The 115343-nt window shown below is 34.9% G+C and carries 109 protein-coding genes and 2 tRNA genes (1 of these 111 running past the window's edge); 41 read left to right on the top strand and 70 right to left on the bottom strand.

Going from position 1 to position 115343, the window contains the following annotated elements:
* Nucleotides 1-182 precede the first annotated feature (182 nt).
* The 6 genes from K0R77_RS03895 to K0R77_RS03920 are packed head-to-tail and all read right to left on the bottom strand — an operon-like array spanning nucleotide 183 to nucleotide 8350.
* Nucleotides 183-599 carry a hypothetical protein gene (locus K0R77_RS03895; RefSeq protein ID WP_300348396.1) on the bottom strand — a complete coding sequence of 139 codons (417 nt, stop codon included), beginning with the start codon at nucleotides 597-599 and terminating at the stop codon, nucleotides 183-185.
* 1 nt (nucleotide 600) lies between these two features.
* A complete protein-coding gene (locus K0R77_RS03900) occupies nucleotides 601-1365 on the bottom strand; it encodes a hypothetical protein (RefSeq protein WP_300348405.1) in 765 nt (254 codons plus the stop codon).
* Nucleotides 1301-1537 (bottom strand): RHS repeat-associated core domain-containing protein, encoded by a 237-nt coding sequence (locus K0R77_RS03905; RefSeq protein WP_300348441.1) that lies wholly within the window; start codon nucleotides 1535-1537, stop codon nucleotides 1301-1303. Before K0R77_RS03905 ends, K0R77_RS03900 begins: the two co-directional genes overlap by 65 nt.
* Nucleotides 1527-3956 carry a DUF6443 domain-containing protein gene (locus K0R77_RS03910; RefSeq protein ID WP_300348448.1) on the bottom strand — a complete coding sequence of 810 codons (2430 nt, stop codon included), beginning with the start codon at nucleotides 3954-3956 and terminating at the stop codon, nucleotides 1527-1529. Before K0R77_RS03910 ends, K0R77_RS03905 begins: the two co-directional genes overlap by 11 nt.
* Before the next feature lie 40 nt (nucleotides 3957-3996).
* The gene (locus K0R77_RS03915) at nucleotides 3997-6762 is read right to left on the bottom strand and encodes a hypothetical protein (protein WP_300348459.1); all 2766 of its coding nucleotides are present in this window, start codon (nucleotides 6760-6762) and stop codon (nucleotides 3997-3999) included.
* A 7-nt stretch (nucleotides 6763-6769) separates the two neighbouring features.
* Entirely contained in the window at nucleotides 6770-8350 is a 1581-nt protein-coding gene (locus K0R77_RS03920) for a T9SS type A sorting domain-containing protein (RefSeq protein ID WP_300348470.1), read from the bottom strand.
* Nucleotides 8351-8908: 558 nt separating this feature from the next.
* On the opposite strand from K0R77_RS03920, the gene K0R77_RS03925 reads away from it, so the two are divergent.
* The gene (locus K0R77_RS03925) at nucleotides 8909-9472 is read left to right on the top strand and encodes a hypothetical protein (protein ID WP_300348481.1); all 564 of its coding nucleotides are present in this window, start codon (nucleotides 8909-8911) and stop codon (nucleotides 9470-9472) included.
* 128 nt (nucleotides 9473-9600) lie between these two features.
* On the opposite strand, the gene serS is transcribed toward K0R77_RS03925, so the two are convergent.
* From serS to K0R77_RS03950, 5 genes are all read right to left on the bottom strand, one after another.
* Nucleotides 9601-10869, bottom strand: coding sequence for a serine--tRNA ligase (gene serS / locus K0R77_RS03930; RefSeq protein WP_300348485.1), 1269 nt, complete (start codon nucleotides 10867-10869; stop codon nucleotides 9601-9603).
* 97 nt (nucleotides 10870-10966) lie between these two features.
* Nucleotides 10967-11476 (bottom strand): hypothetical protein, encoded by a 510-nt coding sequence (locus K0R77_RS03935; protein ID WP_300348488.1) that lies wholly within the window; start codon nucleotides 11474-11476, stop codon nucleotides 10967-10969.
* 33 nt (nucleotides 11477-11509) lie between these two features.
* Entirely contained in the window at nucleotides 11510-13408 is a 1899-nt protein-coding gene (gene asnB, locus K0R77_RS03940; protein WP_300348498.1) for an asparagine synthase (glutamine-hydrolyzing), read from the bottom strand.
* Nucleotides 13409-13410: 2 nt separating this feature from the next.
* Nucleotides 13411-14643: an oligosaccharide flippase family protein gene (locus K0R77_RS03945; protein ID WP_300348511.1), complete on the bottom strand. Its 1233-nt coding sequence runs from the start codon at nucleotides 14641-14643 to the stop codon at nucleotides 13411-13413.
* The gene (locus K0R77_RS03950; RefSeq protein WP_300348526.1) at nucleotides 14643-15773 is read right to left on the bottom strand and encodes a glycosyltransferase; all 1131 of its coding nucleotides are present in this window, start codon (nucleotides 15771-15773) and stop codon (nucleotides 14643-14645) included. Before K0R77_RS03950 ends, K0R77_RS03945 begins: the two co-directional genes overlap by 1 nt.
* A 55-nt stretch (nucleotides 15774-15828) precedes the next feature.
* Between K0R77_RS03950 and K0R77_RS03955 the strand changes: the two genes are divergently transcribed.
* On the top strand, nucleotides 15829-16638 hold the full coding sequence (locus tag K0R77_RS03955) for a class I SAM-dependent methyltransferase (protein ID WP_300348532.1): 810 nt from the start codon (nucleotides 15829-15831) through the stop codon (nucleotides 16636-16638).
* A gap of 13 nt (nucleotides 16639-16651) precedes the next feature.
* Here K0R77_RS03955 and K0R77_RS03960 read toward each other — a convergent pair whose 3' ends face one another.
* From K0R77_RS03960 to K0R77_RS03985, 6 genes are all read right to left on the bottom strand, one after another.
* The gene (locus K0R77_RS03960) at nucleotides 16652-17470 is read right to left on the bottom strand and encodes an FkbM family methyltransferase (protein ID WP_300348542.1); all 819 of its coding nucleotides are present in this window, start codon (nucleotides 17468-17470) and stop codon (nucleotides 16652-16654) included.
* Nucleotides 17471-17482: 12 nt separating this feature from the next.
* Nucleotides 17483-17971, bottom strand: coding sequence for a hypothetical protein (locus K0R77_RS03965; protein ID WP_300348550.1), 489 nt, complete (start codon nucleotides 17969-17971; stop codon nucleotides 17483-17485).
* A 194-nt stretch (nucleotides 17972-18165) separates the two neighbouring features.
* On the bottom strand, nucleotides 18166-18951 hold the full coding sequence (locus K0R77_RS03970) for a (Fe-S)-binding protein (protein WP_300348558.1): 786 nt from the start codon (nucleotides 18949-18951) through the stop codon (nucleotides 18166-18168).
* A gap of 63 nt (nucleotides 18952-19014) precedes the next feature.
* Nucleotides 19015-20349 (bottom strand): (Fe-S)-binding protein, encoded by a 1335-nt coding sequence (locus K0R77_RS03975; RefSeq protein WP_300348567.1) that lies wholly within the window; start codon nucleotides 20347-20349, stop codon nucleotides 19015-19017.
* Nucleotides 20350-20357: 8 nt separating this feature from the next.
* Entirely contained in the window at nucleotides 20358-21308 is a 951-nt protein-coding gene (locus K0R77_RS03980) for an MlaD family protein (protein ID WP_300348585.1), read from the bottom strand.
* A gap of 128 nt (nucleotides 21309-21436) precedes the next feature.
* Nucleotides 21437-23578: a SurA N-terminal domain-containing protein gene (locus tag K0R77_RS03985; protein WP_300348594.1), complete on the bottom strand. Its 2142-nt coding sequence runs from the start codon at nucleotides 23576-23578 to the stop codon at nucleotides 21437-21439.
* A gap of 256 nt (nucleotides 23579-23834) precedes the next feature.
* Here K0R77_RS03985 and lon point away from each other — a divergent pair, with 256 nt between their 5' ends.
* Nucleotides 23835-26240, top strand: a complete 2406-nt coding sequence (gene lon / locus K0R77_RS03990; RefSeq protein WP_300348605.1) for an endopeptidase La — start codon at nucleotides 23835-23837, stop codon at nucleotides 26238-26240.
* 70 nt (nucleotides 26241-26310) lie between these two features.
* A complete protein-coding gene (locus K0R77_RS03995; RefSeq protein WP_300348616.1) occupies nucleotides 26311-27423 on the top strand; it encodes an AI-2E family transporter in 1113 nt (370 codons plus the stop codon).
* A 128-nt stretch (nucleotides 27424-27551) separates the two neighbouring features.
* Here K0R77_RS03995 and K0R77_RS04000 read toward each other — a convergent pair whose 3' ends face one another.
* Nucleotides 27552-27797 (bottom strand): hypothetical protein, encoded by a 246-nt coding sequence (locus K0R77_RS04000; protein ID WP_300348629.1) that lies wholly within the window; start codon nucleotides 27795-27797, stop codon nucleotides 27552-27554.
* A 154-nt stretch (nucleotides 27798-27951) separates the two neighbouring features.
* Between K0R77_RS04000 and K0R77_RS04005 the strand changes: the two genes are divergently transcribed.
* On the top strand, nucleotides 27952-28329 hold the full coding sequence (locus tag K0R77_RS04005; RefSeq protein WP_300348641.1) for a DoxX family protein: 378 nt from the start codon (nucleotides 27952-27954) through the stop codon (nucleotides 28327-28329).
* 92 nt (nucleotides 28330-28421) lie between these two features.
* On the opposite strand, the gene K0R77_RS04010 is transcribed toward K0R77_RS04005, so the two are convergent.
* Nucleotides 28422-29780 carry an acyl-CoA dehydrogenase family protein gene (locus tag K0R77_RS04010; RefSeq protein ID WP_300348673.1) on the bottom strand — a complete coding sequence of 453 codons (1359 nt, stop codon included), beginning with the start codon at nucleotides 29778-29780 and terminating at the stop codon, nucleotides 28422-28424.
* 202 nt (nucleotides 29781-29982) lie between these two features.
* On the opposite strand from K0R77_RS04010, the gene K0R77_RS04015 reads away from it, so the two are divergent.
* The 10 genes from K0R77_RS04015 to K0R77_RS04060 all read left to right on the top strand — a co-directional run bounded on the left by K0R77_RS04015 (nucleotide 29983) and on the right by K0R77_RS04060 (nucleotide 38477).
* The gene (locus K0R77_RS04015; protein WP_300348685.1) at nucleotides 29983-30873 is read left to right on the top strand and encodes a DUF4349 domain-containing protein; all 891 of its coding nucleotides are present in this window, start codon (nucleotides 29983-29985) and stop codon (nucleotides 30871-30873) included.
* A gap of 242 nt (nucleotides 30874-31115) precedes the next feature.
* On the top strand, nucleotides 31116-32756 hold the full coding sequence (pgi, locus tag K0R77_RS04020; protein WP_300348694.1) for a glucose-6-phosphate isomerase: 1641 nt from the start codon (nucleotides 31116-31118) through the stop codon (nucleotides 32754-32756).
* A 41-nt stretch (nucleotides 32757-32797) separates the two neighbouring features.
* The gene (locus K0R77_RS04025) at nucleotides 32798-33016 is read left to right on the top strand and encodes a hypothetical protein (RefSeq protein ID WP_300348703.1); all 219 of its coding nucleotides are present in this window, start codon (nucleotides 32798-32800) and stop codon (nucleotides 33014-33016) included.
* Nucleotides 33006-33167, top strand: a complete 162-nt coding sequence (locus tag K0R77_RS04030) for a type II toxin-antitoxin system RelE/ParE family toxin (RefSeq protein WP_300348725.1) — start codon at nucleotides 33006-33008, stop codon at nucleotides 33165-33167. Before K0R77_RS04025 ends, K0R77_RS04030 begins: the two co-directional genes overlap by 11 nt.
* Before the next feature lie 159 nt (nucleotides 33168-33326).
* Nucleotides 33327-34211: a bifunctional 5,10-methylenetetrahydrofolate dehydrogenase/5,10-methenyltetrahydrofolate cyclohydrolase gene (locus tag K0R77_RS04035; protein ID WP_300348728.1), complete on the top strand. Its 885-nt coding sequence runs from the start codon at nucleotides 33327-33329 to the stop codon at nucleotides 34209-34211.
* Nucleotides 34212-34217: 6 nt separating this feature from the next.
* Nucleotides 34218-34847 carry a 7-carboxy-7-deazaguanine synthase QueE gene (locus tag K0R77_RS04040; RefSeq protein ID WP_300348731.1) on the top strand — a complete coding sequence of 210 codons (630 nt, stop codon included), beginning with the start codon at nucleotides 34218-34220 and terminating at the stop codon, nucleotides 34845-34847.
* 40 nt (nucleotides 34848-34887) lie between these two features.
* The gene (locus tag K0R77_RS04045) at nucleotides 34888-36258 is read left to right on the top strand and encodes an exopolysaccharide biosynthesis polyprenyl glycosylphosphotransferase (RefSeq protein WP_300348742.1); all 1371 of its coding nucleotides are present in this window, start codon (nucleotides 34888-34890) and stop codon (nucleotides 36256-36258) included.
* Between the two features lie 29 nt (nucleotides 36259-36287).
* Nucleotides 36288-37040 (top strand): ABC transporter permease, encoded by a 753-nt coding sequence (locus K0R77_RS04050; protein ID WP_300348758.1) that lies wholly within the window; start codon nucleotides 36288-36290, stop codon nucleotides 37038-37040.
* The gene (locus tag K0R77_RS04055; protein ID WP_300348768.1) at nucleotides 37040-37855 is read left to right on the top strand and encodes an ABC transporter ATP-binding protein; all 816 of its coding nucleotides are present in this window, start codon (nucleotides 37040-37042) and stop codon (nucleotides 37853-37855) included. The genes K0R77_RS04050 and K0R77_RS04055 overlap by 1 nt, the downstream gene beginning before the upstream one ends.
* Complete coding sequence (locus tag K0R77_RS04060) at nucleotides 37839-38477, top strand: outer membrane beta-barrel protein (protein ID WP_300348780.1); 639 nt, start codon at nucleotides 37839-37841, stop codon at nucleotides 38475-38477. Before K0R77_RS04055 ends, K0R77_RS04060 begins: the two co-directional genes overlap by 17 nt.
* A gap of 34 nt (nucleotides 38478-38511) precedes the next feature.
* On the opposite strand, the gene K0R77_RS04065 is transcribed toward K0R77_RS04060, so the two are convergent.
* Both K0R77_RS04065 and K0R77_RS04070 read right to left on the bottom strand, forming a co-directional pair.
* Complete coding sequence (locus K0R77_RS04065; protein WP_300348789.1) at nucleotides 38512-38823, bottom strand: hypothetical protein; 312 nt, start codon at nucleotides 38821-38823, stop codon at nucleotides 38512-38514.
* A gap of 55 nt (nucleotides 38824-38878) precedes the next feature.
* Complete coding sequence (locus K0R77_RS04070) at nucleotides 38879-39682, bottom strand: M48 family metallopeptidase (protein WP_300348801.1); 804 nt, start codon at nucleotides 39680-39682, stop codon at nucleotides 38879-38881.
* A gap of 104 nt (nucleotides 39683-39786) precedes the next feature.
* On the opposite strand from K0R77_RS04070, the gene K0R77_RS04075 reads away from it, so the two are divergent.
* Nucleotides 39787-40335 (top strand): DUF4251 domain-containing protein, encoded by a 549-nt coding sequence (locus K0R77_RS04075; protein ID WP_300348804.1) that lies wholly within the window; start codon nucleotides 39787-39789, stop codon nucleotides 40333-40335.
* Nucleotides 40336-40337: 2 nt separating this feature from the next.
* Here the strand turns inward: K0R77_RS04075 and meaB are convergent, their stop codons facing one another.
* Complete coding sequence (gene meaB, locus K0R77_RS04080; RefSeq protein ID WP_300348814.1) at nucleotides 40338-41321, bottom strand: methylmalonyl Co-A mutase-associated GTPase MeaB; 984 nt, start codon at nucleotides 41319-41321, stop codon at nucleotides 40338-40340.
* A 185-nt stretch (nucleotides 41322-41506) separates the two neighbouring features.
* On the opposite strand from meaB, the gene K0R77_RS04085 reads away from it, so the two are divergent.
* Together K0R77_RS04085 and K0R77_RS04090 are read left to right on the top strand one after the other, a co-directional pair.
* Complete coding sequence (locus K0R77_RS04085) at nucleotides 41507-41800, top strand: cytochrome C (protein ID WP_300348826.1); 294 nt, start codon at nucleotides 41507-41509, stop codon at nucleotides 41798-41800.
* Nucleotides 41801-41825: 25 nt separating this feature from the next.
* On the top strand, nucleotides 41826-42113 hold the full coding sequence (locus K0R77_RS04090; protein ID WP_300348834.1) for a cytochrome C: 288 nt from the start codon (nucleotides 41826-41828) through the stop codon (nucleotides 42111-42113).
* Between the two features lie 16 nt (nucleotides 42114-42129).
* Here K0R77_RS04090 and K0R77_RS04095 read toward each other — a convergent pair whose 3' ends face one another.
* The 14 genes from K0R77_RS04095 to K0R77_RS04155 all read right to left on the bottom strand — a co-directional run bounded on the left by K0R77_RS04095 (nucleotide 42130) and on the right by K0R77_RS04155 (nucleotide 59544).
* On the bottom strand, nucleotides 42130-43128 hold the full coding sequence (locus K0R77_RS04095; RefSeq protein WP_300348843.1) for an enolase C-terminal domain-like protein: 999 nt from the start codon (nucleotides 43126-43128) through the stop codon (nucleotides 42130-42132).
* Between the two features lie 25 nt (nucleotides 43129-43153).
* Nucleotides 43154-43678, bottom strand: a complete 525-nt coding sequence (locus tag K0R77_RS04100; protein WP_300348853.1) for a hypothetical protein — start codon at nucleotides 43676-43678, stop codon at nucleotides 43154-43156.
* Nucleotides 43675-44367 (bottom strand): peptide chain release factor H, encoded by a 693-nt coding sequence (gene prfH, locus K0R77_RS04105; protein WP_300350423.1) that lies wholly within the window; start codon nucleotides 44365-44367, stop codon nucleotides 43675-43677. Before prfH ends, K0R77_RS04100 begins: the two co-directional genes overlap by 4 nt.
* Entirely contained in the window at nucleotides 44367-44912 is a 546-nt protein-coding gene (locus K0R77_RS04110) for a hypothetical protein (protein ID WP_300348863.1), read from the bottom strand. The genes prfH and K0R77_RS04110 overlap by 1 nt, the downstream gene beginning before the upstream one ends.
* Before the next feature lie 242 nt (nucleotides 44913-45154).
* Nucleotides 45155-46546, bottom strand: a complete 1392-nt coding sequence (locus tag K0R77_RS04115; RefSeq protein WP_300348865.1) for an RtcB family protein — start codon at nucleotides 46544-46546, stop codon at nucleotides 45155-45157.
* 382 nt (nucleotides 46547-46928) lie between these two features.
* Nucleotides 46929-47099 (bottom strand): hypothetical protein, encoded by a 171-nt coding sequence (locus K0R77_RS04120; RefSeq protein ID WP_300348867.1) that lies wholly within the window; start codon nucleotides 47097-47099, stop codon nucleotides 46929-46931.
* A gap of 52 nt (nucleotides 47100-47151) precedes the next feature.
* The gene (locus tag K0R77_RS04125; RefSeq protein ID WP_300348869.1) at nucleotides 47152-47652 is read right to left on the bottom strand and encodes a hypothetical protein; all 501 of its coding nucleotides are present in this window, start codon (nucleotides 47650-47652) and stop codon (nucleotides 47152-47154) included.
* A 119-nt stretch (nucleotides 47653-47771) separates the two neighbouring features.
* Nucleotides 47772-49898, bottom strand: a complete 2127-nt coding sequence (gene scpA / locus K0R77_RS04130) for a methylmalonyl-CoA mutase (RefSeq protein ID WP_300348871.1) — start codon at nucleotides 49896-49898, stop codon at nucleotides 47772-47774.
* Nucleotides 49899-50233: 335 nt separating this feature from the next.
* Nucleotides 50234-52345: a prolyl oligopeptidase family serine peptidase gene (locus tag K0R77_RS04135; protein WP_300348873.1), complete on the bottom strand. Its 2112-nt coding sequence runs from the start codon at nucleotides 52343-52345 to the stop codon at nucleotides 50234-50236.
* 93 nt (nucleotides 52346-52438) lie between these two features.
* Nucleotides 52439-52666: a membrane protein insertion efficiency factor YidD gene (yidD, locus tag K0R77_RS17175; RefSeq protein WP_367182681.1), complete on the bottom strand. Its 228-nt coding sequence runs from the start codon at nucleotides 52664-52666 to the stop codon at nucleotides 52439-52441.
* Between the two features lie 2 nt (nucleotides 52667-52668).
* Nucleotides 52669-53070 carry a PH domain-containing protein gene (locus tag K0R77_RS04140; protein WP_300348876.1) on the bottom strand — a complete coding sequence of 134 codons (402 nt, stop codon included), beginning with the start codon at nucleotides 53068-53070 and terminating at the stop codon, nucleotides 52669-52671.
* Between the two features lie 215 nt (nucleotides 53071-53285).
* Nucleotides 53286-54371, bottom strand: a complete 1086-nt coding sequence (prfA, locus tag K0R77_RS04145) for a peptide chain release factor 1 (RefSeq protein ID WP_267596702.1) — start codon at nucleotides 54369-54371, stop codon at nucleotides 53286-53288.
* Nucleotides 54372-54478: 107 nt separating this feature from the next.
* Nucleotides 54479-57316, bottom strand: a complete 2838-nt coding sequence (locus K0R77_RS04150; protein ID WP_300348879.1) for an alpha-amylase family glycosyl hydrolase — start codon at nucleotides 57314-57316, stop codon at nucleotides 54479-54481.
* Between the two features lie 167 nt (nucleotides 57317-57483).
* Nucleotides 57484-59544 (bottom strand): T9SS type A sorting domain-containing protein, encoded by a 2061-nt coding sequence (locus tag K0R77_RS04155; protein WP_300348881.1) that lies wholly within the window; start codon nucleotides 59542-59544, stop codon nucleotides 57484-57486.
* 137 nt (nucleotides 59545-59681) lie between these two features.
* On the opposite strand from K0R77_RS04155, the gene K0R77_RS04160 reads away from it, so the two are divergent.
* The gene (locus K0R77_RS04160; protein WP_300348883.1) at nucleotides 59682-60575 is read left to right on the top strand and encodes an AraC family transcriptional regulator; all 894 of its coding nucleotides are present in this window, start codon (nucleotides 59682-59684) and stop codon (nucleotides 60573-60575) included.
* Nucleotides 60576-60651: 76 nt separating this feature from the next.
* Here the strand turns inward: K0R77_RS04160 and K0R77_RS04165 are convergent, their stop codons facing one another.
* On the bottom strand, nucleotides 60652-60942 hold the full coding sequence (locus K0R77_RS04165) for a hypothetical protein (RefSeq protein WP_300348885.1): 291 nt from the start codon (nucleotides 60940-60942) through the stop codon (nucleotides 60652-60654).
* 172 nt (nucleotides 60943-61114) lie between these two features.
* Nucleotides 61115-62722 carry a fumarate hydratase gene (locus K0R77_RS04170; protein ID WP_300348887.1) on the bottom strand — a complete coding sequence of 536 codons (1608 nt, stop codon included), beginning with the start codon at nucleotides 62720-62722 and terminating at the stop codon, nucleotides 61115-61117.
* Nucleotides 62723-63003: 281 nt separating this feature from the next.
* Here K0R77_RS04170 and fumC point away from each other — a divergent pair, with 281 nt between their 5' ends.
* Nucleotides 63004-64398 carry a class II fumarate hydratase gene (fumC, locus tag K0R77_RS04175; protein WP_300348889.1) on the top strand — a complete coding sequence of 465 codons (1395 nt, stop codon included), beginning with the start codon at nucleotides 63004-63006 and terminating at the stop codon, nucleotides 64396-64398.
* A gap of 329 nt (nucleotides 64399-64727) precedes the next feature.
* Here the strand turns inward: fumC and K0R77_RS04180 are convergent, their stop codons facing one another.
* The 11 genes from K0R77_RS04180 to K0R77_RS04230 form a co-directional block, all read right to left on the bottom strand.
* Nucleotides 64728-65765: a porin family protein gene (locus K0R77_RS04180; RefSeq protein WP_300348892.1), complete on the bottom strand. Its 1038-nt coding sequence runs from the start codon at nucleotides 65763-65765 to the stop codon at nucleotides 64728-64730.
* Between the two features lie 31 nt (nucleotides 65766-65796).
* A complete protein-coding gene (locus K0R77_RS04185; RefSeq protein WP_300348895.1) occupies nucleotides 65797-66417 on the bottom strand; it encodes a hypothetical protein in 621 nt (206 codons plus the stop codon).
* Entirely contained in the window at nucleotides 66404-66964 is a 561-nt protein-coding gene (locus tag K0R77_RS04190) for an RNA polymerase sigma factor (protein ID WP_300348898.1), read from the bottom strand. Before K0R77_RS04190 ends, K0R77_RS04185 begins: the two co-directional genes overlap by 14 nt.
* Before the next feature lie 186 nt (nucleotides 66965-67150).
* The gene (locus tag K0R77_RS04195; protein ID WP_300348901.1) at nucleotides 67151-67894 is read right to left on the bottom strand and encodes an ABC transporter ATP-binding protein; all 744 of its coding nucleotides are present in this window, start codon (nucleotides 67892-67894) and stop codon (nucleotides 67151-67153) included.
* 6 nt (nucleotides 67895-67900) lie between these two features.
* Nucleotides 67901-69367, bottom strand: a complete 1467-nt coding sequence (locus tag K0R77_RS04200; protein ID WP_300348904.1) for a DUF5687 family protein — start codon at nucleotides 69365-69367, stop codon at nucleotides 67901-67903.
* A 236-nt stretch (nucleotides 69368-69603) separates the two neighbouring features.
* Complete coding sequence (locus tag K0R77_RS04205) at nucleotides 69604-71253, bottom strand: DNA repair protein RecN (RefSeq protein WP_300348907.1); 1650 nt, start codon at nucleotides 71251-71253, stop codon at nucleotides 69604-69606.
* Between the two features lie 72 nt (nucleotides 71254-71325).
* On the bottom strand, nucleotides 71326-72228 hold the full coding sequence (locus K0R77_RS04210) for a DUF4835 family protein (RefSeq protein ID WP_300348909.1): 903 nt from the start codon (nucleotides 72226-72228) through the stop codon (nucleotides 71326-71328).
* A gap of 36 nt (nucleotides 72229-72264) precedes the next feature.
* Complete coding sequence (gene coaBC, locus K0R77_RS04215) at nucleotides 72265-73467, bottom strand: bifunctional phosphopantothenoylcysteine decarboxylase/phosphopantothenate--cysteine ligase CoaBC (RefSeq protein ID WP_300348911.1); 1203 nt, start codon at nucleotides 73465-73467, stop codon at nucleotides 72265-72267.
* 124 nt (nucleotides 73468-73591) lie between these two features.
* Entirely contained in the window at nucleotides 73592-73915 is a 324-nt protein-coding gene (locus K0R77_RS04220; RefSeq protein WP_050377732.1) for a DNA-directed RNA polymerase subunit omega, read from the bottom strand.
* Nucleotides 73916-73956: 41 nt separating this feature from the next.
* Nucleotides 73957-74952: an outer membrane protein assembly factor BamD gene (locus K0R77_RS04225; RefSeq protein WP_300348917.1), complete on the bottom strand. Its 996-nt coding sequence runs from the start codon at nucleotides 74950-74952 to the stop codon at nucleotides 73957-73959.
* 97 nt (nucleotides 74953-75049) lie between these two features.
* Nucleotides 75050-75679: a TetR/AcrR family transcriptional regulator gene (locus K0R77_RS04230; RefSeq protein ID WP_300348920.1), complete on the bottom strand. Its 630-nt coding sequence runs from the start codon at nucleotides 75677-75679 to the stop codon at nucleotides 75050-75052.
* Between the two features lie 96 nt (nucleotides 75680-75775).
* On the opposite strand from K0R77_RS04230, the gene K0R77_RS04235 reads away from it, so the two are divergent.
* The 4 genes from K0R77_RS04235 to K0R77_RS04250 all read left to right on the top strand — a co-directional run bounded on the left by K0R77_RS04235 (nucleotide 75776) and on the right by K0R77_RS04250 (nucleotide 78359).
* Nucleotides 75776-76402: a TatD family hydrolase gene (locus K0R77_RS04235; RefSeq protein WP_300348923.1), complete on the top strand. Its 627-nt coding sequence runs from the start codon at nucleotides 75776-75778 to the stop codon at nucleotides 76400-76402.
* A complete protein-coding gene (locus tag K0R77_RS04240) occupies nucleotides 76395-77132 on the top strand; it encodes a tRNA threonylcarbamoyladenosine dehydratase (RefSeq protein ID WP_300348926.1) in 738 nt (245 codons plus the stop codon). Before K0R77_RS04235 ends, K0R77_RS04240 begins: the two co-directional genes overlap by 8 nt.
* The gene (rnpA, locus tag K0R77_RS04245) at nucleotides 77119-77493 is read left to right on the top strand and encodes a ribonuclease P protein component (RefSeq protein ID WP_300348928.1); all 375 of its coding nucleotides are present in this window, start codon (nucleotides 77119-77121) and stop codon (nucleotides 77491-77493) included. Before K0R77_RS04240 ends, rnpA begins: the two co-directional genes overlap by 14 nt.
* Before the next feature lie 254 nt (nucleotides 77494-77747).
* On the top strand, nucleotides 77748-78359 hold the full coding sequence (locus tag K0R77_RS04250; protein WP_300348931.1) for a DUF4126 domain-containing protein: 612 nt from the start codon (nucleotides 77748-77750) through the stop codon (nucleotides 78357-78359).
* A gap of 57 nt (nucleotides 78360-78416) precedes the next feature.
* Here the strand turns inward: K0R77_RS04250 and K0R77_RS04255 are convergent, their stop codons facing one another.
* From K0R77_RS04255 to K0R77_RS04325, 15 genes are all read right to left on the bottom strand, one after another.
* Nucleotides 78417-80534: a hypothetical protein gene (locus K0R77_RS04255; protein ID WP_300348934.1), complete on the bottom strand. Its 2118-nt coding sequence runs from the start codon at nucleotides 80532-80534 to the stop codon at nucleotides 78417-78419.
* Nucleotide 80535: 1 nt separating this feature from the next.
* The gene (gene lptE / locus K0R77_RS04260) at nucleotides 80536-81057 is read right to left on the bottom strand and encodes an LPS assembly lipoprotein LptE (protein ID WP_300348937.1); all 522 of its coding nucleotides are present in this window, start codon (nucleotides 81055-81057) and stop codon (nucleotides 80536-80538) included.
* Between the two features lie 16 nt (nucleotides 81058-81073).
* The gene (locus tag K0R77_RS04265) at nucleotides 81074-81775 is read right to left on the bottom strand and encodes a hypothetical protein (protein WP_300348940.1); all 702 of its coding nucleotides are present in this window, start codon (nucleotides 81773-81775) and stop codon (nucleotides 81074-81076) included.
* Between the two features lie 12 nt (nucleotides 81776-81787).
* The gene (locus tag K0R77_RS04270; RefSeq protein WP_300348943.1) at nucleotides 81788-83068 is read right to left on the bottom strand and encodes a sigma-54-dependent Fis family transcriptional regulator; all 1281 of its coding nucleotides are present in this window, start codon (nucleotides 83066-83068) and stop codon (nucleotides 81788-81790) included.
* Nucleotides 83069-83168: 100 nt separating this feature from the next.
* Entirely contained in the window at nucleotides 83169-83630 is a 462-nt protein-coding gene (locus K0R77_RS04275; protein ID WP_300348945.1) for a hypothetical protein, read from the bottom strand.
* 156 nt (nucleotides 83631-83786) lie between these two features.
* On the bottom strand, nucleotides 83787-85226 hold the full coding sequence (gene miaB / locus K0R77_RS04280; RefSeq protein WP_300348948.1) for a tRNA (N6-isopentenyl adenosine(37)-C2)-methylthiotransferase MiaB: 1440 nt from the start codon (nucleotides 85224-85226) through the stop codon (nucleotides 83787-83789).
* A gap of 309 nt (nucleotides 85227-85535) precedes the next feature.
* Nucleotides 85536-85667, bottom strand: a complete 132-nt coding sequence (locus tag K0R77_RS04285) for a hypothetical protein (protein WP_300348951.1) — start codon at nucleotides 85665-85667, stop codon at nucleotides 85536-85538.
* Nucleotides 85668-85816: 149 nt separating this feature from the next.
* Nucleotides 85817-86302, bottom strand: a complete 486-nt coding sequence (locus K0R77_RS04290; protein ID WP_300348954.1) for a hypothetical protein — start codon at nucleotides 86300-86302, stop codon at nucleotides 85817-85819.
* 108 nt (nucleotides 86303-86410) lie between these two features.
* A complete protein-coding gene (locus tag K0R77_RS04295) occupies nucleotides 86411-87643 on the bottom strand; it encodes an MFS transporter (RefSeq protein WP_300348957.1) in 1233 nt (410 codons plus the stop codon).
* An 11-nt stretch (nucleotides 87644-87654) separates the two neighbouring features.
* Nucleotides 87655-89388: a thiamine pyrophosphate-dependent enzyme gene (locus K0R77_RS04300; protein WP_300348960.1), complete on the bottom strand. Its 1734-nt coding sequence runs from the start codon at nucleotides 89386-89388 to the stop codon at nucleotides 87655-87657.
* A 225-nt stretch (nucleotides 89389-89613) separates the two neighbouring features.
* A complete protein-coding gene (locus K0R77_RS04305) occupies nucleotides 89614-90060 on the bottom strand; it encodes a hypothetical protein (protein ID WP_300348963.1) in 447 nt (148 codons plus the stop codon).
* 44 nt (nucleotides 90061-90104) lie between these two features.
* Entirely contained in the window at nucleotides 90105-91304 is a 1200-nt protein-coding gene (gene lysA, locus K0R77_RS04310) for a diaminopimelate decarboxylase (protein WP_300348966.1), read from the bottom strand.
* Between the two features lie 287 nt (nucleotides 91305-91591).
* Nucleotides 91592-92242, bottom strand: a complete 651-nt coding sequence (locus tag K0R77_RS04315; RefSeq protein ID WP_300348969.1) for a hypothetical protein — start codon at nucleotides 92240-92242, stop codon at nucleotides 91592-91594.
* A 72-nt stretch (nucleotides 92243-92314) separates the two neighbouring features.
* Nucleotides 92315-93538, bottom strand: coding sequence for a PolC-type DNA polymerase III (locus K0R77_RS04320; RefSeq protein ID WP_300348971.1), 1224 nt, complete (start codon nucleotides 93536-93538; stop codon nucleotides 92315-92317).
* Between the two features lie 116 nt (nucleotides 93539-93654).
* Nucleotides 93655-95181, bottom strand: a complete 1527-nt coding sequence (locus K0R77_RS04325; protein ID WP_300348974.1) for a helicase HerA-like domain-containing protein — start codon at nucleotides 95179-95181, stop codon at nucleotides 93655-93657.
* A gap of 158 nt (nucleotides 95182-95339) precedes the next feature.
* On the opposite strand from K0R77_RS04325, the gene K0R77_RS04330 reads away from it, so the two are divergent.
* The 3 genes from K0R77_RS04330 (at nucleotide 95340) to K0R77_RS04340 (ending at nucleotide 98270) form a co-directional block, all read left to right on the top strand.
* Nucleotides 95340-96395 carry a hypothetical protein gene (locus K0R77_RS04330; protein ID WP_300348977.1) on the top strand — a complete coding sequence of 352 codons (1056 nt, stop codon included), beginning with the start codon at nucleotides 95340-95342 and terminating at the stop codon, nucleotides 96393-96395.
* 111 nt (nucleotides 96396-96506) lie between these two features.
* Nucleotides 96507-97916 (top strand): MBL fold metallo-hydrolase, encoded by a 1410-nt coding sequence (locus K0R77_RS04335; RefSeq protein WP_300348979.1) that lies wholly within the window; start codon nucleotides 96507-96509, stop codon nucleotides 97914-97916.
* Nucleotides 97917-97970: 54 nt separating this feature from the next.
* Entirely contained in the window at nucleotides 97971-98270 is a 300-nt protein-coding gene (locus K0R77_RS04340; RefSeq protein WP_300348981.1) for a co-chaperone YbbN, read from the top strand.
* A gap of 137 nt (nucleotides 98271-98407) precedes the next feature.
* On the opposite strand, the gene K0R77_RS04345 is transcribed toward K0R77_RS04340, so the two are convergent.
* A complete protein-coding gene (locus K0R77_RS04345) occupies nucleotides 98408-99160 on the bottom strand; it encodes a nitrilase-related carbon-nitrogen hydrolase (RefSeq protein WP_300348984.1) in 753 nt (250 codons plus the stop codon).
* A gap of 99 nt (nucleotides 99161-99259) precedes the next feature.
* Here K0R77_RS04345 and K0R77_RS04350 point away from each other — a divergent pair, with 99 nt between their 5' ends.
* From K0R77_RS04350 to K0R77_RS04360, 3 genes are all read left to right on the top strand, one after another.
* On the top strand, nucleotides 99260-99700 hold the full coding sequence (locus tag K0R77_RS04350; protein WP_300348987.1) for a DUF6646 family protein: 441 nt from the start codon (nucleotides 99260-99262) through the stop codon (nucleotides 99698-99700).
* A gap of 105 nt (nucleotides 99701-99805) precedes the next feature.
* A complete protein-coding gene (rseP, locus tag K0R77_RS04355; RefSeq protein ID WP_300348990.1) occupies nucleotides 99806-101152 on the top strand; it encodes an RIP metalloprotease RseP in 1347 nt (448 codons plus the stop codon).
* An 81-nt stretch (nucleotides 101153-101233) separates the two neighbouring features.
* Nucleotides 101234-101307, top strand: a tRNA-Asn gene (locus K0R77_RS04360).
* On the opposite strand, the gene K0R77_RS04365 is transcribed toward K0R77_RS04360, so the two are convergent.
* Nucleotides 101273-101455: a hypothetical protein gene (locus K0R77_RS04365; RefSeq protein WP_300348993.1), complete on the bottom strand. Its 183-nt coding sequence runs from the start codon at nucleotides 101453-101455 to the stop codon at nucleotides 101273-101275. The two genes, K0R77_RS04360 and K0R77_RS04365, sit on opposite strands and share 35 nt — an antisense overlap.
* 32 nt (nucleotides 101456-101487) lie before the next feature.
* Between K0R77_RS04365 and K0R77_RS04370 the strand changes: the two genes are divergently transcribed.
* Together K0R77_RS04370 and K0R77_RS04375 are read left to right on the top strand one after the other, a co-directional pair.
* Nucleotides 101488-101561: transfer RNA gene (locus tag K0R77_RS04370), tRNA-Asn, on the top strand.
* Between the two features lie 208 nt (nucleotides 101562-101769).
* Complete coding sequence (locus K0R77_RS04375; RefSeq protein ID WP_300348996.1) at nucleotides 101770-104295, top strand: DUF5686 family protein; 2526 nt, start codon at nucleotides 101770-101772, stop codon at nucleotides 104293-104295.
* A gap of 467 nt (nucleotides 104296-104762) precedes the next feature.
* Here the strand turns inward: K0R77_RS04375 and rpmA are convergent, their stop codons facing one another.
* A complete protein-coding gene (gene rpmA, locus K0R77_RS04380; RefSeq protein WP_300348999.1) occupies nucleotides 104763-105020 on the bottom strand; it encodes a 50S ribosomal protein L27 in 258 nt (85 codons plus the stop codon).
* Nucleotides 105021-105048: 28 nt separating this feature from the next.
* Entirely contained in the window at nucleotides 105049-105426 is a 378-nt protein-coding gene (gene rplU, locus K0R77_RS04385) for a 50S ribosomal protein L21 (protein ID WP_076561496.1), read from the bottom strand.
* A 162-nt stretch (nucleotides 105427-105588) separates the two neighbouring features.
* Between rplU and K0R77_RS04390 the strand changes: the two genes are divergently transcribed.
* Nucleotides 105589-106131: a hypothetical protein gene (locus K0R77_RS04390; protein ID WP_300349006.1), complete on the top strand. Its 543-nt coding sequence runs from the start codon at nucleotides 105589-105591 to the stop codon at nucleotides 106129-106131.
* A 1-nt stretch (nucleotide 106132) separates the two neighbouring features.
* The gene (locus K0R77_RS04395; protein WP_300349008.1) at nucleotides 106133-107221 is read left to right on the top strand and encodes an acyltransferase family protein; all 1089 of its coding nucleotides are present in this window, start codon (nucleotides 106133-106135) and stop codon (nucleotides 107219-107221) included.
* Between the two features lie 33 nt (nucleotides 107222-107254).
* Here the strand turns inward: K0R77_RS04395 and K0R77_RS04400 are convergent, their stop codons facing one another.
* On the bottom strand, nucleotides 107255-107488 hold the full coding sequence (locus K0R77_RS04400) for a hypothetical protein (RefSeq protein WP_300349011.1): 234 nt from the start codon (nucleotides 107486-107488) through the stop codon (nucleotides 107255-107257).
* Nucleotides 107489-107626: 138 nt separating this feature from the next.
* Here K0R77_RS04400 and K0R77_RS04405 point away from each other — a divergent pair, with 138 nt between their 5' ends.
* From K0R77_RS04405 to K0R77_RS04425, 5 genes are all read left to right on the top strand, one after another.
* Entirely contained in the window at nucleotides 107627-108208 is a 582-nt protein-coding gene (locus K0R77_RS04405) for a tRNA-(ms[2]io[6]A)-hydroxylase (RefSeq protein WP_300349013.1), read from the top strand.
* 8 nt (nucleotides 108209-108216) lie between these two features.
* Nucleotides 108217-108834 carry a DUF502 domain-containing protein gene (locus tag K0R77_RS04410; RefSeq protein ID WP_300349015.1) on the top strand — a complete coding sequence of 206 codons (618 nt, stop codon included), beginning with the start codon at nucleotides 108217-108219 and terminating at the stop codon, nucleotides 108832-108834.
* Between the two features lie 146 nt (nucleotides 108835-108980).
* Nucleotides 108981-109910, top strand: coding sequence for a DsbA family protein (locus K0R77_RS04415; RefSeq protein WP_300349017.1), 930 nt, complete (start codon nucleotides 108981-108983; stop codon nucleotides 109908-109910).
* A gap of 1 nt (nucleotide 109911) precedes the next feature.
* Nucleotides 109912-110997, top strand: coding sequence for an NAD(P)/FAD-dependent oxidoreductase (locus tag K0R77_RS04420; protein ID WP_300349019.1), 1086 nt, complete (start codon nucleotides 109912-109914; stop codon nucleotides 110995-110997).
* A 1-nt stretch (nucleotide 110998) separates the two neighbouring features.
* The gene (locus K0R77_RS04425; RefSeq protein ID WP_300349022.1) at nucleotides 110999-112156 is read left to right on the top strand and encodes a pyridoxal phosphate-dependent aminotransferase; all 1158 of its coding nucleotides are present in this window, start codon (nucleotides 110999-111001) and stop codon (nucleotides 112154-112156) included.
* Nucleotides 112157-112270: 114 nt separating this feature from the next.
* Here the strand turns inward: K0R77_RS04425 and K0R77_RS04430 are convergent, their stop codons facing one another.
* The gene (locus K0R77_RS04430) at nucleotides 112271-113470 is read right to left on the bottom strand and encodes a PQQ-dependent sugar dehydrogenase (RefSeq protein ID WP_300349024.1); all 1200 of its coding nucleotides are present in this window, start codon (nucleotides 113468-113470) and stop codon (nucleotides 112271-112273) included.
* A gap of 108 nt (nucleotides 113471-113578) precedes the next feature.
* Between K0R77_RS04430 and K0R77_RS04435 the strand changes: the two genes are divergently transcribed.
* A complete protein-coding gene (locus K0R77_RS04435; RefSeq protein WP_300349027.1) occupies nucleotides 113579-113950 on the top strand; it encodes a BlaI/MecI/CopY family transcriptional regulator in 372 nt (123 codons plus the stop codon).
* Between the two features lie 2 nt (nucleotides 113951-113952).
* Nucleotides 113953-115343, top strand: the 5' portion of a protein-coding gene (locus K0R77_RS04440; RefSeq protein WP_300349030.1) for a M56 family metallopeptidase. The gene runs 400 nt beyond the window's last position; the window shows 1391 of its 1791 coding nt (coding positions 1-1391); the start codon lies at nucleotides 113953-113955; the stop codon falls past the right edge of the window.

Genomic DNA, 115343 nt, shown 5'->3' on the forward strand with positions numbered 1-115343 from the left:
TAGAACTTCTGCGCTGTTTTTATGATGAAATTAGGATATTGAGATTTCAATACCCTAATCTTTAAATATTACCTCAATTTAGGAGTATAAGAAGTATATCCTTTCTGTCCTAAAAAAGATAGTAACTCCAATCTTGCGGAAGCGGGGGAACCAACATTTCTGATGCATTGCCACATTACCCATTATCTAGTTTCTCGAAAGATGACGTCAGCAATATTCCATTTATTATTATCTTTTGTAACAATAAAACAAATGGCATTATTATCATTCCGCCAAAAAACAATATAAGCCAATTCTTTATTAACCTTATAATATTTTACAAATAAATCATTATCCTGAATATTATTATCAGTGTTAATTTTTATTTTTAAATCTCTATTAGAAAAATTTAGAGAATGGCTAGAGATAACATTTTTAGAATCAGATATAAGAATTTCATTTCTATTTTGAAATTGATTTTTCATAACACTGTAAAATCTTTTATCCATAAAAAAAAATTCGTTGAAAGTGTTTTCGGTTTTTTTTGATGTGTTTTTGTTTATTGCACAAGAATTTGTAATTAAAACAAAGACAATCAAAATTATTAATTTTGTATTCATATTAACGATTTTGAAAAATATTTGATAAGGTTTGGAAATTCTGTTGTACATAATTTTTTAGATATTTTGATGGATTGTTTGGGTGTCCATTATGCAATATTCCAGGAGCTACTTTTGCGTTAGGATACAAGTTGTTATATAATTTAAATTCAAATGCATTACCTTCTTCTTGAAGAAAAATTGACATAAATTGTTTATTTGGGTTTCCATTTACACCGCTTCCCCAATGTGATCCTTCGTGACCTACTAAGGCTGCCATTGAAAAAAGATTTGTTAATCCTTTCAAGGTATTAGGATTCTTATCGGCTTTCTCAAACCAATTTAAGGCATCAGGAATATCAATTGATATACTATTTATATCTTCTTTCATTCCTGTAACGGAATAATCATACTGCCCTTCACCAAAAGAAAGATATGCATCATGAAGTGTTGGTCCTTCACCATAAGTAAATGCTTTGGTCACTTCTTCTTGGCTCATTCCTGTAATATCCATAAAGGCTTGTAAGAAATTTTTATCTTGAACTATATTAGGTAACTGATTTTTTACAAAATTATAAAAAGCAGGATAATTTTTTTGGTAATACTCTTCCTGTCCTTTTGGAAACTGAAAAGAAGGACTAAACGCCTTAAAGTTAGTATTTGCATTATCTCCAAAAGAGAGACTTGGTGCACTTGCTTTATTATTTCCTCCCAATCTTTCATCATAAGCTAACCCATTGCTGAAACCACTTCCTGTATTGTAATGCGTACCACTTCCTGAACTCATCTCTTCTTAAGGCTTCCGCCAAAGGATCAATAACTCCCCATCTTCCGATTTCCGGCATATACATTCTTGCTCCATAGTCGTTCCATCCTGTTTCTTTTTGGAGTTCTTTAGCATTATATTGATAAGAATATGCAGGATTTCCTGCTAATGCATTATACCCTTCATGCTTCAACCCAAAAGGATAATAGTTGTTTTCTTCTAGTATAGTTGTAAATATACTTATTATTTTCAAAATTGAAATATCCTTCCGAAGTAGGTACAAACTTTAAAGAAAATACATCATCCGTCAACGCTTCATACTGGAAGCCATCCAGATAATCTGTGGTTTTCTTTACATAAACAGAATTTTCACTGTATTTGTGTACTTTTCTCAGCTTTACACCGTCTGCACGGTAATAATTGTAAACGTTTTCATTCTGCCATGTTTTTCTGGTGAGATACATTCTGTCAAAAATCATAAAACTTGGCAAATTCAAATAATTGTACTGAATACTAAGAATCCCCTTATCCTTATGGGTTTTCATATTTCCGTTGGCATCATAGGTAATGGTATTTCCTGATACGTCGGGATAGCCACGATAGTTGGTAGAGGTATCAACAACGGTGTTGAGCCTGTTGCTGAGATTGTTGTTGTCATACCCATAAGCCAACTGGTCGATCTGCTCTGCCATACCCGATGCTCCTTTGCTGTTTCTTTGCAGCGAGGTAATATTTCCGTTGAGGTCATACGCAATGGTTTCGTTAAAGAAATTATTAGCAGGGACAGAAGAGTTGGGCTCAGAATAGACAGCGTTTTTTAATCTGTTGAAAGCATCATACTGATAAGCATATCTTCTCAGCACTCCGTCGTTGGCAGTCTTCCAGTCTATCTGTGAGATGTTTCCGTTGTATTTTCCGGATATTCCGTTCTGATATTTTACTTCATACCCGAAGAGCTTGTTGCTAAGATTCGCAGGATCGTTGATCCTGGTCATCCATCCACGGATGTTGTAGGCATAATCAACACTTTGCAGATTGTTTCCCACTTTTTTATTGCTCAGTTGTGAGAGCTCGTTGTAGGTGTTTTCGGTCAACAGTTGCTGTGGCTGACCATTGATTTGATGATAATGTTTTGTAAGCCTGTTTTGGGTGTCGTATTCAAAGTTTTCGGTAATGATTCTTTCCGTTGCATCGGCAGAAATCCTCTTATGGTAGGTTTTGGTCTGCTGCGGCACTCCGGCAAAGTCAAGTGAAATTTCTGTTTTGGTATAGCCTCCCAGATGGTTGATGCTGTGTGATCCGATGGCTCTTCCTTTGGTATCATAATAAGAGTAGCTCTTCGTCCAGCTATCATCTTCTATGTTTTTCAGATAAGAAGCCAAAGGAAGGCTTTTCGTATTTTTCAATGCTCCGTTTTCACCTGCCTGTTTCATTACTTCCTGTCCCAGTACCTGCAAAGGAGGAGCCGGGCTTCCTGCAGGATAAGTATCATAGTAATTCACAGAAAAATAATCGATGGTGGTTGCAGGATATCCGGTAAGAGTATAATATACATCTGTAGTACCCGTAGTAAATCCTACAGCGGTGGTTCTGGTGACGGTATTGCTTCCTGCGTTGTCTGCATTGGTTTGTTCAGTACTTCTTGTTCCTCCTGTAGCAATTCCGGTGTAGGCAACCCTCCCGAATTTGTCGTATTTGGTATAGAGCCACTGTCCTGCGGCTTCCATGTTGGTATCGCGGGTCATGACAAGGCGGTTTTGCTGATCGTAGACCATATATTCCCATCCTTTTCCCGGGATTTTCTTCTCCACAAGATTGTACTTCCCATCGTACCGGTACTGGTAGCAGAGCGCATCTAAGTTTGCGGATGAGAGAGTGGGAGCGCCGGAAGCTAACGGGGGAATTACAAAAGCCAGTCTGTCATATTCGTTATACACATAATACGTATCTGCTTTTTCTGTAACATTGAGCATTTTTCTCAGTAAAACGGTCTGTCCCCATCCGTTTTTAAATTCTATGCTGATATTGCCGTCTTCATCAGTGACCGTGTTTTTCTGAAGCTGTCCGTTCCCGAATATTCCGGTTTCTGTAAGCGTACTCATGGTGGCTCCGTTTTGCCAGGTTGTAGCAGTACTGAATAGCTTTACGGCATCCGTCGTGGTATTGGCATCGTAGGCAAAGGTGACAGGTTTGTTTGCCCAGTCATTCCCTACGTGGATCTGCTGCTGTACTCTTTCCAGAGGAGAGTTTTCCAATACTTTCTGGGCAAAAATCTTTTCGCTTCCGTAATGTGCAGCAGCATTGGAGAGGGGCGACGTGTAGATTTCTCCGTTTTGCGTTGCGCTCTGCGGTATTGGCAGATAGTCTTTTACCTGTCTTCCGAGTTGGTCATATTCTATATGCGTTACTACATCTTTTCCGGTCGGTGAGGCTTTTATACCAATAATCTGCTTGGGTCTTCCCAGATAATCAAAATATTGTACGGTCTCTGTTTTTCTGATACAGTCTGCATCCAGACAAGAGGTACTCTGTATATAGTTTTCTGTATTGCTTTGTGCATAAGATAGTCCTGCTACAAACAATAATAGTATAAATAGTGTATATTTTTTCATGTGTTTTCAGATTAATTTAAAATTCAAAATCTAAAATTGATTATGGTTTGTAGTTGTATTTGTATTTTTTGATGGTTTTACCGTTTTCATCAATGATCTTATCCAGTCTTCCTGCCGTATCATACTGGTAGATCTCTCTGATGCCGGAAGGTGGCGTCATGCTTTTCATTCCGGTAAGCACATCATAAACGTAGGTGGTAATTTGGGTATCGGCTAACGCAGAGAGATTTCTAAAGGTATCCAGTGAGTTGACGAAGATCTGCTCAGAAGATGCATCTGTGTCTGTATCAGATTTCGCAACGATGTCAGAGATATACGGTGAAACCTGATCATAAGTAAAGCCTTCGATCTTAGCAATAGGCTGAGTCTTTTGATATCCCCATACTACCGCTACCGGAATACCTTCTTTGGTGGTGTACTGCAAAAGATTTCCTTTGCTGTCATATTGATTATAGGTAATCTCTGTAGACAAAATGTTTGTTCTGGCATCAAGAGCGACAACCGAGGTAGAGAAAAAATGATTGGGATCGTCATATTTAGTTTCCGTTCTGGAAATCAGCTTTCCTGTATCTGAAGCATTTTTTTTCTTGATAACCGTTGCTTCCAGCGGCATACCCGTCATATTGGCATTGATGAGTTTTGTATTGTTTTTATCCGATGCATATTGATAGGTGGTTTCCTGTATAGATCCGTCAGAAGATGTACTTCTCTCAAGATTGGTTTTAGAATTGTGGATGTTTCTTATCACCTCACTGATGCTTTCTGTGTTGGCAGAATTGTAGAACATCTTTGAGCGTATTTTCTCGTTCTTTACCCATGTTGTCTTTACCTCAAAATTACCGGGAAAAGGGGCTACCATATACGTGGGGCCATCATACTCCTGAAAGGTATATTCAAATACATCTTCCGATACTTTCTGATGAGAAGCGTTATACACTTCTTTTTTATCCAGCAGACCGTCTCTTGTAATATTATAATTCTTCCATATTCCTTGCTCACGCGGATAATCATCCGGAGCTTTGAAATAATATTTTGTATACCCGTTGCCTCCGGAAATTTTTACATTTTTGTAGATAACAATGGGGTTTGCCATATTAAGTCCGTTTGTAGTGCCTCCTTCTGTAAAGTATCCACTGGATAGAGATGGATTATTGAACTGGCTGTAATCGTACTCTTCTGTTTTTACCGGAACAGAGAAGTTGTTGACCTGATTAAAATCCAGATCAAAATACTTGATGTTCTTTATTCTTAGAAACCCATTCTCCGGAATTTGTACCGTAACATCGGTAGGCAATCCGTCATAGTAAAATGCCCTGAAATTTACAGAACTGCTAAGAGCAGCAGAAGGGTCGGCACTATCAAGTGATACGTAATATTCGCCGGCTGTAAAGTTTCTTGTCTGCAAAGTAGCATAGTCGGGATCCGGATCAAATGCAGGTCCTACCGCATAGTTGGTAGACTGATAGTTGTTTCCCACCTTTTTATAAAAAGTTAATGTCCACGGATACGCTGAAAGCTGCGAGGCAAAAATTTCTATATTGATTTCTTTATCCTGAGAGATGGTAAAGTAATATTTTTTTGTCGTAGTATTGATCTGGTCAAAAGATACATTGGCAACATCAATTTCCGGAGGCATTACCGTCTTTACGGTATCTCGGTAAAAATAGGGCAGAAGATCAAAATTGTATTCTACAGCACCTCCCGTTGAAAGACTGGATCTTCTTAATGCTTGTACAGAAAGTTGTCCACCATCTGTAGCTGCGCTTAACACTTCCTGATAATTGAATCTGGACGTTTGCACAAGATTATTATTGCTGTCAAAATGAGTAAATGAATTTAGTGTACGGTGAGGCATATAAGAATAATCGAACGTATATTTTTTTACAACACTATTCTGAGGGGTCTTTACAACAATATTCTTTATACTGAATATATCGTTTTTCTTATGATGGCTTTCATCTTTGTCGTAGTTGATCTCTACAATAGCCCTGTCTTTTATTTCTACACGGGTCAGCTTATTGGTTTCAGATTCAGAAAACAGTGTTCCCATACCTAACGGATATTTAATATCTCTCAGATAAGTATATTTTACCAATTCCTGATTATTCTGATCTGATATTGTGGTAAGATAAAAAACACTTCGGTATTTTTTATTGCCATAGATAGCTCCGTGATTCGGCATCGTTCCCAAAAACACATTCATAGTAGAGAGGTTATAATCCTGAAATTTAAATCTAATCCCTTCATCATTGGTAATGGTAAAAGAATCGAATATTAAGGTAGCAGTATTACTGGTTCTTGTGTATTCTAATTTGGCATTATAAGGAGATAGCTTTACAATTTGAAAAGTATTATTCGCTATATCCCGAATAACTTTAAATTTTCCCGACTCACCCGGAATATTAAAATTATAAATATCATCAAATTGGTTTTTAACGTAATGAGAATTTGATGCATCATCAAAGGATTCATCAAAATCAAGCATGATTTCTCTGGAAATACTTCCTGAACCCAATAGCGACCAACCTAAGCCTGTATCACTTGCCCAACTGTCTTGGGTGATATTTCCCGTATGGTAATTTAATCCTAAATTGAAATTTACATATTTACTGTTTGTCGGCAGACTTATCAACGGATAAGATATATTAGGAACTCCTGTCTGTATAGAAACAGGAACATTGGCATAAGTAGCTATCGATGATACAGAAGGCACCGGTTGGCTGACTCCGGTATTGAAACTTTGTGATTGGTTGTAATAGAGATGGCAGATCAGTGTCAGTAGTATGATGAAATACTTTCTTTTCATAATGTGTTTATTTTTTTATCAGTTTAGCATTAGCACTTTTGTTGGTATCAGTTTTCACGGTCACCAGATAAGCTCCCTGAATCAGATTCTGTGTATTAATTTTGGTCACCTTATTCTTCGTCTTTAGTGTTTGCAATTGTCTTCCGCCCATGTCGTAAATGGTAATCTCCGCCTCAAACCCTTGATCGGTTCCTGAGCCTGTCGAAGGAAAGCCGATCTCTACATAACAGTAATCAGACACAGGATTCGGATAGATCTTAATATCCTGTTTTTCAATCAGCTGATCCAATTGTTTGTCACCCAGCTTTACGATTTTCCAGTTCTCTTTGCCCAACTCTTCCGCACTCGTACCCGCCAGAATAATAGAACCGTCTCGGTTGAGTTTAATATCAGACAATCTTTCTTCTTTTTTTCTCGATTCTCCTTTCACGTGCTTTCTCCACTGCTCATTGCCATTTTGGTCAAGATATAGCATCCAAAAGGTCTCATCGTCTGCTTCAATTCTGCCTTCCGCCTGAGTATAACCTCCAAGTAAAATCCCCTGAGTTAAGTCTTTATTCTTTTCTCTTTCATCTTTTCTCTGAATCACATTTATCCCCATCAGAATATCTCTGTTCTTAAAATTGTAAGATTTTTGCCAAAGCTCTTCACCTCGATCATTTAATGATATCAACCAAACATCCGTTCCTTCTTCAATTCCTACAGTTTTATTTCCTGATCTTTCTGATCTTGATTCTCCACCAACGATGAATCCTGTAGAAGTCATTGCCAGAGTTCTTAAATGATCATCACCTTTCCCTCCGAAATTCTTTTCCCACTCTACTTTTCCTTCTTTACTCAATTTCACGATCCAGAAATCTCCTTCACCGAAGTTTTCAGTTTTCTTTGAACCACCTGCGTTACTTCTCGAATACATTCCTAACAATGCTCCTCCGTCGAATGTGGGAATCATTTTCTCCACTTCATCAAGACCTTTTCCACCCAAAATGATTTGTGATAATTCTTTTCCATTTTTATCGAGTTTTGAAACGATAAAATCTTTAGATCCGTAACCTTTCGGAGCATTCTGTACATTTCCGGCTACAAAAAATCCGAAATCTGTGGTCTGAATCACTGCTTTGGCTTCTTCATCCTGAGCAGTTCCCAGAGTTTTTTGCCATAGTTCATCACCGAATTCGTTGATTCTGATCAGCCAAAGGTCTGAACCGCCTTTGGAATCGTCTTTTTTATCTAAACCTTTCGATGAAAAGGAGGTGCCAACTGCTAAAAATCCACCTTCCTGTGTTGCTACTGTTGTGGACAGAAAGTCATGATTCTGCCCTGAGAAATACTTTTCCCAGACTTCCTCACCCTGCTGGTTGAGTTTTACCAAATGAAAATCGTAACCGTTGTTCTGCTTGTTGTCGGAAGTGATCTTTTTCGATTGAATCGAGCTTCCTGTAATCAAATATTGCTGATCAATTGTCGTAGTGACTTGAGAAAGAAAATCCTGAGTAGAAGATTTGATGTCTTTCTGCCACACCACTTCCTGAGCTGAAACGCCCATAACTGTGCATAGGAATAATGCACTCATGTAGAGTTTTTTCATCGTTGAGTTTTTTAATTGTTGTTAATTTTTTGCAAATATAAAAATTTATTCATTTCTTTTGTGAGTAAAGCAAATATCAATACCAGATGCGACAGAACCTGTCGTTATCTTAATTTAGTTTTTTTATTGATTATAGAAAATAAGAAAAGGCGCAGAGCAGTAATCAATCCGTATTAGAGGTACCGCGAAGAACCCAAAGACCAGAAAGACTACGCCCGCGCCAGTAGTAGACACAGGCGTAAGTCTATCAAAATTTGGTCTTTTGGAGAAAATTCGCGGTTTTCTAATACCAATATGATAGCTTACGCTTTTATTTTTTCGTTAAAATCTGCTGCGAAGATAAAAATATTTTGATATAAATCAAAAATATAAGAAATGAATTACTCTGAAATACTAATTATAATCAATACGATTACTCATCTAGGTTGATTTATTTCCAATTTCAACCCATTCAATTTAACATAATTAATTAAAAACTAAAAAAATACGTTAAATAATTATGTATATTCCAAAAAATAAATACATTTGTTATATTATTAACTTTAAAAAGCACAGATAATGGCAGAAAGTAAAAACAACATCGTAACTCACGGTTTGAGTGGAAAGGTCGGAGATCTACTCGTATTCAGCCAAAGAAATGGTAAAACAGTAGTATCAAAAGCACCGAAGGAAAGAACAGGCGAAATGTCTGAAAAGCAAAAGCAGCATACCCTTCGATTTCAGAAAGCTGTCCTATATGCAAAAGCAGTTCTCAATGATCCCGTAAAAAAACAGCTGTATGAAGCAAAGGCGGATCATTCAATTGGAATGAGCACCTATAACGTAGCCGTTGCCGATCTTCTGAATGCTCCCGATATTGAAGAAATCAATCTTTCCGGCTATACAGGCAATTCGGGAGACCTTATAAAAATTGTAGCAACTGATGATTTTGGAGTAGTATCAGTACACGTAAAAATAGAAAATGCCGACGGAACTTTAGTAGAAGAAGGCGCAGCCGTTAATAACGGAGCCGAATGGATCTATACGGCAACCGCATCAAACCTCGATCTTGCAGGTGATAAGATCACCGTAACCGCCTCTGACGCTCCTGCCAATATGACAGAAGAGACAAAAACACTATAAAAATAAAAGTTGGGCAAGGGTATAGGAAGGGTATAGCGACTGTATAACGACAGCTCATTAAAAACCACTGTCAAAATGACAAAAGCCATCCGATTCGGATGGCTTTTATTTGTATTATTATTGTAAAATTAATTAATCAATTCAAATCTCGCATACTCAGCAATCTTCTTCGGAAGCTTAATTCCTTCCTCAGTTTGATTATTCTCCAGCAATGCAGCCATAATTCTCGGCAACGCCATTGCAGAACCATTTAAAGTGTGTACCAACTGAGTTTTTCCGTCAGCTTTGTAACGGCATTTCAACCGGTTTGCCTGGAAGGTTTCAAAATTTGAAACCGAACTTACTTCCAGCCATTTTTCCTGAGCAGCACTCCAAACTTCAAAATCATAAGTCATTGCAGAGGCGAAACCTGTATCGCCACCACACAATCTTAAAACTCTGTATGGCAATTCAAGGTCAGTCAGGATTTCTTTGATATGCTCTACCATTTCTTCCAAAACAGCATAAGAATTTTCAGGCTTCTCCAATCTTACAATTTCCACCTTTTCAAATTGGTGAAGACGGTTCAGACCTCTTACATGAGCTCCGTAACTTCCCGCTTCTCTTCTGTAACATTGAGAAAATGCTGTATTTTTAATCGGAAGGTCTTTTTCATCCAATAAAACATCACGATACAAATTCGTTACCGGAACTTCAGCTGTTGGAATTAAATATAATTCATCTGCATTGATGTAATACATTTGTCCTTCTTTGTCCGGCAACTGACCGGTTCCATATCCTGAAGCTTCATTGACAACGTGAGGCGGATTCACTTCCAGATAGCCAGCATCAACATTTTTATCTAAAAAATACTGAACCAAAGCTCTCTGTAATCTCGCTCCTTTCCCGAAATAAACAGGAAAACCCGCTCCGGCGATTTTTACACCTAATTCAAAATCGATCAGGTTATATTTTTTTGCCAATTCCCAATGCGGGATTGCACCTTCACCTAAACCTTCTACATCATGTGACTGATAGATAATTTCATTGTCATCCGCTGAAACTCCCGCTTTTACCAATTCGTAAGGCACGTTTGGAATCTGATAAAGAATGTCTAATAATTTCTTTTCGATCACTTCTAACTGTGACTTCAATTCTGCGCTCGACTCTTTGTATTGTGCTGTTTTAGATTTGGATGCTTCAGCTTCTTCTTTTTTTCCTTCTTTCATTAAAATCCCGATCTCTTTGGAGATTTTATTGATTTCTGAAAGTTGAGAATCCAATTCAAACTGAATTTTCTTTCTTTCTTCGTCAGTAACGATCGCCTCGTCTACCAACTCAGGATTTTTGAATTGTCTTTTTTGAAGACCTTCTAAAACGCGTTCTTTGTTTTCGCGCAAAAAATTGACTTGTAACATTTTTGTTGTTGTTGGGTGTTAGATGTTTGTTGTTGAGTGTTGCAGGACTTCCATCATCCAGCTTCCGTCATCCAACAGATTTATGCAAATTTAAAGATTATTTTGTGATTTTCACGACATTACGATTCTCCGAATCTTTAGTTACCGGTAATTCAGAATTGTTATACAGAACTTTCGACACCTCAAAAACTGTTGGCGTCCAATGGTAAAAAATCTGTAAAGTATCGTTATCTATATCCGCAAATGTAGTATCTGTAAGCTTTTTTGTAAGTCCTACTCTTATTTGTGAGCGGTAAATTCTGTTGTCCGTATCTGAACCGCTTTCCAATTGTCTTGTAGCTCCGGCGATGTATTCAATGTAACTCACACTGTCAGAAACTATTTTGACAGAGCTTGAAACCGGCGCATTATCTGTCGCCGCAAGCATATCGTTCATCGCTATGGTTGTAAATGATCCGATTTTATTTGGAATCAGCAGATTTTTACCATTTGCATCTTCAACATAAAAGCCCATGATCTGATCAATTTTCTGAATAGAATCTTCGTCGCTCCTACATCCCATAAGCGCAAAACATCCGAGTAAAATTCCAAAAAGCAGATTCTTCATAGTGCAAAGGTAAAATATAAAATGAAACTGATTTTACTGATTTTCAAAATATTTCTGATACCAAAGCTCAAAAGTGACCAATTGCCAGATTTTGACATAATCATACTCGTCTTTTTGGTTTTCCCACCAATCATCAACGATTTCTGAATTAAAGAAATTCCTTTTTTTAAGGCTTTCTAAATTTTCAATGATAAATTCCCAAATCTTCTTCTCATTTTTAATGAAATACGCCAACGGAAAAGAAAATCCACGTTTTGGCATATTCAAAACTTCGAAAGGAAGATATTTTTGGGCAACTTTTCTTAATAAAGGTTTATTTTGAATTCCATTAAATCTAAAATTTTCCGGCAAAGATGAAACGTAATCGATCAAATTATTACTCAAGTATGGATAACGAAATTCTACCCCATATTTCATCGCACTCAGATCGTCTCTGAAAACGTGGTGAGACGACAGAGAATATTTCATGTCATATTCAAATAATCCTTTGTAATCTTTGGTTTCAGAAAGATGAAATTGTTTTAAATTTGGATTAATCTGAGTGTAAATGTCTTTTTTAAACACATTTTTCGCCTGCAAAGGTTTCATACCGACCTGACTTTGTCTGAAAAAATCAAATAGAGAGTCCTGAGAAAAGTAATTCTTAACCTTTTGTGAAAAATGATCTTTTGTGAAAATGAAATTACTTATAAAATTAAAATTCTTCATTAAAAGCCATTTATTGAGCTTTAAAGAATGAGAATATCCTGCAAACAATTCATCTGCTCCATTTCCGCTGAGAACGACTTTAAATCCTAAATTTTTAGCATATTCTGCGGCATTCATCAAAACTTCAAGACTGCTGTAAGGTTCTTCAAAATGCTGAATATTTTCTTTTAATTGATCTAAGATTTCATCATCTGAAACTTTTTTAATGTGATGTGGAATCTTGATTTTTTCGGCAACTAGAGAAGCATTCTTTATCTCATCTTCAGAAAACGGATATTCAATTGTAAATGCATTAATGTCATTTTTGTATGGTTTTGACTGTGCCGTAATCAAAGTAGAATCTATTCCGCCGCTCATCATACTTGCAACCGGAACGTCTGCATAAAGTTGTTCCTGCACACTTTCAGAAAGCAATTTGTCAATTTTCGATACGGCCTCTTCCTCAGAAATATCATTTCGTTGATGAGGAAAATTCCAATAATTTTTTTTTGCAGTTTTAAAATCATTCAAATCAATCGTTACAAATGAAGCTGGTTCTAAAGAAAAAACATCTTTAAAACAGGTTTCAGGAGCCAAAGTAGTCTGGAAAAGAAAATTGGTATAAACTCCCTGCCAATTGATTTCAGGATTTAAATATTCATTTTTGAGAAGAGACTTTATTTCGGAAGCCCACAAAACGATCTCCTGATTTTTGTAATAAAAAAGTGGTTTCAAACCTACTCTATCTCTTGCTAAAATTATTTTCTTTTTATTTAAATCGATCAGTGCAATGGCAAACATTCCGTCAAATCTGGCAAACATTGAAGTTCCCCAAGCTTGATATGATTTTAAAATAACTTCTGTATCTGAATGACTTTTAAATTGATAACCTAAATATTCAAGCTCTTTTCTCAGCTTTTTAAAATTATAAATTTCACCGTTGAAAGTAATTGTGATTTTCTCGTCATCTGACAACATCGGTTGATGACCTTTTTCGGATAAATCTAAAATGGAAAGTCTACGAAAACCTAAAGCCAGCTGAGAATTTTCTCCTTTCAGAACAGGAAATATTTCTTTGATTTTTTGAGTAGAATCTTCTCCTGAAAAAGATCTTCCGATCTCTCCGTCAGAGAGCCAAAAACCTTCATCATCCGGACCGCGATGTTGGATGGCTTTATTCATTTCTAAAATATTTTTAGAAGAAATTTCTTTCTTAAATGAATAATAACCGCAGATTCCGCACATGATCAGATTTTTTTGGATTCGTAAAAATAAGCAAAAGCGGGCAAAATTCCCGACAAAGCCAAACATCCGAAAGTCACATAAGAAACACCTGTCAAACCATATTCGGGAATGACAAGGTACAGGCTGAGCGAAGTTGCGAAAAGCATAAAGGCAGAAATGACCAAATTCCACATCGTTTTGCCTATCGAAGCCAACATATAGACGAATAAAACTCTGAAAATCAGAGAAATTACCGCAGCAAACAAAAGTATTCTGTAAATTTCAGTGTTCTGGTATTGATTTCCGAAAATGGAAAGTATTTGTTGATCAAAAAAGACTCCGACAACCAAAACTATAATTCCAACAGCTGTAAAAAGCTTCCAATAATTAAAAATGAATTGAAATTGATATTTTTTGTCACGATGATGCTGACACAATTTTGGGTACTCGGTCTGCATAAAAATAAATCCCAATACCAAAATATTCATCGGAATCATCGAGCTGACTTTATAATACGCAACATCCTGCTCTTTCATTAATAATCCGATGAAAAATATATCAAGAATAAAAACGAGTTCTCCAATTTGGGTGGTAAACGCAGTCGTCCAGGAAAAATGCCAGAATTCTTTACTCCTGAAATCGTTAAAAGTTATTTTTTTTAATGAAAAACTAAACTGTCGATCATAAAAAAACAGGAAAAAAGGAGAAAGGCAAAGGCTTAATATAAATCCGTTTAGCTGCCAAAAATAGGTACAAACAACTCCAAAAATCAGTGAAGTAACGGAAAGGAAAATATCAAATTTAGCAAAGGTTTGATTATCTAAATCTGCGCGGTATTCTGCTTTTTTTTGCTCAACCAAATACATTCCCAAAAACCGTATGCTGAATAAAAGGATGAGTTTAATTTTAGTAAATTCTTCCCAATATAAAATCCCTGAAATCAAAATCATGATCAATGTGAGGATGAAATTATAAATCAGTCCGTAAGAAAAAGCATATCGAAAAAGCTGCTTTCTTTGAAGATTACTTTCAATTCCTGAACCATATTTTACAACACCTTGTGCTGCTCCAAATCCTGAAAAGGCTAAGAAAATCGTAAGAAAATTCAGCCCAAATGTTGCTGCTCCAAAATCTTCCTTCGACAAGATCCGTGCAACGAAAACACTTAATAAAAATGCAGAAAGTCTAGCTATGAGTAAAGATAGACCTACCCAAATTCCTTTTTTAGCGATGAAATCTCTGATAAAACTGATCATTATTTAAGGACAAATTCATAAACTTCAGAAAAAGCTTCTGCTATTTTTTCCGGACTGTATTTTTCTTTGATTTGCTGATGTAAAATCTCAGGATTATCAAAACTCACTTTTTGCAAAAGGAATTTTTCCATAGCCGAATACAAATCTTCTACGTTATTTTTCTCGACTAAAACACCTGTCTTTTCGTTCACAAATTCCGGCACTCCGCCAACTTTGGAAGATATTACAGGAATTCCACAAGCATTCGCTTCTACCAAAACACAGCCTTGAGTTTCGTTTTCACTAAAAAGAATTAGCGCATGAGATTGCTGCATCTTTTCCGCAACTCCGGATAAAGGCAGAAGTCCAAATGTCGAAATATAATCGGATGCTGAAAGATCAGTAATCTGTTTTTCAAGATGTTTGAAATCACTTCCACCAATTTTTAGATGAAATTTGTAACCTGCATCAAACAACTTTTTGGCAGCAACGATGATTTTATCCGGATTTTTTCTTTCAACTAAAGATGAAACGTGTAAAAATGTAAAAACTTCGTCTTTTTTCACTTCATTATTCAGCTTAAAAACATCTGTGTTTACTACGTTTGATATTACATTTATAGGTTTTTTTACCCCTAAAGCGATCAAACCTTTTTTCAGATTTTCACTTACCGGTAAAACTGCGGAAGATTGGTTTGCAATATATTTAGCAAAAAAACGCCACAAATTCCCATGAGCGTCAGAAGCATTTTTCTGATAAGCAGTCCAATGTTCTGAGATAACGAAAGGAATATTCAATTTCTTTTTAAGATAAACTGCAAAAAACATCGAATTATGCAAAACATTCGCATGCACCAAATCTGGTTTCTGCATTCTTGAAAATCCTATTTTGTAGGCTTTCATTCTGCGGTAAAAATTCTGAAAAGGATTTTTTGAATTTCTATAATAAACGATGACAGTTTTAATTCCATTAATAATCTGATCGTCAATTAAATATTTTTCTTTTTGATGAAAATCCCCGATAGAATGCAAAATTTCAACATGATGTTTTAAAGATACAGCTTCAGCATGTCTTTGAACAAAATTACCATTTGACGGCTCAACTTTGTTTGGAAACCAGGAAGAGATGAAGAGGATATTTTTTCTTTCCAAAATTTTATTTAAATGTATCTTTGTTTATCATTTATGTCAAACGAATCTAAGCAAAATGAATGCTAAAATTAATAAAATTCTTTCTTTTATTCGAATAATTCTTAAAAAGCCGAGTTTAATCAATATCATTTTAGACAGTCCGCTTGTAGCTGAAGAAAGATTTAAAAAGTTTTATCCTAATTTAGCTTCATTACCTCAAATTGATATCGAACAACTCAATGAAGAAATCCCTAAAAACATTGACACTTTTATTCTTGACGGTGGATCTTTGATCACTGATTTGCAACTCCTTTCTACGATTGCAGCAAGAAAAGATGTAAATTCTTACCTTGAAATCGGAACCTGGCGTGGCGAAAGTGTTCATAATGTCGCCAAATATATTGATGACTGTACCACGATTAATCTTTCCAATGAGGAAATGAAAGAAATGGGATTGAGTCCTGAATATGCAGAACAACACGGAATTCTTTCAAATAAAAATCCAAAAATTCTACATCTCGGAGCCAATACTAAAACTTTTGATTTTGCTTCGTTAAACAAAAAATACGATTTAGTTTTTATCGACGGAGAACACAGTTATGAAATGGTTTTAAATGATACTCAAAAAGTGTTTAAACATCTTCTGCATGAAAATTCTATTGTTGTGTGGCATGATTACGCTTACAGTCCGCAAAATATACGGTATGATGTTTTTCAGGCAATATTAGACGGTGTCGGAATCAAGAATCATTCTTGTCTTTATCATCCAAAGAATACGATTTGCGCCGTTTTTACAAAGGCTACATTGAAATCATCAACTTTTGACAAGATGAAATTTCCTGAAAATATATTTACGATTGGAATAGAAAAGAAAACTTTTTCTTAAAATATAGTTTAATTTAATTCTGGAACCCGAAAACCGCATTATAAGACTGTTCATCACTGCTAAGTTTTTTGAGTATTTGATAATTAAATTTACTGAATAGATTAATGATTTCCGTTTCACTATGTCCGGAATCTTTTAAAGTTTTGTGGTTGATTTCTATTAAAATCTGAGGTTTGATTTCGGTTAAAATCCTGGTCATTCCTAAAAGTGCATCGTATTCTCCACCTTCAATATCAATTTTAATTAAATCAATTCTGTTAATATGATGATCAACCGAATATTGATCTAATGTTGTGCTTTCAACGACTTCTTTTGAAGTAAAATCTTTCAGGAAAGCAGAAGCCATTCCGATATTGTTATCTTTCTCGTTATATAAAATTTCGATTGTAGAATTCTGACTGGAAATCGCTTTATTTTCAGCAATAATATTTTCAAATTTGTTGAGGGAAATATTTTCTTTAAACTGATTATAGTTCGGAGGAAATGCTTCGAAAGCATATATTTTCCCTTTCTCTCCGACAATTTCGGAAGCGTTGAGAGAGAAAAGTCCTATGTTTGCACCAATGTCAATAAATACATTTCCAGGTTTCAGAAAGTCTGAGAGATAATCAATTTCAGGCTTTTCGTAATCCCCAAGGAAGTACAATTGTTGCTGAATCCAATCAGATAAATTGACCTGGAGTTTTAAATTTCCTCTGTAGATTATCTGTTTTTTTACATCGGAAAAAAGCTGATATGGATTGAAAACATGCTTATGAAATCCAAAATATCTTCTCCTGAAAAAAGGAATTTTAAATAAATTTCTGAATAACTCAGCTATGAATCTCCCCACTTTCAAAAAAAATTATTTAATTCCGGCTGCCCAACTTCTGTTGAAAGGAAGTAAGAAATTTCCTAAAAATTCAAGATAAGTGTTTTTAGAAAAATCAAAAACCTCAATTTCTTTTGATAATTCTCCGCTTCTTACTTTATTTTTAAAATCTATAAGTTTTAATGTTTTCACCTCACCATTTTCCAAGAAACTCGCTTTCATACGGTCAAATAATCCCAACTGATACTCTTCATCAATCTCTCTCATGATCTTGCCTAAAGCATCAATGCTACATCCGGAAGCCATTTCTTTTTCTTCGTCTACACAGATCACAATGAACTGATTTTTTTCAATTTTAAAAGAGGATGAAAGCGGTTTTCCGTGAGCTGCCCAACCTGCAAGAAAGTCATATAATTTTTCTGTAATGACTTTTGCTTCTTTGGTTGTAAAAGCTCTTGAAGCAGGATAAATAATCACTCTGTAATCTTCAGCTTCTACTATATTTGATTCTTCGATTTTCATATGCAGATATTTATTGTCATTTAATGGTCATATGCTATCACCTATCTTCATTGGTTATTAATCAAAACCAGTTATGGCGATTTCATTTTAAATAAATTCTTAAAGAACAAAATTACGCAATTTTATTGATTCAATATTTTAAATAAAAAAAACTCAGAAGCAATCCTGAGTTTAATATAATTTTAAAAGTAAACTTATAAATCTTCAGCTTCAGCCAAAAGTTCTACAATATCTTTTACTTCAACTTCTGTATTTTTATTGAAATGTTTTACACCATCAGTCAACATCGTATTGCAAAACGGACAACCTGTAGCAATGATTTTTGGTTCGAAAGACAAAGCTTCTTCAGTTCTTTCGATGTTGATGTCCTTATCACCTTTTTCAGGTTCTTTAAACATTTGAGCTCCTCCTGCTCCACAACACAAACCGTTTGTCTTGCAACGTTTCATTTCAACCAACTCGGCATCCAGTTTTTCTAAAAGCATTCTTGGTGCTTCGTATTCACCATTTGCTCTTCCCAGATAACAAGGATCATGAAATGTGATTTTTTTCCCTTTAAAAGCTCCGCCTTCAATTTTTAATCGTCCTTCATTCATCAATTGTTTTAAGAACTGAGTGTGATGAATCACTTCATAATTTCCTCCCAAACTTGGATATTCATTTTTCAGGGTATTGAAACAATGCGGACAAGCCGTTACAATTTTTTTAACATCATAGCCATTCAGAACTTCGATATTCGTCATTGCCATCATCTGGAAAACAAATTCGTTTCCTGCTCTTTTTGCGGGATCTCCTGTACAGCTTTCTTCCTGTCCGAGAACAGCAAATTCAACCCCGATTTTATTCAGAATTTTACAGAATGCTTTGGTAATTTTTTTCGCTCTGTCGTCAAAACTTCCGGCACAGCCTACCCAAAACAAAACTTCAGGCGATTTTCCTTCGGCAGCATAATCTGCCATTGTTTTTATAGTGAAATCCATTTTGTTATAAAATGTATTTTGTATTAATTTGAATTAAATTTAAGAAAATGATATTATACAATATTAATCATTTGCCCAATTCAGACGATCAGCCTGATTGTATTGCCACGGCGCAGCATTGTTTTCTACGTTGGTCATCATCAGATTTAATTCCTGAGGAGCTGCAGATTGTTCCATTACTAAAAATCTTCTCATTTCAAAAATGATAGATAAAGGATCAAGCAATACCGGACAAGCCTGAGTACAGGCATTACAAGTGGTACAAGCCCAGAGTTCTTCTTTTGTGATATAATCGTTCAGAAGTTTTTTTCCATCATCTTCAAACTTTCCGTTTTTATCAATATTTCTTCCTACCTCTTCTAAACGGTCTCTGGTTTTCATTAAAATTAATCTTGGAGATAATTTTTTACCGGTAATATTCGCAGGACAAACCGAAGTACAACGGCCACATTCTGTACAAGAATAAGCATTTAAAAGCTGAACCTGGTTTAAATCAAAAACATCTTCCGCACCAAATTTTGACGGAGCTTCTGCAACAGCACCTTCTGCCGGAGCGGCATAAGGATCAGCATTTGGATCCATCATTAATTTAATTTCAGCCGTAACTGAATCTAAATTATTAAACTTTCCGTACAAATCTAAGTTGGCATACCAAGTACTTGGGAATGCTAAAATAATATGCAAATGTTTTGAATAATAAAGATAATTCATGAAAAACAGAATTCCCACAAAGTGCAACCACCAAGCCGATCTTTCAACAAAAATTAAAAACCCGTTATCGAAACTGAAAATCTCAAAAAATGGAACTAATGTAATTTGACTAATAGGAAAACTTCCATGTTCAGCCAAAATCCCTCTTTGTTGCAAAATGAGATCTGAAGAATTCATAGTAAAGAAAAAAACCATCAAAGCAAATTCGATGATCAAAATCCAGTTGGCATCATTTTTTGGCCATCCGAAGAGTTCTTTCATCGTCAATCGCTTAACTCCGTAAAAATTTCTTCGAATAAAAAACAATACAACCCCAATGATTACAAGTATTGCTAAAACTTCTAAAGTTGCTGTAAAAATATTATAGAAAGTATGTCCGAAAATTGTTGCCAGAAAACGATGTGTTCCGAAGATTCCGTCAACAATAATTTCGATCAATTCGATATTAATAATTACAAAACCCACATACACAAAAAGGTGAAGAATACCTGCGACAGGTCTTTTTACCATCCTGCTTTGTCCCATTGCTACACGAGCCATAGTTTCCCAACGTTCAGGCTTTCTGTCGCTACGGTTGATTTCTCTTCCTAATCTGATGTTTCTATAAATTTTAAAAAGGCTTTTTCCGAATAATCCAAAACCCGCAACTAATAGAATCAGAAAAATAATATTGTCAAGATATTGCATAAGGATGATTAGTCTTTACTGTTCTTACCAAATACTGAGAAATTCACGTATTTCTTAGGATTGGCTTTCAAATCTTCAATCAAAGAATTTAAATTGTTGGATGCTGCATTCAGATTATTATACAACTGATCATCTTTCATGATCTTACCCAAACTTCCTTCTCCCCTGTCAATTCCTGAAACAACTTTGTTTAACTGACCTACAGTATTATCTAAATTAGCAATTGTAGCATTTAATTTTTGTGTATCAATACTTTCAGCCAAATTACCATATTTATCCAGAGTAACTTTACCACTCTTCATCGTAAGACTTGCTTCGTCAAGAACTTTTTGAAGTTTAGGATCGTTATTTCCAACTAATCTGTTTACGCTTCCTGCAGTAGTTTCTAAAGCACCTACCGTTTTATTAAGATTGTGAAGTAAAATCTTGATTTCTTCTCTGTTCTGCTCGTTCATCACCTGATTGGCATTTACCATCAAAGAATCAACTCTGTGTAAAACAGTTTGCAACTGATCTTTTACCGGACCAACCTGAGAAGAAAGACTGTTCATCATTCCTAATTTGAAAGCGCCTTTTAAAGTATCACCATCTTTTGCGATAGGACCACCGTAAAACAAATTCACTCTCATTTCTTTACCTCCCATTAAGCTTGGTTCAAAAATTTCAAGGCTTGAATTTCTTGAAAATTCAAAATTATCATCAACAGTAATTTTTACGATGAAATGGATTTTCCCGTCTTTTGATGTCTGCGGAGTAATTTTATCAACCTGACCAACCTTTAATCCATTAATAGACACCGGTGAAGACTGTGTAAGACCTTCAACGTTATCATATTTTGCATAAAATATATTATCGGTGGTAAAAAGGCTCCTGCCTTTCATGAATTGGAACAAAACGACAAAGCCGATAACAGCTAAGATTGCTATTAAACCAGCTTTTATTTCTTTACTGAACTTCACTTTTTATATTTTTTCTAGTAAGCAAATATAGTACATTTAAATTAATGTTTTTTCTTTATTGCTATGGGTTAAACACAAAAAAAGTGGCAAAAACTCTGCCACTTTTTATATTATTGATTTTAGATATCTTATTGTTGATTTCCAAGCTTGCTCCAGATTTCGATTCTGTAATCATCGATGTCTGCATTATCCTGTAAACTCTTCAACCAAGCCTGACCAAACATTCCTGCATTTCTCTGTGTAACAGATTCTGTGAATTGCTTGGCATCTCCAGGTTGTTTGTTGATTGTTTCGTTCTTTTTAACCAAAACATAAACTCCTGTTCCACCTTCGATAACATTTGAGATTGCTCCTTTTTTAACACCAAATGCAGCACCGGCAACTTTAGGTTCCATTGCACCAGCCACTGATGGGTTGAGCATATTGACCTGCGCAGACTGTTTCGTTGTAGCAAAAGTTTTTGCAACCTGATCTAAGCTTGAAGGTTTTCCAATTTTATCAGAAATCATCTTTGCCGCTTTTTTATTCATTACAATCGTCTCAATCTGATCTCTTACAGACTCCGGATCAGCAAGACCTTTTTCTTGTTTACCGTTTAAATAGACAACAATTTTATCACCTGTTCCGTCAACTGTGAAAATTTCAGAATCTCCTTTTTCTCTTTTCTTATCAAATGCCCAAGCGATGATTTCAGCATCTTTATCAGTTCCTAAACCTTGTAACTGACCGTCAAATCTCTTAGCAGATTTTGCGTTTGAGTATTGATAATTTGATTTTTTAGCAAGATTTACAAAATCATTGAATGATTTCCCTTGAACCTGCTGAATAAATCTTCTTGAATTTTTATCAACTACAGCTTCTGTAGCTTCAGATGGCTTGATAGCTTTTACCAGGTGAGCTACCTTATAGCCCATTGTTCCTGCTTTTTTATCTTCAACGTTGATGATATGGTAACCAAAACTCGTCTCAGTTAAACCTGTAGCACCTTTAGGATTGTTAGCAAGGAAAGCTAAATACGGAGGAGCGAACTGACTTTGAGGAGTCGTCCAACCTACACTACCATTTCTTTCAACAGCATTTGGCTCATCAGATAATTTCAGACCTTCCGCAAATTTTGCAGGATTTGCTTTAATTACAGCCATTAAGCTGTCAGCAATTTTCTTAGCCTGTTCTTTTGTTCTTGTTGCCGTAGATCTCTCTGCACCTTTATATGCAATTAAGATATGTTTAGACAGTGTAGAATCTGAAGCTTTTTTGTCGACTAATTTAGAAACGACATATAAATTCTGCTCTTTGTATGGTCCGAAAGTCTGACCAATTGTAGCTGTTTCAATTTTACCCTGTAATCCTTGAGGCATTTGATTAGCCGGGACATATTGATTGTTGAAAGGTATATCAGAATTTGCCGTTACAAACATAGAATCGTTTGTAGTATTCATGAAGTTTTCTTTCCCTCCACTCTCGTCTGTCCCTACTGAGAATACTTTTGTGATATCTTTCAATACCGCTGCATCATCTGCCGGACTTGGCTTTGAAGGGAAAAACACGATACCAAGATTTCTGCTGGGTTCGGTCTTGAACATTACAGGATGCTGGTCGATGTATTGTTTTAAATCTTCAGTTGTAACTTTGATTTTATTTTTTTGGAGATAAGAAGCGTAATCAACTTTTACAAAATCAATATCAGCAAGCTGATCTCTTTCTTTCATTAATTCTTCAGCCTCTTTTTTACCCGTCGTAATCCCTGTAGAAATATTAGCAAAAACCTGTCTTGCCATGATTCTATACTCGATCGTTTTTCTGGTTTTCAACCATTGGCTGTAACCTTCCGGGTTTGTATTTTGCAAAGTTTCAATCTCTTTCTTCAATTCCTGAAGTTTGAAATTTCCTTTTTCGTCAAAAAGCTGCTGGTTCTGAGCAAACATCTGATCATACTGAATCTGATTCCAAAACAAATCGTCTGTCATTTCAAATCCCATTTTTTCAAATTGCTGCTTTACCAATTTTGATTGCACAAGCAATTGCCAAGCCTGTTCTTCAAGTCCGTTTTTTGGCTGTTGCTGCTGTTCAGCTTGTTGTTGTAATATGAAAAGCTGGTCATTATACTCCTCACGGGTAATTTTTTCGCCGTTTACTTTTCCTAAAACATCAGGATTTTTTCCAAAAACTTTATCGAGACTTTCTGGGTTTACCAAAAACGCTAAAAGCGCCAATGCGATCATTCCCATCAAAAGCCAAGGTCTACTCCTAATCTGTCCTAAAATTGCCATTTTATAAATATAGTTTTATATCAGTGTGCGAAAATACACATTTTTAAGAAATTAGAGAAATATAAGATGGTTTTTTAATTTTTAAAATTCTAATAAAGATAAAATGGAAATTTTGACCGTATTTTTTATCAAAAAACAAATGGCATAAGTATTGTGAAAATTACGTACACATTATATGTAAAGCATTTTCTAAACATATTTTGATTTATCCTTTAACGATTTAAACTATAAATGACAATTTGTCATTCAACTTATTATGACAGAATTTGAAGATATAAATTTTGATGAAATCTTAGGCGACGGTTTTGATATTGTAGCCGAAGAAATCAATCTTTCTGATATTGACGAAAGTCAAAAAAATACTGAACAGGTAATTTTCCCGATTCTTCCGGTAAGAAATATGGTGATGTTCCCAAATGTCGTAATTCCTATTACTGCAGGGAGAAAAACGTCTATTCAATTACTTGAAGAAGCACAGCAAAACGGTGATTTAATAGGAATTGTAAGTCAGAAAAATTCTGACATCGAACAGCCTGCAGAAAAAGATTTTTACCAGATCGGAACCTTAGCGAAGATTATTAAAATCATCAAACTTCCTGAAGGAAACGTTACGGCCATCACAAAAGGTTTTCAACGATTCAAAATAAAAAAAATTACAGGCAGCCAACCTTATTTTAAAGGTGAAATTACACGATTGAAAGATTCTAAAGCCAAGAATAAAGAAGAATACGAGGCATTACTGGAAAATGTAAAAGATTTAGCTTTAAAAATTATTGAACTCGATCCTAATATTCCCAACGCAGCCAATTTTGCCATCAAAAACATCAACAATAATGATGATTTGCTAAATTTCATCTGTACGAATGCCAATTTCCCTTATTCAGAAAAGCAAAAATTGCTTGAGGAAAAAAGTTTGATGGAAAGAGCAAACAAGTGTTACGAAATGATGCATGAAGATTTCAGAAAGCTGGAACTAAGAAATCAGATTCACCAGAAAACTTCAAAAGATCTTGACAAACAGCAAAGAGAATATTTTCTGAATCAGCAGATCAGAACGATCCAAGACGAGCTTGGTGGCGGTCCCGAAAGCGATGTTGAAGATTTACTGAAAAAAGCAAAAGATAAAAAATGGAAACCTGAAGTAGAAGAACATTTCCAGAAAGAAATCGGAAGACTTCAGAGACAAAACCCAAATTCTCCTGACTATAATGTTCAGAGAAATTATCTGGATTTTTTCACAGATCTTCCCTGGGAAACCTTTACCAAAGACACTTTTGATATTGAGAAAGCTCAGAAAGTTTTAGATAAGGCCCATTTTGGCTTAGAAGACATCAAAAAAAGAATTTTGGAGCACATGGCTGTTTTGAAATTGAAAAACAATATGAAATCCCCTATTCTATTGTTGGTAGGTCCTCCCGGAGTTGGTAAAACTTCTTTAGGAAAATCTGTCGCCGATGCTTTGGGAAGAAAATACGTACGTGTTTCTTTGGGCGGACTTCATGACGAAAGCGAAATCCGCGGTCATAGAAAAACCTATATTGGTGCGATGGCGGGAAGAATCCTTCAATCCATCAAAAAATCGGGGACTTCAAATCCTGTAATTGTTTTAGACGAAATTGACAAAGTAGGAAAAGGAATGCATGGCGATCCGAGTTCTGCTTTGCTTGAAGTTCTTGATCCCGAGCAAAACAGCTCCTTCTATGATAATTTCCTTGAAATGGGTTATGATTTGTCTAAAGTGATGTTTTTGGCAACAGCAAACTCTTTATCAACGATTCAGACTCCTCTTTTGGACAGAATGGAAATCATTCAGATTGCAGGTTATACTTTGGAGGAAAAAATAGAGATCGCTAAGAGACATTTAATTAAAAAACAGCAGGACGAAAACGGTTTGACGGCGAAATCTTTCAAACTTGGAAATGCTGAACTAAAACATATCATCGAAGCCCATACTTCAGAAAGCGGAGTGCGCTCTTTAGAAAAAAGAATTGCAGGAATTGCTCGTTGGGTAGCTTTGCAAACCGCTTTAGTGAAAGAATATGATACTAAAATTTCTGTTGAAAAAGTAGATGAAATTCTGGGTGTTCCAAGACCGAAAAGCTTATCTGAACTGACAGATGTTCCGGGAGTTGTAACAGGATTAGCGTGGACGAGCGTCGGAGGAGATATTTTATTTATTGAAAGCATTACGAGCACCGGAAAAGGAAATCTTACGATGACTGGAAATCTGGGAACAGTAATGAAAGAATCTGCAACGATTGCTTTGGAATATATTAAAGCTAAACATGAAGATTTAGGAATTTCAGAAGATGATTTGGAAAAGAAAAACATTCACGTTCACGTTCCGGAAGGCGCAACGCCGAAAGACGGACCTTCTGCCGGAATCGCAATGCTGACTTCTATGGTTTCTACATTTAGAAATAAAAAAGTAAGACCTCATTTGGCAATGACAGGTGAAATTACTCTAAGAGGAAAAGTGCTTCCTGTAGGTGGAATCAAAGAAAAATTATTGGCCGCAACAAGAGCAGGAATAAAGGAAGTTATTCTTTGTGAAGCCAACAGAAAAGATGTGGAAGAAATCAAGCAGGATTATCTGAAAAACCTGAAAGTAAACTATGTGAATTGGATGACCGAAGTTCTTGAACTCGCTATTGAAAAATAATTTTTAGCAATAAAATCTAAAAACCTCATCATAACGGTGAGGTTTTTGTTATGTTTGGAAAAACTTTATCATGAATTTTTTTAAACTTCCTTTTCTGTTAAAACTTGCCCTTGCCGTAGTTTCGATTATCGGAATAGGATATCTTATCAATCTTGGGCAGAGTATTTTAGCTCCATTCTTTTTAGCGTTTCTGATGGCAATGCTTTTTTTACCAATTGCCAATTTTTTTGAGAAAAAACTAAAATTTCCGAGGTCAATATCAACGATCGTGTCTGTTATGATGATGTTGGTTATCCTGACGGGGTTAATTTATTTCTTCGGATCACAAATTTCGAGTTTCAGCAGGGATTTACCACATTTGACCAAACAATTCAATATGGTTTTCCACAACCTTCAGACTTGGGTTTCTCATACTTTTAATGTGAAAATTGATGAGCAGCTCGATTATCTTGATCAGGGTTTAGGTAAACTTTTGTCTTCTTCGGGTGTGATTTTAGGCTTCACTTTTGGAATTTTCTCTTCAAGTTTGGGATTTTTGGCTTTTTTCATTCTGTTTTTCATCTTTATTTTAAATTACAGAAGGATTTTAAATAATTTTATCGTGAATGTTTTTAATGAAAAACATAAAACGAGCGTTCAGGAAGTGGTTTCTGAAGTAAGAATCATGACCAAAAGATACATCATCGGACTTTGTCTTCAGATCATCATCGTATCAGCCCTTACTACGATTGTTCTTACAGTTCTAGGAGTAAAATATGCTATTTTGCTTGGTGTTTTGACGGGATTATTAAATGTCATTCCATATATCGGAATTTGTATTTCGCTTTTAATTTCATGCTTTATTGCATTTGCCACAGGAACCGTTTCTACCTGTGTCTATGTTGCGATTGGTTATGTGATTGTTCATATCATTGACGGAAATATTGTTCTACCTTTTGTAGTAGGATCAAAAGTAAAGATCAATGCTTTATTTTCTTTTATCGGAATTCTTGTGGGGGAGCATCTTTGGGGAATTTCGGGAATGTTTCTGTGTATTCCGGCGATTGCGATCATCAAAATTATTTTTGAAAGAGTTGAAGGATTAAAACCTTGGGGAAAACTTTTAGGTGAAGATGAAAAACCCAACAAAAAGAAAAAAAGCTACAAAATTTCGAAGAACATTACCTTGAAGGAAATGGATTAAGAAACTAAAAAAGAAAAGCCCGTTTCCCAATTAGTGAAAACGGACTTTTTTCATTCCAATTTATCTCCTTTCAGAGAATGGTTTTTCAATTAAAAATTCCTAGTTGTAAGACATTCTAATTTGGTATTTTATCCTAACGGACAAAGAGGACTCATTCCGTTGGGACAATTTTGGTCGCACGGAATATAAGACTGACTGTCAGGGCAATAACCCAAAACAGGATCTCCTCCTCCACCAGAACCGCCTAAACAAGGGTCTCCCGGTGGAATTATACACGGGCACCCGATTGGTCCTATATCACATTTCCCAGAACCACCGGCTCCATTAATTCCTTTTAAATCTTCTCGATTTAATTTTTTAAAATTTTTCAACATATTTTAATATTTTAATTTGACTTGTAAACAAATATATAAAATCTAAAAATATAAAATAAAATTATTTCTCTAAAAGGAGAAGAAAAGAAAAAGGACTTATTATAATTACAATTGGAAATAATTTTTTTTTAAATTTGATATAAAATTATATCCCATGAAAATCATAAAATTTATTCTTTGCCTTCTGTTTGGGCTCATGTTTATCAATGCCGGATTAGATAAATTCTTTCATTACAATCCGATGCCAAAATTATCTGAAGAACAAATGAAAGTTTATGCCGCTTTCGAAGAAATCGGTTGGTTGATGCCATTAGTTGGAGCTGTAGAAATAATTGGTGGATTATTATTTATTTTTCCTAAAACCCGAGCTTTAGGAGCGATTATTATCTTACCTGTAATGGTTGGTATTTTACTGCATAATGTTTACAGAGATCCATCATCAACAGGAATTGCCATTTCAGCAGTTTTAACTTTAATCAATCTTTGGATCATTATTGACAATAAAGAAAAATACAAAGCTTTAATTAGCTGAAAAATAATGAGTAGTCAATTGTGAATTCTTTTTGCTGTCAGTTTTAAATTTACCTGCAGAGCAAAATTCACAATTGACTATTGACTCCAAAATCATACAAATGCGCTGAATCCTGTAATCGATCTTCCTACAATCAGTGAATTGATTTCTTTGGTTCCTTCGTAAGAATAGATTGCTTCGGCATCGGCTACAAATCTGGCAACATCATATTCAAGCAGAATTCCGTTTCCGCCCATTACTTCTCGCGCTCTTGAGACGATATCTCTGGTTCTCATTGTGCAGAAAACTTTGGCTAAAGAAGCATGCTCATCTTTTAAAATATCTTCGTCCTGCATTTCAGAAAGTCTGAAAACCATAGTTTGCATTGCTGTAAGGTTAGATAACATTTCTACCAAATGCCCCTGAATCATCTGAAAAGCAGCAATCGGTTTTCCGAATTGTTCTCTTGTTCTGGTATAGGCTAATGCGCTTTCGTAAGCTCCTCTTGCGCATCCGGTTGCCATCCACGCAACTCCGGCTCTGGTCATTCTAAGAACTTTTGCGGTATCTTTAAACGAGTTGGCATTCTGCAATCTGTTTTCTTCTGTGACTAAACAATCTTTTAAAGTAATTAATCCATTTTGAACGATTCTCAATGCCATTTTTCCTTTTATTTTCTCAACAGAATATCCAGGATTATCTTTTTCAACAATAAAACCTTTTACTTCACCATCATCTAAATCTCTCGCCCAAATAATAATTAAATCTGCAAAAGTTGCGTTTCCGATCCATTTTTTTTGTCCATTCAAAATCCAGCCTTCGGGAGTTTTTTTGCAGGTTACAGTTAAACCTCCCGCTGCTCCGGAACCTACTTCCGGTTCTGTTAAACCAAAAGCGCCTATTTTTTCAAACTTTTGCATTTGAGGAAGCCATTTTTGCTTTTGTTCTTCTGAACCGCAAATGTAAATGGAGCCCATCGACAAGCCAGATTGCACTCCAAAAAAGGTGGCAATTGAAGCATCCACTCTTGCCATTTCCATTGCGATAACACCTTCCATCAGAAAAGGCATTCCTTTACAGCCATATCCTTCATAAGTTACTCCGCAAATATCAAGTTTTTGGAATTTTGGAATTAATTCAAAAGGAAATTCATCTCTCAACCAATAATGATTCACCAAGGGTTTCACTTCTTTTTCCATAAACGCTCTTACCTTGAGCTGAACTTCTCGTTGTTCCGGTGTCAAAGTATGATAGATATCGTAGAAATCTCCGTCAATTGGTGGAAGTTCTTTTTTCTTTTTATTCGGATCAAGCATTTTCATCATTCCGCTCAACTGTTTATCGTCTAATTTGGAAAAGTTTTCCATGAGTTTCGGAAGATTTACTTTTTGTGAAATTTCGCTTAACTGATCAAAATCTATCGATCTGAATAATTCTATGGCATTTCTGATTTTGGAAAAAGTTTTAGACATATTGATTTTGGTTTGATTTGTAAAATTTAAGCAAAAATCAATCCGAAATACCACACTTACAAACTACGTTATTTTACAAAATACTGATTTACAGCAAACTAAGTTAATTATTTTATTTACAAATCTTTTACTTTCTATTTTCAAACATTACAAACGTTTCGTTCTCAACTTTGAGGTAAGCAAAAAATTAAAAATCAATATTATGAAAACTACTTACATCAAATTATCATTAGCAATATTTATTTTAATTGGAATCTCTTCATGTAAAAAAAATGAAGCAACAGTAAGCGATTATGATACTGCAGAATACAACAAAGATATAACAGCAGATAGTGTCTCATCTGTAGCAAAAATGTCTGTAAAAGACAAACAATTTATCAAAACTGCCAACGTCAACATGGAAGTAAAAGATGTTTACGATGCGACAATTTCCATCGAAAAATCGGTTCAGGATTTGGGAGGCTTTGTCACCAATAGTAATTTGCGGAGTAATGTTTTCTCAGAAGATTCTTACAATACATCAGACAACGAAGCAATGCTTGTCAAAAAATACCAAACTGAAAATACAATGCAAGTAAGAGTTCCTACCGAAAAACTGGGCGAACTTTTGACTTTTATTAACGACAAAAAGCTTTTTCTTAATTCAAGAGTCATTAACGCTGAAGACGTGACGGCAAGTATAAAATATGCAGAGCTCGAAGGAAAAAGAATTAAAAAAACCGGTGAAAATATTTCAGAGCTTAAAACTACTAAAGACAAAGTAAATCTGAGCAATGAAAATATGTCTGAAGAAAATCCTAATATGGATGTTGCAGATCATTTAAAATATAGCACAGTAGACATTTACATCAAAGAGCCACAACTTCGTATTGCGGAAATTGCCGTGACCAATACCACAAATATTGACAATAAATATAAGTTCGCCTTCTTTTACAGTGCAAAGAATGCTTTTGTGGAAGGTTTTTATTTAATTCAGAGAATTTTTGTGGGATTGATTATGATTTGGCCGATTCTTTTAATTGCAGGTTTTGGATTTTACTTTTACCGAAAAAATCAATCTAAAAGAAAAGCAATTCAAGCTACAAAAGAATAAAACCGGCATCCTAACCTTGTGTTATCAATATAGATTTTTCAAAACCTCTGCATTTCTGGAGGTCTTTTGTTTTTGATTTCTTTAAAATATTTGAAATCAAAATACTCTAAGTCGATTTTTAACCCTCAATTAACATCGTTGGTGTAAAATTCCGTAAATTTGCAGATCATTAATCCGGCATAAGGATTTGATTGGTTTTACACCAAAATTCTGAGCCCTAAAATTTTAATTTCTAGACTTTTATGCTATCAAAAATAAATCCTATACAAACTAACAGCTGGAAGGCACTTGACGATTATTTTGCAAACAATGACTTAGAACTGAGAAGTCTTTTTCAATATAATACTAATCGTTTCAATGAATTTTCTATAAAAAGAGAAAATTTTCTTTTCGATTATTCTAAAAACTTGATTACTGCTGAAACTAAACAGCTTTTATTAAATCTAGCAGAAGAATGTCAGTTGAAAGATGCAATTTCTAAAATGTTTTCGGGAGATATAATCAACGAGACAGAAGGAAGAGCCGTTCTGCATACAGCTTTGAGAGATTTTTCCGAGAAAGAAATATTGGTTGACGGAGAAAACATCAAACCTCAAATCAAGAGAGTTCTTGATCACATGAAAACTTTTTCTGAAAGCATTATTTCAGGATCACACAAAGGTTTTAACGGAAAAGAAATCACTGATGTTGTGAACATCGGAATCGGAGGTTCAGATTTGGGACCTGTAATGGTGGTTTCTGCTTTAAAACATTTTAAAACCAGATTAAACGTTCATTTCGTTTCTAATGTGGACGGAAATCATATTGCAGAAGTTGTAAAAGATTTGAATCCTGAAACCACTCTATTCATCATTGCTTCCAAGACTTTTACAACTCAGGAAACGATGACGAATGCCAATTCAGCAAAAGACTGGTTCTTAAAAGCAGGGAAACAGGAAGATGTCGCAAAACATTTTGTCGCTTTATCAACCAATGTTCAAGCAGTTAAAGACTTCGGAATTGCAGAAGAAAACATTTTCGAATTCTGGGATTGGGTTGGTGGAAGATATTCACTTTGGAGCGCAATCGGTTTAAGCATCGTTCTTTCAGTTGGGTATGAAAACTTTGAACAATTATTGAAGGGAGCTTTTGATACAGATCAACATTTCCAAACGACAGATTTTTCTGAAAACATTCCTGTTTTGATGGGGTTATTAGGAATTTGGTATCGTAATTTCTACGCAGCAACAAGCTATGCAATTTTACCTTATTCTCAATATTTAGACAGATTTGCAGCCTATCTTCAACAGGGAGATATGGAAAGCAACGGAAAATGCGTTGACAGAAACGGAGAATTCGTAGAATATGAAACAGGACCAATCATTTGGGGAGAACCTGGGACAAATGGGCAACACGCTTTCTATCAATTGATTCATCAGGGAACAGAACTGATTCCTGCAGATTTTATCGCGTATGCAAAAAGTCCTAACAAAGTTTCTGATCATCAGGATAAATTGTTAGCTAACTTTTTTGCACAGACTGAAGCACTTGCCTTTGGAAAAACGGAAGAAGAAGTTGAAGAAGAATTAAAATCAGCAGGAAAAACTGACGAAGAGATTGATTTCTTATTAAACTACAAAGTCTTCCACGGAAACACTCCAACTAACTCAATAATTTTCAATGAATTAACTCCTTTTTCATTAGGACAGTTAATTGCAATGTATGAACATAAAATCTTCGTTCAGGGAGTAATTTGGAATATTTTCAGTTTTGACCAGTTTGGTGTTGAATTAGGAAAAGTTTTAGCAAATAAAATCTTACCTGAATTAGAAAATAATGAGACAATCAGCTCTCATGATAGCTCAACAAATGGACTGATTAATTATTATAAAGCAAATAAATAACTATTGCAGATTTTCATTAATTTTACTTAAAAATAAAAGATATGACACAAATTATCATTAACCTAAACAACAAGGAAGAAGAGACCTTTGTGGAAACTTTTTTGAAAAAAATGAAAATCAGCTTTGAAAAAAATGAAGAGGATTTTGAATTAACGGGTGAAATGAAAAAAGTGATCGATGAAGCATTAAAACAAGACAGATCACAATCTGTAGATGCATTTGAATCGCTAAAGAGAATTTCAGAAAAGTATGGCATTTAAAATTCTCGTTTCTCCTATTGCAACCAATAATATTGATGATGCCATTAAATATTATAAGAGGCAATCTCAGTCATCTGCGAGAAGTTTTAGGAAGAAATTATTTGATGCTTATAAATCTTTACAGACGAATCCTTTCTTTGCTGTTAGGTAAAAAGATGTAAGAGCAATCCCTCTAAAGAAATTGCCGTATTTAGTTTTATTTGACATAGATGAGAAAGAGAAAATCGTAAACATCCTTTCCGTTTTCTGCACTCATCAGAATCCTGAAAAATATCCTTAAAATCTAATAATAAAAAGTAATAAAAGTAAAATGGCAGAAATTCTTGACGGATTAAAAGTATCCAAAGAAATAAAAGCAGAAATCAAGGTTGAAGTTGATAAAATCATTGCAAGCAAAAGAAGAGCACCCCATTTGGTGGCAATTCTTGTTGGAAACAATGGAGCGAGTAAAGCATATGTAAATGCTAAAGTGAAAGATTGTGAAGAAGTAGGTTTTCAATCTAGCTTAGTCAAATTTCCAAGTACGGTTTCTGAATCTGAATTATTGGAAAAAATTGAGGAACTTAATAAGGATAAATCTGTAGACGGATTTATCGTTCAGTTGCCTTTACCCGATCAGGTTGATCAGGAGAAAATCATTAACGCGATCGATCCAAGAAAAGATGTTGACGGTTTTCACCCTACCAATTTCGGGAAAATGGCTTTAGAAATGGATACATTTTTACCTGCAACTCCATTTGGAATTTTAACATTATTGGAAAGATATAATATTGAAACCAAAGGTAAAGACTGTGTCATCATCGGTAGAAGTAAAATCGTAGGAAGACCAATGAGTATCTTGATGGGAAGAAAAGATTTCCCGGGAAATTCAACGGTTACTTTGACCCATTCTTACACAAAAGACATCGAAGAATATACTAAAAAAGCAGACATCGTCATTACAGCTTTAGGTGATCCTCACTTTTTAAAAGGTGAAATGATCAAAGACGGAGCCGTGATTGTAGATGTAGGAATTACAAGAGTAGATAACAATTCCCCAAAAGGATACTATTTGGCAGGTGACGTCGATTTCGACAGCTGTGCGGCAAAAGCAAGCTGGATCACGCCTGTTCCCGGGGGTGTCGGACCTATGACAAGAGCAATGTTGATGAAAAACACCATCATCGCTTACAAAACTTCGGTCTATAATGACTAATTTAAAATGAATAAAGAAGAAGATATTTTATTAAATGAAGGTAAAATGCTCCCGGTGATGGAGCATTTTTACACGATTCAGGGAGAAGGAGCACACACCGGAAAAGCAGCCTATTTCATTAGATTGGGAGGCTGCGACGTCGGTTGCCATTGGTGTGATGTAAAGGAAAGCTGGAATCCTGATCTTCATCCTCTAATGAATGCGGAAGAAATTGCAGAAACGGCAGCAAAACATTGCAAGATTGTAGTGTTAACAGGGGGAGAACCATTGATGTGGAATTTAAATATCTTGACTTCCAAATTGAAAGAATTAGAATGTACCGTTCATATAGAAACTTCGGGAGCTTATCCGATGAGCGGACAACTGGACTGGATCACACTTTCACCAAAAAAAACAGGGCTTCCAAAGGAAGAAATCTATGCACAAGCGCATGAGTTGAAAATGATCATTTTTAACAATAATGATTTTAAATTTGCAGAAGAACAAGCTGCAAAAGTTTCTGAAAACTGCAGATTGTACCTTCAGAGTGAGTGGAGCAAGCGTGACGAAATGTATCCTAAGATCACAGACTTCATTCTTGCAAATCCGCGTTGGCAAGCGTCGGTTCAGACCCATAAATATCTTAATATCCCATAAAATTTCCTTAAATTAGCCTCTGTATCCTACATTTCAATAGATGCAAAGAATCCGGTATTCCAGATATTTAAAATCAATCATTATTTTGCTTGACCTTTTGGTGATTGCAGGTATTTTTATGCTGTATTTTTTAAATAAAAATCCGGATTTGGTGCACGCAGAAGATGTATTGTCTCGAAATTCATTTTCACTTCTGCTGCTCTACTCTTTCTGGATATTATTAAGCGGAAGGACAAAAATTTACAATATTGCCAGAAATCTTACGTATATAATATTTGTAGAACGTGTCATCGTTCATTTTATGTTATTTATCATCGGATTGGTTCTCATCAGAAAAGTCAGTAACAACCAATTTTTCAGTTCTGAGTTAACTTGGTTTTCACTCTACCTATTTTCCGCAGTTATTTTAACGAAATCTATTGTTTATTTTATTATTCGATATTTTCGGTCTTTAGGGATTAACAACAGAAATGTCATGTTTTTACATGAGGATGATTCTACCGAAACACTAAAAAATATTCTGAAAGAAAGGAAGGATTATGGCTATAAAATCTTCAACTATAGTTCAACCGAGATTGATTCACATGAACTTATCAGTTTCTGGAAATCCAACGGCATTCATACCCTATTCATTCCGACAGAAAATCTTTTTTCAGATCATACGAGAGATGAGATTTTCAGATTGGCAGAAGCTCATAAAGTACACATTTCATTGATACCCAATATTTCTCAAAACGATTATTTCTTTTTCGATTTGGGTTATATTGAGACTCAACCGGTTTTAAATCAAGGAAGATATCCTTTAGATTATTATTCTAATTTTTTGCTAAAAAGAACTTTTGATATTGTATTTTCCATATTGGTCTTAGTTTTGATTTGTTCATGGTTGTTTCCGATTATTGCATTTTTGATTAAAAGAAACTCAAAAGGTCCTGTTTTTTTTGTTCAGAAGAGATACGGTTTTCATGAAGAAGTTTTTAATTGTATTAAATTCCGAACCATGGTTGTAAATGATGATTCTTCCATAAAAACCACTGAAGAAAATGACACACGAATTACAAGAATCGGAAAGTTTTTAAGAAGAACAAGCTTAGATGAAATGCCTCAATTCATCAATGTTTTGAAGGGCGAAATGTCAATTGTAGGACCAAGACCTCACATGCTTGCAGTTGATAATTATTATAAGCCGAAAATAGGAAGATATACATTAAGAAGTTTAGCCAGCCCGGGAATCACAGGTTTGGCTCAGGTAAGTGGCTATCGCGGAGATTCGGGAAACGTAGAAGTAGAAATGAATAAACGCATCCTCGCAGATGCTTTTTATATAAGAAACTGGAGCTTTGTATTGGATATGATCATCATCTTAAAAACCATTGTTTTGGTGATAGGCGGCGACAAAAATGCGAAGTAAAATAAATAAAAATAGTCTAATTTAGCAGAATGTTAAAAAAGTTTTTTACAGCCATAGGTGAATACATGATCCTGATCGGTAAATCTCTTCAAAAGCCCCAGAAAATGAGAGTTTTCTGGAAGTTATTTATGAGAGAAATCAACGACTTGGGAGTCAATTCTTTTGGATTGGTTACTTTCACATCTATCTTCGTGGGAGCGGTGGTTGCCATTCAGATGTTTAATAATTTTAATGCATCTTCATTCCCCATACCAACTTCATTTGTAGGGTATGCAACCAAAGCAGTTTTAGTTCTTGAATTTGCACCTACTATTATCAGTTTGATTCTTGCAGGAAAAGTAGGATCATATATTGCATCAACTATCGGAACCATGCGTGTTTCTGAACAGATTGACGCATTAGATATTATGGGAGTCAACTCTCCCAACTTCCTTATTTTACCTAAAATCATCGCCTGTCTCATTTTTAATCCTATTTTGATTGCTATCAGTATCGTTTTTGGTATTGGTGGTGGGTACATTGCAGGAATGCTAACCGGAAACTGGACAACTGCAGATTACATCACAGGTATCCAAATGTATATGCCAAATCTTTTCATCATTTATGCATTTACCAAAACCATTGTTTTTGCATTTGTAATTGCGACAGTTCCTTCATACTTTGGATATTTCGTGAAAGGCGGTTCATTAGAAGTTGGTAGAGCAAGTACGCAAGCCGTGGTTTGGACAATGGTTTTCATCATTATTTCCGAATTAATTTTAACACAATTAATATTAAGCTGATGATTGAGGTAAAAGATCTTAAAAAGAGTTTTGGTGATGTTGAAGTGCTAAAAGGAATTTCAACCACATTCGAAAAAGGAAAAACCAACCTTATTATCGGACAAAGCGGATCGGGAAAAACCGTTTTCCTTAAAAGTTTACTGAATGTTTATCAGCCTTCTTCCGGAGAAATTTTGTTTGATGGAAGAGATATTAATGTGATGAACAGAGAAGAAAAACAGCAGCTTCGCTCAGAAATCGGAACTCTGTTTCAGGGAAGTGCATTATTTGACTCTTTAACGGTGGAAGAGAATATTATGTTTCCGCTCGATATGTTTACAAATCTGACTTTCAGAGAAAAGAAAAGAAGAGTTTTTGAGGTAATCGGAAGAGTACATTTAGATAAAGCCAACAGAAAGTTTCCTTCAGAAATTTCCGGAGGTATGCAAAAACGTGTTGCTATTGCCAGAGCAATTGTAAACCATCCGAAATACCTTTTCTGTGATGAGCCCAATTCAGGATTAGATCCTTATACATCTAACGTTATTGATGACTTATTGCTTGAAATCACGAAAGAATATAACACTACAACAATTATCAATACCCACGATATGAACTCGGTGATGACAATTGGTGAGAAAATTGTTTACCTGAGACTAGGGATTAAAGAATGGGAAGGCAATAAAGATATCCTGATTACCGCAGGCAATAAAAATCTGATTGACTTCGTTTATTCATCGGAATTATTCAAAGAATTGAGAGAATATTTACTCGAAAATAATAAAACTGTAGAAAATACAATCACTAAAATTGACGACAATGAAAAAGATAATTAGTACTACGTTATTAAGTTTTTCAATCTTTGCTTCGGCGCAGATTTCTCTTGCAGCAAAAGCAAACGTTTTGATCCCGACAAGCTCTGCATCCTGGAAAAACCTTAAAACGGCTGCAACCAATGCTGTAGAACAAAAAGGAAAAAACATTACAGGATTCAACGCAGGTTTGTCTCTTAAAATAGACTTACCTACTGCTTTATATTTAATGCCGGAAATTTATTATACAAATTTCAGTAATGAAGTGACAGTAGCAAACGACATTAACGCAGAAGCAACTACAATTAAAGCAAAAAGCAGCAGAATTGATGTTCCTGTTTTGGTAGGTGTAAATATTTTAGGAGATCTATTGAGCGCTTATGCAGGACCTGTAGGAAGCTTTAATCTTGCTAAAGGAGATAATTTTGGGAGCTTTGTACAAAAAGTTGATGCGAAGGAATTTACTGTTGGATATCAATTAGGTTTCCAAAGTGAAATTAAAAAAGTCATTCTATCTGCGAAATATGAAGGTGCTTTTTCAAAAGACCAAAGAAAATTTATCAACAATGTTGCAGGATCTAGTCAGGAAATCGACTACGACAACAGATCAAGTCTTTTTATGCTTGGTGTAGGATATAAATTTTAATTAAAATTTTATACGATATAAAAAAATCCTCAAATTAAATTTGAGGATTTTTATTTTGAAGTTCAAGTTCAGCTTCACGCTGTGCAATAATTGCAGCTTGCTTTTCAAGTTCTTCTTTATCTTTCTGAAGCTGCTTAAATTCTTTTCTCTGCTGCTCAGCTTTGATTGCCGAGCCTTTGCTCACATAACCAATCATTCCACCAATGATGAGCCCAATTCCAATTCCCGCCATTACTCCCATTACGTGAGAAATCGTAATCTTTTCAACAGTAAAATCTGTTGTCAGATAAAATAGCAATGCCGATACTGCTAAAAGTATAAGTCCTGTTATCGAGATACCTTTCATGATATGATAATTTTAGTTTAATGAAGTATAGTATAGAAAGAAAATTTATTTTAAACTAAACCTTTCCTCCTGCTGCTCTGTAATATTCTAATGCTTTGGGAAGATTTTTCTGAATATCTCCTACTCTTGATCCTGGGCTTGGGTGAGTAGACAAAAATTCAGGTTGTCTTGCTCCTGAAGACGAAGCCTCCATCCTATTCCAGAAAGGAATTGCCTGTCTTGGATCGTACCCCGCCATTGACATCAAATATAATCCCATTTGATCAGCTTCCAATTCCTGATTTCTACCATATTTCAACAAAACTACCTGCGACCCGATTGGATATACGCTTTGAAAGATTGCCGCCGTTTTTTCATTTTTTATTGCCAAACCAGACGCTGTACCCAAACCTTGGGCAATCATTGATTGTGAAATTCTTTCATTTCCGTGACCCGCCAATGCGTGAGAAACTTCGTGTCCCATTACAACAGCCAGACCTGTATCATCTTTAGTGATTGGAAGAATTCCGGAATAAACCGCAACTTTACCTCCCGGCATACACCAAGCGTTTACCTGACTGTCCTGAAGAAGATTGAATTCCCATTTATAATTTGCAAGATCGGCACCACGTCCTATACTTGCGTAATATTTTTCTGCAGCATTTTTTATTCTATTTCCTACATTTTTCACGCTTTGAGCCTGAGAACCTGTAACTATTTTTGACTCATTTAAAGTCTGCTTATATTGTTGTAAAGCCATTGCTTCGATCTCAGAATTATTTGCAATCTGTAGCGAAGATCTTCCCGTGATCGGGTTTGTCGTGCAAGCTGCAACAGATAAAACTGTAGCTCCTATTCCTAATAGATGTGTAATTTTCATTGTAATGCGGATTATAAGTTCAACCTTACAATTTCTATTCCAAAAAATAATCCGGAAGCAGATTTGCATAGATTTTGCTATTTACATTTTCTAATTTAAAGATTATGAAAAAGTTTATCAATATAATATCAGTTTTTATTTTAATCTTATTTTTTCAAAGCTGCTCTGCTCAAAATACTTCGGATTCACAAACCGTAAATACTTTGGTAAGTTCTGAAGAGTTTACCTTCCACGCAGAAAGAGCAAACCCAATGAATTATGATGTTATCAATGCACTTAATGGAATTCCAAACAATCCCTCAACCAGAATTCTTCAATTAGACAGTGACAGTTATGTGATTGAACTTAAAAAAGGAAAAATGGAAGTGGTTCTTCCTTATTTTGGAAGAGCATTCAATCCTACTTACGGAAGATCAGACAACAGTTACAGATTTACCTCAAAAGATTATACCGTTACAAAATCTCAAAGTAAAAAAGGAAATTGGGTCTTTAAAATCAAACCTAACGATGTAAGTAATGTTTCTGATATCAATATAGAAGTTTATAAAAACGGAAAAGCATTTACTTCGGTTCGAAGTAACGACAGACAACCGATTACATATGACGGATATATTTCTAAAAATGAAGAGATTAAAGAGAAAAAGATTGAATAATATCAATTCTTATTTAAAAATTTATTAACAAATAGTTTTGCTTCGGTACTTGGGTTTGAAACCATTGCCGAAGCATTTTTTTTGTGTTGAATATAAGCTTCTTCCAAAGAATTGTTTTTTTTCATCATTGATAAAATATATTCCTGAACCCAATATTCAAATCGTTTTTCTGCCTGTTGTTTTCTTACAATATCAAAACGTTCTGTTTTCTTTTTTAGAGAAATAAATTCATCAATTTTATTATAAACTTCATCCAAACCTTCATCATAAAGTGCAGAACCGAGTAAAACAGGAACCTTCCAATCTTTCTCTTTAGGCGGAATAAAATCCAGAGCTCTTTTTAATTCAAGCCTTGTATTTTTTGCTTTCTGAAGATTCTCTTTTTCAACTTTATTAATGAAAATGACATCGACCATTTCCATGATACCGCGTTTGATTCCCTGAAGTTCGTCTCCGCCGCCGATTATTTTTAGAAATAAAAAGACATCTGTAATATCAGCAACTAAAACTTCGGACTGTCCTACTCCAACGGTTTCAATTAAAATATAGTCATAGCCCGCTGCTTCACAGATGATCATCGTTTCAAAAGTTGTATTGGCAACACCACCCAAAAATCCGGAGCTTGGGGAAGGTCGAATGAATGCATTTTCTTCTTTTGCCAATTCTTCCATTCGAGTTTTGTCACCCAAAATACTGCCTTTATTGATTGCCGAACTGGGATCAATTGCCAAAACAGCAACCTTTTTACCCTTTGAGATTGCCAATCTTCCAAAATTTTCTATAAAAGTTGATTTTCCGGCTCCGGGAACTCCTGTAATTCCTACACGGACAGATTTTCCGGTGAAAGGCATTATTTGTTTTAATAAATCTTCCGCCTGTAATCTGTGTTCAGGTTTCTTGCTTTCAACCAAAGTAATAGCTTTTGCAATCAAACGCTTATCGCCCGATCGTATTCCTTCTATTAACTCTTCTGTAGAAAATTTCATCTGATTATTTCTAATTTTTTCAAAGGCCAGATCAGACCTAACGGTTTTATTGATTCAAAAATATAAAAATAACATGCAAAATCCGAAGAAAACGGATTATTAATTTTAATGCTTCTAAATTAAACCCATTTGTATGATGCCTTTCGGGAATTGCCTATTTTTGTTATCATTCAAATAAAAACCATATGAAAAAATTGATTGCTGCGGCATCTTTCACTGCAATTTTAGTAGCTTCTTGTACACCAAAAGCCTCAACACCAGTAGCTCCGACGGGATCTGCAGTTTCTACTGCCGAACAATTGGCTCAGGGAAAAACAATTTTTGAAAATTCATGCAAAAGATGTCACGGTTTGCCAGATCCAACCGCCTACACCTCTGTGCAATGGGTAGGAATCATGAATTCTATGGCTCCAAAAGCAAAACTTACAGATGAGCAACATCAGTGGGTTTATGATTATGTAGTTTCTGTGAAAAAGTAATTAAATCATTCACCAAAATAATAATATGAAAAAGTTAGTTTTAAGTTTTGTCCTATTTTCGGCTTTTTTAGTTTCATGCGGACCGAAAAGTACTGCCGTAACCGGACCAAAATATACCTCATCTGAACAACTCGCTCAAGGGAAAACAATTTTTGAAAACTCGTGCAACAAATGTCATGGCTTACCAAACCCGACAAAACATGACGATCAGGGATGGATAAAAACCTTAAGCAGAATGGCTCCCAGAGCTAGGTTAAATGACGACCAACATCAAATGGTTTATGACTATCTTATTTCTGTAAATAAAAAATAGGCTTTCACCTGAAAGTCTATTTTTGTTTTAATTCTATTCCCAGGCCTGGTTTTTTGGAGAGAATTATTTTACCGTTTTCTACAAAATTTCCAGTGGCATAATCGTTGGAAATAAGATTGGCCCCGTCTAAATCTATGTAATCAACAAGTCCAGTCAAAACACAACCCGCAGAAATTCCGATAGTAGATTCTGTCATGCAACCGATCATGATTTTATAGTTTAATTCTCGGGCTTTTTTGATCATTTTTAAAGCGGGAGTCAATCCTCCACATTTCATTAATTTGATGTTGATGCTTTTATAATAAGGAATTAATTCGTCCAATGAATCCAAATCTTGGCAATCTTCGTCTGCCATCCAATTGGCGAAACTTTCTTTTTTAAGAATTTTATACTGATTAATTGGTCTTGGTTGCTCTAAATATGAAAAATTCTGAACCTCAATATTTTCCTGAAACCAAAGACAATCTTCATCGGTAAAACTTGCGTTGGAGTCTAAAGCGATATTTCGATTTAATTGTAACAATTTTTCAACATTGTTTTTATCTAAACCTTTACATTTTACTTTGAATTTGTTCCAACTGCTTTTTTCAATTTTTTGAATCTGTTTGTCAATTTCTTCGACTGAGATTGTGATCGAACTTTCGACTAAATTTTCAGAAGAAAGCTGATTTAATTCAATAAAACTTTTGTTTTCCAGTTTCCCGAAAAGATCCCAATAGGCACAATCCAAAGCAGAAAGTAAAAATGGATGAAGATTTAAACTGAATAAAAATTTGAAAAGTTCTTTTGGATGAATGATTTTCTGTGACTCAATTTTAGATTGAATTTCTTTTAATTTTAAAACAAAACTTTGAAGATCAATTTGATAATAATCGATCGCAACGCACTCTCCGTAACCTTTGCCATTTTGGTGAGATAGTTCTATGAGTAATGCTTCTCTTTTATCGTAGTTTCCGCAAGCGATTGAGAATGTTTCTTTTAATTGAAGTTGTATAAGTTCAAACCGTAATTCCATTATTAAATTTACAAAAAAAGGAGACTTATTTCGTCTCCTCCTTCTTTTTAATTTGTTTTTGTTTTAGCTTTTTAGGCATTTTAGATTTTACAAATTTTTTACGATCTCTCACCAAATCAAGGCTGCACGATGTAAAGCAGTATTTTTCTGCTTCATTTAAAAACTTTAAGGCATTCGGCAAACTTCCTCTTTTTTCGGAAAGCAAAGATCGATAAAGCCAAATGATTGATTTATCCATTCCTTTTATTTTCAGTGAATATTTGATCAGTTTTTCGGCTTCATGGAAATCTTCATTATCCAAAAGACATTTGATGTAATATTGTGGAACATTTAAATTCGTTACATCACACTGCATCGCCTCCTCAAAATAGAGCTTTGCTTTTTCGTAGTCAGTCAACATTTCGCTGTAGATTCTTCCCATCAGACAAAGGCTGTCTGCATCTTCCGGATCGTAAGACAAAGCATAATTCAATGCTTCCAGGCAATCCGGTAAGCTGTAAGGATAATTATCTAAAGCCTCGAAGTAATATTTACTTTTAGTTAAGGTCATTTTTGTAGTTTTTTTAATTCGTTTTTCAGGACGTTTCTTTGTTTTTTGAACGATTTTTCCTGATAATTCTTTTTAAAATCTGTGCCCGAAAATGTACGGATTGGACTTCCTCTCTGCACCTGCAAATGGTTGTTCCAGGTCTCCTGCATTCTTTTTTGAAGATGAATAATATTCCGTTCCAACACTTTTTCTTTTAATCTTCTGATAGACAGTTTTTTATTCTCCAATTGTGAACGCGTATCTTGTACGAAAACACTTTGTCCCGTTGGTAAATGAGTCGCGCGAACAGCTGTATTCACTTTATTTACATTCTGTCCGCCACTTCCCTGACTTCTTGTTGTCTGGAATTGAATATCTTTTTCATTAAAATTAATTTTCTCCAATCCTTCCAGTTCAAAAACCCCGATGAACCAATTGCTTCTTTTATGCAATTTTCGGAATGCACTTTTTCCTGTCCAACAAATGCTTCCTAACCATGTTTTCAAAAATTCATTTAAATCTTTTGCTTTTAAAATGATGGTTACGGATTTCAATGTCAGATTTTCATCACCATTTTCGCGGTGGATGATTTCGTAGTCTATATTATTATTTTTTGCTTCCTCAAGGAAGACCTTCAGCACTTTGGCAACTACCCATTGACATTCCAAAGGTCCTCTTCCTGAGGTTATTTGTATTAATTTTTCCATTATTATTTGGGCATTTCATTTAATTTTGGATGACCAACAGGATTAATTTCTTTTTCCAATAAATCTTTTGCAGCCATTACCGCCCAACATTTATCGCTGGAATGAATATTTCTGTAAAATGAAAGTAAAACATCAGGTCTCACAACAGTAAATCCATTGGCTTCTACAGTTTCAAGATCGTTTCTCTCAAAGAAATCAATTGTAATTCTGTAGAATTTCCCGTTTTCCAGTTCGATTGTTTTCTCATACCTACGGAAGTTTTCTTCACTTGGCAAATGATCGTAACGAGTCCATACTTTCTGAAACCCTTCCTGCTGAAGAATCATAACCACTTCAGCTACATTTTCCTTATTTACAAAAATATCAATATCCTTATGATCATGAGCGTGCTTGTATTCTGTATGCCCAATTTCAGACATAAAATGCCACGCCCAGCCTCCTGATAAAATGACTTTATTTTTTAATTTTTCTAAAATTTCCAATCCGTGTTGAATTCTAAATTCCGGCCAGACTTCACCGTACCTTTTTATATTATGTGGTGCTCCCATTTTTTTGTTTTAAATTGTTTTCTACTCTGAATGACAGTACTTATTCAAACCTCATAGGTTTTTGAAGCTTATGAGGTTTATTGACTTAACGTTATCACTAGCCCCGATTGCAGCAATTGTTTGAGCTCATTTTGTGGGTTTCGGCGGCGGGGTTTGCGCCGCCGAAAACCACAAAAAATCCAGTGAGGAAAGTTACATATTTCTAGTTCTTAGTTAAAAACTATCACCTGACAATCAAAAAATTACTTATCCATTCTCACAATTCTAGGTTGGAAAGTTCCGAGGATATCAACCAATTCGCTTTGAGCATTCATGACCTCGTTGATGTCTTTGTATGCCATTGGTGCTTCTTCGGTATTTCCGCCCATCAAAGTGACATTTTTGAGTTTTAATTCTTTTTTGATATCATTTTGAGTGAAAAGATTTCTGCATTCTCCTCTCGAAAAAGCTCGTCCTGCACCGTGTGAAGCTGAGTTCAGCGAATCCGGGTTTCCTTTTCCGCGAACGATGAAACCTTTTGCCGTCATCGATCCGGGAATCAATCCCAATTCATTTTCATTAGCCGGAGTGGCGCCTTTTCTGTGAACTATCACTTCTTTTCCGTTGTGAATTTCTTTCCACGCAAAATTGTGATGGTTTTCGATTCTGGCTTTTACTCTGCCTCCGACTGCTTTCACCAATCTTCTATGAATATCGTCGTGACAGGCTGAAGCATAATCTCCCGCCAAATTCATCGCCGTCCAGTATTCTAATCCGAGATGCGTGTTCAAATCCAGCCAGGCGAAGTTTTGAGCTTCTTTTGGCAACGGACATTGTTCTGTCGCAATTCTTGAATAATATTGAGCGATCTCAGCTCCCAATCCACGTGACCCGCTGTGTGAAAGGATTCCGAGGTATTTTCCTTTTGGAAGTCCGATCTGTTTGTCTTCTTCAGTGATTTCAACTTCCCCGAATTCTACAAAGTGATTTCCGCCGCCGGAACTTCCCATTTGCTTGATGGCTTTTCCTTTTAATCTTCTCAAAATCGGGATCATATCAAATGTATCTCTATCGAAAATTTCGTGATCGACGTGAGATTTATGTGTTTCATACATCCCGAATTTAGTATGCTCGGCAAGAGCTTTTTCATATTTATCTCTTGCTCCGTCGAGATATGAAATTGGGGTATCCAAAATACTGAGGCTCATTCTGCAGCCAATATCCATCCCGACTCCGTAAGGAATTACTGCATTTTCAACTGCTAAAACTCCACCAATCGGAAGTCCGTAACCGCTGTGTGCATCGGGCATTAAAGCTCCCTGTAATGAAATAGGAAGTTTCAAAGCCGTGTACAACTGGTTCTTTGCTTCATCCGAAATATTGTTTCCGAAAATGTGAAAAGAAGTACGGTTTGTATTCAACATTCTTTTTTCAGTTTTCTTTGATGAAAGCAAGGCTTCTGCGATTTGCCCGAAGGTTAAATCTTTTTCGTAATTCTCCGGATTGATCAGAATTTCTTTTAAAAGAGATTTTACGTGATGAATATTTTTTGTTGCAAAATTTCTTTTCATGACTTCCAAAGCGATATTGACGCTCTGATTGTTTGGATAGCCTATTTTTAATATATCTTTTCCTTTAAGTTTTAAATTTCCCATTGTTCTTTTATAAGATGTTAGATATTAGATGCTAGAAGTTAGACTTTGAGCATTTAATACTTTTTCAACTAAACATTTAGTTTAGCTTTAATTTATTGTCATTTTGAACGTGAAACAGATTCTTCCTTCGTCAGAATGACAATTCGGAGTGTTTTCTATCCCCAATTGCAGCGACATCCTTTTTTAGTAATGGCTTGAAAAAAGCGATGGCAAAAAAAGACATAACACTTCGACTTCGCTCAGTATAAACTACAAGCGGGAAATAACTCCTAAATTTTATTAAAATGATTTCGGGGAAACTTGTTTGAGTTTGAAATATTGCGCAATAAAAAACCCGAAATCTTTACGACTTCGGGTTTTGATATTTCATTGTACTGTTATTCTAAGAATGTACCAAACCACGAAGCCTTACCACCATAAGTGGCAAATCGAAAGGAGAATTATGATCTAATTTGAACATTGCTTCGTTGTTTTTTAATTGGTTAAACTTTATTTTCAGTTGCAAAGATAAAATAATTTTGATACCTGCAAATATTTTTTTGAGAAAATTCATAAAAAAATCTGAACAAATTTCTTTATTCAGATTTTATATTGTAAAATTTAGTTTAATCTTTTGATCCAAGATCATCCATTGTATCTTCCATTCCTCTTGACTTTGTACTGTATGTTCTTTCGGAATCTAAGAAGTAAAGATTGTGTCTGGCTTTGGCAATAATTCCGTTGTAGACATCTTCGGGAAGACCTGCTGTATCTGGTTTTTCTTGCTTAAAAGATGGTTTGTTATAAATCTTTAAAGCACCACATTCATCAAGAATTTTTTTGGCGTTTTGTGCTTCCGTAATATCGGAAGTGTATACAACTAAGTTTACTTTACCTACACTTTCTCTGCTGTAAGCATCTAACATTTCGGTATCACTCACGAAGACGTGATCCCAGAAACTTTTTGTTTTTTCGTCATCCTGATAATCGTCTACCGTCGATTCATTTTGAAATTTAGATTTTGAAACAATGATATCTGCTTCGTTGAATCCCTGATTTTTTAACTTTGATTTGATTTCCTCTGTGTCTACACTTGCAGGAAACACTGAAATTACTGTATAAGCCATAATAATTATGTTTTGGTTATGACTTACAGTACAAAAGCTGTGCAAAAAAGGGTTAAAAGTGTCTGTTAACTCAAATTTAAAACTCTTTTTCAGAAAAATTAAAATGTAATCTTAGCTTTTCATACGGTCTTACTTAAAAATTTATTCAGAATATCAACAGCACACTTCGGTAAATTTGTTCCGGGACCGAAAATAAAATCTGCTCCGTTCGCATATAAAAATTCGTAGTCCTGTTGAGGAATTACTCCACCAACAACAATTGTAATATCGTCTGCTCCGAGTTTCTTTAATTCTTCCACAACCTGTGGAACTAAAGTTTTGTGACCTGCCGCCAAAGATGAAACCCCTAAAATATGAATATCATTTTCCACCGCTTGTTTTGCCACCTCTTCCGGAGTCTGGAATAACGGCGCAACATCCACATCAAACCCCATGTCTGCAAATGCCGTTGCAACCACTTTTGCACCACGATCGTGACCATCCTGTCCCATTTTTGCCACCATGATTCTTGGACGGCGGCCTTCTTCTTCTTCAAATTTCTGAGTCAGCTGAAGAGCCTGTCCGAAATATTCATTTTTACCTGCATTCATAGCATAAACCCCCTGTATTGTTCTGATATTAGCCTTGTAACGTCCGAAACTTTCTTCCATTGCATCGCTCATTTCACCTAACGTCACTCTTCTTCGAGCCGCTTCAATGCACAATGCCAATAAATTTTTATCTCTGTCTACGGCGGCTTTTCTTATTTCCTCAAGAACTTCCTCAGCTTTCTGTGGGTTTCTTTCTGATTTTATTTTTTCGAGTCTTTCGATCTGCTTTCTGCGAACTTCAGTGTTATCAATATCTAAAATATCGATCGGTGCTTGCTTTAAACTTGATCTGAAAGAATTGACACCAATGATAAATTCTTCGCTGCTGTCGATTTTTGCCTGTTTTTTTGCAGCCGCTTCTTCAATTCTCATTTTTGGGATTCCGGCTTCGATGGCTTTCGTCATTCCGCCTTCTTTTTCAACCTCATCGATGTATTTCATGGCTTCTTCGATCATCTGTTGTGTAAGACTTTCCACCAGATTACTTCCCCCCATCGGATCTACAACATCACAGATTCCGCTTTCCTGCTGAAGAATAATTTGTGTATTTCTTGCTATTTTAGCCGAATAATCTGTAGGAAGTGCTATTGCTTCGTCTAAAGCATTGGTATGTAAAGACTGGGTTCCGCCTAAAGCCGACGACAAAGCTTCAATGGCTGTTCTAGTAATATTGTTGAAAGGTTCCTGCTCTGTTAAAGACCAACCTGAAGTCTGAGAATGCGTTCTTAAAGCTAAAGATTTTGGATTTTGAGGGTTGAACTGTTTTAAAAGTGTTGCCCAAATGTATCTTGCTGCACGCATTTTAGCAATTTCCATGAAATGATTCATCCCAATTGCCCAAAAAAATGATAGTCTCGGAGCAAAATCATCGACGTTCATTCCTGCTTTAATTCCGGTTCGTACATATTCTAAACCATCTGCAATCGTGTAAGCCATTTCCAGAACCGGAGTTGCTCCCGCTTCCTGCATATGATATCCAGAAATAGAAATGGAGTTGAACTTAGGAATATTCTGCGCTGTATATTCAAAAATATCTGCAATGATTTTCATGGAAGGTTCAGGCGGATAAATATATGTATTCCGCACCATGAATTCTTTCAAAATGTCATTCTGAATAGTTCCTGAAAGTGAATCCTGAGCAATCCCCTGTTCTTCAGCAGCAACAATATAAAATGACAAAATTGGTAAAACCGCACCATTCATCGTCATGGAAACCGAAATTTCATCTAAAGGAATTTCATTGAACAAAATTTTCATATCCTCAACAGAATCGATGGCAACTCCGGCTTTTCCTACATCTCCGACAACTCTTGGATGATCTGAATCGTAACCCCTGTGAGTAGCCAAATCAAATGCCACGGAAAGTCCTTTTTGTCCGGCAGCCAGATTTCTTCTATAAAAAGCATTAGATTCTTCAGCTGTAGAAAAACCTGCGTACTGACGAACAGTCCACGGTTTTTGAACATACATGGTAGAGTACGGACCTCTTAAAAAAGGTGCAATTCCCGGTGAACCGTCACTGATATTTTTATCTTTAATATCTTCTGCGGAATACTTTGACTTCAGCTGAAGACCATCTTTCTCGAATTGATAAACTTCAAGATGCTTTTCTGATATGCTAAATTGGGGATTTTTATTCTGAATTTCCCTTCTCATGAGTTCGGATTTAAGATTTTAAAAATAAGCATTTTTAGATTAATGTTTTGAGATTGATTTCCGATGAAAATATTAATGTTTTAATGAAAAGAGCACAAAGATTTTTTTGACTACAAACTGTTTCAAGTTCGGAAAGGTTTGGAGTGAAATTGAATTTTTAAAAATAGCGCATTCTAAAACTTGGTAATTCTTATTAAAATAAATAAGATTTTATCCTCATCCTTTATTAAATCGTTTCTTCGAAACTTTTAGCGATTTAATCCAAAAAAGCGAAATTGCATTGCTACAACTTCGCTTTTGTTTTTATTTGAACTATTAAAATTTCAAATATTTAATTATTTTCCAAGCTTCTTGATTCCCATTTCATATAAGGCAAAAGAAATAAGATCTGCATTTTCGCTGATTACCTGATCAGTTGCTCTTCCTGCTCCGTGACCTGCGTTTTTTTCAATTCTTAATAAAATCGGATTTCCACATTTCTGCTTTTCCTGTAATTCTGCTCCGAATTTAAAAGAATGTGCCGGAACTACTCTGTCATCATGGTCACTTGTAATAATCATGGTTGACGGATAGCAGGTTCCTGCTTTGACATTATGGACAGGAGAATATGATTTTAAATAATCAAACATTTCTTTGTTGTCTTCCGCAGTTCCATAATCGTATGACCAACCTGCTCCTGCTGTAAACTTATTATACCTCAACATATCTAAAACCCCAACTCCCGGAAAGGCAACTTTCGCAAGATCAGGACGCATCGTCATCGTTGCACCAACTAATAGTCCACCATTTGATCTCCCAGAAAGTGCCATATATTCTTTTGAAGTATAACCTTTGCTCTGTAAATATTCTCCTGCTGCAATGAAGTCGTCGAAGACATTCTTCTTTTGCATTTTCGTTCCTGCATCGTGCCATTTTTTACCATATTCGCCACCACCTCTAATATTTGGAACGGCATAAATTCCGCCATTTTCCATCCAGATTGCATTAACCACAGAGAACGATGGCTGTAAACTGATATTGAAACCTCCATAAGAATATAAAATCGTTGGATTCTTACCGTCTAATTTTGTTCCTTTTTTATAATTAATCATCATCGGAACTTTTGTACCGTCTTTTGATGTGTAGAAAACCTGCTCAGAAACATAATCTTCAGGATTAAATTTCACTTTCGGCTTTTGATAAACTTCAGATTTTCCGGTGTCTGCATCGAATTTGTAAGTAGTTCCCGGTGTAATGTAGTTGCTGAAAGAATAATACATTTCTTTCTCTTCTTTTTTACCTCCAAAACCTCCAACATTTCCTTTTCCGGGAAGTGTAATTTCTCTGAGCAATTTTCCGGCTTTGTCAAACTGTTTTACCTGATCGATTGCATCAACCATATATGTTGCGAAAAAATAACCACCTCCTGATGAAATTCCCAATACATTTTCTGTCTGTGGAATCACATCTTTCCAAGTTTCAGGAGAAGGGTTTTTGATGTTCGTTTTTACCAGACGCATATTCGGAGCATCTTTATCTGTAAAGATGAAAAGATCATCACCCTGTGTATCTACAATACTTACGTTGATGTCAAAACCTTTGTTGATCTGAACGAAATCACCACCGTTTTTTAAATCTTTAATATAAATCTCATTTCCATTGGTTGCATTCGCAGCAGAAATAATCAAATATCTCTGATCCTCAGAAACTCCTGCTCCCAAATATCTTCGCGGAGTCTTATCACCCCCGAAAACTAACTGATCTGCAGATTGTTTTGTCCCTAATTTGTGAAAGAAAACTTTATGCTTATCAGTCATTCCTGACAAAACCGTTCCTTCTTTCGGTTTGTCGTAGCTTGAATAATAGAAACCTTCATCGCCCAACCATGAAATTCCGCTGAATTTTACATCAACAATGGTTTCGTCTATTTGCTTTTTTGTAATTGCATCGATAATGATGATCTTATTCCAGTCGCTTCCACCTTCTGAGATTGCGTACGCTGCTAAATTTCCTTTTTTGTTGAAAGACAAACTTGAAAGTGAAGTCGTGCCTTTGTCTGAAAATTTATTCGGATCTAAAAACACTTCTGTTGCTTTCGTCTTGTTGTTGGTTCGGTATAAAACTGACTGTGCCTGAAGGCCGTTGTTTTTATAATAATAGGTATAATCTCCTTCTTTGAAAGGTGCACTGATTTTTTCGTAATTCCAGATTTCTGTCAACTGATTTTTGATCTGCTCTCTGAAAGGAATTTTTGAAAGGTAATTCTGACTGTATGCAACTTCTTCATCCACCCATTTTTTGGTGGGTTCAGAATCGTTTTCTAAATCTCTGTACGGATCTGCAACTGCAGTTCCGAAGTAGGTATCGGTCTGATTTCCTTTTACGGCTTTAGGATAATTCATTTTCTGAGAATAAATAGTAGCTGAAAACAATACTCCAGCTGTTAATAGGATTGGTTTGAAATTCATTGTAGTGGATTTTCTCAAATTTAAGGAAAGTTGTGGGAATAAAAAAAACGAAGAAATGTGCTTTTTGAAGTTGTGTTGCGAATTGATTTATAGTTAAGGATAGTCAATATATTGTCTATTTGAAAATGGATTACAATCTCTTATTCTTGATATCGTCTTTATCGAAGCCTTAAAAAAATTATATTTTTTAAATGCCATAAATCCATATTCTGAGCAAGAAGGAAAATGCAGACATCTATCATGCTTCCTTTTTTTTGTTCTTTTGTAAATTTTAATCAAAAAAATTGCGATAAGATTCAATGGATATGTCAATATTTTCATTTTTATCCATTCTGATTTAGCTCCGAGTAAACCTGACGAATTTCATATCCCTTTTCTTTTGTAGGAATTGGAATAATTAAAGTTCCTCCAGAAGTACTAATTCTCAATTGAAATCCTTTTGACTGACTACAACCTTGCGAATCCTTCGCTTCAGAAACTTCAAGAAATGAGATTTTTTCAAAAGGAAGTATTCCATCTTTTTCGATATAAGAGTTTGCTTCCATTATTTTGGTTTTGTATAGTACTCTTTTGTCAGTGAGTCCTATCCAATAATTTTGTTTTTGCTCACTTCCACCACAACCTCCAGTTTCAGTTATGTATGAAAAATAAAAAACAGTTTCATTTGACATTAATTGCATTGTTAAATCGTTTGGTAATCCATTTGTTACTGGTGTTAAAGTCATAATTATTCTTTTAAATTGTTAATTAAATATAATTTTTTATACTAGAGATTAGCTCACCAAATTTAAAAACTACTATTTAACAACCCTTACGGTTTTCCATAATATCAGAATATGAATTTTTAAGGATTTATTGAAATATTAAAATTCTTTAACCTAAGGAATAAAAAAAGCTCCCGATTTCTCGAAAGCTTTTTAATATTTAAAAAGAAAAAAAATTAGTAATTTTCCTCTTCACCTTTCATTTTTTCGGCGTTTTCAGCCATGATTACGGCATCAATCATTTCTCCGATATCGCCATTCATGTACGCATCAAGATTGTACATCGATTTGTTGATCCTGTGGTCGGTAACTCTTCCTTGTGGATAGTTGTAGGTTTTGATCTTTGCAGAACGGTCACCGGTAGAAACCATAGATTTACGTTGTGCAGCAATATCTCCGACAGATTTCTGAACTTCAATATCGTATAATTTGGTACGAAGCATTTCCATTGCCAATTCACGGTTTGCCAACTGAGAACGAGCCTGCTGACAAACAACCACCATTCCTGAAGGTTTGTGTGTCAACTGTACTTTAGTTTCAACCTTGTTTACGTTTTGTCCACCCGCTCCACCAGAACGTGAAGTCTGCATTTCGATATCTGCAGGATTTAATTCAAAATCAATTTCTTCAGCTTCAGGTAAAACGGCAACAGTAATTGCAGAAGTGTGCACTCTTCCCTGAGATTCAGTTTCAGGAACACGCTGTACACGGTGAACTCCGGATTCAAATTTCATGATTCCGTAAACTCCGTCCCCTTCAATCTTTAAGATGAGTTCTTTATAACCTTTCGCTGCTTCGCTAGAATCTGTAATTTCGTGCTTCCAACCTTTTGTCTTAAAGAACATTGCGTAAGCTCTGTACACGTCTTCCACAAAAATTGCAGCTTCATCACCACCGGTTCCGGCACGAAGTTCTACTATAACGTTTTTGTCATCGGTAGGATCTTTAGGAATCAAAAGAACTTTTAGCTCTTCTTCCAAACCGGGAAGTTTTGCCTGAGCTTCTACTTTTTCTTCTTTAGCCATGTCGACCAGATCTCTGTCTGAACCATCTGCAATGATTTCCTCAGATTCTGCAATATTGTCTAAAGCACCTTTATATTGATTGTAAACGTGTACAATTTTTCCTAAATCGCTGTATTCTTTATTCAGTGAAGAATATTTTTTCTGATCCGAAATTACGTCTGGCTGTATAATAAGATCTGCAACCTCATTATATCTTTGTTTGATAGCTTCTAATTTTGGAATTAATGACTTAGACATATTAAAAATTTAGTATGCAAAGATACGGATTTGATGATTAATAAAAAAAGCTCATTTTCATGAGCTTTTGTATAAAATATTGATATGATTTTAAAATAATTTAAATCTTACAGAACAATCATTTTCTGAATGGCAACTCCGTTATCTGTTTTCAGATGAACAAGATAAGTTCCTGCAGGATAATTTGTTCTTAATTCATAGACTCCGTCTTCATTTTTTAATTTAAATGAATCCATTTTCTTTCCGCTTGTGTCGTAGATAGCAATTTCTCCATTTTTCGCTTTGTGATAAATCAATTTAGCCAAACCATTTTTCACAGGATTATCTGCAATCTGCAATGATAATCTTTTATCTAAATTTTCTTCAACTGTAGACAAAGTAGTGAATGGGTTTCCAAAGATTCTGAATTCTCCCGGTTGAAGCAGAATAGGAGCAGTTGTAGAAGTAACGTTAAACACTGTATTATCGATCAAATTCTGCCATTGCCCTGTAAAAGGGAAATAAGGAACCACATTTTTAGCCGAAGTATCATAATTTGCCAAAACAACCACATTTTTAACTCCCGCCGTCAGTAAAGGATCATTAATATAAATTCTTGTAATCAAACCATTCGGATCGTTCGTCAGATTATTAGATTCGACTGTATATGTTTTTGATTTGAAAACAGGATGAGCATTTCTGATATTGATGATCTGCGCCCAAGTATCGTAAATTGCTTTTCTGTTGGTATTGGTATCGTAACCTAAAGTGAACGCAACAGGTTTTTCGTCTGTACGACAATTATTGTTGATGCTTCCGTCCGGACATCTGTTGATGCTGAATTCATATCCCAATTCTCCAAACTGCCAAATCATCTTCGGACCAGGAATTGTGAAGAAAGTCGCTCCAAAAGTTTTCATTCTTTCTAAAGATGTATTCAGGTTTGTAACATTATAAGATCCGTTTACAGCTCCGTACGCAAGATTTTTAAACATTAATCTTTCTTCATCGTGGCTTTCACCGTAACCAACTCCGTGCATATTGGTGAATCCGTGAAATTCATGATCCATTCTGTCATAATTGCTGTTTTCTTTATAGCCCATCGTGTTTTGATTGTAAGACCCGTTTTGGTTATTCCACATCAATACGCCTTTACCTTCTGCCACTCTGTAGTTTGCCCATTGCTGCTCCTCTGCATCGGTTCCTAAATGTTCAAAAATCATATATGAATTCGGGTCAAGAGCCCATTGTTTGTCTGCATACCCTTTCAGAATATCTACTCTGTCCTGCTGATAAGCATTGGTACAGGCTTCATCAGTTGCAGTACAGTTTTGGGTAAATCCTTTCGTTAAATCCCAACGAAAACCGTCAACTTTATATTCGGTTAACCATTGTTGTAATGTTCTTTCAACATAATATTTTGTAGCTAAACTTGTATGGTTAAAGTCATTAAAAACATTATAAGAATGTTTCGGAACTGTATTGAAATAAGGATTATTTGACGCAACATCTCCGTAACCGTCACCATCCGGATCAATGTTCCAAAGTCTTACCAAAGGAGATCTTCCTGTTGCATGGTTGAAGGCAACATCTAAAATCACCGCGATGCCGTTTTGATGACACAGATCAACAAATTCTTTGAATTTTTGCGGTGTTCCATAGGCTTTATCTAAAGCATAGTGGAATGAAGTATTATATCCCCACGAAAGATTTCCTTCAAATTCCATGATTGGCATCAATTCGATTGCATTGATTTTTAAATCTTTAAGATAATTGATCTTATTAATCAGAGACTGCCAGTTTTTTTCCTGTGTGAAATCTCTCAAAAGCAATTCATAAACAATTAAATTCTCTTTAGCTGGTCTTTGAAAGTTTATCACCTGCCAATTATAAGGTATTTCCCCTGTTTTAAACATCGAAACTTCAAAACTCTGTCCGGCAGGAAACGCAGGTAAATTCGGATAAGTAGCTGCGGTAATATACTGATCATCATAAGAAGACAAAATTTGTGGTGAGAAAGGATCTGCCACTTTTTTCAGATCATTCGTTCTGTATTGAAAAGTGTATAATTGCTGTGGAGTGATTCCACTTAATTCAATCCAGTATAAATCCGGGTTTGTGGTATCTCTTTTCATTAAATAGGTATCATTCACCGCCCAGTTATTAAAACTTCCGATCACATGAACGAAATTTTTGAAAGGTGCATACAAAGCCAAACCGACTTTTGTATTGTCAGTAGGATGATAATTAATTCCTTGCCTGATCCAGCTTGGAATCGCCTGTGACACTACATTTCTTGGAACCTGCAATATGAAAGTAGCATTTTTAACAGTTGAATTTGCTGTTGCGATCAATTCCATATCTGCATCTGCTGCAACTGTATAACTATAACTGTAAGAAGTTGATGGTGCTGAAGTTGAATTGATGACCGTTCCGTTTGCTTTTAACTGAAAAGTTGCATTAATACTGGTTGTTGCTGTGATAGTAATTGCGTTTCCTGTCGGGACTGAAGTCAAACTGTTTGCAGCAGGATTTGTTAAATTTAAATTTAACGTTCCGACATTTACAAAAACGTCAGGTGAAGTCTGATGGCTCCCTGTTTTAGTTTTCAATAAAAACCCAAATCTACCGATGCCTGTACGTCCGTAGAATGCTGTAGGAGTAAATGTTAACGAATAAGTATCTGTTCCTGAATTGTAAGCCAATTTATTTAATTCATTAGAATTCGTCCAGCTTCCGTTGGTAGGACAGTCCTGACTGTTTGCATAGTTCTGATCTAAAGACCAAGTCCAAATATAAATAGCATTATTGGCAACTCCCCAAGCAGTTTCGTCAATCTGATTTCCGGGAACAGATAAAGTGATCTGATCGGTTTCATTAAAAGGATTTGGCGTAATCGTATAGCTTATCTGCCCGAATACAATACCTGTAATCAACAAATAAATAAGGAAATACAGTTTTTTCATATCAATATATTTTTAATAAAAATATAATAAATTACTTAATTAAATTTACATATTTTGAAAATTTTGTTATTCTACAAATACAAAATCAAAAAAGCCCATGCAAAAACACATGAGCTTTGAGTGTAAAAATAAATTAAAAATTTAAGTATTGGTGATTTTGGTATTACTTAGTTTTTAATGATTTTTTTTGAAATCTTCTGACCATCTTTTAATATCAATTCTACGATATAAACTCCGTTTGGGAGTCCACTCATATTGATTTGATTGTTTTTCAATTGTACATTGATTTTCTGCCCTACAACATTCGTTACATTTACATTTTCGATATTTGAATCAGTTTTGATATTCAAAATTCCGTTTGTCGGATTCGGGTAAACTCCCAAAGTCACTTTTCTGATATCCGATGTGCTTAATCCGGTTACATCCTTGATACATCTTACTGATTGACCTTGAGCTCTCGGACCTCCGGAATTAGGATTAGACAAAGCTGTAGAGTTATATAAATATTTCCCTCCCGAATTGGCAACATCACCACTCCAATAATATCCTCTTTCACCAACATACGTAAAACCTCCTGTTAGTTGGCTTCTGAAACCTGCTGCAGGTAATTTAAGCTTGCTTGAATAGGCCGTTGCTGCACTTCCCATTCCTTCAGCGCTTACTGCCGTAACCCAATCTGCCTGTGACGGTAATTTCCAACCTGCACCGATTGCTTTACAAGGGTCAACTCCAACTTCTGATGTAATTGCAGATGTATTTGCACCGTTCCATAAATCACTTGTAGCATTTGTTGACCACCATGACGGACCAGATCCCAAGATAAACGAAGTGATTCCGTTTAATCCTGCAGGATTATTTGTAGAAGGAACTGTAGTTGTGGGAGAAGTTCTCACCTGATGACCATCATCCCATCTTCCCCATTGGAAAAGATCTCCGTAAGAATCGGTGTCTGCCATTGAAGTTGCTACCTGAGAACTTCCTAAATTCTGCTGAAGCCAGATTTTTCCGTCTGCTCCTCTTACTGTTGTATAAGTTACTGATTGACCTTTATAATTAAATGTCACACAACCTGTATCTCCGGGAGTATTTCCGGGATCTGTATTGTTACAACTAGGTGTTGTGGTAGTTGCCGGAATCGAAATACGCTTTACTTTAACCCCATCTTGTGAATAAGAAAGAACTAAATAATTGTTAATCTTATCAATCGCTATATCATTGTAAGTAGCCTGACCATCAGAAATAAAAGCACCTCCAAAAGTAATCCAAGCCTGAGTAGCCGTATCAAATTTATATGCTGTGTTTTTTAGCATATCATCATTTTCCCAACGGCTTGCAATTACGTAGGGATCACCAGAAGGTGTAACTGTAATAGCAACATGCTGCACTCTTCCGGGAGAGAAATTAGCAGCACCAATTTGTGACCAGGAAGTTCCGTTGAATTTTTTCACGTTTAATTTTTGTCCGCTTGAAGAGTTTGAAACATAAGCAACATACAAATTGTTATTTGCATCAATTGCAATATCAGAATTATACTGCTCAGAAGATGAAGCTGCATCTACGATACTCCCTCCAACTAAAGTCCAGTTATCAGTTGATGTTGCGTTGGTATTATTTTCATATACCTTTACACCATTTGCCACATTACAGGTATAAACTTTATTATTTGAACCGATTACCATCTCCGCAAACGTTGCACCATTAGAAAACCCCGTATTTCCTACCTGTTCCCAAGCTCCATTTACATAACGCTGAACCGTTCCCGAATTGTGTGTGGAATATGTAAACAAAATATTAGATGCAGAAACTGCAGATGCCTGATAATTTACCGCAGATGTTGTAGGGCTCGTCAACTGTGTCCATGAAGTACCATTGAACTGTCTCACCTCGAGACCCGTTCCCTGGTTTGTATAATAAATATTATTTCCTGATGGTGCTATTGATAAAGAATTATAAGTAGCAAAACCAGTCGTGATACCCGCACTTCCGCCAACATAAGACCAAGAAGTTCCATTAAATTTTTGCACTGATCCTTTTGTAACAGAAAGATCATAGTAAGAAACATAGTAATTTCCCTGTGCATCGATTGCCAGATTATTAAAACTGCTTCCGCCCGCAGAAATTGTTGCTGCACCTACATCTTGCCACTGCTGAGCATATAATAAACTTCCTGCAAGAGAAAATATTCCTAAGCTTATTTTTGTTATTCTACAATATAGATTTTTGAACATGATAAATATTATTTTTAATTATTCTAAATTTAATTTAATTTTGTGCAAAAATACATTCCGTAATTTGAGTTGACTTATCATTTACGAATTACTTGTTATCCTGTCTTAGTCAAATAATGAATCAGTAAAAACTTATTATGGAGCAGCCGATTAAAGAAAGAACAGTTTTTATATCTGATAATATCCAGATTATCATGCGTGAGAACTCAAGCCCTGAAAATTATATAAAATCTTATTTCTCAGAAGGAAAATCAAGTTTCAATTTATTATTTCTCTTAAGTCCAAACATTCATTTGAATGCAAACCACTGCAAAACCCAGTTTACATTTAAGAAAAATCAATACATTTTGCATTACACAACAGAAGAATGTCAGGCTGAATTGTGGACAGATGAAAAAACTTTAAAATATCTTCAGATTCAAATAAAATATCAATACATCTTTAATTTGATTGATGCCGAATCTAACAGAGAAAGTAAAGAAATCCTAAAGCGAATGATTGATAATCAGTTTGTTTTTCTTCACAAAGAAACTCCTCCCGATATGACGGTTGAAATGCATATGATTTTAAGGGAAATTATAAGTTATCGCAGAAAAGGAATCATGCAGAAACTTTTTGTAGAAGCAAAAATTATCAAATTACTGATTTTGATTTTCGAACAGTTTAACGAAAAAAATACTGCGGAAGGTTTATCTAAAACCCCTCTAATTATTAAGAAATTTGTTGATGAAAATTTTCACCGGAATTTAAAGATTGAGGAAATCAGTAAAATCTTAGGAATTAACGAAACTAAAATCCGAAAAGAATTTAAAATTCATTATCAAAAGACAATAATTGATTATATCTCAGAACTGAGAATGCTGAAAGCTAAAAAAATGATAGTCAATAAAGATTTAATGATCAAAGAAATCGCAATAGACTGCGGTTATGAATATGTACAAAATTTCACCCGTGCTTTCAAGAAAAAGTTTGGGGTTTCTCCTGAAAAGCTCAGAACAAATTCTCCTGAAGAACAGAAAAACCACCGATAAATCAGTGGTTTTATATATGTTGTTTTGCTATGATATCACTTTTTCAGAATTAAGGTGAAAAAGCGATGACATTCAATTAATGATGTCCGTGATCGTGTCCATGGCTATCGTGTAAGAAAGGGCCATGACCTTTAGGCTGGTTGAAAATTACTTCAACACCTTCCTGCTCGTGAATCAGTTTTCTTCTGATGTTCTCAGGGTCGAAAGGCTTTACCTTACCGAAATACTCCTTCAAACCTTCTGTTAACCACAATGGAATAACGAAACCGAAAAACATAAAAATACACCAGAATCCTACTAGGAACATTGTAACAAAGTAGATTGTCCAAAGGAACTGATAAAACGGCCAAAATGCTGATAACATCATCTTTCTTATAGATTTTAGGCAAAAATAGGACTTTTTTCTTTTTCTTCAAAAGATATAGAACTTAAATTTTGCAATTTGTTTTTATTTTAAACTAATTAAAATAAAAGTTAGAGATTAGATTTTAGAAATTAATAATTCTGATGTCTAAAAATTTAATACATTTTTCACAAGATTAATGCGCAAGGTTGGCAAAGAAATCATTTCCTTTATCATCTGTAATGATGAATGCAGGGAAATCTTTCACCTCAATTTTTCTTACCGCTTCCATTCCTAATTCCGGGAAATCTACCACCTCAACGGACAAAATATTATCTTTTGCTAAAATTGCAGCCGGACCACCAATCGAACCGATATAGAAACCTCCGTATTTATGACATGCATTAGTAACATCTGCTGTTCTGTTTCCTTTTGCCAGCATTACCATACTTCCGCCGTGACTTTGGAATTCATCAACATAAACATCCATTCTTCCTGCGGTTGTTGGCCCGAAACTTCCTGAAGCCATTCCTTCCGGAGTTTTTGCAGGTCCCGCGTAATAAATCGGGTGATTTTTGAAATATTCAGGCATTGGCTGCCCTGAATCTAACAATTCTTTGATTTTTGCGTGAGCGATATCTCTTGCAACGATTAAGGTTCCGTTTAATTTTAATCTTGTTTTGATTGGATATTTTGAAAGCTCAGCCAAAATTTCTGGCATCGGTTTATTCAGATCAATTTCAACCGCTTCCTCCAAATGTGGAGGTGTTGCCGGTAAAAATCTCTTTGGATCTTGCTCCAATTGCTCTAAGAAAATACCTTCTTTCGTAATTTTTCCTTTAATATTTCTGTCTGCAGAACAAGAAACTCCCATTCCGACAGGGCAAGAGGCTGCATGGCGAGGAAGTCTGATCACTCGAACGTCGTGCGTTAAATATTTTCCGCCAAACTGAGCACCGATTGCACTTTCCTGGCATATCTTCTGAACTTTTGCTTCCCACTCCAAATCTCTGAACGCCTGACCCGCTTCATTTCCTTCCGTCGGAAGATTGTCATAATATTTTGCTGATGCTTTTTTCACAGCAGCTAAATTTGCTTCCGCAGAAGTTCCACCGATTACCAAAGCCAAGTGATAAGGCGGACAAGCTGCAGTTCCCAAGTCTGAAATTCTCTCTTTTACAAATGCTTCAAGAGATTTTTCGTTTAATAAAGATTTCGTTTTTTGATATAGGAACGTTTTGTTGGCAGACCCTCCTCCTTTCGTTAAGAATAAGAATTCGTAGTAATCCCCTTTTTTAGCATAAATATCAATCTGTGCCGGAAGATTTGATCCTGAATTCTTCTCTTCAAACATCGTCAAAGGAACAACCTGAGAATATCTTAAATTCCTTTTTTGGTAGGTATTGTAGATTCCCTTGCTTAAATATTCACCGTCTTCAACGCCAGTGTAAACATTTTCACCTTTTTTTCCCATTACAATTGCTGTTCCTGTATCCTGGCAAGAAGGCAATGCGCCTTCAACCGCAACCGCAGCGTTTTGTAATAGATTATAAGCAACAAATCTGTCATTATCTGTCGCTTCAGGATCGTCAATAATTCTTTTCAGACTTTCTAAATGGGAAGAACGAAGCATAAAAGAAACATCTGCCATTGCCTCTTCAGCCAACAACTCAAGACCTTTCGGATCGATGGTTAAAATTTCTCTTTCGCCATGCTTTTCAACCTTCACATAATCTGAAGTCAATTTTTTATACATCGTATCATCTTTCAAAATTGGATACGGATCCTGATATTTAAAATCCATTTACTTTTTATTTTCGATGCAAAAATACGGCTTACGCAAAAAAACATGATCAAAATCAACAACATTACGCTATATTTATAATGATTATAAATTGCGGGATTCTGAGTTAATGATTAATTTTATAAGCCACAAAGATTCTCAAAAAATAATCGTCTTGTTTGTCATTCCGGAGGAATCTCAGCAAATAGTTTAACATACATCGTTTAGATTCCTACGGAATGACAAACAGAGTGAATAGTTTTTGTGGTTTAAATTTTAAAATAAATTTTAACACTATAAAAATGAATTACAGAATAGAAAAAGACACCATGGGCGAAGTGCAGGTTCCTGCAGATAAATTTTGGGGTGCACAGACAGAACGTTCTAGAAACAACTTTAAAATTGGTCCGGAAGGTTCTATGCCAACAGAAATTATTGAAGCTTTTGCTTACTTAAAAAAAGCAGCAGCGTTTACCAATACAGATTTAGGAGTTCTTCCTGCTGAAAAAAGAGATATGATCGCAAAAGTTTGCGATGAAATTCTTGAAGGAAAATTAAACGATCAATTTCCTCTGGTGATCTGGCAGACAGGTTCAGGAACACAGTCAAATATGAATGTGAACGAAGTGATTTCAAACAAAGCAAACGTGAATAATGGCGGAAAATTAGGTGATAAATCTGAGATTCATGCGAATGATGATGTGAATAAATCTCAGTCATCAAACGACACATATCCAACTGCAATGCACATCGCAGCATATAAAAAGGTTGTTGAAGCAACGATTCCTGCTGTTGAAAAATTAAGAGATACATTAAAAGAAAAATCAGAAGCTTTTAAAGATATCGTTAAAATCGGAAGAACTCATTTAATGGATGCTACACCATTAACGTTGGGACAGGAATTCTCAGGATATGTAGCTCAGTTGAATTACGGAATTAAAGCGTTAAAAAACACATTACCACACCTTTCTGAGCTTGCTTTGGGAGGAACGGCCGTTGGAACGGGCTTAAATACACCTCAAGGTTACGATGTAAAAGTTGCAGAATATATTGCAAAATTTACTAACCTTCCTTTTGTAACGGCAGAAAACAAATTTGAAGCTTTGGCTGCTCATGATGCCATCGTAGAGTCTCACGGAGCATTAAAACAATTGGCGGTTTCTTTATATAAAATCGCTCAGGATGTAAGATTACTGGCTTCAGGACCTCGTTCCGGAATCGGTGAAATTCACATTCCGGAAAATGAGCCGGGTTCTTCAATCATGCCTGGAAAAGTAAATCCTACACAGAACGAAGCATTAACAATGGTTTGTGCACAGGTTTTAGGAAATGACACAACGATTTCTTTTGCGGGAACTCAGGGAAATTATGAGCTGAATGTGTTCAAACCGGTGATGGCTTACAATTTCTTACAATCTGCACAGTTAATTGCGGATGCATGTATTTCATTTAACGATCATTGTGCAGTCGGAATTGAACCTAATATTGAAAGAATCAAAGAATTGGTAGATAAATCTTTGATGTTGGTAACCGCTTTGAATACACATATCGGTTATGAAAATGCAGCAAAAATTGCAAAAACCGCTCACAAAAACGGAACAACTTTGAAAGAAGAAGCCATCAATCTTGGATTTGTAACTTCTGAACAATTCGACGAATGGGTAAAGCCTGAAGATATGGTGGGAAGCTTGAAATAAGATTACAATTAGATTTTAAACGTTAGATATTGATTACAAATACTCCGGGGAAATTTTCCGGAGTATTTTTATTTAATGATTAATCATTTTTTTAAATTTAATTCACCAAAGTTTGTCATCCCGTAGGGATCTCGATATAGTTTGAAAAAATTATGAGAAGATTCGTGGTTAGATCCCTCCGGGATGACAAACTTCATGGACATTTTCCAAATCCACTGTTTTATTTTATAATTTGACAGCTTCGTTTACTACAATTGTTTTGACACAAAAAAAACAATTGACTTTAAATAAAATCAATTGTTTCCTGTTAATATGAATGTATGAAAAATCTATAATCCGATTCCGATTCCGAAAACGAGTGCTTTATCGTTTTGAAAATAAGAGTCTTTGAAAAAGTTGCTGAAATCTTTCTTTACGAAAAGACTGATGTTGTCATAAGAAACTGTGAACTGCGCGCCATAGACAAACGGATTTACTTTGTAATTTCCTCTGTCTCTAAAATCTTCTCGATCACCACTTACAATATTGTTGCTAGACATTTTTACTCCACCATACATATTCGCAGCAATTCTGAAGCCGTCTGAATAAGGTCTGTACTGAATATCCATTCCTGCATTTTTCAGTTTAGAGAAGTTGTATTGTAATCCCAGAGGAACTATGATATAACCTGTTCTCAATTTACTTTTATCAGTATTTCCCTGATAATTTGCTACATAAACATCCGCATTAGAATCTTTGGCAAAGAGCATATTGTTATCCAAACGCACGGTTCTCCATGAAAATCCTATCCCGGAAATCAAACCCCACGGACTTGTTCTGTTGAACTGATAATTGAATTTTAACCCAAATTCAAGATTATTGGCATAACCTAAGTTTTTATCTAAATCATTGTCTGCTTTATCATTCGTCAAAGTCATGATTCCGTAAGTGAAATACCCCGTAAAATCTTTTGTCGCACGAAATTTCTTGAGCAACTTTGCTTTCAATTCTTCATTTGAAGTCACATCAGAATTCAAAAGAGAATATTTCACCTGTTTCTGGATCACCATATCAAGATCAAAACCTAAAGCTTCAATTCTCTGATCAATCTTTTCAGAATAACGGTCGGCAACTTCTGCTTTCTGTTTGTCAAATTCTGTTTTGTCCAAATTTTTTGACTGAAGAATCAGAAGCTCGGCTTCCATCAGCTTTTTTTCTTCCTGAATGATTGTGTCAATCTTTTTAGCATATTCATCCACTTTTTCTTTTACGATTGGGCTTACTTCGGTGTCTTCTTTTGACTGAAGGTTTAGTTTTAATCTTTTTTGTGCATTCATTGACGTTGCAACAAGGCACAACATTCCTGCGATGATAAATTTCTTAATCATAGTAGTATTATTTTTTTAGTTTAAATTGAATTTATTTAGTATTCAGATCGATGGTTGCCACGTTACTTCCACCTTTGGTTTTTTCGATGACGTCTTTATGTTCTACAGAGAAAAGTAAAGTTGAAGGATCAACATATCTTTTCTTTTTCACCTGAACTTTTGCAGAATCTGCTTTTGCTAAAATCTTTTCTGCCGGAATTTGACTGATTTGAGCAGCAATTTCCTTAGAATTTTCTTTAATGATCGGAAGCTCTTTTTTCTCTGCAATCATTTCCGGAGTTCCCGATTCAGATTTTAATTGAGGAGGAACACTTTTCAGTTCAACATATTTTCCCTGATTTTGCTGAATGATTTCAGGAGAATTTATTTTTTCTGTTTTTACAGGATTTTTTTTGAGAACTTCAGTATTCTTGGTTTCAGCAACCTGTACATTTGGTTCAGAATCCTGATCAAAAAACAGAACAGCTCCTAAACTTAAAGTCAAAACCAAACACGCTGCAACCAAAAACCAATTGATTTTTTTTGTCTGAGAATTGTTGTTGATCTGAGTCTGAGTTTTAATTTCTGACCAGAGATCTCTTGAAGGAGCAATTTCTCTTTCGTCGATCTGTTTTTTGATCTGATATTCGATATTATTTTTAGATGTGTTCATTTTTCAGTTTCTTTTGTTGTTGAAAGTAGATCTTTCTCAGTTTTTCTTTCGCTCTGAAGAGTTGCGTTTTGCTTACTGCTGTAGAAATATTCAAAGTATCTGCAATTTCCTGATGCGAATATTCTTCAATTACATACAGGTTAAAAACCATTCTGTAAGCATCCGGAAGCTGATCTAAAAGTTCCTGCGCATTAAAATCAAAAACAATTTGCTCATCATAAATTTCTTCGAGAACAGATGCATGAACATCGTCGAGATAAAAAACTGTTTTGTGGCTTTTAATAAAATTGAGGCATTCATTCACCACAATTTTTCTCGCCCAACCTTCAAAATTTCCTTCACCGCGAAAGCTTTCGATATGTTTAAAAATCTTACAGAATGCTTTGATCACGCAATCTTCCGCCTGATAAATATCGCTGATGTAGCTTTTCGCCACACTCAGGAATTTCTTTACACTCTGATCATAAAAGATTTTCTGCGCAGCCGGATCCTGTTTTTTCAAACGGCTCAGCAAATCTTCTTTTTTATTATTAAACAAAAGCTTCATGGTTATTCTGTTTCTACTATAAAGACAAGAAAAGGTTGAAAAGGTTACACAAAAAATATTTTTTTTGAAATAAAAATCATAACTAACTGAAAATGAATGTTATTTTTTATAAAAAAGGGAAAGTTAGGAGTTAGTAAAAAAAGCCTCACAGGTTTTGAAAACCTGTGAGGCTTGAGCCTTTCCTAATTAAATTGAAGTTTCTTCAGAAATTACATCTTGTTTTCCTGAGTTGACTTGGTCTGCAAAATACTGCTCAAGATCCCTCAATGTTTCAGGATTGGTCTGGATATCTTTTACCTGAAGACCTTTATTGACTACAACAATTCGGTTGCAAACCTCGGTTGTATGTGCCAAATCATGACTTGAAATCAAAAACGTAACACCGCTTTGCTTGGATAATTCTTTAATTAAATTTTTAAGCTTGATTTGTGTAGAAGGATCAAGATTGGCAAAAGGCTCATCCAGAATTACGATTTCAGGATTTCCGATGATCGCACCTACAATTCCTACTTTTTTCTGGTTTCCTTTGGATAGATCTCTCACGTATTTTCCAGAATTGACGATTTCACCATTGAAAAGATCATGAAACTGTTTTAAAAACTCATCTACAGAAGCTTTATTCTGCCCTCTCAGCTCACCGATGAAATAAAAATATTCTTCCGGCGTCAAATATCCGATCAGAAAAGTATCATCTACGAAAGCGGCAACTTTGGATTTCCAGGCTTCAGATTCGTTGACTTTGATGCCGTCGATGCTCACAAAACCTGTTGTCGGCTGAATTAAATCAAGCATTAAACTGAAAAGTGTAGTTTTTCCGGCTCCGTTGTTTCCGACCAAACCGAACGTTTCACCTTTTGGAATTTCAAGATTTTCGATATTGAGAACGGTTGCATTTCCGTATGTTTTAGATAAATTATTTATAGTAATCATTGGGTATTAATTTTTAGATTTAAATGCTTCTAATGTGCTGTATTTTTCACTCTTATACTGTTTTACAATCGTATCAAATATTTTTTCTCTGAATAAAAATCCTATCATTCCTAAAACTGCAATACTGATAACTGCCGCTGTCATTCCAAAGAAATATTTAGATATACCAAAAACTGCCATTGGCAAAAGCATTTTTGGAATCAGTAATAAAAGACTTTTTAAATTAAAACTGTTCTTCTGTCCCATTACTTTTTCTTTGGAATTAAGATCAATCTGCGTTTTGTTGAATGCTCCCGACCACAAAGTGAATTGAGAATTAACACCAATATTATACAAACCAGCAGCGAAAAAGGTAAAATACATTTCCCAACTGATGATTGCATAAAATAAGGCAACAACAATAGAAACTGCCGTCACAATATTCATCAGCCACCATTTTGCTTTTAAATATTCTTTGTAAGGAACATTTAAAGTCATCATTAAAGGATAATACGAACTGTCGAAGGACGGAACTCTCTGCCCGAACAAAAACTGAAAACCGCCCGTCACAAACAATCCCATAAACATCATCATGTAAGGTGTTTTGTAGACATCTGACGAAAACATCAGCAATCCGTAAAATATAAACATGAAACTACCGATGATAATTCCTTTAGTGACTTTATTCCGGCGCATCATTTTGATATCATTGTTGATGAAACTTCCGATCGCTCCGTATTTATTGAGGAAAGCAATATTTTCTGTTTTCCCTATTGTTTTTTTATCTTCCAATCCCTGATCAAGATAAAATTCTTTTTTTACGTGATTGAAACAGATCCACCACAATCCGGCAAATAACCCAATAGCAAGAAGTGTGAAATAAGGCTGATCATAAAATGAGTAAAAGATTTTTTCAGAATAATCAAAAAGCGGAATGATGTCGTAATAAGCCAAACCACCAATTGCTGCAAACAAGATTCCTACAGCAATGGCAATATTTTCTTTATTATTAAAAAGAATATTGATGAAATTATTAAGATAAAACAGCAGTGAAAGCGCAATCAGCCAACTTAAACTACCCAAAATTTCAAGACCATTGAACATACAGATCACCGCAAATGTGACGAAGAAAAAAGAATTCATCCAGCTAAACGGTGAGAGAAAAGTCTTGATCAGCATATAATTGACCAGAGTTTTCTTAGGAATGTTGAGCGTAAGAAAAGGTTTGATATTCTGCGTAGACATCTGTTGCATGAGATATTTCAAAATCAAATCTGCCGCCCACAAAGCGATCATAAATCTCGAGACAATTTTCATTGCGTCTTCACCCATCTTTTTTTCTACATAGTAAAAAACCAGAAAAGCTGCTCCGATACAATATGCTATAAAAGAAAGAATTCCGATAAACCGGAAAATTTTCATTGCCAGATTGATTCCGACAGAACTGCCACGAAAAAAACTTTTGATTTCTAACTTCAGGAACTGTACAAACATAGTTTACTTTTTTACATTAGTAAATATAATGTAGAATTTGTTACAGGTTTATCCTAAAATTGGGATTTTAATTGGATTTTAATGTAGTTGTCTTTTACTAAACAAGTGTATGTAAAATCAATCGTCTAAATTAATGATCAAACAAAATAAGTGCGATGTTTGTCATTCCGGAGGAATCTAAGCAATTCATTTATCTCGTCTGTATTTCTTCGAAATGACAAAGTGTTAGAAATCCGTCACCCAATTAACTCCCTCGCTTGCGCCATCGCCGCCTCCGTAATCTTGCTTCCGGAAAGCAATTGTGCAATCTCGTTAAGTTTCTCATCTTCACTTAAAGTGATAATCGTAGACTGTGTTTTGCCGTTAATATCTTCTTTTACAACTTTATAATTATCATTTCCTTTTGCAGCAACTTGCGCTAAATGAGAAATGACAATCAACTGCATATCCTGAGACATTTCACGCATTAGATTTCCGATTTCTTCGGCAACTTTTCCAGAAACTCCGGTGTCGATTTCGTCTAAAATAAGCGTGGGAAGCATATCGCTTTCAGCAATGATTTTCTTTACAGCCAACATAACACGCGATCTTTCACCCCCGGAAATAGCAGTCTGAATAGGCTTTAAAGGAAAACCTGAATTTGCCTGAAACAAAAGTTGAATATTTTCTTTCCCGAATTGATTGAATTCAGGAACGTCAATTAATTCAATGTCTACTTTTGCTTTTTCAAGCCCCAATTTTTTCAGTAAATCCTCCGCTTTTTTAATAAAAACAGGAACACTTTTCTTTCTGTTTTTTGAAAGTTTTTCGGCTAAAGACTGAAGTGATTTTTCTTTTTTAGCAATATTGATTTCAATCTCGGCAATGTATGCTTCAATTTCTGCTGTTCCTTTTTGTTCGCCTGATAACTGATCTCTGATTTCTTTTAATTCATTAAGATCAGAAGCATTATGTTTAAGGAAAAGGGCGTTGATTTTATTATTCAGTTCAGAAAGTATCGCTAAATTTTCCGGATTGATCTCAATTTTGTCAGCTTCATCTTCTAATTCCTGAAGAATATCTTTTAGCTCAACAAAAGAACCTTCGAGCCTTTCATCTAATTCAGAAAAAGAATGAGAAACTTCAGCAATTTTTGACAATTTATTTTTTGCTTCATTAAAGAAAGAAAGAATTCCGATTTCTTCCTGGTGAAATCTTGAGAGAATCTGAGCGATATTTTCGGAAATCATTCCTGCATTTTCCTGCACAGAAAGATGATTTTGCAACTCGTCATAATCTACATCATCAAGTTTTAAATCTTCTAATTCATTCAAAAGAAACTGTTTGTAATCACTTTCTTTCGTATTTTCTGAAAGTTGTATCTGGAATTTTTTAAGCTGAGTTTTTAAACTTTGAAATTCTAAAAAATCCTGTTGATACTCTTCAATGATCTTTTTATTCTCAGAAAGTCCGTCAATGATTTTAAACTGATAATCTGCTGTAAAAAGATTAGACGTTTCAAACTGTGAATGAATATCGATCAATTGTGAAGTGAGTTCTTTCAGAACATCCAAAGTTACCGGAACATCATTGATAAATGCTCTGGATTTTCCGGACGGTAAAATTTCTCGTCTGATAATCGTTTGATGCTCGTAATCGAGATCGTTTTCGATAAAGAATTTTTTAAACTGATTATTCAGGTCAAATTCTGTTTCAACGATACTCTTTTCTTCAGTTTTTGAGATCGATTTTAAGTCTGCTCTTTCTCCTAATATCAATCGAAGGGCACCCAAAATAATAGATTTCCCCGCTCCCGTTTCACCGGTAATTACCTGTAAACCATTTTTTAAAGATACATCGAGTGCATCAATAAGGGCAAAATTTTTAATGTATATTCTCGAAAGCATGATCAGTAGCAGATTACTTAAATTACTGCAAATATAAAATTTTAGAATTCAGAATTCAAGAATAAGATGTTTTTACTTCCATTTATTCCATCTGGTATCGGTATACTTAGGTGCAAAAATAATCATCAATTGTTTTAGATCATTCAAAACAATTCCGCCGTTGTTTCCGGAATTAAAAATATTGAATATCTCGTCATATTTTGTATTGATAAATGTATTGAAGAAATAATTCTGCTGAAATGAGTTTTCATAAGTTTTCAACTGCATCAATGCATCAAAAATAATTTTCTTAGGCTGAGTCTGATCCTGATTAAACATCCCGTCTAAACCAGCTCGGTGATAAGTATACATCGTCTGACGAAGCTGATTCATGTTTGGGTTTAAAATCTCACCAATAAGAATAGAACGGCTTCTCGGATCGTTGATTTGTCCCCAACCTTCATAACCACGATTTTGAGAATTTTGTGCAATTTGCTGGGCTTTGCTGAACCACTGTGTTCCACCTGAAGACTGGAAGCTGTCGGCATCGTAACCCAAAATCAGGTATACATAGAAACTGATAACATCAATTAAATTTTTTCCTGAAAACTGTCTTTCATTAAAAATTAAATTTTCGTTTTCAACATAGTCAAAAGCAAATTTCGTATCCTGAAGATTGATAAGCGGAGATTCGTAAGATGAGCTGAAAACCGGGCGAACTGCTTGTATAACAATACTTCCCTTATATTTATTGCCATCTCGTTCGCTTAAAACAATCGCAAAATTTGACTTTATTTTTTCAAAATTCTGAAGCTTTTTACCCGTCCAGCTTGTATTGTTGACAAAATCTCTAAGACTTTTTTCCAAAGCTTTAAAAGCTTGCTGATTACTTCCTCCCAATTGTTGAGCATTCACCTGAACCGTTGTCAAAAGCTCCTGAGAGAAACTGAAATTGAAAAACAGAAGTAAAAATAAAAGTATTGTATATTTTTTCATTATGATCTAAATGTTGAGAACGGAAATTTATAAAATTTATTTTAAAATCTGAGCTTCAATGCAATCGAGAATGTCTTTTGCTACATTTTCTTTTGATTTGAGGTCAAATTCTATTTTCTCCGTTTTGGTAAATATTTTTATTTTGTTGGTGTCTTGTTTAAAACCTGCGCCTTCGTCACGAAGTGAGTTTAAAACAATCATATCAAGATTTTTTTTCTCCAGTTTTCCTTTTGCGTTTTCTTCTTCGTTTTGAGTTTCGAGAGCAAATCCAACTAAAAATTGATTTGTTTTTTTCTCTCCCATCGTTTTCAGAATATCGGGATTTTTAATCAATTCTATAGTGAAAGTATCTTCGTTTTTTTTAATTTTTTCTGAAGCGACTTCCTTTGGAGCATAATCAGCAACGGCTGCACTTGCAATTCCAATATCAATTCCGTCATAGAATTCAAATACTTTGTCGAGCATTTGTTTCGCAGAAACTACTCTGTGAAGCTGAATGTTTTCATGTTTTGAATTCAAAGAACTTGGTCCGGAAATCAAGATCACTTTTGCACCACGTTTTGCCGCCTCTTCAGCTAAAGAAAACCCCATTTTCCCTGACGAATGATTTCCTATAAATCTTACAGGATCAAGTGCTTCATAAGTTGGTCCCGCTGTAATTAAAACCGTTTTGCCTTGAAGTGATTTCTTTTCATTTAAACTAAAAAAATCTTCTATCGCTTTTGAAATGGTTTCCGGTTCAGCCATTCTTCCCTGTCCGATTAATCCGCTTGCCAATTCTCCATTTTCGGCCGGAATTATAATGTGCCCATAATCTTCTGCCAATTCTAAATTCTGTCTTGTCGACGGATGTTGATACATATCCAAATCCATTGCAGGTGCTATGAAAACAGGACATTTTGCAGACATATAGGTTGCAATCATTAAATTATCACAAATCCCATGAACCATCTTGGCTAAAGTATTTGCCGTACAAGGTGCCATAACAATTACATCTGCCCAAAGTGCCAGTTCTACATGACTGTTCCAGGTACCGTTATCACCATAAAAATCTGTATAAACCGGATTTTTAGATAAAGTAGAAAGACTCAGTTTCGTTACAAAATTTTCTGCATCAGGAGACATGATGACCTGAACTTCTGCTCCTTTTTTGACAAAATCTCTGATGAGAAAATGAATTTTGTAGGCAGCAATTCCTCCAGAAACGGCAATGAGAATTTTTTTCCCGGAAATATTCATGTAGATTATTTTTAAAGCACTAAAATACTTCTTTTTTCTAAGAATGGAAACTTGTAGCAACAGCAAAGGTCATAAAGAAAATAATTTCTTTATGACCTTCATTTATAAAAAATCACCTGAGTGATTAGTTTCTCTCTTCAGTCTTTCTAAAGTACACTTCACCGTCTAGCCATTCCTGGATAGCAATAGAAGTTGGTTTTGGAAGCTTTTCGTAATGTTTAGAGATCTCAATTTGTTCTCTGTTTTCGAAAACTTCTTCTAATGTAGAATTGTGAACTGCAAACTCGTCTAATTTATTGTGTAATTCAGTACGGATTTCTGCATTGATCTGCTCAGCTCTTTTCCCCATGATAACAATAGCTTCATAGATTGACCCTACGTTTGCTTCAATCTTGTCTTTATCGTAAGTAATAGTATTTACTTCTGCTTTGGTATCTTTTACACTCATTTTCAGAAAATTATTTATTTATAAGATGGCAAATTTACGAATTATCTTTGGATTCTGAAAGTCGCCGCCGGAGGAGGTGTCTGCAACGCTGCGCTATCTCTCTGAATCTGCATTGCCTGTTTTTCATTTGACACCTGATCTTTAATCTGCTGCTCAGTTTTTGATTGCTCAGCCAATTTATCAGCTACTTTTTTCTGTCTTGCAGTAAGAACCGCAATTCTTTCTTCAGTCTGTTTTTTTACAACTACAAAATCCTTTTTTTCTTTTTCAAGTTTTTCTCTCAGATCTACAGCTGTTTTAGAATATTCTGTATTTGGAAGTTCTTTTTCGACCTGTTTTGTGAAAGATAATGCACTTTCGATACGCTCATCTTTTAGATCATATACAGAATTCTGTGCAAGTAAATAACGAGACTTCATCATATAATCATAGATTTTTGGACGAAGTTTTGTACTTGGAAAATCTTCTAAAACATTTTCAAAAGCTGCACTTGTAGATTTATAATCAGCCATTTTGAAATACTGTTTTGCATTTTCGTAGGCTTTAAATTCTAATTTATAAGACAACTCATCAATCAAAGTATTGATGTTTTTTGATCTTTCAGAATTTGGATAATTAGTTAAAAAATCCTGAAGTTCATTGATTGCCAACTCCGTACTTGACTGATCTAGGTTATAATCCATAGATCCGTTGTAGTAACATAAAGCCGACATATAAGATGCTTCTTCTTTTCTGTTATCCTGAGGAAAACTTACTGCAAAGTTTTTGAACTGGTGACCAGCAAGTTTGTAGTTTTTATCGTAATAATTGGCATACGCAGAATTGAAAACCACGTTTGGGGCATCATCTGTACCTGCAACAAGATTCGGAAGTCTGTCGTAAAGAGCCAAAGCATTTTTCCATTTCTTTTTAGCGAAATTTTCATTGGCAGCTTTCAGGATAAAATTTTTATCCGCGCTTTTCATCGCTTTATCTTGCTGACTTGTGCATGCCGAAATGACAGCTATGGCAAAAATACCTAAAATATATTTCTTCATATAAAATTCAACAGTTTTCGGTTTTACCGACCTATTAATTTGCAAAAATATAACTTTTTTGCTAAAAGATTTTTTTTTATGATTATTTAACGCAAAATTAGTCGGCTGCGTATCCCAAAACTGCAAAAACATTCATTAAAAGATTCATTCTCACTTTTCTTTCGGCTTCTTTGGCGTAAGATTCGTCATCTTTATGGGGAACATATAATTCGTAAAAGTTTTTGTTACGGATAACGAAAAGTGTAGATCCAATAATGGTTGTTAAAATATCTTCAGGTTTTGGAGTAAAGGTAAAAACTCCTGAAGTCACCCCTTTTTTGATGACTTCATCCAATTTTTTAACAAATAACTGGTAAAAATCTAAAAGTTCATCTTTAAGATTTTCCGTATGGCGTAATTCCTGAGTGACAAATCCGTGAAAATAATTGTATTTAAATAATTGAGCAACGATATATTTAATCATTTCTTTCATCTGCATTTCAGGTTTTCCATCTTTTATGGTGTCTGCAAATTCAGAAAAATTTTCTCTCGTTTTTAATACACGATATTGATAAAGATAAGACATCATCTTTTCTTTGGACCCAAAATAATAGGAAATCATCGCAACATTGATGTTGGCTTTCGAACATATATCTCTTACCGAAGTGCCTTCATATCCCTTTTTAGCAATCAACTCTTCGGCTATATCTAAAATATGGATCTGTTTGTCTGTAAATTTTTTTCCCATATATCGTTGTTTTAGTAAAGTTAAGAAATTTTTAACGTATTCGTAAACGAACGTTTAATAATTTCAATGAACTTTTAATTTATTGTATTTTTGATCATGGATTTTTTTGATTTTCATCATCACAAGAAAAATATACGCAACGGAATTTACAATTTAGATATTGAAAAAAATCCGCCGGATTTTTATTATTCTGCGGGAATTCATCCTCAAGACATTCAACCTGAAAATATTGATAATCAATTCAAATGGTTAAAATCTGTTATTAATAAAAATTGTTTTGCCATCGGAGAATGCGGTTTGGATGGCATAGTTTCCGTAGATATAAAAATTCAGGAAGAAGTTTTTTTAAGACAGATTCAATTAGCGAACGAAGTTGAGAAACCTTTGATCATTCATTGTGTAAGAAAATTTTATGAAGTCATTTCTTTCAGAAAAAAATCTGCACAGGCGATGATCATCCATGGCTTTAATAAAAAACAAAGTGTTGCAGATGATCTTCTGAAGAATAATTTTTATCTGAGTTTTGGGAAAGCTGTTTTGTATCATCTATCTTTGCAGGATACTTTGAAAACCGTTCCTTTAGATAAGCTGTTTTTAGAAACTGATAATGATGATTTTAATATTGAAGAATTGTATCAGAAAGTTTCAGAAATCAAGGAAATCTCAATAGAACGACTTCAACAACAGATTGTAGAAAATTTAGAAACGATAAAAAATGGATAAGTTTTGGCTGGAAAGAACGGAACTTCTGATCAAAGAAGAAGGCATTGAAAAACTGAACAATGCAACTGTTCTCGTAGTAGGTTTAGGCGGTGTAGGATCTTTTGCTGCCGAGTTTCTGGCAAGAGCCGGAATTGGAAAAATGACAATTGTAGACGGTGACACCGTAGATATTACGAATATCAACCGACAGCTTCCTGCACTTCATTCAACCGTAGGAAAACACAAAGTGGAAGTGGTAGCTGAAAGACTGATGGATATTAATCCTCAGCTGGATTTAGTGAAAATTAACGAATTTCTAAATCCCGAAAGAATGGCCGAAGTTTTAGACGCAGGTAAATTTGATTATGTTTTAGACTGTATTGACAGCATCACGCCAAAAGTGAGCTTAATCATTGCCGCAAAGCGAAGAAAAATCAAAATTGTAAGCTCAATGGGAGCAGGCGGAAAATCCGACCCTTCGAAAGTCATGGTAAGAGACATCCACAAGACAGCAGAATGCCATCTTGCAAAACAGGTAAGAAAAAGGCTCAAGAAAGAAAAGATTGACAAAGGAATCCGTTGTGTTTTTTCAAGTGAAATTCAGGACGAGAGCAGCCTTAAAATGACTGACGGAAGCAATTTTAAAAGATCTTTTTATGGTACAATAAGCTTTATTCCTGCGATTTTCGGATTGTATGCTGCTGCGGAAGTCATCAATCAATTAGTGAAAAAGACGGATGCAGAACTTTAAATATCCTAAAGCGGAAAAACTCAAGAAAAAAGATGAGATTACGTTGCTTTTCGAGAAAGGCAAGTGGAAAAACAGTGGAAACCTGAGAATTATCATTTTGAAAAACCATCCGGATTTGTTGACCGATAATGTCAAACTGGGCGTTTCCGTTTCTAAAAGATATTTTAAAAAAGCGGTTCACAGAAACCGTATCAAAAGACTTTTGAGAGAATGCTATCGTCTGAATAAGGAATTATTTAAAGAATGTTTTGGAGAAAAAACTACGGCGATGTTGTTTTGGGTTTCTCCGGAATTGCCTGAGAAGTTTCAGGATGTTGAGGCACAGTTTATCAAATTGTGCCAGTCGCAGAAGAGGGCTTGAGTTTTTCGCACGGATTGAGCGGATTTTGCAGATTTCATTCAGAAAAAAAAGACTCTTTGCCATTCCGAAGGAATCTAAGCATCTAAAATAAGCGTTGTTGAGATTCCTACAGAATGACAAACATATCTTAAAAATATCTAAATTGTATTAAACTATACTTTTAAAAGCAACTTTTGCCACTTCGAAGTTTTGTAAGAAATTCTAATAATCTTTTATAATTTTTTGTAGCTTTAAGCAAACAATTGACGAATAAAATGTTAGATCAAGTTCCTTATTTACCTTATGTTCTGAGTGCTTTCATCGGCATCGGTTTAGCGGCGGCTTCAGGTTTCAGAGTGTTTTTACCGATGTTTGCGGTGAGTTTAGCATCTTATTTTCACTGGATTCCTATAAGCGAAAGTTTTGAATGGCTATCGAGTTTACCTGCATTAATCACCACCGGAATTGCCATGATTGCAGAAATTCTAGCCTACTATATTCCTTTTGTTGATCATTTGCTAGACACGATTTCGATACCGATGGCGACAGTTGCAGGATCTATATTATTTGCAAGTCAGTTTACCGAGTTGGGAACATTTCCACAATGGGCTTTGGCATTGATTGCGGGTGGCGGAACAGCAGCAACAATCAGTTCCGGGTTTGCGGGAATTCGTGCAGCTTCAACGGCGACAACAGGCGGATTAGGAAATTCTGTGGTAGGAACTACAGAAACAGCAGGAGCAGGAATCATGTCTATTCTGGCAATGGCAGCGCCTTTTATTGCAGCGGTTTTTGCAATTATAACTTTGATTCTTGTCATTGTTTTCGGCCGAAAAGCATGGAAAAAATTGAGAAAAAGAAAACAGTTGAATTCTACAAACTTATAAAAAAACAAAACGGCAGAAATTGAATTTCTGCCGTTTTGTTTTTAATGTAATCAAAGTTTAATTTTTGCTTCTGTTATCTTTGATTTCCTGAATTTTCGTTTCAAAATATTCTTTTCTGTCAGGAAATTTATTAGATAAAACTAAAAATGCATTGACTGCTTTTGAATATAGTTTTTGTTCGATATACAAATTGGCTAAAGTCTCTGTCATCAAGTGCGAAATATCATCTGTTTTTTCTTTAACAACAAAATTAACCTCATCTTTTAACTGACTGATTTTAGGATTATTTTCAATAAATGATTCGATCACTTTATTTTTAATCTCAGTTTTATCAACAGGAGTTTCTTCAGCCCGATCAATTTTCAACCAGTTTTGCCATGTATTGATAAATCCTGGAACGTTGCTGTCATCAATCTTTTGCTGAGCAATTTTCGCCTCTTCGTCTTTGGCATCTGCTTTTTCTTTTTGGTCAGATTTATAGGATAAACCTAAGCTCGCAATATCAGATCCGAAAAACGAAACATTCATCACAGGCACTTCACCATTTTGTTTTTCGGGAGTTTCTTCTGCTTTAGTTTCTTCCAGCTCATGAAAACCATCCACAGATTCTACAGTTTCAGGTGTATATTCAACTAATGGTTCAGATATTGGAGTCTCTTCAACCTTTTGAACTTCGTCTTTTGGTTGATGTACTTCAATTGGTTTGTTGAGTAAAGAATCAGGACGGCTTGCTTCAAAGCTCATTGGTTTCCATGAAGAATTTATAGGTATTTCCGGTTCTGAAATATCTTCTTTAGCATCAATATTCTCCTCAGATTTTTCTTCTTCAAGTTTCTCTTCAACAATCGACTCAGCTTCTTTTACAACAACTTCTTCTGCTGTTTTTTGTTCTTCACCTACATGAAAAGCCTGAGTTTCTGCAAAACTGATATCGTGACTGATTTCCTCTTCTTTAATTTCTACTTTTTCAGGCGCATTCTCCTTTCTTTCCTTCATCCTTTTCTCAACCTCTTCTATCAAACGGCGCATTTCATCTTCATGCTTGTTGACATTCGATTTTGGAGTTTCAGACTGTGTGTTTTCTTCGGTTTTGTTTGATTCTATTTTCACTTCAGGAAGGAAAGAATCTGTTCCGTGAAAACTTAATTCAGAATCATCATTAATTTTTTCTGCAACTTGCTCAGACTCTATTTTTTGTTCCTCAATAATGAGTTCGGGATTTAAAACTTCTTTGGTTTCTTCTATTTTAATTAAATCAGATTCTATTGAAGATTTAATTATTTCTTCCTTATTTTCAGTGTCAGCAGAGAAAGTCTCAACTTTTTGAAAGCTTATTTCAGCTTCATCATTTATTTTTTCTGAATCTATTTTATCTTCATTAATAATAACTTCAGAGTTTGGAGTTTCAGCTTCTTCAGTTTTATCTAAATCAGATTCAGTTAAAATTTCTTCTAAATTTAATTCAGCATTATCTGTAATTTCTTCAACCTGTGTTTCCGCTAAAGCCGGAGAGTTATTAATTTCTGCTTCAGAAGAAGTTCCCGTCAATTCTTCAGCAACAATCGCTTCTTCTTTATCAGTTTCAGTCAGATTATTTTGATTAGAAACTGATTTCTGAGTAACAATGACTCCCGATTCTAAAGTTGATTCTAGGTCGATAGTATCATTATTATCTTCGTTCAGGAAATTTTCTTCGCCCTCAAATAAAATCCTGTTTCTTTCGCCGTCGACAATGAGATGTTTTATTTCCGGTTTTTCAGAAATTAATCCTTCAGTAACTGCTTCATAATCATGACCAGACAAACTCCTTGGTTCACTTCTTACTTGAGTTTCTACCAGAGTTTCATTCTCTACAACATTTTCATTTTCTGAAACTGGGGTTTCAATTGATTTTTCACCAATATTTTTTTCAATTGGATCAATAATTTGAGGTTTTACCTGAATTTTACCATTAATAAGCTGATACAAAATCTTCTTATCTGTAGTATACGCAGCTGTGGAAGAAAGCACTTTCTGATAGTTTTCTTTATCATAAAGATGAACCCCATAAAGATGTAAAGCTCTGATATTCTGAATATAGGGGAAAGAATTAATTTCCTCTTTCAAAAGATGCAGATCTTCTGATTGAATATTTTTCGGATTTTTTAATAATTCTAAAACTCTAGTATTCATCATCTTACCAATTCGCTACGATGTCGTTAAAAATTTTGTTGATAATTCTGTCGGTTGCAATTTTCACCTGAGACGTTTCGATCTGACTTTGAGATAAACTGCTGTTGAAAACCGCCTCATCACTATAGGTTCTGTCAAAACTCACATCGGGATGCAGCTTGTTTTCATAATGTACTTTCACCGTGATCGTCAGTTTGTTCTGAGAATCCTGAATCACTCCCGCCGATGTATTTTGAGTTGTAGAACTGATTGTTGTCGGAGTAATTGAATAATCGGTAATTTCACCTTCGATCAGAATATCAGGATTTTGTTTAGTTCCTTTCAGAGTGGTACGCTGAACAAATCTGTTTTGAATATCTGTTGAAAACTGCTGTGATAATGTAGGATTTACCAATGCTGAATTATTCGGAAATTCGTTGATCTGCACAGTTTTTTCATCGGTTAATGATGAACCTGTAAAACTGTAGCAAGAATTTAAAAGTCCTACACAAATAATTAAAAGAAAAAGGTTTTTCAGCTGACTCATTATAAAGTATTTAATCTTAATATTTTTCCTTGATTCCAATTTCTGAAATCTCGTCATGCTCGATCTGTGTTAAAGCATCTTCGTAAGCAAAATAATTGGCTGTATAAACAAATGGCAAAGTAAGAAACAAACCGATACCGCACGCAATAATTCCTATCTGAGAAAGAATGCCCACGACTAGAGAGAACAAAAAGATTGACAGTAAATTACCCTGTGTCATGATCTTAGAAGCGTTCCATGCAGTTTTGATGTCTGTCACATTTTTGAATGAGATCAAAGCAGGAATATAAAATCCTTTTAATGCAAAATATAAAATCGCTGCATACATAAGGATTATATAAGGAACCATTATCACTGAAACCCATCCAGATGGCTCTTCGCCAGCTAAAGCTCCCGCTAAAATCATTATTATGGCTAAAGGAATGTAAATTACAATGATTCCCCCAATAATGATTAACTGAAGAATAAAATAAGGCATAAATTTCTCGAAATTAAAAATATCTCCAGGACTTGCCTGTTGACCTTTATTTAATTTTCTAAGATACTGATAAAAATTTCCGGCACCCAACATTCCACAGAATGGAATAATTGCCATAACGAAGCAGCATAAAAATGCTACAAAAATGTTTCCGAAATCTTTTTTCAAGAGCTCAAAACCTTTGCTCATGTAATCTCCAAGTTTAAAATTGATTGGTTTTGCTGTAAAATTTACATTCATAATTCTGTTGATTTAGTCTTCTAGGTTGTATTGTTTTATTTTTCTGTATAAAGTTCTTTGCGAAATTCCAAGCTCATCTGCAGCTCTGTTTCTTCGTCCGTTATGCTTTTCTAAAGCTTTTATAATCAAATCTTTCTCATTATTCTGAAGAGATAAAGATTCCGGTCTGTTTTCTTCCACTTCGATGTCTTCAAAATCCTCATAATTGTCATCAGAATTTGAAATAATTGTCGGATTCTGAACATTTTGATTATTATTTTCAAAAAACAAAAGTGAGTTCGGACTTGTATTTTGCTGCGGTTCAGGAGTATAAATTCTGTTGATCAGATTTTTCTCCTGATTGCTCAGATCTGCCGTACCTCTGTTTTTTATCAATTCCGAAGTTAAGGATTTTAAATCATTAATATCATTTCGCATATCAAAGAGAATTTTGTACATAATTTCTCTTTCGTTCCCAAAATCGGTTTGTTTTTGCGTATTCGGATTATTAACAATCATCGGCAAATGAGAATTCATCGGAATATATTCTGCCAATTTTGCCACCGTCACATTCCGTTCGGTCTCTACAACTGTCATTTGCTCAACCAAATTTCTAAGCTGTCTCACATTTCCGGGGAACGCATAATTTTCGATGTAATGAACGGCGCTTGCCTCAAGCTGTAACTCCGGCATTCTATATTTTTCTGCAAAATCAATCGCAAACTTTCTGAAAAGCAGATGAATATCACCTTTCCGCTCTCTTAAAGCTGGCATATCAATTTGTACGGTATTCAGACGGTAAAATAAATCCTCACGGAATCTATTGTCCTGAATCGCCTTCATCATATTGACATTAGTCGCTGCAACGATTCTCACATTGGTTTTCTGAACCTGAGAAGAACCCACTTTCATAAATTCACCACTTTCTAAAACTCTCAGTAAACGAACCTGGGTCTGCAAAGGTAATTCGCCGACCTCATCTAAAAATATGGTTCCGCCATCTGCGACTTCAAAATACCCTTTTCTGGTTGCCGTTGCGCCTGTAAAAGCACCTTTTTCGTGTCCGAAAAGTTCGGAATCGATGGTTCCCTCAGGAATTGCACCACAGTTCACAACAATATAAGGCTGATGTTTTCTTTTTGATTCTGAATGAATGATTTTCGGGATAAATTCTTTACCCACACCACTTTCTCCGATGACCAAAACGGAAATATCGGTAGGTGCCACTTGTATAGATTTTTCTAATGCACGATTTAAAGCCGGAAAATTTCCGATAATTCCAAAGCGTGCTTTTATAGATTGTAAGTCTGCCATTCTCTTGATTTAAAGATTAAAAAATTAATGATTTTAAAAATTTACAGTTCCTCGATCTGTGTTCTGTAAATTTTGTTGAAATGATAGGTATAAACGTTTTTCATCGTTTGCCCTCATCGTAGCTTTTTAAAGCCATCGTTTTTAAATCTAAATAATCTTTGTTTCTTATTTTTGCAACTTTACTTTTAAAATAAATGTTTTCAGCAAAATCATTCTGCTTACTTTGTTTTTCGAAGTTTTTCAGGATTTTATGATGCTTTTCTTTTGCAGAAAAATCGGCTCCTGACTTTTTATGATAAGAATTGTTTTGTTTCTCTAAAATTGAATCTACAATAAGATCAACCGTATTCCGCTTATGATTTATTGCAAAATTGCGAGTTGATTTCTCTTTTAAACAAAATTCTTGTGAAGTTTCACACTCGTAATTTAAAAACTGACTATAAATTTCGTAAAACTGCTTGCAGTCAACATTTTTTATAGATTCGTTGTTTGAATGTGCTGAAATATTACTGCAGACTATTACCAATAATACACTCAGGCAATATTTATGTAGTTTCTCCATTGTCTGAGTTTAAAATATTAATAAAATTCTACTTAATGTAAAAAGGTCTAGTAGTGTATGTTTTTTCTGATTAACAACAACTTTATTCCTTGCATTTCCCCATAATGCAGAAATATTTTTTAAAAGTTGTTTTTTCGTTAGATCTTTAGACATATTTCACTTTGTAACCGTTTCCCCTAAAAGCGTGCCTTGTGTATTATCATACACAAAAACATCCACAATGTCACCTAATTTCTGACCTTCCAGCATATCAAAAACGCAAACTGCATTTTGAGAGTTTCTGCCTTTCCACTGGTTTTTGTTTTTCTTTGAAATTCCTTCGATCAATACACTGTGAACACGCCCAACATAACCTTGCATTCTTTTTCTTGACAACTCGCCCTGTAAAGCAATAACTTCTGCCAAACGTCTTTGTTTGACATCAGCAGGAATATTGTCTTCCATTTTTTTGTGAGCCGGAGTTCCTGGTCTTTCAGAGTACGAGAACATATAACCGTAGTCATATTCTACTTCTCTCATCAAACTTAATGTATCTTGATGATCTTCTTCGGTTTCATTGCAGAAACCAATGATCATATCCTGAGAAAAAGAAATATCGGGAACGATTTCTTTCGCTTTTCTAACTAATTCTAAATATTCTTCACGGGTATGCTGTCTGTTCATGGCTTCAAGCATTCTGTTGCTTCCGCTCTGAACCGGCAAATGACAGTAATTGCAGATGTTATCATGCTTTGCCATCGTTCTGAAAACATCCAGACTCATATCCTGAGGATTGGATGTTGAGAATCTGATTCTCATTTGAGGAACTGCTTTTGCAACCGAATCCAGAAGTTTGGCGAAATCAACTGCAGTAGCTTTTTGCATTTCTGATGCTTTTGCAAAATCTTTTTTAGGACCGCCTCCGTACCAAAGGTAAGAATCAACATTTTGTCCTAAAAGAGTAATTTCTTTATATCCACTTTCCCAAAGACTTTTGCATTCTTCCAAAATAGAATGTGGATCACGGCTTCTTTCTCTACCTCTTGTAAACGGAACTACACAGAATGTACACATATTATCACAACCTCTTGTAATTGTCACAAAAGCTGTCACACCATTTCCACCTAAACGAACAGGATTAATATCTGCATAAGTTTCTTCTTTTGAAAGAATTACATTGATAGCATCTCTTCCGTCTTCAGTTTCTTTCAAAAGGTTTGGCAAATCTCTGTATGCATCCGGACCTACAACCAAATCTACGAGCTGCTCTTCCTCTAAAAATTTAGTTTTAAGCCTTTCAGCCATGCAACCCAAAACACCAACCGTCATGTTGGGTCTTTCTTTTTTAAGATTTTTAAACTGTGCAAGACGCATTCTCACGGTTTGCTCAGCTTTTTCACGGATAGAACAAGTATTTAATAATATCAGATCTGCTTCCTCAACTTTCAGCGTAGTATTATACCCCTGATCATTAAGAATAGAAGCAACAATTTCAGAATCAGAGAAGTTCATCTGGCAACCATAGCTTTCTAAAAACAGTTTTTTAGAATTCCCGGTTTTCTCTGCGATGGCAAAAGCTTCACCTTGTTTTGTCTCGTCTATATATTTTTCCTGCACGATAAGTCTGTTTTAGGTTTAAAATTTAAATTCCAATACATTTGAACTGATAATTTTTAAACTCGTTGAATTTGCAAAGATACAAAATATTGTGACAGAATGGCAGGATGTTATTCCGGATTACCAAAACGCAATTGAAGCCTAAATCTATATTTTACAGGAAGAATTTTCGCAGGTCTCATTTTTTTTGACATTTTCGATTTCGTTAATCATTCTTTATAAGTCCCGGAGGAGTTCTTTAAGATCTCAGAATACTTTGTGTATCTACCGTAAGTAAGACTAACAATTTAAAATTTTGTCTCCATATTTTTAATCATGATCAAAATGGTCTGAAGTAAAATTGATTTTAATAACTTTTTTTGAAACAACGGGATTTCCTTCTTTCATTGCTAGTTTCCATTTTTGCCCTACTCTTTTGATTACAAACTGCGATGTAGGCATGAATCATTTTCAGGTATTCTTGGGAAAAAGCAGAATCTCCACCTGGAAATTCTGCGTTGGCTGATATTCTGTTTTCGTTTTGTGTTTCCTGAGCGAATGTCATAAAAACCAACAAACAGAAAAAAAAGTAAAATATATTTTCCCATAAATTAAAAATCCGCTGATACCGAAGAAAAGTTCATTTTAAGTTTCATTTCAGTTTTTACAGGCTGGTTCTTACAGGTTGCGGGAGACCAGTTTTTCTTGATTCTTCTTACAACATACTGCATATCATCAAAGAAAACCTCGCTGTTTAAAACTTTCGGCGAACCTTCTACATCAGTTACTTTCCCGGCGGCATCAATAGTCAGTGTAAAGGTAAATTCACCCGTCAAAGTATAATAATCTGAATTTAAATAAGTAAACATATATTTTTTCAAAAGTTCTTTGTAAGAAGCGGCACCTCCTTCAAAACCCGCAGCTTTAAAATCTTTACAATCTTTTAGTGCTACTTGCAGAAACGGTTCCTGAATATCAATTTTCAAGAGGTTTTTATTATTTTCAATAATGAAAGAATCATCTCTCTGCTCAAGATCGTCCTGCGCAAAAGAAATATTAAAAGCAAAAAAGGCTAATAACAAAATTAAATTTTTCATAATTTTTATTTTTAAATTCCTGAAACAAAGATAAAAATTAGATACTGACAAAAAAGAAAAACTTCATACAAGAGTACGAGGTTTTCCTTTAATCTTATGTGATAAATTTTAACTCGTAACAATCTGATTTTTTGCCTTACTTCCAGTTTCTTTTAACATGAATGAAATTAAGACAGCCAAACCAATTCCTGCAATCCAAAACAACACCGAATGTTGGAAATGTAAATCTCCTGAAGCAGTATCTAAACTTTCACCAAACCATCTGCTGAAAACAGGACTCAGTAAAGTAGTGACCCCAAAAGTAATAAAATTGATCGCTCCTGTTGCACTTCCTTTTACATAATCGGGATTAGTTTCTTTAATCACAGAATATGGAATCATTGCCGCTCCGGAACCTACTCCAAAAATAAACATACTGATTTTCGCAGTGTACAGATCTGGCAGATAAATCATCTGAAGAAAACTTAAAATCATCAATAATGCTCCACCAACTAAAACAGGTTTTCTACGACCCAGTTTATCTGTAATAAAACCTAAAAGAGGACAGCCAAAAGCCCAACCAAAAGCTACCATCGCACTTGTAATCGTTGCTTCACGAAAAAGAAACTGCCTGTCTTTCTCGAAAAAAGCAACTGCCCAAGTCATCGCAAAAATAGTTGTGGGTGCAAAGAGAAGTCCTGAAATAATTCCACAAAGCCATGATTGAGGATTTTTAAAAACAATTTTATACGTTTCTAAGTACCCAACCGATTGATGCGGTTTTTCTTCCGGCTCATCAGATTGATCATCTATCGGGGTGAAAAAGTAGAGCAAAACTGCTATAATAATCGTTACAATTCCTGACCAAAGCCAGAAACTGTTGATGTTAATTCCTTCTTCTACCCAGGGTCCTACTAAAAATTGTCCGGCAGTTCCTCCCAACATTCCGATGCATTGTGTTGCTCCGATGGCTGTAGCCAAAGATTTTGACGAAAAACCTTTACTCGCAAGATAAACACAGCCCGGAAAAGCAAAGGCACAGCCTGCACCTTGCAATAACCTTCCGGTAATCCCTGCGGTCTGGCTTGAAATTAAAAATAATAAACATCCTATTCCTAAAATCAAACAACCCGTAAGAAGAGAGCGCTTTCCTCCGAATTTGTCTAAAGCAACTCCGGCAATCAAACTGCAGGTGGAATATGTATAATAATACATTCCTACCATACTGATCAGTTTCAGTTCGGTAGTTTTAAAATTACTTACCAATTCGGGAATCATTACTGCGGGTGCGGCTCTGATCACGTAATCTAAAAAATAAAAGACAAGACCGAATACCCATGCAATGACATAGAATTTTTTCAAAGAACTACCCATTACAATAATTCCTGGATATGTTTATAATTGCTTTTTACGGTATCTAAAGCTTCTTCCATTTTTCCTCCCAACATCAGTTGAGCCATAGATTTCGTCATTCCGATTACTTGCTCAAATTCAATTTTCGGTGGAAGTGCCAATGCATTTGGATTGGTGAAAATATTTAAAAGATAAGGTCCGTTATGATTTAAACATTCAGTGATTGCTCCTGCAACCTCTTCCGGTTTATGAACATTTTTTCCGGGATAGCCCATTGCCTGAGCGATCATTGCAAAATCCGGATTGATCATATCTGTTTCATTATCGGGCATTCCTCCGACTTCCATTTCAAGTTTTACCATACCAAGACTTCTGTTATTAAAAACAATCAGTTTGATTGGAAGTTTATATTGAAATATTGTTGCCATGTCACCCAAAAGCATCGACAAACCGCCATCACCACACATGGCAATCACCTGTCTTCCCGGATAGGCTAAAGATGCTCCAATTGCCATTGGCATCGCATTCGCCATCGATCCGTGGTTGAAAGATCCCAACATTTTTCGTTCACCTGTTCCGGTAATGAATCTCGCACCCCAAACGCAACACATTCCTGTATCAACAGTGAAAATTGCGTCTTTTTTTGCAATCTGATCTAAAGTATGTGCAACATATTCAGGCTGAATTGCATCTTCTTTTCCGAATTCTTTTACATATGTCAACTGATGCTCTTTTACTTTTCCATAAAATTCTAATTGTTGATTGAGGAAATTTGCATCTGTTTTTTCATTAAGCAATGGAAGTAAAGCTTTGATTGTTTCTTTCACATCACCCATAAGACCCAATTCTAATTTGGCTCTTCTTCCCAATCTTTCAGGACTTTCATCAATCTGAATGATTTTATTTTTAACTGGCATGAATTTCTGATAAGGAAAATCTGTCCCAAGAAGAAGAACAAGATCTGCTTCGTGCATTGCGTGATATGCAGAAGGTAAGCCCAAAAGTCCGGTCAAGCCTACTTCATTTGGATTGTTTGGTTGTATTGCCATTTTTCCACGGAATGAGTATCCTACAGGAGCTTTTAAAAATTTAGCTAATTCTACAACCTCAGCATTTGATTTTTCAGCACCAATACCACAGTAAATTGTTACTTTTTTGCTGTCATTAATTAAAGTTGCCAATTGATTTAATTCTTCATCTGACGGACGAATCACTGGATTTGTTTTAAAAATCTGAGTTGAGGTCGTTGTTTCTTCAGCATCAAGCTCAGAAACATCACCCGGAAGACCGATCACCGCAACACCTTTCTTAGAAATAGCATGTTGAATTGCAGTTTGTAATGTTCTCTGAACCTGTTCGGGTCTTGTAATCATCTGATTGTAATAACTGCAGTCATCAAAAAGTTTTATTGTATTGGTTTCCTGAAAATAATCCATGCCCATTTCGTTGCTTGGAATTGTTGATGCAATCACCAACATCGGAACATGGGATCTGTGCGCTTCATAAACCCCATTAATCAAATGAACATGACCTGGACCGCAGCTTCCTGCACAAACAGCAAAACCATCAAGTTCAGCTTCAGCGGCAGCGGCGTATGCTCCGACTTCTTCGTGTCTTACATGAATCCATTCGATGCTGCTTTTCTTTACAGCGATATTTAGATGATTAAGACTGTCGCCGGTTACGGCATATATTCTTTTGACATTAGCGTTTTCGAGCATTTCAACAATTTGCTCTGCAATATTTTTAGCCATAATTAATATTTTGTTTAAATTAATGTCTACTTTGAAAAATAGAATTGGAAAATCAATTTACCATTCATAATTCTTCGAATAATTAATGAATAATCAAATTTAGTCAATAAAAGATTCTTAAAGAAGCAATACGCCGTCTTTTATTCTCATTTGAGTGTACAGCAAAAAATACTCCGCAATTTCTTGCGGAGTATGATTTATATTTTATATTATATTTATTTAAAATTATTTTGTCGAACAATAGCTTTGATGAGTCGTTGCATTATTATCATTAGTCATAAAAGCTTGTCTATCATCAGATGATCTATAATCTCTTGAAAAATTCAATGCTACAGAAATATTCTGATTTTTATTATTTGCGAAATGTTTTTTCATTCTCATCACATCTCTTTTCACTTCTTTTTCAAAAGATTTGTCAAAAAGCTGAGGTAGAAGTTTTATATCAGAAATTTTTCCGTTTTCATCAACTATGAAGTTTAATTTAAAATCTCCTATTGCCTGAAAAGAATTTGCTGTATATTCCAGATTATTTTGCAAATCTCTATCAAATTTCTCCTGACCACCAGGATAAATTTTCTCTAACTGCATTTTATCTGACTTCACACTTACAGAAGTCTGAGAAAACGAAAATGCGAAAACCATAATAGCTAAAGCTGAAAATATTTTTTTCATATGTTATCTTTTTGTTCTATTAAAGATACACCTTTTAGTGAAATTTACAAAACTTCAATCTGATTTCTCAAAAGATCTTCAAACTCATCTCTTTTTCTGATCAAATGCGCTTTTCCGTCTAAGAAAAGAACTTCAGCAGGTTTTAGTCTAGAATTGAAATTTGTACTCATTTCAAAACCATAAGCTCCGGCTGTATGGAATGCCAAAACATCTCCTTCTCTTACTTCATTCAGTTTTCTGTCCCAGGCGAAAGTATCCGTTTCACAGATATTTCCCACTACGGTATAAATTCTTTCAGCACCTTTTGGATTTGATAAATTTTCGATCGTATGGTAAGAATCATAGAACATCGGACGGATCAGATGGTTGAATCCCGAATTTACTCCTACAAAAACCGTTGCCGTTGTTTGCTTAATAACATTCGCTTTCACCAATAAATAACCGCATTTTCCAACAAGGAATTTTCCCGGCTCAAACCAAAGTTCAAATTTCTTTCCGGTTTCTTTAGAAAAATCTGAAATTGCTTTCTCGACTTTCTTTCCTAAAGCTTTTACATCAGTTTCCATATCACTTTCCTGATAAGGAATTTTGAATCCGCTTCCCATATCCAGATATTTCAGATTCGGGAAATGTTCAGACAATTCAAGCATAATTTCAAGAGCCTGTAAAAATACTTCAGGATCTTTGATTTCGCTTCCCGTATGCATATGGAGACCTTCCACGTTCAGATTTGTACTTTTCGTTACTCTTTCGATGTGACGCATCTGGTGAATAGAAATACCAAATTTTGAATCGATATGTCCTGTAGAAATTTTGTGATTTCCACCTGCATAAATGTGCGGATTGATTCTCACAAAAATTGGATATGTACTTCCGTATTTGTTCCCGAACTGCTCAAGAATTGAGATATTATCAATGTTAATATGGACTCCGTGCTGCATTGCTTCTTCGATTTCAGCCAAATCAACACAGTTGGGAGTGAATAATATTTTTTCTTTGGGAAAACCCGCCTTTAAGCCTAATTTTACCTCACTGATTGATACGCAATCCAAAGAAGCACCCAGATTCTTTATGTATTTTAAAATATTGATGTTCGTTAAAGCCTTTGCAGCATAAAAGAACTTGGTGTGTTTTAAGAAAGAAGATGTAAGTTTTTCGTATTGAGTTTTGATTGATTCAGCGTCATAAACATACACCGGTGTGCCAAATTCCTGGGCAATCTTTAATAATTCTTTTGGATTCATAATTTTAATTTAACATAAAAAAAGGCAGATTCTTCGAAAAGAGTCTGCCACATTACTTATTTTTATGCAAGGCAGCTCTTTTACGTATTCCAAACCTTTGAAAACTTTACAGCTCCCTTTTTCCCGGTTTGATTTTGTTTAAAATTTTGCATTGCTTATTGTTATTCTTTTGCAAAAGTACTATTTATTTTTTTACTTCAGAAAAATTAATGATAACGTCTCTGAATCAACCAATAAGCGAACTTTAAAAAATCTATTATTTTATTTAGAAATTCAGGTAAATCTTATTAATCTTCTTTGGTTATTTTAAGGTCCGTGAAATGCCCTATTCCTCCCCGCAGATTACCACCTTGTTTTAAATCATTAACGATAAGTGTTGGCTGGGAAGCTCCATTTACATAAAGTTTTGCCATCTCACCCTTTACCTCTATTTTTACTTTTATCCATTCACCGGGCATCATGTCAGCATAAGCCTCATACTTTTCCGGAGTTTCTTTTCTTAATTTTTCCCACGGATATTCAGGCCAGGAAATATACTGGGTAGAATGGTTTCTGCGAACCTGATCATTGGCCCGTCCGTTGGTAGGACGCAAATAAAAGACTTCCATCTTAGAAATATCTTCTGCCACCCGGAAAGCAATACCTACAAATCCACGAGCCGTTTCACTGGCGTTAGAATTGGGCTGTCCGGAAATTGTTGCTTCGATAGTGCCGTTATGAAAATCGATATTTTTCAATAATGCCAATGTCTTTTCATTGGTTACTTCGCCTTTAATATCTAAAACCAAGGCATTTTTATTCTTATATTTTGCATCTTTAGCTGTTACCTGAGACAGAATAACATCCGTCGCTTTTAATGCTATCTTCTGTGCTTTTGATAAAAAACAGGTGAAGACACTCAATACAAGAAGAGCTCTTAGCAATTTTTTACTGATCATAGTTTTGCTTTTTTCACTATCCGAAAATCAATCCAAATATAATAAAAACAAGAACTTTCCTGATCAGAAATTTTATTTCGGTAACGGTAAGGTTTCGAAATCACCTCGCAACAATGCCAATTGCAATTCATTATTTAAATCCGCAGTCGAAAGAGGCAAATCTAACTTAAGTTTTGAGATTTTACTTAAAGTTTGAATTTGAGTAAATAAATCATAAAAACCATAGGACACAACTTTTCCGTTTTCGATAATCAGGAATAATTTTTCACCTAATTTTCTACCACCTCCCAGCCAAAGTTCATTTCTTTTTTTGAAATCTATTTTCTTTTTAAAAGCTTCAACATCAGAAAATTCTTCAATTTTCCCTATAAATTGTACTGCTTTTGAACCTTGAGTAAACGATCTGAATTTCAGGATTGGCTTTTCCTGTTTGTTGAGCGTATTTTTTTCAACGATATATTTATTATTTCTAAAATAAAGCCCGAACGGAAGCGTTTCTCTTTTCTTGATGTTTTTAGAATTCTGAATTAATTTGGCAATAATATCTGTTCCTGTCAATTCAAAATTTACTTGCTCTACATTTTTCTGAATCTCAATAAATTTCTTTGATTTTGAATTGAAAAGTTTTTTAGAAAACCTGTTAATATCCTGAACATAATCAGAGAAAATGATTTTCCCGGATTCGTTCTGAAAATAAACAAACCCTTTTTCTCCAGGCAAATCCTGAGTTAAAAGTTTGATCTTGTTGATATAGGTTTTAGCATTTGTTTCCTCGTGCTGCTCTTGAATAATTTCGTTGTCGGTATCTTTTGAAACCAAAAGTTTAAACAATTCCAGAGTCGCTCTTGCATCACCTTCTGCACGATGAGCATTCACCAAAGGAATCCCTAATGATCTCACAAGTTTTCCCAAAGAATAACTTACCTCATCAGGAATCAGTTTTTTCGCTAAAGGAATCGTATCTAAAGTATTGATTTTAAAATCATAACCAAGCCTTTGAAAAGACTGACGAAGCATTCTGTAATCAAAATCGATATTGTGGCCAACCAATGTTGTGCCTTCTGTAATTTCTATAACTCTTTTAGCCAATTCATGAAATTTCGGGGCGGTTTTCACCATATTTGGTGTAATATTGGTCAGTTTTTGAACAAAAGGGGTGATATCGCTTTCAGGATTGACAAGAGAAATAAACTGGTCGACAATTTTATGACCATCATATCGGTAGATGGCAATATCTATAATGCATTCCTTCCTGAAACCTGCACCATTACTTTCTATATCTATAATTGAATACATTTTAATCTTACTAAGCTTATATCAAAAAAATGAAACCTTTTTTGAAAAATGCTATTTATAAAAATGAAATTTTGCTAAAATAATGAAAATACATTAAATAATACAAAAGAATAACCTTATCTCTTTCTTCCTCCCAGACCAAACATTCCCAAAATCGCTTTTGCGCCTTCTCTCATTAAGGTATTTGCAAAAGTTCTTCCTGCTCTGCTTTTTAAAACCTGCTCAAACATTCCGGGTTCTTCTTTCACCGGCTTAGTTTTTTGGGTCGGGGCAGAATTTTCAACGGCATGTTCCATTCTTTTCACTAAAATTTCATACGCAGATTCGCTGTCGAGTGCTTTTTCATATTTAGAAACCATAACTGATCTGCTCGTTAAATCTGAAACTTCAGCCTCATTCAGAACATCCATTCTTGATTCTGGAGAAATTAAATAAGTGTGAACCAGTGGAGTCGGAATTCCTTTTTCATCTAAAGCAGTGATAAAAGCTTCACCAATCCCCAGATTCTGTATCAATTCAGAAGCATTATAAAACTCCGTTGTCGGATAATTTTCAACAGCTTTAGAAATCTCTTTTTTATCTTTTGCCGTAAAACCTCTCAAAGCATGCTGAATTTTTAAACCTAATTGAGAAAGCACATTCTCTGGAACGTCGCCGGGAATCTGTGTGATAAAATAAATCCCAACCCCCTTAGAGCGGATCAGTTTTACCATCGTTTCAATCTGAGAAACCAAAGCTTTAGAAGATTCATCAAAAATCAAATGAGCTTCATCAATGAAAAGAACCAGCTTAGGTTTTCCGCTGTCACCTTCTTCCGGAAATGTCATGTAAATTTCAGCAAAAAGTGAAAGCATAAACGTTGAAAACAATTGTGGCTTATTCTGAATGTCGGCAACTCTTAAAATATTGACAACTCCTTTTCCGCTTCTGGTTTCAAGCAAATCATGAACATCAAAACTCAGTTCACCAAAGAAATTTGCAGCACCTTGCTGTTCCAAAGCAACAATTGATCTTAAAATTGTCCCCAAAGAAGCAGAAGCAATTGATCCGTAATTGGCAGACAATTCGGTTTTACCTTGAGGATTATCGGTTACATATTGAAGGACTTTTTTCAAATCATTTAAATCTATTAATGGTAAACCCTTATCATCACAATATTTGAAAACAATTGACATGATACTTTGCTGTGTATCATTCAGTTCCAAAATTTTTGATAATAAAATCGGTCCGAATTCGGTAACAGTTGCTCTCAGTTTCACCCCTTTTTCTCCGGAAATTGTCATCAATTCTACAGGAAAGTCCTGGGGATTGTAAGGAAGCTGCGTTTTTGCATATCGCTCTTCAATAATCGAATTCATTTGTCCGGATGCTGCAATACCAGAAAAATCCCCTTTGATATCTAAAACCAAAGAAGGAACCCCCGCATGAGAAAGCTGTTCGGCGAAAACCTGAAGCGTTTTTGTTTTTCCTGTTCCTGTAGCTCCGGCAATCAGACCATGACGGTTGATGGTTTTTAAAGGAATTGTAACGTTGACTTCGCTGACAACATCACCGTCCAACATTCCTTTTCCTAAAATGATATGTTCACCTTTTGGAGTGTATCTTGGGGTAAGTTCGTCAATAAATTTTATTTTATCTGCCATTTGATTTTTTTTTAACATCTAAAGATAAAATTTTTTAGGAGTCTCTTTACTTTGTATCGTTAATTTTTGTGCTTCTTTCTTAAAATAAATTTAATTTAGCGCATACAATAGCTTTTTTAAGAAAAGCCTTAAGAATATATCAAGAAAAAATATTAATTATGTTTAGAAAAAATCTACTTTTTTTCTTTTGTTTTCTGTCAGCAATTTTTTTTTCACAAAAAACACAAAAGGCAGTTGATCTTAAAGTTACAGATGATTATACACATCAATGGACAAAAACTGTTTTTCCATCATTATGGTCAGGATTTACAAGAGTAACAGTGCGTTCTTACGATTCCAAAAACAAAAATATGGGAATCAGTTATGTCCAACAAAAATCAAAAAAAAATAAAACCGTACTTTCTATCTATATTTATCCGCAAAATGAGATCGACAATCATCTTCTTAGAGATGAATTTTTGTCGTACGAATATGCCTTAAATCATAATTCTTCACCAGGTGTTGATCTGAAACCGTCATTCGGAGAACTATCTAATGAAAAAACCAAGGTCAACTACGTTTATTCAATATTCAGCAATTCTTTAGAACAGCCAGATTTCTTTAAGGGTGTAAAATATGTCGACAAACAATCCTTACTTGCTATCTATGAATGTGGCGGATGGAGATTTAAAATCAGAGTTACCAGTGATGATATGACGAAAGATCAATTAGGAGAATTAAAGCAAAAAGTTGAAACCTATTTTGACGTACTTAATGTTGCCGCAATAACCCCCTTACCAATTAATGATGCCCCTGATATTGTACTTTCTCCGGTCATTCAAAGAGATTCGATGATGATAAACGCAACCATAGTTGCTGCACAATCGAAAATAGAGTGGCTGAAAAAAAATTCAGATATAAAAGAAATTTCTACCGGTTTTAATGATATGAAAATTGATTCTGAAGTATACGCTATTGAAAAAATGGTTGAATTTTATAAACTTCATAAAAATGACTGGAAAATGACATCAGAAACAGAAAAGTATTTTAATGAAATGACTACAATTGTAGATAACAACAAAACTAAAGATCATATTTACGAAAAGTTCCATTCAGTTATTGATTATCCTGAAGGTGAATCACGAAAAGAAAGTTATGTTCAGTTTAAAATTGATAAAGACATATCCGAAAATACCAACGAAAATTTTTATAAGATTTTTTATAAATTAGAATAAATAAAAACTTTATAGATTTATTCTATCATAACTGATATTTTATTTTAGCAGGTTTTAAAAAATAAAATACGATTTTTGCAAATCAAGAACAACAAATTCTCAACCCCGAAGATGAAAATCGAGCAAATATATACAGGCTGTTTAGCACAAGGTGCATATTATATCGTATCAGGAAATGATGCTGCAATTATAGATCCGCTGAGAGAAGTAAAACCTTATCTTGATCGTCTGGAAAAAGACAATGTCACTTTAAAATATATCTTTGAAACTCATTTTCATGCAGATTTTGTTTCCGGACATTTAGATCTGAGCAAAAAAACAAATGCTCCCATTGTTTACGGACCGACTGCTGAGCCGGATTTTGAAGCAACCATTGCTGAAGACAATCAGATTTTTGAAATCGGAAATATTAAAATAAAAGCACTTCACACTCCCGGTCACACAATGGAAAGCACAACTTACCTACTGATCGACGAAAACGGGATAGAAACTGCAATTTTCACTGGCGACACATTATTTTTAGGCGATGTAGGACGTCCCGATCTCGCCCAGAAAGCAACCAGCATGACCCAAGAAGACCTTGCCGGAATATTATACGAAAGTTTACACAGCAAAATCCTGCCACTGGACGACAGCATCACGGTTTATCCGGCTCACGGAGCGGGTTCTGCTTGCGGTAAAAATATGCAGAAAGAAACCGTAGATATTCTTGGAAATCAAAAGAAAACAAATTACGCACTTAATCAGCCTGATAAAGAATCTTTTATAAGAGAAGTTTTAGACGGATTGACGGCTCCGCCAAAATATTTCGGAATGAACGTAGCAATGAACAAAGGTGGCTACGAAAGTCTTGATGATGTAATGACGAAAGGCTTAAATCCTGTTTCTGTGGAGGATTTTGAAAGTTTTGCAGAAGAAACCGGAGCTTTGATTCTGGACACGAGAAGTCCTGTTGAATTCCATAAAGGATTTATTCCCAATTCAATCAACATTGGTTTGAAAGGTGATTTTGCACCTTGGGTTGGAAGTCTTATTGTAGACGTAAAACATCCTTTGCTGTTGGTTTCGGATGAAGGAACTGAAGAAGAAGTGATTACGAGATTAAGCAGAGTTGGCTTTGATAATGTTTTAGGGTTTTTGAAAGGCGGTTTTGATTCCTGGAAAAATTCAGACAAGGAAACTGATGAAGTAAAAAGAATTTCTCCACAAGAATTTGCCGAACAATTTAATGAAAATTCGAAAGTAATAGACGTCAGAAAACTGACAGAATATTCTGCAGAACATATCGACAATGCCTACAACAAACCTTTAGACACAATAAGCGAATGGGTTTCTACGATTGACGATTCCGAACATTTCTTTCTGCATTGTGCAGGAGGATACCGTAGCATGATTGCCGCAAGCATTCTTAACTCCCACGGAATCAGAAATTTTACTGAAATAGAAGGTGGCTACAACGGAATCAAAAAAACAGAAAAACTTCCTACTTCTGACTTTGTATGCCAATCAAAAACTTTGTAATAAAGCGTTTTTTTTGGAATTATTCTTGTAGCAATTTAATCTAAAACTTGTAGTATGTCACAAAAATTTCAGGAAATCATAGAATCAGAAAGACCTGTTTTAATCGACTTTTTTGCAACGTGGTGTCAACCCTGCAAAGTACAGTCATCAGTTTTAACAACAGTAAAAGAAAATGTTGGCGAAGGAGCAAGAATCATCAAAGTTGATATCGATCAATATCCTTCTATCGCTTCACAATACGGAGTGCGTGGAGTTCCAACTTTGGCAGTCTTCAAAAAAGGAGAACTTTTATATAAGGAAAGTGGTGTGCATGATGTGAACCGACTGACACAACTTTTAAAAAAATATATGTAAACTGTGATTTCTCACAGTTTTTTTATTTTAAATAGTTTGTTTGTCATACCGTAGGGATCCAGGCGTGAATCTTCCCTCTAAAAAGATTGCTTAGATTCCTACGAAATGACAAAAACAACTGTTAATTAATGATCTAATTAAAGCCGAATCTCAAAAGTGTCTCTGTCGTTCAAAAATTGAAAATGCTTTCTAAAATCTTTCAGTTCTTCTAAATTTAATTCTGCTGAAACCAAATTTCCTTTTTTCTCAGCAATTTCTTTTCCGTCAGCAAAAAAGCAGTGTGAACTTTCTTTATAAAAAAGATCATTTCCATCCGTCCCGATTCTATTTAAACCAAAAACATAGGATAAATTTTCAATCGCTCTCGCTTTTAGTAAATGTTCCCACGCTTCCACTCTCTTTTCAGGCCAGTTGGCAACATATAAAATCGCATCGTAATCATCATTATTTCTCGCAAAAACAGGAAACCTTAAATCATAACAAACCTGTAACAGAAAACGAATACCAAGATATTCTACAATCACTCTTTCATTTCCGGGACTATAAATTTTATCTTCGCCTGAAAATGAAAACAAATGTCTTTTATTGTAAAAAGTAATTTCAGAATCTGGTTTCACAAAATACATTCTGTTGTAGAACTTCCCTTCAATCTCAACTGAAGCACTTCCACAAAAGGAAGCATTTTTTTCTTTTGAAATCTTCTTTAAAAACTCCAGAGACTCTTCATTTTTATCTGAAATTTCAGCTGCATCCATACAAAAACCAGTTGAAAACATTTCTGGCAGAAGAAACAAGTCTGCATTTTGATTTTGAAGTTGATCTTTAATTAATTTAAAGTTCTCTTGTTTATTTTTCCAGACAATATCCTGATTTAATGCTGTAATTTTCATAATTCTTATTCAAAACTTCCATAAAAATACATTTTTTAATCGGTTTCGGTTTTATATTTGCTGCAAATTGTCATTAGTAATAATTTAAAAATAAAATCTATGAAGAAATTGGTTTTTATGCTGATGTTTGTTCTTACAGGAACTGCCATCAGCGCACAAGCCTGGACTGGGAAAGGAGATCAGAAAGTCAATTTGGGTCTTAACGCATGGGGTTACGGAACAGGAATTACCGCTACCTATGATTATGGTCTCAATCAGCTTTTGTCTGTAGGAGCCGGAGCCAACGCATATTTTGACGGTTACAAAGACAATAATGAAGATAACAGAGTTTTTATTTTCGGAAGAGTTAATTTTCATTTGAAAGAAGCTTTGGATCTGCCGGAACAACTGGATATTTATCCCGGAGTTGATTTAGGGGTTCTCGGAAGAGATTTCGGAATCGGCGCGCATATCGGCGCAAGATATTTCTTCACAGAAAAAGTAGGTGTTTTTGCTGAAGTAGGGAACAATGGAAGCCTTGGAGTTTCCTTTAATTTTTAAAAGCAGTCACAATATATGACAAAGCTTCTCATTTTGAGGAGCTTTTTTTATTTGGCATCCTTTTGATAATTGTTACCTTTGCAAATTAAAATCTAAAAACAATTAATGGAATTAGCAATTAAGATCTTTCAATTCATATTAAGCATATCAATCTTAGTAATTCTTCACGAGCTTGGGCATTTCTTACCCGCAAAATGGTTCAAAACCAAAGTAGAAAAATTTTATCTGTTCTTCGACCCGTGGTTTTCTGTTGTAAAAAAGAAAATTGGTGAAACTGAGTACGGAATCGGATGGCTTCCTTTCGGAGGCTATGTGAAAATCGCCGGAATGGTAGACGAAAGTATGGATACCGAGCAATTGAAGCAACCTGCTCAACCTTGGGAATTCAGAGCAAAACCAGCTTGGCAGAGATTGATTATCATGATGGGTGGAGTTACGGTAAACTTTTTCCTGGCTTGGATTATTTACGGATGTCTTTCATTTTTCAATGGCGAAACTACTTTTGATACTGCGAAAGTTGACGCTCCGATGAACTATACAAGCGTTGCCAAAGGAATGGGCTTTCAGGATGGAGATAAGATCTTAAAAGTTGACGGAAAAACTCAGAATAACCTTGACAAACTCGCTTTAGACGTTTTATTAAGCGATGAAATCACAGTTTTGAGAAACGGAAAAGAATTTACATTCTCTACAAATGACGAAGGAAAAGCCATGGCTTTCAGAGATGAAAATCCCAAAGCATTTCTTACTCCAAGATTTCCTGCAATAATTGATTCTATTTACAATCCTAAAACAGCGCAAGCTGGTTTGAAACTTGGCGATCAAATAGTTTCTGTAGACGGAAAGAAAATTTCTTATTATGACGAATTCCAAACTACAGTAAGAAACAGTGCAGGAAAAGATATTAAAGTCGACGTAATGAGAGGTGGAGCAATTCAACCGCTTGTTTTATCAGTATCAAAAGAAGGAACATTAGGTTTAGCTTCTTATAAGCAGCTACAAAAATTCTACGAAACTAAACACTTTACTTTCGGACAATCGATTGGAAGAGGATTTACAAGAAGTATTGAAAGTTTAACGTATCAGGTAAAACAATTTAAATTAATTTTCAACAAAAAAGTTCAGGGATATAAAAAAGTTGGAGGACCGTTGGCAATCATCAAAAACATGCCCGTTGACAAAGCGAAAGACGGAAGTGTTTCAATTGACTGGACTGCTTTCTGGAGTTTTACGGCAATGTTTTCAGTTTGGCTGGCATTCCTGAACCTGATTCCGATTCCGGGATTGGATGGTGGACATGTTATTTTCACATTATATGAAATGATTGTTGGAAAACCGGTGCCGCAAAAGGTTTTAGAAAATGCACAAATGGTAGGAGTTATCTTCCTGTTAGGCTTAATGTTACTGATTTTCGGAGCAGACATCTTCAAAATCATCACCAATAAGTTTTAATTTTTATTAAAAAAAGTAATTAAAAAACTTGCGTGGTATAAATATCAGTCCTATATTTGCACCACTTAAAAATAAGGACATTCCTCCTTAGCTCAGTTGGTTAGAGCATCTGACTGTTAATCAGAGGGTCGCTGGTTCGAGCCCAGCAGGAGGAGCAAAAAGACTTACAGAAATGTAGGTCTTTTTCGTTTTTAATCCTCCCAGTTTTTTAATTATTTTAAAATTTAAATTCCTGAAAAATAATCTGATAGCCTGCTTCCCGTAATTTTGAGCAGAAAATATTTGTTTGATATTGTTTTTCATATTATATTTGCACCACCTTAAAAGAGGGACATTCCTCCTTAGCTCAGTTGGTTAGAGCATCTGACTGTTAATCAGAGGGTCGCTGGTTCGAGCCCAGCAGGAGGAGCAAAAGACTTACAGAAATGTAAGTCTTTTTATTTCAATATAAATTTTTATCAGTTATTGCCTTAAAGCTTCGTTTAAGCGCAATATTCATAGGTTATTTTCGTTACATTTGCATTTAACAGATAAATACAAAAGTCTTTTAAAAACTTTTAAATTTTAATAATAAACAGCACAGTTTTTGTTTAGCTAAATGCTTGAAGATACGAATGATGTCAACCAATCAATTTAAATATAGCTTCCTTTATATTTCTCTTTTAATAACCAGTCTTTTTCATGCTCAAAATACAGCAAACGGAAAAATTGTAGATGCCAAAACAAATAAAGAAATCAATGCTGTTGAAATCTTTATCAATGACAGCAATACACCCGTTATTACTACATCTTCTGGAAATTTCAATGTACAATCGGATAGCATTATTTATAAATTAAAATTTCAGAAAAAAAACTATGCCTTAGAAAGTATTGAAATAACTCCCGGCAAAGCCAGTAATCTTGTCATAAAACTTTCTTCCGAAAAAGTAAGCAGCATTGAAGAGGTTGTCATCCACAACGAAAAAACAAAATACAAAAACAAAAAAGAAAATCCGGCATACAGAATCATGCAGGAAGTCTGGAAACGTAAGAGAAACAACGGTCTTGATAAATTTGACACCTATACTTACAAAGAATACGAAAAAATTCAGTTTGATGCCAATAACTTAGACAGCGCATTCATGAACAGAAAAATCTTTAATAAATTAGATTTTATCTTTGATTACGCCGATTCTACCGCAAGAGGGAAAATGGCACTTCCTATTTTCTTAAATGAATCTATTTATACCAATTTCGGGGAAAATAAACCCGGTAAGAAAACAAAAAAACTTCTTATTGCTCAAAAAACATCCGGTTTTCAGGATAATCAGGTGATTTCGATTACGGCAAAAAATCTTTACCGCGATATCAATATTTACGATAACACTTTAAACTATTTCGACATTGGGTTTCCGAGTCCTGTTGGAACAGACGGTTTCAGTACATATGATTATAATTTAGTTGATACCATTTCAGTGCGTGGAGAAGACGCATATAAAATACGCTATCAACCGAGAAGAACTGAGGTTTTGGCTTTTCAGGGATATCTTTATATCGACACAGATTCTTACGCAGTTTTAGGAGCCACTTTAAAATCAACAAACAAAATCAATGTCAATTTCATCAATTCCATTTCCACTGAACTGGAATATGATAATCCTGATGATGCAACATTTTTACCCAAAAAATTCATTACAGAAATTGAAATGACTCCTTTTTCAAAAAAGAAGACAGCAAAAGGTATTGTTGCCAAACGAACCGTCGATTATTCTGAATACGATTTTAACAAACCACTTGATAATTCTGTTTTCACAAGAAAAGAGGAAGAATATGATGCCAAATTTGTCGATAAAGATGATGCTTATTGGGTAAAAGCAAGACCCGATTCTCTTTCAAAAACAGAACAGGGTGTTTATGAAATGCTTGATAAGCTTCAGCAGACACCAAAATTCAATCGTATTGTAAAATTATACGAAACGCTTGCTTCACAATATTACAACATCACAAAAGGCATTGATATAGGTCCTATTTTTTCAATCTACGGAAAGAATGACGTAGAAGGCGACAGAATAAGATTGGGAGCCAGAACGTATTTTGGACAAAATGATCCGTGGAGAATTCAGTTTTATAATGCATATGGTTTTAAAGACCAGCAGTTTAAATACGGTGTTGAGGGACGATATATGTTCAACAGAGTCAATCGTTTCATGATTGGTGCCGGAACAAAAAGAGATATCACCCAACTCGGAGTACAATTAACTACAGAAGACGGCATTATGTCTCGTTCATTTGCCTCCTCAACAGTTTTTGCGAGAGGTGAAAACGCTTCTTTAAGCTCGGTCAACCAGACAAGTATTTTCACTTCTATTGAACCCTGGAAAAACTTTCAGGTAAGAGTAGATGGAACGATGCAAAGTATTAAATCTGCCAATCCATCAGGTTTTAGCCTAATGTATTACCGAAATGGCGAATTGAGAAAAACGACGAATGATTCTCACGTTACCATCAGTTTGATTGCAAGACCGGGAGCGAAATTTTCCCAAACCGGAGTTGACCGATACGAACACGGAACTTTAGCTCCTACAATTGTTTTGAAATACACGAGAGGTATTGAAGGTTTATTTAATGCTGATTTTAATTATAACAAGCTGCAGTTTATGTTTTACAAACCCATTCTTTTGGGAAGCTGGGGAAAAACATTGCTGAATTTTGAAGCTGGGAAAAACTTTGATACAGTTCCTTTGGCATTACAGAATGTTATTCCCGGGAATCAATCGTATGGATTAGTTCCGAATACTTTTGCACAGTTGAACTATTATGAATTTGTTGCCGACACTTATTCAACTCTTCATATTGAGCATCATTTTAACGGTAAAATACTTTCATTTATTCCTTTAATTAAAAAACTGAAGCTAAGAGAGGTCGCATTTATCAGAGGTGCTTACGGATCTTTAAGTGATGCTTCAAAAAATATCAATGTTGAAAATTTAAAATATTCTGCGCCTAATGAGCAGGTTTATTACGAATATGGTTTTGGCATTGAAAATATCGGTTTTGGAAATATCAGAATTTTCCGTGTAGACTTTAACTGGAGAGGAAACTATCTTGACCGACCAGATGTTTCTAAGTTTGGAATTAAAGCCGGTTTTCAGTTTGGGTTTTAAAATTGTTTGAAATGTACTTCTTTAATGAACCTACCGAACCTTTTACCTACTTTACATATTATGACATTTTATTTTTATCAATAATAGTCTTCGTAAATTATCTTCTATATATTAAAAAGATTATAATAAAACGAAACACAATTTTCAAGGTTGTAGTATTTTTATTATTCTTCTTTTTCATACCCTATATCTCTACTTTAATAGAAACAAGAAATGTTTATAGAAAATTCGAAGTTGTTGATAGCTTTAATCTTTGGTATTTGATACTAAAATATCCTGTTTGGTGGATAATTGGCACTATGCAAATCCTACTTTTATCTAAAACGCTACACACAAAATCTATATCATAGTTTTATTATTTCGGCGGCGGGCTTTGCCCGCCGCCGAAATAATAAAACTCACAATTAAACACAAAAAATCCTCAGCATAAATGCTGAGGATTTTTTATTTTATAACGCTAAATTAAATTATGCGTTTGGTTCAATAGATACGTAAGATCTGTTGTTTGCTTTCTTTCTGAAAACTACTTTACCGTCAACAAGTGCGTGTAAAGTGTGATCTTTACCCATACCAACATTTTCACCTGGGTGATGTTGAGTACCTCTTTGTCTGATAATGATATTACCAGCAATAGCTTCTTGTCCACCGAAAATCTTCACACCTAATCTTTTAGAATGAGATTCTCTACCGTTTTTGGAACTACCAACTCCTTTCTTGTGTGCCATTTTATTTTAAGGTTTTTTGGTTTAACAATTATTCTGCGCTTTCAGCGTCAGCTTTTTTAGTTGTTTTTTTAGCAGGTTTCTCTGCTTTTTTTCCTTCAAATCCTGTAATACCAGTGATTTTGATTTGAGTTAAAGATTGTCTGTGACCGTTTTTAACCTCATAACCTTTTCTTCTTTTCTTTTTGAAGATGATTACTTTATCAGCTTTTACGTGATCAAGGATCTCTGCCTCTACAGTGATACCGCTTACAGCTGGGGCGCCTACAGTGATTGCTCCGTTTACAGTAAGAAGAATTTTATCGAAAGATACTTTCCCTCCTTTGTCTCCTTTCAAACGGTTCACAAACAACTTCTGGTCTTGCTCAACTTTATATTGAAGCCCTGCTATTTCTACAATTGCAAACATTGTCTATAAATTTTTAGTTAATTCGAGGTGCAAATGTACTGATTATATTTTAATTAAGAAATACTATTTCTAAATTTTACAACATTTTCCAAAAAACAAAGTTCAACCCGTTATTATAGAAAATATTATTATTAATAAATTGTACTTTTGAAAAAAATACTCATGAGATATTTATTACTTTTTATCAGCTTTATTTCAATAGCTTCATGCACCGTATATGGAGTAACCAATGATTATAAAAAACTCTCTGATGCAGAAAAAACTCAGATCGTACCTCTGAAAGATTTTGCCAGTATTGATAATACCCAGATTTATAAAATTAACGGACAGCAGCTGAAAACGGAACTTGCAAAGCATCCAAAATCTTTAGTTTACATTTTCACGAATGGCTGCACTTCACAATATTGTCTTCCGATGTCAAATTACGAAAGATTCGCAAAAGAAAATAACTACAAGCTTTTCCTTGTAATGGAAGGTTATTCGCATCTTCATAAGACCACTGAGCAACGTTCAGAGGTTTTCAGAGAACCGCTATATTCAATTGATAACGATTCTTACAACTCCTGGTATTCTGTAAGATATCACAGACTTTTTGCAAATGAATTGCGGGGAATTGAGAAAAAAGCAAAACCAAAATGGGAAGGAAATTTATATTTCTTCAACTATGACAAATTAGAAAAAGTTACAAGCGAATTGCCTCAATAGTATGAAAAGAGATCTCTACATCGATTTTGCGAAAGGTTTAGCCACGCTTTCCATTATATTTATTCATACTGCATTTTGGTCGGGGCAGTTTTATATTATTCCTGAAATCCGTGTGTTTTCATTGGTTTTTGATGTTGCACTTTTTTATGCGTTAAGTGGAATCACTTCCGGATCAAACATCGAAAAAACCCTGTACAGATTACTTAAATTACAGATCACTTACATGATTTTTGTGACGCTTCTGTTTTTTTTAGATTATTTCTTTAAAATTTTCGGGCTTACGTTTTTCTCACTCGAATGGTTGCAAAGCTTCTATTCTACTTTCGGGTCAAAATATGCTGCGACAAGTATTTCAACAGCACCACAATGGCAAAATTTGGGTAATTGGTATCTTCACGAATATTCAAATGCCGACACTTTTCCGGTTGTGATGGGGAGTTTCTGGTATCTGAAAGTTTATTTTATCTTAACTGTTTTCGGCGTTTTAATTTTAAGATTTTTCCCGAAACACGTCAATTGGTTTATAGGAATTTGCATTGCTTTAACTTTAATATTTAATATTTTCCCTGAAATTTATCCAAGCGGACAGGTCGGATATGTCGCTTTTTACATGACGGTTTTCCTTATCGGAAATAGAATGCGTGGCAAAACAATCCCGACAAAGATAATTCCTGTTCTATACGGACTGGTTGCGGCTGCATTATTTTGGATGTTTTTGTATTACGGGAATGAAATTTTCTTTAAAATCAATAAACAGAAATTTCCTCCTCAAACACCTTACATCATCTGGACATTATTTTCTCTGACAACATTATTCGTTTTTTACAACCGATTAAAAATCACAAAAGAAAGTTTCGTCACCCACATCGGGAAAAATGCCATTTTCTTTTATTTCGGGCAGGGAATCAGCTCTTCATTGGTTTATTTTCTCGTTGTTCCGATGAAAGAATTGATGCCTTGGTGGGTTTTGATGGTAATTATCTACGTTATTAATGTCATTTTAGCATTTATCATTGCTTCCGGATTAAAGAAATTTGATGCTTTTGGCTGGAGAGTTTTAGAATTTCTGCGTAAAAAAACCGCTCAGTAATTTACTGAGCGGCAATATTTTAAATTTCAAAGCCTAATCTCTTGTACCTCTTCCTCCGCCTCGTACGAGTAGTGCAATTACAATGATAAGAACAACTCCTCCAATAATTAGATAAGTAGGATCCATGTACCACTCTTCAGTTGTTGTGGTTTTGGTAGAAGTCGTCACAGGTACAGTATCCTGAGCCGATGCCATGATACCGAAAAATAAAGTAAGAATTGTAAATGCAAATTTTTGCAATTTTTTTGTAAGTAATGTAATATTCATGATTTAAGATTTTAATGTTGCTTTACTTTAATCCAACTCTGTGCCATAGATGATTACACTTGTAGAAATTTTTGCAAATAAAAATTAGAATTATTGAATGTTAATTTTATTAATTAAATTTACCGAAATTTTTAAATCATGTTTAAGTTGAAACTTCCTACCGATCCGAGGTGGGCAAATATTGCGGAGGACAACATTCAGGAAATTTTAACCGATCATGCATGGTGCGAACAGAAAGCTGCAACCAATGCGATCGGGCTTATTACAATGCTTCCGGAACGCCCGGACATCGTAACAGAACTTTTGGCAATTGCTCAGGAAGAGCTTGAACATTTTGGTCAGGTTCTAGAAATTATCATAAAACGAGGCTACACTTTTGGTCGCACAAGAAAAGATGATTACGTCAACGAATTGGTGAATTTTATTCAAAAAGGCGGGCACAGAGATACTTTAATTGTTGACAAAATGCTTTTTGCGGCAATGATTGAAGCGAGAAGTTGTGAGCGATTTAAAGTTTTAACAGAAAATATAAAAGACGAAGAACTAAAAACATTCTATAAAGAACTGATGATTTCCGAAGCCAATCATTATACAACATTCATCGGCTTTGCAAGACAACTTGGTGATCCCGAGAAAGTAAACAAACGTTGGGAAGAATGGCTTGAATATGAGGCTAAAATCATCAAATCTTACGGAAATAAAGAAACCATACACGGATAAAAATAACATTGAAAAAACTTACATTTGAAAATCTGACCAATTTTTTCCTGAAAAACTTTTTTCAGGGGCTCTTGATTATTGGTCCTATCGGATTGACAATATTTGTAATTTGGTATATTATTTCTTCTATCGACAACATCATTCCTTCTTTAGCAAAAGAAATTCCGGGATTGGTTTTTATCTCCACGATTTTTATAACCGCAATATTGGGTTATCTCGGCAACAAATTCGTAGTCGGAAGATTTTTTGTAGATGCAATTGACCGTATTTTAGAAAGAACTCCCGGAATAAAACACATTTACTCTCCCACAAAAGACGTAATGTCTTCATTCGTAGGTGATAAGAAAAAATTCAACGATCCCGTTTGGGTAAAAACCAACGAAAATCCGGAAATCTGGAGAATAGGGTTTCTGACTCAAAAAGAAATGGCGGATGTAGACAAGCACAATTTTGTGGCAGTCTATCTTCCCCATTCTTACGCAATTTCGGGATGGGTAATCATCACCGAAGAAAAAAATATCAAACCTGTAATAGGAATGACTGCAGCTACTGCAATGAAATTTGCTGTAAGTGGTGGTGTAGCAGGTTTTCATTCTGACGAAAATATATTCAAAGCTCCGGAATAAAGATTTCATAATAACCCTATGTTGATGTCTCATCAATATTCTCTTTAATATTATGTTAAATCAAAATTCTCGATACGATGGATATTACTTTAATGACTATTCTGTCTTTTCTTCTTAATTTTTTAAATTCTAATCATTTTAATCATATGAACAACAATCCCCTTCTCAATTGTGACTACGAAAAAGGTGTGTGTGAAATTCTGGAAACACCCGCAAACGAAACTTCTGCTGCTGAATTTGAAGCAGTGAAATCTGATAAGATCAGAATTATTTATTACACAGATCCTATCTGCTCATCATGTTGGGGAATTGAGGCTCAGCTCAGAAAATTTAAATTAGAATATGGCTCAGCTGTAGATATTGAATATCGCATGGGCGGTCTTTTACCTTCCTGGGACATTTATAACTCAGGCGGAATCAGCAAACCGAGTGATGTTGCAGGACACTGGGAAGAAGTTAGCCCGCACTACAAAATGCCAATCGATGGCAGCGTTTGGCTTGAAGATCCTTTAAACTCATCATATCCTCCGTCAATAGCTTTCAAAGCTGCACAAATGCAGGATCAGAAAAAAGCAATCATATTTTTAAGGATCATCCGTGAAATGGTTTTTCTTGATAAATTAAATATCACCAAAACTGAACATCTTGAAAAAGCCGCAAAGATGGCAAAATTAGATGTTGTACAATGGAAAGAAGATTATGAATCTAAAGCACAGATTGAGTTTAAAAAAGATCTTGATCTTGGAAAACAATTGGGTGTAAGAGGATTTCCTACGTTGATTTTTGTAAAAGACGACGAGATGTTAGATATTCTATATGGTTTCAAACCTTACGAAGAATTTGAGAAAAGAGTAAAAAAGATCGATCGCGAAGCCAAGAAGAACAAATATTCTGCAGAATGGGAAAACTTGTTTGCAGTTTATCCAACGCTGACCACACAGGAATTTGCTGTACTTTCTAATATTTCTTTTGAAAAATCACAGGAGTTTTTATTAAATCTTAGCACTGAAAATAAATTGGAGCGCAAAGAAATTAAAAATGGTGATCTTTGGATTTTAAATTCTAATTCTAATTAAAATGGGCAAAGTTGCAATTGTAGGAGCCGGAGTTTCAGGATTGAGCATGGCCAATTATTTAGAAAAAAATAATATCGATTACCATCTTTACGAGAGACGAACAAAAGATGATCTAAAAGGTCACGGATTTATCCTTCCAAAAGAAGGAATTGAATTTCTTTCGCAGATCATTGATATTGATGAGCTTTACACGAAAGGAAGCTTTCTAAAAAAATATATCCATTACTGTCACAACGGAAATGTGCTTTCCGAAAAAGATTTAGACAATGTTTTTGTGATTTCGAGAAGTACTTTAATTGAAGTTTTAAGTCAAAATATTCCAGCGGACAAAATTTCGTATAAAAATACGCTTAATCTTACAGGTTTTTCTGAAGGAAAAGCAGAGTTGGAATTTGAAGACAATACAAAATTACAAGCTGATGTTGTAATTGCTTCAGATGGTTCCCGAAGCAGAATCAGACGAGCAATCTTTCAGGATGAAGTGATGAAAGCGGTAAGGGAAAATGAAGTGGTTAACATCATTGAGAATGAAAAAATTGCCAGCCAAATTGAAGGTAACTTTCATAAATTTCACCATGAAAACGGCGGATTAACTTTCGGAGTTTTAAAACTGTCTCCAACCAAAATTTTATGGTATTGCCAGTTTGACATCACCCGTTATTTCATTAATGAAGATTACACTGCGGACTGCATCAGACAATTTATGCTTGATCATTTCGGAGACTGGAACCCTTTGGTTTCTTCAATTGTCAAAGAATCAAGCTACGAAAATGCGCATATCTGGAGAGTCTATGAATTGGAAAAATTGAATCCTTTTCATCATAAGAACATTGCATTTTTAGGTGACGCCGCACATCCTCTGATTCCTTTTACAAGTCAGGGTGTAACTTCTGCTTTAAAAGATTCTTATATTCTGACGCAGCTTTTATTAGAAAATAAAAACTTGCAGGAAACCTTTGAAAAATACGAGCAGGAAAGAAAACCGGAAATAGAAATTCACATTAAAAATGGCAGAATTTTGCTTGAGCAATTTCTATTACCTATAAACCAACAACCAAAAGACACCTTACCAATCTCTTACAAATAATATGTTTAATAATACTGATATAAATTTTGAGGCTCTCAAAAAAAAGGCTTACAACGGAAGATGGGCGACTTTGGAAGACGGAATTATTCCTCTGACTGCTGCTGATCCGGATTTCAGAATGTCTACCGAGATCGAGCAAGGCATTATTGAATATATTAAAGACGGATACCTGAGCTACGGACCGTTTTCCGGCTTGCCTGAATTTAAAAAAAGCGTTGCAGAGCACTTCAACACAGGAAAAAATGGAAACTTTACTCCTGAAAATGTATTGGCGGTCAATAGTGCAGCGATGGGAATGTTTATGGTTGCTAAATATGTTTTAAATCCCGGCGACGATGCGATTATTTTTGATCCGGTTGATTTTTTGTTTAAAAAAACGGTCGATGCAGTTGGCGGAGTTTTGAAATTATGTCCCGTAGATTCTCAAACAGGAGATATTGATTTTGAGATGTTGGTTTCCTTAATTGGTCCTAAAACCAAATTAATCAGCATTTGTAATCCTCATAATCCGGTTGGAAGGGTTTATTCAAAAGAAATTTTGAAGAAAATCTCTGAGATTGCAGCTGCTCATAATCTTTGGGTAATGAGTGACGAAATTTGGAGCGATATTGTATACGATAAAAGAGAATTCAATACTTACTCATCAGTTTCTGAAGAAGCTAAAAAGAAAAGTTTTACCGTGTTTGGATTTTCAAAATCATTTGGAATTGCAGGCTTAAGAATCGGCGCGGTTTTATGTAATGATCAGGAATTATTAGAAGATTTCACAGAAAAATCTCACTTTAATTCTACTATTGAAGGTGTTTCCACTTTGTCACAAATTGCAGGAAGTGTGGCGATCGACAGAGCAAAACCTTGGTTTAACGATTTCCTTACTCATCTTCAGCATAACAGAGATTTGGCTCACAGCATTTTGAGCAATTCAGGAGTTTTATCTCCGAATCTTCCGGAAGCCACTTTTGTCATTTTCCCTAAAATTGAAAACGGAATGTCGAGTGACCAATTTGCTCAACACGTTTTACAGCAAGGAAAAGTTGCCGTTGTTCCCGGTTCTGAACGCTGGTTTGGAAAAGGAGCGGAAGGTCACATCAGAATATGTTTTTCTACTTCCAGAGAAATTTTAGAAGAGGGTTTGAGCAGGATTATTAAAAGTTTTTAGAATTAAATTTAAAGAGGCTGCAAAATCTTAGATTTTGCAGCCTCTATTTTATTATGATATATATTCATAGGATTGCATCCTATCCTTTATTAGGTCGTCCCTTCGGGACTTAAATTACTTCTTAGAAATCTTGTACAGTTTTCCGCTGTCGGTAATTCCGTAGAGGTTACCGTCAGATCCATTCAAAACATCTCTGAATCTTTCTTTTTGGTCTAAAAGCAATCGTTCTTCTCCTACAACTTTATTGTCTTTCATCACAATTCTGTTAATGTGTTGTCCGCTCAAGCAGGCAATAAACAAGTTATTTTTCCATTCTTCAATATTTCCGGTGTAGAAAGTAACACCACTTGGCGAAACTACAGGATCCCAATAATAAACAGGCTGTTCGGTTCCTTCTTTCTGCGTCGTTCCGTTGTTGATTTTTTCTCCGGAATATTCAATTCCGTAAGTCACATCGCCCCAACCATAGTTTTTCCCGGGTTGAATGAGATTGATTTCATCTCCACCTCTCGGTCCCATTTCAATATCCCAAAGCTGACCTTTTTCATCTAAAGCTAAACCTTGTGGACTTCTGATTCCAAAGGCATAAATTTCAGGTTTGTAACCATCTTTTCCAACGAATGGATTTCCCGGAGCAGGTTTCCCATCTTTGGTAATTTTTAAAATTTTACCTAAATAATTATCCGTCTTTTGAGCATAAACTCTGGTTTGTTTATCAGATCTTTCACCCGTGCTTACAAACAAATTTCCGTTCTTATCAAAAACAAGACGGCTTCCGTAATGTTTGTCGCCATCGTAAGAAGGTGTCGCACGGAAAATCACTTTTACATCTTCAATTTTTTTCATATCAGAAGAAAATTTCCCTTTGGCAACCGAAGTAAGGTTTCCGTCACCAAAAGGCTCAGAAAAACTAAAATAAATCATTTGATTAGCTTTAAAATCAGGATCCAAAGCGACATCAAGCATTCCGCCCTGTCCTTTATCATCCACTTTCGGAAAACCTTCGATTTTAGAAATCTGTTTTCCGTCTGCCGAAACGATATTCATAAATCCCGATTTTTCTGTAATCAAAAATTTTCCGTCAGGCAAATTAATAATTCCCCAAGGTCTTCCTAAATCCTTATTTAAAACTTCAACATTGTAAGGAGTTGATGTTTTTACCGTAGAGATTCGGGTTTGACCTTCAAAAGCCGGTTTGTAGCTTGTATTTGCTTTTTCTTGATTTGCTGAAGGTTCGCTGGGTTTGCCTTTTCCCTGACATGAAACAATCATTGTTGCTGAAACTAATAAAATGGGTAAGAGTAACTTTTTCATAACTAATATTTAAGTGGTTACGAAACAAGTGTAAAAATAATGCCACAAAAAATTGTCAGATTAAATTTTTATTCTACATTTGTAGAACGAAATACAAAAACGTAGAACATGAAAGAAATAAAACTGACAGATTCTGAAGAAGTGATCATGGAAATGCTTTGGGAAAAAGAAAAACTTTTCATGAAAGAAATTCTTGAATCTTACCCCGAACCCAAACCGGCATCTACAACTGTTGCAACTTTACTAAAGAGAATGCAGAACAAAGATTTGGTAGGTTACACATTGTACGGAAATTCGCGAGAATATTTTCCCAAAGTGAAAAAAAGCGAATATTTTAAAGAGGAAATGACTTCAATGATTGACCGTTTTTTCAACAGTTCAGTAACTCAATTTGCATCATTTTTTACATCAAATACGAAATTGAGTCAAAAGCAATTGAAGGAACTTCGTGAAATTATTGACAAAGAAATAAAAGAATAATCATGGAAACGATCATTCTAAAAGTAATTCTTTGCTCAGGAATTGTACTTGGTCTTTACTATTTATTCTTGGCAAAAGAGAAGACATTTACATTCAATCGATTTTATTTATTATTGGGGTTAGTTTTCTCATATTCAATTCCTTTTGTGACAATTGAGACACCACAAATTGAAGACAGGAAGCCAACTATTATTTTTGAGCAGGAAATTCCGCAGCAGATTTTACAGACTCCGATTGAAGCTCAAACAGAAGCTTTTGATTACATCCAATTATTATGGATTGGGTACTTCGTAATTTTAGGAATATTGATTCTGAAAATCTTGTATTCAATTATAAAAATTAAAAGTTTAAAAGGCAGAAAAATTATTTATCAGAACAGAGCTGTTGTTTTACTTGACAAAGAGATTGCTCCATTCAGCTTCTTAAACATCATTTATCTTTCTGAAAATTATTTCAAAGACAGAAAAATTGACGAAAGGATTTTTCTTCACGAGGAAATTCATGTGAAACAAAAACATTCATTTGATGTCCTTCTTGTCGAAGTTTTAAAAGCATTTTCATGGTTTAATCCATTTATTTATCTCTATAAAAATGCAATGATAACCAATCACGAATTTTTAGCCGATGAAGAAGTTATTACCAAAAATGAAGATATTAAAAACTACCAAGAATTAATTCTTAACGAGGTTTTGAAGCAGCAAAATTTAAACCTAACCCACCAATTCAATTTCAATAACACCAAAAAAAGATTTATTATGATGACCAAAAGAAATTCAAAATTTGCAAAAGCAAAAAAATATCTGGCAATTCCTGCATTTGCAGTTTTGGCTGTACTCTTTGCAGAAAAAGTTTACGCGAATGATTCATCGTCAGAAAATTTAGTTGAAAGCAATATACTTTCTGATGATCCATATACTGAGTTTAAAAAGATATTATCTAAATACTCAGAACTAATTGAAAAGAAGGAATATGCTGAATTTGAAAAGAAAATTTCAGATGAAGAGAAACAGAAACTTGCTGAACTCTATGCCAAACTTAGCAATCAGCAGCAGAACGAACAGCCTATTATATTTTTAAATCTGTCTGATTATAAAAAAATAGTTCCCACAGAAAAACAGATTAATGATTTTTCGAATGCACAAAAATATTTAGCAGTGATTAACGGTAGACAAGTTAGTAATACGGAACTGGCAAAATATAAAAGCTCAGACTTTTCATATTATTCAATAACCGAAAGCAGTTCAAAGCCATTCTCTGTGACTTTAATGACCAATTCTTATTTTAAAAAATACGTTAAAGAAAAAAATCCGGTTATGGCTTTCGTAAGTTCTGATATAACTCCTCCAATTAGTAGAAAATCATTCTCACAGGATACAATTACACCTAAAAGAGA

This window comes from Chryseobacterium sp., from assembly GCF_029240215.1.
Taxonomy (GTDB): Bacteria; Bacteroidota; Bacteroidia; order Flavobacteriales; family Weeksellaceae; genus Chryseobacterium.

Bases quoted from the DNA above. Each gene is read 5' to 3' on its own strand.
- K0R77_RS04340 (WP_300348981.1), top strand. From the start codon at position 97,971: ATGTCACAAAAATTTCAGGAAATCATAGAATCAGAAAGACCTGTTTTA.
- K0R77_RS04265 (WP_300348940.1), bottom strand. From the start codon at position 81,775: ATGAATGTAAATTTTACAGCAAAACCAATCAATTTTAAACTTGGAGAT.
- K0R77_RS04250 (WP_300348931.1), top strand. From the start codon at position 77,748: ATGTTAGATCAAGTTCCTTATTTACCTTATGTTCTGAGTGCTTTCATC.
- K0R77_RS03995 (WP_300348616.1), top strand. From the start codon at position 26,311: ATGAATTTTTTTAAACTTCCTTTTCTGTTAAAACTTGCCCTTGCCGTA.
- K0R77_RS03920 (WP_300348470.1), bottom strand. From the start codon at position 8,350: ATGAAAAAACTCTACATGAGTGCATTATTCCTATGCACAGTTATGGGC.
- K0R77_RS04040 (WP_300348731.1), top strand. From the start codon at position 34,218: ATGAATAAAGAAGAAGATATTTTATTAAATGAAGGTAAAATGCTCCCG.
- K0R77_RS03935 (WP_300348488.1), bottom strand. From the start codon at position 11,476: ATGAAGAATCTGCTTTTTGGAATTTTACTCGGATGTTTTGCGCTTATG.
- K0R77_RS04070 (WP_300348801.1), bottom strand. From the start codon at position 39,682: ATGAAAATTACACATCTATTAGGAATAGGAGCTACAGTTTTATCTGTT.
- K0R77_RS04395 (WP_300349008.1), top strand. From the start codon at position 106,133: ATGAAAAGAGATCTCTACATCGATTTTGCGAAAGGTTTAGCCACGCTT.
- K0R77_RS04180 (WP_300348892.1), bottom strand. From the start codon at position 65,765: ATGATTAAGAAATTTATCATCGCAGGAATGTTGTGCCTTGTTGCAACG.
- K0R77_RS04300 (WP_300348960.1), bottom strand. From the start codon at position 89,388: ATGGCTAAAAATATTGCAGAGCAAATTGTTGAAATGCTCGAAAACGCT.
- K0R77_RS04330 (WP_300348977.1), top strand. From the start codon at position 95,340: ATGTTTAGAAAAAATCTACTTTTTTTCTTTTGTTTTCTGTCAGCAATT.
- lysA (WP_300348966.1), bottom strand. From the start codon at position 91,304: ATGAATCCAAAAGAATTATTAAAGATTGCCCAGGAATTTGGCACACCG.
- K0R77_RS03955 (WP_300348532.1), top strand. From the start codon at position 15,829: ATGAATGCTAAAATTAATAAAATTCTTTCTTTTATTCGAATAATTCTT.
- K0R77_RS04345 (WP_300348984.1), bottom strand. From the start codon at position 99,160: ATGAAAATTACAGCATTAAATCAGGATATTGTCTGGAAAAATAAACAA.
- K0R77_RS04000 (WP_300348629.1), bottom strand. From the start codon at position 27,797: ATGTTGAAAAATTTTAAAAAATTAAATCGAGAAGATTTAAAAGGAATT.
- K0R77_RS04140 (WP_300348876.1), bottom strand. From the start codon at position 53,070: ATGACTTTAACACCAGTAACAAATGGATTACCAAACGATTTAACAATG.
- K0R77_RS04075 (WP_300348804.1), top strand. From the start codon at position 39,787: ATGAAAAAGTTTATCAATATAATATCAGTTTTTATTTTAATCTTATTT.
- K0R77_RS04335 (WP_300348979.1), top strand. From the start codon at position 96,507: ATGAAAATCGAGCAAATATATACAGGCTGTTTAGCACAAGGTGCATAT.
- K0R77_RS04420 (WP_300349019.1), top strand. From the start codon at position 109,912: ATGGGCAAAGTTGCAATTGTAGGAGCCGGAGTTTCAGGATTGAGCATG.
- rplU (WP_076561496.1), bottom strand. From the start codon at position 105,426: ATGTTTGCAATTGTAGAAATAGCAGGGCTTCAATATAAAGTTGAGCAA.
- K0R77_RS04315 (WP_300348969.1), bottom strand. From the start codon at position 92,242: ATGATCAGTAAAAAATTGCTAAGAGCTCTTCTTGTATTGAGTGTCTTC.
- K0R77_RS04435 (WP_300349027.1), top strand. From the start codon at position 113,579: ATGAAAGAAATAAAACTGACAGATTCTGAAGAAGTGATCATGGAAATG.
- K0R77_RS04005 (WP_300348641.1), top strand. From the start codon at position 27,952: ATGAAAATCATAAAATTTATTCTTTGCCTTCTGTTTGGGCTCATGTTT.
- K0R77_RS04190 (WP_300348898.1), bottom strand. From the start codon at position 66,964: ATGAAGCTTTTGTTTAATAATAAAAAAGAAGATTTGCTGAGCCGTTTG.
- rpmA (WP_300348999.1), bottom strand. From the start codon at position 105,020: ATGGCACACAAGAAAGGAGTTGGTAGTTCCAAAAACGGTAGAGAATCT.
- K0R77_RS04045 (WP_300348742.1), top strand. From the start codon at position 34,888: ATGCAAAGAATCCGGTATTCCAGATATTTAAAATCAATCATTATTTTG.
- K0R77_RS03895 (WP_300348396.1), bottom strand. From the start codon at position 599: ATGAATACAAAATTAATAATTTTGATTGTCTTTGTTTTAATTACAAAT.
- K0R77_RS04390 (WP_300349006.1), top strand. From the start codon at position 105,589: ATGAGATATTTATTACTTTTTATCAGCTTTATTTCAATAGCTTCATGC.
- K0R77_RS04055 (WP_300348768.1), top strand. From the start codon at position 37,040: ATGATTGAGGTAAAAGATCTTAAAAAGAGTTTTGGTGATGTTGAAGTG.
- yidD (WP_367182681.1), bottom strand. From the start codon at position 52,666: ATGAAAATATTGACATATCCATTGAATCTTATCGCAATTTTTTTGATT.
- K0R77_RS04165 (WP_300348885.1), bottom strand. From the start codon at position 60,942: ATGATGTTATCAGCATTTTGGCCGTTTTATCAGTTCCTTTGGACAATC.
- K0R77_RS04150 (WP_300348879.1), bottom strand. From the start codon at position 57,316: ATGAAAAAACTGTATTTCCTTATTTATTTGTTGATTACAGGTATTGTA.
- K0R77_RS03945 (WP_300348511.1), bottom strand. From the start codon at position 14,643: ATGATCAGTTTTATCAGAGATTTCATCGCTAAAAAAGGAATTTGGGTA.
- K0R77_RS04115 (WP_300348865.1), bottom strand. From the start codon at position 46,546: ATGGGAAATTTAAAACTTAAAGGAAAAGATATATTAAAAATAGGCTAT.
- K0R77_RS03965 (WP_300348550.1), bottom strand. From the start codon at position 17,971: ATGAAAATCGAAGAATCAAATATAGTAGAAGCTGAAGATTACAGAGTG.
- asnB (WP_300348498.1), bottom strand. From the start codon at position 13,408: ATGTGCGGAATCTGCGGTTATTATTCATTTAAGAAAGAAATTTCTTCT.
- K0R77_RS04125 (WP_300348869.1), bottom strand. From the start codon at position 47,652: ATGGCTTATACAGTAATTTCAGTGTTTCCTGCAAGTGTAGACACAGAG.
- K0R77_RS04285 (WP_300348951.1), bottom strand. From the start codon at position 85,667: ATGCCTACATCGCAGTTTGTAATCAAAAGAGTAGGGCAAAAATGGAAA.
- K0R77_RS04090 (WP_300348834.1), top strand. From the start codon at position 41,826: ATGAAAAAGTTAGTTTTAAGTTTTGTCCTATTTTCGGCTTTTTTAGTT.
- K0R77_RS04155 (WP_300348881.1), bottom strand. From the start codon at position 59,544: ATGTTCAAAAATCTATATTGTAGAATAACAAAAATAAGCTTAGGAATA.
- K0R77_RS04160 (WP_300348883.1), top strand. From the start codon at position 59,682: ATGGAGCAGCCGATTAAAGAAAGAACAGTTTTTATATCTGATAATATC.
- K0R77_RS04350 (WP_300348987.1), top strand. From the start codon at position 99,260: ATGAAGAAATTGGTTTTTATGCTGATGTTTGTTCTTACAGGAACTGCC.
- K0R77_RS04270 (WP_300348943.1), bottom strand. From the start codon at position 83,068: ATGGCAGACTTACAATCTATAAAAGCACGCTTTGGAATTATCGGAAAT.
- serS (WP_300348485.1), bottom strand. From the start codon at position 10,869: ATGTTACAAGTCAATTTTTTGCGCGAAAACAAAGAACGCGTTTTAGAA.
- K0R77_RS04060 (WP_300348780.1), top strand. From the start codon at position 37,839: ATGAAAAAGATAATTAGTACTACGTTATTAAGTTTTTCAATCTTTGCT.
- K0R77_RS04025 (WP_300348703.1), top strand. From the start codon at position 32,798: ATGACACAAATTATCATTAACCTAAACAACAAGGAAGAAGAGACCTTT.
- K0R77_RS03975 (WP_300348567.1), bottom strand. From the start codon at position 20,349: ATGCAATATCTTGACAATATTATTTTTCTGATTCTATTAGTTGCGGGT.
- K0R77_RS04320 (WP_300348971.1), bottom strand. From the start codon at position 93,538: ATGTATTCAATTATAGATATAGAAAGTAATGGTGCAGGTTTCAGGAAG.
- K0R77_RS04065 (WP_300348789.1), bottom strand. From the start codon at position 38,823: ATGAAAGGTATCTCGATAACAGGACTTATACTTTTAGCAGTATCGGCA.
- scpA (WP_300348871.1), bottom strand. From the start codon at position 49,898: ATGAGAAGGGAAATTCAGAATAAAAATCCCCAATTTAGCATATCAGAA.
- pgi (WP_300348694.1), top strand. From the start codon at position 31,116: ATGCTATCAAAAATAAATCCTATACAAACTAACAGCTGGAAGGCACTT.
- K0R77_RS04375 (WP_300348996.1), top strand. From the start codon at position 101,770: ATGTCAACCAATCAATTTAAATATAGCTTCCTTTATATTTCTCTTTTA.
- K0R77_RS03970 (WP_300348558.1), bottom strand. From the start codon at position 18,951: ATGGATTTCACTATAAAAACAATGGCAGATTATGCTGCCGAAGGAAAA.
- K0R77_RS04240 (WP_300348926.1), top strand. From the start codon at position 76,395: ATGGATAAGTTTTGGCTGGAAAGAACGGAACTTCTGATCAAAGAAGAA.
- K0R77_RS04100 (WP_300348853.1), bottom strand. From the start codon at position 43,678: ATGACCTTAACTAAAAGTAAATATTACTTCGAGGCTTTAGATAATTAT.
- K0R77_RS04200 (WP_300348904.1), bottom strand. From the start codon at position 69,367: ATGTTTGTACAGTTCCTGAAGTTAGAAATCAAAAGTTTTTTTCGTGGC.
- K0R77_RS04185 (WP_300348895.1), bottom strand. From the start codon at position 66,417: ATGAACACATCTAAAAATAATATCGAATATCAGATCAAAAAACAGATC.
- K0R77_RS04120 (WP_300348867.1), bottom strand. From the start codon at position 47,099: ATGAATTTTCTCAAAAAAATATTTGCAGGTATCAAAATTATTTTATCT.
- K0R77_RS04430 (WP_300349024.1), bottom strand. From the start codon at position 113,470: ATGAAAAAGTTACTCTTACCCATTTTATTAGTTTCAGCAACAATGATT.
- K0R77_RS04305 (WP_300348963.1), bottom strand. From the start codon at position 90,060: ATGAAAAAAATATTTTCAGCTTTAGCTATTATGGTTTTCGCATTTTCG.
- K0R77_RS03915 (WP_300348459.1), bottom strand. From the start codon at position 6,762: ATGAAAAGAAAGTATTTCATCATACTACTGACACTGATCTGCCATCTC.
- lptE (WP_300348937.1), bottom strand. From the start codon at position 81,057: ATGAGTCAGCTGAAAAACCTTTTTCTTTTAATTATTTGTGTAGGACTT.
- K0R77_RS04210 (WP_300348909.1), bottom strand. From the start codon at position 72,228: ATGAAAAAATATACAATACTTTTATTTTTACTTCTGTTTTTCAATTTC.
- K0R77_RS03900 (WP_300348405.1), bottom strand. From the start codon at position 1,365: ATGAGTTCAGGAAGTGGTACGCATTACAATACAGGAAGTGGTTTCAGC.
- K0R77_RS04235 (WP_300348923.1), top strand. From the start codon at position 75,776: ATGGATTTTTTTGATTTTCATCATCACAAGAAAAATATACGCAACGGA.
- K0R77_RS04205 (WP_300348907.1), bottom strand. From the start codon at position 71,253: ATGCTTTCGAGAATATACATTAAAAATTTTGCCCTTATTGATGCACTC.
- K0R77_RS04035 (WP_300348728.1), top strand. From the start codon at position 33,327: ATGGCAGAAATTCTTGACGGATTAAAAGTATCCAAAGAAATAAAAGCA.
- K0R77_RS03910 (WP_300348448.1), bottom strand. From the start codon at position 3,956: ATGAAAAAATATACACTATTTATACTATTATTGTTTGTAGCAGGACTA.
- K0R77_RS04135 (WP_300348873.1), bottom strand. From the start codon at position 52,345: ATGAATTTCAAACCAATCCTATTAACAGCTGGAGTATTGTTTTCAGCT.
- K0R77_RS04050 (WP_300348758.1), top strand. From the start codon at position 36,288: ATGTTAAAAAAGTTTTTTACAGCCATAGGTGAATACATGATCCTGATC.
- K0R77_RS04415 (WP_300349017.1), top strand. From the start codon at position 108,981: ATGAACAACAATCCCCTTCTCAATTGTGACTACGAAAAAGGTGTGTGT.
- K0R77_RS04085 (WP_300348826.1), top strand. From the start codon at position 41,507: ATGAAAAAATTGATTGCTGCGGCATCTTTCACTGCAATTTTAGTAGCT.
- K0R77_RS04290 (WP_300348954.1), bottom strand. From the start codon at position 86,302: ATGAAAAATTTAATTTTGTTATTAGCCTTTTTTGCTTTTAATATTTCT.
- K0R77_RS03925 (WP_300348481.1), top strand. From the start codon at position 8,909: ATGGCAGAAAGTAAAAACAACATCGTAACTCACGGTTTGAGTGGAAAG.
- K0R77_RS04230 (WP_300348920.1), bottom strand. From the start codon at position 75,679: ATGGGAAAAAAATTTACAGACAAACAGATCCATATTTTAGATATAGCC.
- K0R77_RS04030 (WP_300348725.1), top strand. From the start codon at position 33,006: ATGGCATTTAAAATTCTCGTTTCTCCTATTGCAACCAATAATATTGAT.
- K0R77_RS04365 (WP_300348993.1), bottom strand. From the start codon at position 101,455: ATGAAAAACAATATCAAACAAATATTTTCTGCTCAAAATTACGGGAAG.
- K0R77_RS04400 (WP_300349011.1), bottom strand. From the start codon at position 107,488: ATGAATATTACATTACTTACAAAAAAATTGCAAAAATTTGCATTTACA.
- coaBC (WP_300348911.1), bottom strand. From the start codon at position 73,467: ATGAATATTTCCGGGAAAAAAATTCTCATTGCCGTTTCTGGAGGAATT.
- K0R77_RS04015 (WP_300348685.1), top strand. From the start codon at position 29,983: ATGAAAACTACTTACATCAAATTATCATTAGCAATATTTATTTTAATT.
- K0R77_RS04195 (WP_300348901.1), bottom strand. From the start codon at position 67,894: ATGATTACTATAAATAATTTATCTAAAACATACGGAAATGCAACCGTT.
- prfA (WP_267596702.1), bottom strand. From the start codon at position 54,371: ATGTCTAAGTCATTAATTCCAAAATTAGAAGCTATCAAACAAAGATAT.
- rseP (WP_300348990.1), top strand. From the start codon at position 99,806: ATGGAATTAGCAATTAAGATCTTTCAATTCATATTAAGCATATCAATC.
- fumC (WP_300348889.1), top strand. From the start codon at position 63,004: ATGAATTACAGAATAGAAAAAGACACCATGGGCGAAGTGCAGGTTCCT.
- K0R77_RS04010 (WP_300348673.1), bottom strand. From the start codon at position 29,780: ATGTCTAAAACTTTTTCCAAAATCAGAAATGCCATAGAATTATTCAGA.
- K0R77_RS04110 (WP_300348863.1), bottom strand. From the start codon at position 44,912: ATGGGAGCACCACATAATATAAAAAGGTACGGTGAAGTCTGGCCGGAA.
- K0R77_RS04275 (WP_300348945.1), bottom strand. From the start codon at position 83,630: ATGGAGAAACTACATAAATATTGCCTGAGTGTATTATTGGTAATAGTC.
- K0R77_RS04425 (WP_300349022.1), top strand. From the start codon at position 110,999: ATGTTTAATAATACTGATATAAATTTTGAGGCTCTCAAAAAAAAGGCT.
- K0R77_RS04220 (WP_050377732.1), bottom strand. From the start codon at position 73,915: ATGAGTGTAAAAGATACCAAAGCAGAAGTAAATACTATTACTTACGAT.
- rnpA (WP_300348928.1), top strand. From the start codon at position 77,119: ATGCAGAACTTTAAATATCCTAAAGCGGAAAAACTCAAGAAAAAAGAT.
- lon (WP_300348605.1), top strand. From the start codon at position 23,835: ATGACAGAATTTGAAGATATAAATTTTGATGAAATCTTAGGCGACGGT.
- K0R77_RS03985 (WP_300348594.1), bottom strand. From the start codon at position 23,578: ATGGCAATTTTAGGACAGATTAGGAGTAGACCTTGGCTTTTGATGGGA.
- K0R77_RS04405 (WP_300349013.1), top strand. From the start codon at position 107,627: ATGTTTAAGTTGAAACTTCCTACCGATCCGAGGTGGGCAAATATTGCG.
- K0R77_RS04095 (WP_300348843.1), bottom strand. From the start codon at position 43,128: ATGGAATTACGGTTTGAACTTATACAACTTCAATTAAAAGAAACATTC.
- K0R77_RS04170 (WP_300348887.1), bottom strand. From the start codon at position 62,722: ATGGATTTTAAATATCAGGATCCGTATCCAATTTTGAAAGATGATACG.
- K0R77_RS04255 (WP_300348934.1), bottom strand. From the start codon at position 80,534: ATGATGAATACTAGAGTTTTAGAATTATTAAAAAATCCGAAAAATATT.
- K0R77_RS04325 (WP_300348974.1), bottom strand. From the start codon at position 95,181: ATGGCAGATAAAATAAAATTTATTGACGAACTTACCCCAAGATACACT.
- meaB (WP_300348814.1), bottom strand. From the start codon at position 41,321: ATGAAATTTTCTACAGAAGAGTTAATAGAAGGAATACGATCGGGCGAT.
- K0R77_RS04225 (WP_300348917.1), bottom strand. From the start codon at position 74,952: ATGAAGAAATATATTTTAGGTATTTTTGCCATAGCTGTCATTTCGGCA.